This is a genomic window from Sphingobium sp. SJ10-10 (genome assembly GCF_036038995.2).
Classification (GTDB): Bacteria; Pseudomonadota; Alphaproteobacteria; order Sphingomonadales; family Sphingomonadaceae; genus Sphingobium.
Genome location: NZ_CP158132.1, coordinates 57,672 through 167,644, shown reverse-complemented (window position 1 = coordinate 167,644; position 109,973 = coordinate 57,672). Strand labels below are relative to the sequence as shown.

General features: G+C 63.0%; 112 protein-coding genes, 1 tRNA gene, 7 pseudogenes and 1 other annotated feature (2 of these 121 cut by a window edge). Of the genes and pseudogenes, 55 read left to right on the top strand and 65 right to left on the bottom strand.

Annotated features, from left to right (window positions below):
• Nucleotides 1–212 carry the 3' portion of a hypothetical protein gene (locus tag VVT58_RS00815; protein WP_327751981.1) on the top strand. It extends 88 nt beyond the left edge of the window, so the window shows 212 of its 300 coding nt (coding positions 89–300); its start codon lies beyond the left edge, outside the window; its stop codon occupies nt 210–212.
• A 12-nt stretch (nt 213–224) separates the two neighbouring features.
• On the opposite strand, the gene VVT58_RS00810 is transcribed toward VVT58_RS00815, so the two are convergent.
• From VVT58_RS00810 to glmM, 5 genes are all read right to left on the bottom strand, one after another.
• Complete coding sequence (locus VVT58_RS00810; protein WP_405053712.1) at nt 225–857, bottom strand: L,D-transpeptidase family protein; 633 nt, start codon at nt 855–857, stop codon at nt 225–227.
• 74 nt (nt 858–931) lie between these two features.
• A complete protein-coding gene (locus tag VVT58_RS00805) occupies nt 932–1,531 on the bottom strand; it encodes a ribonuclease HII (RefSeq protein WP_327751982.1) in 600 nt (199 codons plus the stop codon).
• Nucleotides 1,524–2,285 (bottom strand): bifunctional hydroxymethylpyrimidine kinase/phosphomethylpyrimidine kinase, encoded by a 762-nt coding sequence (gene thiD, locus VVT58_RS00800; RefSeq protein WP_327751983.1) that lies wholly within the window; start codon nt 2,283–2,285, stop codon nt 1,524–1,526. The genes VVT58_RS00805 and thiD overlap by 8 nt, the downstream gene beginning before the upstream one ends.
• Complete coding sequence (locus VVT58_RS00795) at nt 2,282–2,506, bottom strand: DUF1272 domain-containing protein (RefSeq protein ID WP_327751986.1); 225 nt, start codon at nt 2,504–2,506, stop codon at nt 2,282–2,284. The genes thiD and VVT58_RS00795 overlap by 4 nt, the downstream gene beginning before the upstream one ends.
• Entirely contained in the window at nt 2,506–3,846 is a 1,341-nt protein-coding gene (glmM, locus tag VVT58_RS00790; protein WP_327751989.1) for a phosphoglucosamine mutase, read from the bottom strand. Before glmM ends, VVT58_RS00795 begins: the two co-directional genes overlap by 1 nt.
• 91 nt (nt 3,847–3,937) lie before the next feature.
• Between glmM and VVT58_RS00785 the strand changes: the two genes are divergently transcribed.
• Nucleotides 3,938–5,311, top strand: coding sequence for an amino acid carrier protein (locus VVT58_RS00785; RefSeq protein WP_327751992.1), 1,374 nt, complete (start codon nt 3,938–3,940; stop codon nt 5,309–5,311).
• Here VVT58_RS00785 and VVT58_RS00780 read toward each other — a convergent pair.
• The 6 genes and pseudogenes from VVT58_RS00780 to VVT58_RS00755 form a co-directional block, all read right to left on the bottom strand.
• Nucleotides 5,308–6,630, bottom strand: coding sequence for a Xaa-Pro aminopeptidase (locus VVT58_RS00780; RefSeq protein WP_327751994.1), 1,323 nt, complete (start codon nt 6,628–6,630; stop codon nt 5,308–5,310). The genes VVT58_RS00785 and VVT58_RS00780 overlap by 4 nt on opposite strands.
• A gap of 127 nt (nt 6,631–6,757) precedes the next feature.
• Nucleotides 6,758–6,940 (bottom strand): general stress protein CsbD, encoded by a 183-nt coding sequence (locus tag VVT58_RS00775; RefSeq protein ID WP_066559486.1) that lies wholly within the window; start codon nt 6,938–6,940, stop codon nt 6,758–6,760.
• A 264-nt stretch (nt 6,941–7,204) separates the two neighbouring features.
• Nucleotides 7,205–7,738: a 30S ribosomal protein S9 gene (gene rpsI / locus VVT58_RS00770; RefSeq protein ID WP_327751997.1), complete on the bottom strand. Its 534-nt coding sequence runs from the start codon at nt 7,736–7,738 to the stop codon at nt 7,205–7,207.
• Nucleotides 7,738–8,217: a 50S ribosomal protein L13 gene (gene rplM, locus VVT58_RS00765; RefSeq protein WP_082748648.1), complete on the bottom strand. Its 480-nt coding sequence runs from the start codon at nt 8,215–8,217 to the stop codon at nt 7,738–7,740. Before rplM ends, rpsI begins: the two co-directional genes overlap by 1 nt.
• A 131-nt stretch (nt 8,218–8,348) precedes the next feature.
• Nucleotides 8,349–8,669, bottom strand: a pseudogene (gene cutA / locus VVT58_RS00760) (divalent-cation tolerance protein CutA).
• Nucleotides 8,666–9,712, bottom strand: coding sequence for a COX15/CtaA family protein (locus VVT58_RS00755; RefSeq protein ID WP_327752000.1), 1,047 nt, complete (start codon nt 9,710–9,712; stop codon nt 8,666–8,668). The pseudogene cutA and the gene VVT58_RS00755 overlap by 4 nt, the downstream one beginning before the upstream one ends.
• 120 nt (nt 9,713–9,832) lie before the next feature.
• Between VVT58_RS00755 and VVT58_RS00750 the strand changes: the two genes are divergently transcribed.
• Nucleotides 9,833–11,905, top strand: coding sequence for a PAS domain-containing protein (locus tag VVT58_RS00750; RefSeq protein ID WP_327752001.1), 2,073 nt, complete (start codon nt 9,833–9,835; stop codon nt 11,903–11,905).
• A gap of 17 nt (nt 11,906–11,922) precedes the next feature.
• Here the strand turns inward: VVT58_RS00750 and VVT58_RS00745 are convergent, their stop codons facing one another.
• On the bottom strand, nt 11,923–12,552 hold the full coding sequence (locus VVT58_RS00745) for a 2-dehydro-3-deoxy-6-phosphogalactonate aldolase (RefSeq protein WP_327752003.1): 630 nt from the start codon (nt 12,550–12,552) through the stop codon (nt 11,923–11,925).
• A 93-nt stretch (nt 12,553–12,645) separates the two neighbouring features.
• Nucleotides 12,646–13,536: a 2-dehydro-3-deoxygalactonokinase gene (locus VVT58_RS00740; protein ID WP_327752059.1), complete on the bottom strand. Its 891-nt coding sequence runs from the start codon at nt 13,534–13,536 to the stop codon at nt 12,646–12,648.
• 122 nt (nt 13,537–13,658) lie between these two features.
• Here VVT58_RS00740 and VVT58_RS00735 point away from each other — a divergent pair, with 122 nt between their 5' ends.
• From VVT58_RS00735 to VVT58_RS00705, 7 genes and pseudogenes are all read left to right on the top strand, one after another.
• Nucleotides 13,659–15,461 (top strand): IlvD/Edd family dehydratase, encoded by a 1,803-nt coding sequence (locus VVT58_RS00735; RefSeq protein ID WP_327752005.1) that lies wholly within the window; start codon nt 13,659–13,661, stop codon nt 15,459–15,461.
• A gap of 39 nt (nt 15,462–15,500) precedes the next feature.
• The gene (locus tag VVT58_RS00730; RefSeq protein ID WP_327752006.1) at nt 15,501–17,078 is read left to right on the top strand and encodes an aldehyde dehydrogenase (NADP(+)); all 1,578 of its coding nucleotides are present in this window, start codon (nt 15,501–15,503) and stop codon (nt 17,076–17,078) included.
• Nucleotides 17,075–17,998, top strand: coding sequence for a Gfo/Idh/MocA family oxidoreductase (locus VVT58_RS00725; RefSeq protein WP_327752007.1), 924 nt, complete (start codon nt 17,075–17,077; stop codon nt 17,996–17,998). The genes VVT58_RS00730 and VVT58_RS00725 overlap by 4 nt, the downstream gene beginning before the upstream one ends.
• Before the next feature lie 17 nt (nt 17,999–18,015).
• Complete coding sequence (locus VVT58_RS00720) at nt 18,016–18,771, top strand: FadR/GntR family transcriptional regulator (RefSeq protein ID WP_327752008.1); 756 nt, start codon at nt 18,016–18,018, stop codon at nt 18,769–18,771.
• 416 nt (nt 18,772–19,187) lie between these two features.
• Nucleotides 19,188–25,469 carry an Ig-like domain-containing protein gene (locus VVT58_RS00715; protein ID WP_352000005.1) on the top strand — a complete coding sequence of 2,094 codons (6,282 nt, stop codon included), beginning with the start codon at nt 19,188–19,190 and terminating at the stop codon, nt 25,467–25,469.
• Between the two features lie 112 nt (nt 25,470–25,581).
• A pseudogene (locus VVT58_RS00710) lies at nt 25,582–25,758 on the top strand (ArsC/Spx/MgsR family protein); the annotation flags it as partial.
• Nucleotides 25,755–26,282 (top strand): N-acetyltransferase family protein, encoded by a 528-nt coding sequence (locus tag VVT58_RS00705; protein ID WP_327752011.1) that lies wholly within the window; start codon nt 25,755–25,757, stop codon nt 26,280–26,282. The pseudogene VVT58_RS00710 and the gene VVT58_RS00705, both read left to right, overlap by 4 nt.
• 234 nt (nt 26,283–26,516) lie before the next feature.
• Here VVT58_RS00705 and VVT58_RS00700 read toward each other — a convergent pair whose 3' ends face one another.
• Entirely contained in the window at nt 26,517–27,392 is an 876-nt protein-coding gene (locus VVT58_RS00700; RefSeq protein ID WP_066559527.1) for an OmpA family protein, read from the bottom strand.
• 753 nt (nt 27,393–28,145) lie between these two features.
• Here VVT58_RS00700 and groL point away from each other — a divergent pair.
• From groL to VVT58_RS00675, 5 genes are all read left to right on the top strand, one after another.
• Complete coding sequence (gene groL / locus VVT58_RS00695) at nt 28,146–29,771, top strand: chaperonin GroEL (protein WP_327752014.1); 1,626 nt, start codon at nt 28,146–28,148, stop codon at nt 29,769–29,771.
• Between the two features lie 209 nt (nt 29,772–29,980).
• Entirely contained in the window at nt 29,981–30,355 is a 375-nt protein-coding gene (locus VVT58_RS00690; RefSeq protein ID WP_327752016.1) for a hypothetical protein, read from the top strand.
• Between the two features lie 7 nt (nt 30,356–30,362).
• On the top strand, nt 30,363–30,647 hold the full coding sequence (locus VVT58_RS00685) for a hypothetical protein (protein WP_327752019.1): 285 nt from the start codon (nt 30,363–30,365) through the stop codon (nt 30,645–30,647).
• A gap of 286 nt (nt 30,648–30,933) precedes the next feature.
• Nucleotides 30,934–31,062 (top strand): hypothetical protein, encoded by a 129-nt coding sequence (locus VVT58_RS00680; RefSeq protein WP_254911543.1) that lies wholly within the window; start codon nt 30,934–30,936, stop codon nt 31,060–31,062.
• 201 nt (nt 31,063–31,263) lie between these two features.
• Complete coding sequence (locus VVT58_RS00675) at nt 31,264–32,013, top strand: spermidine synthase (protein ID WP_327752022.1); 750 nt, start codon at nt 31,264–31,266, stop codon at nt 32,011–32,013.
• On the opposite strand, the gene VVT58_RS00670 is transcribed toward VVT58_RS00675, so the two are convergent.
• From VVT58_RS00670 to VVT58_RS00660, 3 genes are read right to left on the bottom strand one after another with little or no spacing between them, the layout of a single operon-like run.
• Entirely contained in the window at nt 31,996–32,160 is a 165-nt protein-coding gene (locus VVT58_RS00670; RefSeq protein WP_162492912.1) for a hypothetical protein, read from the bottom strand. The two genes, VVT58_RS00675 and VVT58_RS00670, sit on opposite strands and share 18 nt — an antisense overlap.
• Nucleotides 32,161–32,162: 2 nt before the next feature.
• Nucleotides 32,163–32,405: a hypothetical protein gene (locus tag VVT58_RS00665; protein WP_066559540.1), complete on the bottom strand. Its 243-nt coding sequence runs from the start codon at nt 32,403–32,405 to the stop codon at nt 32,163–32,165.
• Nucleotides 32,402–32,617: a hypothetical protein gene (locus VVT58_RS00660; RefSeq protein WP_066559543.1), complete on the bottom strand. Its 216-nt coding sequence runs from the start codon at nt 32,615–32,617 to the stop codon at nt 32,402–32,404. The genes VVT58_RS00665 and VVT58_RS00660 overlap by 4 nt, the downstream gene beginning before the upstream one ends.
• A gap of 401 nt (nt 32,618–33,018) precedes the next feature.
• On the opposite strand from VVT58_RS00660, the gene VVT58_RS00655 reads away from it, so the two are divergent.
• Entirely contained in the window at nt 33,019–33,711 is a 693-nt protein-coding gene (locus VVT58_RS00655) for a CDP-alcohol phosphatidyltransferase family protein (protein ID WP_066559550.1), read from the top strand.
• Between the two features lie 73 nt (nt 33,712–33,784).
• On the opposite strand, the gene VVT58_RS00650 is transcribed toward VVT58_RS00655, so the two are convergent.
• The 7 genes from VVT58_RS00650 to VVT58_RS00620 form a co-directional block, all read right to left on the bottom strand.
• Nucleotides 33,785–34,018 (bottom strand): hypothetical protein, encoded by a 234-nt coding sequence (locus VVT58_RS00650; RefSeq protein ID WP_206377484.1) that lies wholly within the window; start codon nt 34,016–34,018, stop codon nt 33,785–33,787.
• A complete protein-coding gene (locus VVT58_RS00645; RefSeq protein ID WP_066559551.1) occupies nt 34,011–34,217 on the bottom strand; it encodes a hypothetical protein in 207 nt (68 codons plus the stop codon). The genes VVT58_RS00650 and VVT58_RS00645 overlap by 8 nt, the downstream gene beginning before the upstream one ends.
• A 492-nt stretch (nt 34,218–34,709) precedes the next feature.
• Complete coding sequence (locus VVT58_RS00640) at nt 34,710–34,916, bottom strand: cold-shock protein (RefSeq protein ID WP_066559552.1); 207 nt, start codon at nt 34,914–34,916, stop codon at nt 34,710–34,712.
• Between the two features lie 486 nt (nt 34,917–35,402).
• Complete coding sequence (locus VVT58_RS00635) at nt 35,403–35,888, bottom strand: YegP family protein (RefSeq protein WP_327752023.1); 486 nt, start codon at nt 35,886–35,888, stop codon at nt 35,403–35,405.
• A gap of 174 nt (nt 35,889–36,062) precedes the next feature.
• A complete protein-coding gene (locus tag VVT58_RS00630) occupies nt 36,063–37,016 on the bottom strand; it encodes an MBL fold metallo-hydrolase (RefSeq protein WP_327752024.1) in 954 nt (317 codons plus the stop codon).
• Nucleotides 37,001–37,903: an MBL fold metallo-hydrolase gene (locus VVT58_RS00625; protein ID WP_327752025.1), complete on the bottom strand. Its 903-nt coding sequence runs from the start codon at nt 37,901–37,903 to the stop codon at nt 37,001–37,003. The genes VVT58_RS00630 and VVT58_RS00625 overlap by 16 nt, the downstream gene beginning before the upstream one ends.
• 15 nt (nt 37,904–37,918) lie before the next feature.
• Nucleotides 37,919–38,209, bottom strand: coding sequence for an acyl-CoA dehydrogenase family protein (locus tag VVT58_RS00620; RefSeq protein ID WP_327752027.1), 291 nt, complete (start codon nt 38,207–38,209; stop codon nt 37,919–37,921).
• Between the two features lie 338 nt (nt 38,210–38,547).
• Between VVT58_RS00620 and VVT58_RS00615 the strand changes: the two genes are divergently transcribed.
• Nucleotides 38,548–38,784, top strand: a complete 237-nt coding sequence (locus VVT58_RS00615; protein WP_100238200.1) for a tetratricopeptide repeat protein — start codon at nt 38,548–38,550, stop codon at nt 38,782–38,784.
• Nucleotides 38,785–38,857: 73 nt separating this feature from the next.
• On the opposite strand, the pseudogene VVT58_RS00610 reads toward VVT58_RS00615, so the two are convergent.
• From VVT58_RS00610 to VVT58_RS00600, 3 genes and pseudogenes are all read right to left on the bottom strand, one after another.
• Nucleotides 38,858–39,297: pseudogene (locus tag VVT58_RS00610) on the bottom strand (helix-turn-helix domain-containing protein); the annotation flags it as partial.
• A gap of 79 nt (nt 39,298–39,376) precedes the next feature.
• Entirely contained in the window at nt 39,377–40,873 is a 1,497-nt protein-coding gene (locus VVT58_RS00605; protein WP_100238199.1) for a SulP family inorganic anion transporter, read from the bottom strand.
• Between the two features lie 60 nt (nt 40,874–40,933).
• Nucleotides 40,934–40,989, bottom strand: a sequence feature (sul1 is cis-regulatory element that is thought to sense ions involved in sulfur or methionine metabolism; They are found in Alphaproteobacteria).
• Between the two features lie 82 nt (nt 40,990–41,071).
• Nucleotides 41,072–41,629, bottom strand: a pseudogene (locus VVT58_RS00600) (DUF305 domain-containing protein).
• Between the two features lie 228 nt (nt 41,630–41,857).
• On the opposite strand from VVT58_RS00600, the gene nhaA reads away from it, so the two are divergent.
• Together nhaA and VVT58_RS00590 are read left to right on the top strand one after the other, a co-directional pair.
• Nucleotides 41,858–43,060, top strand: coding sequence for a Na+/H+ antiporter NhaA (nhaA, locus tag VVT58_RS00595; RefSeq protein ID WP_100238198.1), 1,203 nt, complete (start codon nt 41,858–41,860; stop codon nt 43,058–43,060).
• A complete protein-coding gene (locus tag VVT58_RS00590; RefSeq protein ID WP_197707402.1) occupies nt 43,047–44,348 on the top strand; it encodes a chloride channel protein in 1,302 nt (433 codons plus the stop codon). The genes nhaA and VVT58_RS00590 overlap by 14 nt, the downstream gene beginning before the upstream one ends.
• A 318-nt stretch (nt 44,349–44,666) precedes the next feature.
• Here the strand turns inward: VVT58_RS00590 and VVT58_RS00585 are convergent, their stop codons facing one another.
• Genes VVT58_RS00585 through VVT58_RS00575 form a run of 3 tightly spaced genes read right to left on the bottom strand, consistent with a single transcriptional unit; the run spans nt 44,667 to nt 47,523 of the window.
• Nucleotides 44,667–45,365 carry a pirin family protein gene (locus tag VVT58_RS00585; protein ID WP_157801256.1) on the bottom strand — a complete coding sequence of 233 codons (699 nt, stop codon included), beginning with the start codon at nt 45,363–45,365 and terminating at the stop codon, nt 44,667–44,669.
• A gap of 41 nt (nt 45,366–45,406) precedes the next feature.
• Nucleotides 45,407–46,093, bottom strand: a complete 687-nt coding sequence (locus tag VVT58_RS00580) for a response regulator (protein ID WP_100238195.1) — start codon at nt 46,091–46,093, stop codon at nt 45,407–45,409.
• A complete protein-coding gene (locus VVT58_RS00575; RefSeq protein ID WP_197707401.1) occupies nt 46,090–47,523 on the bottom strand; it encodes an ATP-binding protein in 1,434 nt (477 codons plus the stop codon). The genes VVT58_RS00580 and VVT58_RS00575 overlap by 4 nt, the downstream gene beginning before the upstream one ends.
• Before the next feature lie 360 nt (nt 47,524–47,883).
• Between VVT58_RS00575 and VVT58_RS00570 the strand changes: the two genes are divergently transcribed.
• Complete coding sequence (locus tag VVT58_RS00570) at nt 47,884–48,249, top strand: response regulator (protein WP_100238193.1); 366 nt, start codon at nt 47,884–47,886, stop codon at nt 48,247–48,249.
• Nucleotides 48,250–48,261: 12 nt separating this feature from the next.
• Here VVT58_RS00570 and VVT58_RS00565 read toward each other — a convergent pair whose 3' ends face one another.
• On the bottom strand, nt 48,262–48,642 hold the full coding sequence (locus VVT58_RS00565; protein ID WP_100238192.1) for a DUF4168 domain-containing protein: 381 nt from the start codon (nt 48,640–48,642) through the stop codon (nt 48,262–48,264).
• Between the two features lie 332 nt (nt 48,643–48,974).
• Between VVT58_RS00565 and VVT58_RS00560 the strand changes: the two genes are divergently transcribed.
• The 3 genes from VVT58_RS00560 to VVT58_RS00550 all read left to right on the top strand — a co-directional run bounded on the left by VVT58_RS00560 (nt 48,975) and on the right by VVT58_RS00550 (nt 51,182).
• A complete protein-coding gene (locus VVT58_RS00560) occupies nt 48,975–49,955 on the top strand; it encodes a serine hydrolase (RefSeq protein ID WP_242443430.1) in 981 nt (326 codons plus the stop codon).
• Between the two features lie 81 nt (nt 49,956–50,036).
• Entirely contained in the window at nt 50,037–50,309 is a 273-nt protein-coding gene (locus VVT58_RS00555) for a hypothetical protein (RefSeq protein WP_100238191.1), read from the top strand.
• Between the two features lie 132 nt (nt 50,310–50,441).
• Complete coding sequence (locus tag VVT58_RS00550; RefSeq protein ID WP_100238190.1) at nt 50,442–51,182, top strand: hypothetical protein; 741 nt, start codon at nt 50,442–50,444, stop codon at nt 51,180–51,182.
• A gap of 66 nt (nt 51,183–51,248) precedes the next feature.
• Here the strand turns inward: VVT58_RS00550 and VVT58_RS00545 are convergent, their stop codons facing one another.
• The gene (locus VVT58_RS00545) at nt 51,249–52,106 is read right to left on the bottom strand and encodes a hypothetical protein (RefSeq protein WP_100238189.1); all 858 of its coding nucleotides are present in this window, start codon (nt 52,104–52,106) and stop codon (nt 51,249–51,251) included.
• 111 nt (nt 52,107–52,217) lie between these two features.
• On the opposite strand from VVT58_RS00545, the gene VVT58_RS00540 reads away from it, so the two are divergent.
• The 3 genes from VVT58_RS00540 (at nt 52,218) to VVT58_RS00530 (ending at nt 54,795) form a co-directional block, all read left to right on the top strand.
• Complete coding sequence (locus VVT58_RS00540) at nt 52,218–53,537, top strand: SLC13 family permease (protein ID WP_100238188.1); 1,320 nt, start codon at nt 52,218–52,220, stop codon at nt 53,535–53,537.
• 42 nt (nt 53,538–53,579) lie between these two features.
• Complete coding sequence (locus VVT58_RS00535; RefSeq protein WP_405053711.1) at nt 53,580–53,726, top strand: hypothetical protein; 147 nt, start codon at nt 53,580–53,582, stop codon at nt 53,724–53,726.
• A gap of 463 nt (nt 53,727–54,189) precedes the next feature.
• Entirely contained in the window at nt 54,190–54,795 is a 606-nt protein-coding gene (locus tag VVT58_RS00530) for a hypothetical protein (RefSeq protein WP_242443429.1), read from the top strand.
• Here the strand turns inward: VVT58_RS00530 and VVT58_RS00525 are convergent.
• The 8 genes from VVT58_RS00525 to ectA are packed head-to-tail and all read right to left on the bottom strand — an operon-like array spanning nt 54,792 to nt 63,350.
• Nucleotides 54,792–56,039 carry a mechanosensitive ion channel family protein gene (locus tag VVT58_RS00525; RefSeq protein ID WP_100238187.1) on the bottom strand — a complete coding sequence of 416 codons (1,248 nt, stop codon included), beginning with the start codon at nt 56,037–56,039 and terminating at the stop codon, nt 54,792–54,794. The genes VVT58_RS00530 and VVT58_RS00525 overlap by 4 nt on opposite strands.
• Nucleotides 56,036–57,379, bottom strand: a complete 1,344-nt coding sequence (locus VVT58_RS00520; protein ID WP_100238186.1) for an MFS transporter — start codon at nt 57,377–57,379, stop codon at nt 56,036–56,038. The genes VVT58_RS00525 and VVT58_RS00520 overlap by 4 nt, the downstream gene beginning before the upstream one ends.
• A complete protein-coding gene (locus tag VVT58_RS00515; RefSeq protein ID WP_100238185.1) occupies nt 57,376–58,623 on the bottom strand; it encodes an MFS transporter in 1,248 nt (415 codons plus the stop codon). The genes VVT58_RS00520 and VVT58_RS00515 overlap by 4 nt, the downstream gene beginning before the upstream one ends.
• Before the next feature lie 20 nt (nt 58,624–58,643).
• Nucleotides 58,644–60,083, bottom strand: coding sequence for an aspartate kinase (locus VVT58_RS00510; protein ID WP_100238184.1), 1,440 nt, complete (start codon nt 60,081–60,083; stop codon nt 58,644–58,646).
• Nucleotides 60,080–61,000 (bottom strand): ectoine hydroxylase, encoded by a 921-nt coding sequence (thpD, locus tag VVT58_RS00505; protein ID WP_100238183.1) that lies wholly within the window; start codon nt 60,998–61,000, stop codon nt 60,080–60,082. Before thpD ends, VVT58_RS00510 begins: the two co-directional genes overlap by 4 nt.
• A gap of 25 nt (nt 61,001–61,025) precedes the next feature.
• On the bottom strand, nt 61,026–61,439 hold the full coding sequence (locus VVT58_RS00500) for an ectoine synthase (RefSeq protein ID WP_100238182.1): 414 nt from the start codon (nt 61,437–61,439) through the stop codon (nt 61,026–61,028).
• Nucleotides 61,440–61,452: 13 nt separating this feature from the next.
• Nucleotides 61,453–62,760, bottom strand: coding sequence for a diaminobutyrate--2-oxoglutarate transaminase (gene ectB, locus VVT58_RS00495; protein WP_100238181.1), 1,308 nt, complete (start codon nt 62,758–62,760; stop codon nt 61,453–61,455).
• Nucleotides 62,757–63,350 (bottom strand): diaminobutyrate acetyltransferase, encoded by a 594-nt coding sequence (gene ectA, locus VVT58_RS00490; protein WP_100238180.1) that lies wholly within the window; start codon nt 63,348–63,350, stop codon nt 62,757–62,759. Before ectA ends, ectB begins: the two co-directional genes overlap by 4 nt.
• Before the next feature lie 162 nt (nt 63,351–63,512).
• On the opposite strand from ectA, the gene VVT58_RS00485 reads away from it, so the two are divergent.
• The 3 genes from VVT58_RS00485 to VVT58_RS00475 all read left to right on the top strand — a co-directional run bounded on the left by VVT58_RS00485 (nt 63,513) and on the right by VVT58_RS00475 (nt 65,469).
• Nucleotides 63,513–64,037, top strand: coding sequence for a MarR family winged helix-turn-helix transcriptional regulator (locus tag VVT58_RS00485; RefSeq protein ID WP_197707400.1), 525 nt, complete (start codon nt 63,513–63,515; stop codon nt 64,035–64,037).
• Between the two features lie 212 nt (nt 64,038–64,249).
• A complete protein-coding gene (locus tag VVT58_RS00480; protein WP_327752051.1) occupies nt 64,250–64,681 on the top strand; it encodes a YhjD/YihY/BrkB family envelope integrity protein in 432 nt (143 codons plus the stop codon).
• A gap of 32 nt (nt 64,682–64,713) precedes the next feature.
• Complete coding sequence (locus VVT58_RS00475) at nt 64,714–65,469, top strand: YaaA family protein (protein WP_327752060.1); 756 nt, start codon at nt 64,714–64,716, stop codon at nt 65,467–65,469.
• 55 nt (nt 65,470–65,524) lie between these two features.
• On the opposite strand, the gene VVT58_RS00470 is transcribed toward VVT58_RS00475, so the two are convergent.
• Nucleotides 65,525–66,055, bottom strand: coding sequence for a fructosamine kinase family protein (locus VVT58_RS00470; RefSeq protein ID WP_327752052.1), 531 nt, complete (start codon nt 66,053–66,055; stop codon nt 65,525–65,527).
• 100 nt (nt 66,056–66,155) lie between these two features.
• On the opposite strand from VVT58_RS00470, the pseudogene VVT58_RS00465 reads away from it, so the two are divergent.
• Nucleotides 66,156–66,254, top strand: a pseudogene (locus tag VVT58_RS00465) (IS3 family transposase); the annotation flags it as partial.
• A 170-nt stretch (nt 66,255–66,424) separates the two neighbouring features.
• Here VVT58_RS00465 and VVT58_RS00460 read toward each other — a convergent pair.
• The 3 genes and pseudogenes from VVT58_RS00460 to VVT58_RS00450 form a co-directional block, all read right to left on the bottom strand.
• On the bottom strand, nt 66,425–66,673 hold the full coding sequence (locus VVT58_RS00460; protein ID WP_327752053.1) for a helix-turn-helix domain-containing protein: 249 nt from the start codon (nt 66,671–66,673) through the stop codon (nt 66,425–66,427).
• A gap of 26 nt (nt 66,674–66,699) precedes the next feature.
• Nucleotides 66,700–67,562 (bottom strand): annotated as a pseudogene (locus VVT58_RS00455) (type IV secretion system DNA-binding domain-containing protein); the annotation flags it as partial.
• Nucleotides 67,563–67,777: 215 nt separating this feature from the next.
• Entirely contained in the window at nt 67,778–69,565 is a 1,788-nt protein-coding gene (locus VVT58_RS00450; protein WP_100238175.1) for a ParB/RepB/Spo0J family partition protein, read from the bottom strand.
• A gap of 886 nt (nt 69,566–70,451) precedes the next feature.
• Between VVT58_RS00450 and VVT58_RS00445 the strand changes: the two genes are divergently transcribed.
• The 3 genes from VVT58_RS00445 (at nt 70,452) to VVT58_RS00435 (ending at nt 73,733) form a co-directional block, all read left to right on the top strand.
• Nucleotides 70,452–72,317, top strand: coding sequence for a reverse transcriptase/maturase family protein (locus tag VVT58_RS00445; RefSeq protein ID WP_059153288.1), 1,866 nt, complete (start codon nt 70,452–70,454; stop codon nt 72,315–72,317).
• A 223-nt stretch (nt 72,318–72,540) separates the two neighbouring features.
• The gene (locus VVT58_RS00440; protein ID WP_100238174.1) at nt 72,541–73,437 is read left to right on the top strand and encodes an HNH endonuclease; all 897 of its coding nucleotides are present in this window, start codon (nt 72,541–72,543) and stop codon (nt 73,435–73,437) included.
• 95 nt (nt 73,438–73,532) lie between these two features.
• Nucleotides 73,533–73,733: a DUF5818 domain-containing protein gene (locus VVT58_RS00435; RefSeq protein ID WP_157801255.1), complete on the top strand. Its 201-nt coding sequence runs from the start codon at nt 73,533–73,535 to the stop codon at nt 73,731–73,733.
• A gap of 52 nt (nt 73,734–73,785) precedes the next feature.
• Here the strand turns inward: VVT58_RS00435 and VVT58_RS00430 are convergent, their stop codons facing one another.
• The 4 genes from VVT58_RS00430 to VVT58_RS00415 form a co-directional block, all read right to left on the bottom strand.
• Nucleotides 73,786–74,085 (bottom strand): CcdB family protein, encoded by a 300-nt coding sequence (locus tag VVT58_RS00430; RefSeq protein ID WP_327752834.1) that lies wholly within the window; start codon nt 74,083–74,085, stop codon nt 73,786–73,788.
• Nucleotides 74,085–74,336: a type II toxin-antitoxin system CcdA family antitoxin gene (locus tag VVT58_RS00425; protein ID WP_100238171.1), complete on the bottom strand. Its 252-nt coding sequence runs from the start codon at nt 74,334–74,336 to the stop codon at nt 74,085–74,087. The genes VVT58_RS00430 and VVT58_RS00425 overlap by 1 nt, the downstream gene beginning before the upstream one ends.
• Before the next feature lie 38 nt (nt 74,337–74,374).
• Nucleotides 74,375–74,755: an NADH dehydrogenase ubiquinone Fe-S protein 4 gene (locus tag VVT58_RS00420; protein WP_242443428.1), complete on the bottom strand. Its 381-nt coding sequence runs from the start codon at nt 74,753–74,755 to the stop codon at nt 74,375–74,377.
• A gap of 184 nt (nt 74,756–74,939) precedes the next feature.
• On the bottom strand, nt 74,940–75,338 hold the full coding sequence (locus VVT58_RS00415; protein ID WP_242443481.1) for an Hsp20 family protein: 399 nt from the start codon (nt 75,336–75,338) through the stop codon (nt 74,940–74,942).
• Between VVT58_RS00415 and VVT58_RS00410 the strand changes: the two are divergent.
• Nucleotides 75,282–76,052 (top strand): annotated as a pseudogene (locus VVT58_RS00410) (IS256 family transposase); the annotation flags it as partial. The gene VVT58_RS00415 and the pseudogene VVT58_RS00410 overlap by 57 nt on opposite strands.
• 686 nt (nt 76,053–76,738) lie before the next feature.
• Here the strand turns inward: VVT58_RS00410 and VVT58_RS00405 are convergent.
• Together VVT58_RS00405 and VVT58_RS00400 are read right to left on the bottom strand one after the other, a co-directional pair.
• A complete protein-coding gene (locus tag VVT58_RS00405) occupies nt 76,739–76,924 on the bottom strand; it encodes a hypothetical protein (RefSeq protein ID WP_100238170.1) in 186 nt (61 codons plus the stop codon).
• Between the two features lie 13 nt (nt 76,925–76,937).
• Entirely contained in the window at nt 76,938–77,345 is a 408-nt protein-coding gene (locus VVT58_RS00400) for a gamma-glutamyltransferase (protein ID WP_327752836.1), read from the bottom strand.
• On the opposite strand from VVT58_RS00400, the gene VVT58_RS00395 reads away from it, so the two are divergent.
• From VVT58_RS00395 to VVT58_RS00370, 6 genes are all read left to right on the top strand, one after another.
• Entirely contained in the window at nt 77,346–77,777 is a 432-nt protein-coding gene (locus VVT58_RS00395) for a hypothetical protein (protein ID WP_327752837.1), read from the top strand.
• Nucleotides 77,774–77,962, top strand: a complete 189-nt coding sequence (locus VVT58_RS00390) for a hypothetical protein (RefSeq protein ID WP_327752838.1) — start codon at nt 77,774–77,776, stop codon at nt 77,960–77,962. The genes VVT58_RS00395 and VVT58_RS00390 overlap by 4 nt, the downstream gene beginning before the upstream one ends.
• On the top strand, nt 77,959–78,162 hold the full coding sequence (locus VVT58_RS00385; RefSeq protein ID WP_327752839.1) for a hypothetical protein: 204 nt from the start codon (nt 77,959–77,961) through the stop codon (nt 78,160–78,162). The genes VVT58_RS00390 and VVT58_RS00385 overlap by 4 nt, the downstream gene beginning before the upstream one ends.
• Nucleotides 78,159–78,716, top strand: coding sequence for a hypothetical protein (locus VVT58_RS00380; protein ID WP_327752840.1), 558 nt, complete (start codon nt 78,159–78,161; stop codon nt 78,714–78,716). Before VVT58_RS00385 ends, VVT58_RS00380 begins: the two co-directional genes overlap by 4 nt.
• A complete protein-coding gene (locus VVT58_RS00375; RefSeq protein WP_327752841.1) occupies nt 78,713–79,150 on the top strand; it encodes a hypothetical protein in 438 nt (145 codons plus the stop codon). Before VVT58_RS00380 ends, VVT58_RS00375 begins: the two co-directional genes overlap by 4 nt.
• A 430-nt stretch (nt 79,151–79,580) precedes the next feature.
• Entirely contained in the window at nt 79,581–80,660 is a 1,080-nt protein-coding gene (locus VVT58_RS00370) for a tyrosine-type recombinase/integrase (RefSeq protein WP_169575960.1), read from the top strand.
• A 16-nt stretch (nt 80,661–80,676) separates the two neighbouring features.
• Here the strand turns inward: VVT58_RS00370 and VVT58_RS00365 are convergent.
• Nucleotides 80,677–80,752: transfer RNA gene (locus tag VVT58_RS00365), tRNA-Thr, on the bottom strand.
• 182 nt (nt 80,753–80,934) lie between these two features.
• On the opposite strand from VVT58_RS00365, the gene VVT58_RS00360 reads away from it, so the two are divergent.
• Entirely contained in the window at nt 80,935–82,206 is a 1,272-nt protein-coding gene (locus tag VVT58_RS00360) for a hypothetical protein (protein ID WP_327752842.1), read from the top strand.
• Nucleotides 82,207–82,577: 371 nt separating this feature from the next.
• Nucleotides 82,578–87,233 (top strand): NAD-glutamate dehydrogenase domain-containing protein, encoded by a 4,656-nt coding sequence (locus VVT58_RS00355; protein ID WP_327752843.1) that lies wholly within the window; start codon nt 82,578–82,580, stop codon nt 87,231–87,233.
• 45 nt (nt 87,234–87,278) lie between these two features.
• Here VVT58_RS00355 and VVT58_RS00350 read toward each other — a convergent pair whose 3' ends face one another.
• The gene (locus tag VVT58_RS00350) at nt 87,279–88,244 is read right to left on the bottom strand and encodes a VacJ family lipoprotein (RefSeq protein ID WP_327752844.1); all 966 of its coding nucleotides are present in this window, start codon (nt 88,242–88,244) and stop codon (nt 87,279–87,281) included.
• A 257-nt stretch (nt 88,245–88,501) separates the two neighbouring features.
• Here VVT58_RS00350 and VVT58_RS00345 point away from each other — a divergent pair, with 257 nt between their 5' ends.
• From VVT58_RS00345 to VVT58_RS00330, 4 genes are all read left to right on the top strand, one after another.
• Nucleotides 88,502–89,146 carry a PepSY-associated TM helix domain-containing protein gene (locus VVT58_RS00345; protein WP_327752845.1) on the top strand — a complete coding sequence of 215 codons (645 nt, stop codon included), beginning with the start codon at nt 88,502–88,504 and terminating at the stop codon, nt 89,144–89,146.
• Nucleotides 89,147–89,163: 17 nt separating this feature from the next.
• Nucleotides 89,164–89,691: a DUF2271 domain-containing protein gene (locus tag VVT58_RS00340; protein ID WP_327752846.1), complete on the top strand. Its 528-nt coding sequence runs from the start codon at nt 89,164–89,166 to the stop codon at nt 89,689–89,691.
• A 117-nt stretch (nt 89,692–89,808) separates the two neighbouring features.
• Entirely contained in the window at nt 89,809–90,690 is an 882-nt protein-coding gene (locus VVT58_RS00335; protein ID WP_327752847.1) for a DUF4198 domain-containing protein, read from the top strand.
• A gap of 101 nt (nt 90,691–90,791) precedes the next feature.
• On the top strand, nt 90,792–91,664 hold the full coding sequence (locus VVT58_RS00330; protein ID WP_327752848.1) for an FAD:protein FMN transferase: 873 nt from the start codon (nt 90,792–90,794) through the stop codon (nt 91,662–91,664).
• An 87-nt stretch (nt 91,665–91,751) separates the two neighbouring features.
• Here the strand turns inward: VVT58_RS00330 and VVT58_RS00325 are convergent, their stop codons facing one another.
• The gene (locus VVT58_RS00325; protein ID WP_327752849.1) at nt 91,752–92,432 is read right to left on the bottom strand and encodes an OmpA family protein; all 681 of its coding nucleotides are present in this window, start codon (nt 92,430–92,432) and stop codon (nt 91,752–91,754) included.
• A gap of 153 nt (nt 92,433–92,585) precedes the next feature.
• Here VVT58_RS00325 and VVT58_RS00320 point away from each other — a divergent pair, with 153 nt between their 5' ends.
• From VVT58_RS00320 to VVT58_RS00310, 3 genes are all read left to right on the top strand, one after another.
• Nucleotides 92,586–93,902, top strand: a complete 1,317-nt coding sequence (locus VVT58_RS00320) for a hemolysin family protein (protein ID WP_327752850.1) — start codon at nt 92,586–92,588, stop codon at nt 93,900–93,902.
• A gap of 2 nt (nt 93,903–93,904) precedes the next feature.
• Entirely contained in the window at nt 93,905–94,714 is an 810-nt protein-coding gene (locus VVT58_RS00315) for a kinase (protein ID WP_327752851.1), read from the top strand.
• 61 nt (nt 94,715–94,775) lie between these two features.
• Nucleotides 94,776–94,913, top strand: coding sequence for a hypothetical protein (locus VVT58_RS00310; protein WP_327752852.1), 138 nt, complete (start codon nt 94,776–94,778; stop codon nt 94,911–94,913).
• Nucleotides 94,914–94,936: 23 nt separating this feature from the next.
• On the opposite strand, the gene VVT58_RS00305 is transcribed toward VVT58_RS00310, so the two are convergent.
• The 3 genes from VVT58_RS00305 to VVT58_RS00295 form a co-directional block, all read right to left on the bottom strand.
• Nucleotides 94,937–95,062, bottom strand: coding sequence for a hypothetical protein (locus tag VVT58_RS00305; protein WP_327752853.1), 126 nt, complete (start codon nt 95,060–95,062; stop codon nt 94,937–94,939).
• Between the two features lie 101 nt (nt 95,063–95,163).
• Entirely contained in the window at nt 95,164–95,355 is a 192-nt protein-coding gene (locus VVT58_RS00300) for a hypothetical protein (protein WP_327752854.1), read from the bottom strand.
• Nucleotides 95,356–95,991 carry a cytochrome c family protein gene (locus VVT58_RS00295; RefSeq protein WP_327752855.1) on the bottom strand — a complete coding sequence of 212 codons (636 nt, stop codon included), beginning with the start codon at nt 95,989–95,991 and terminating at the stop codon, nt 95,356–95,358.
• Nucleotides 95,992–96,179: 188 nt separating this feature from the next.
• Between VVT58_RS00295 and VVT58_RS00290 the strand changes: the two genes are divergently transcribed.
• The 6 genes from VVT58_RS00290 (at nt 96,180) to VVT58_RS00265 (ending at nt 100,185) form a co-directional block, all read left to right on the top strand.
• The gene (locus VVT58_RS00290) at nt 96,180–97,070 is read left to right on the top strand and encodes a prephenate dehydratase (RefSeq protein WP_066559813.1); all 891 of its coding nucleotides are present in this window, start codon (nt 96,180–96,182) and stop codon (nt 97,068–97,070) included.
• Nucleotides 97,071–97,115: 45 nt separating this feature from the next.
• Nucleotides 97,116–97,841, top strand: a complete 726-nt coding sequence (locus tag VVT58_RS00285) for a sterol desaturase family protein (RefSeq protein ID WP_327752856.1) — start codon at nt 97,116–97,118, stop codon at nt 97,839–97,841.
• Between the two features lie 35 nt (nt 97,842–97,876).
• Nucleotides 97,877–98,275 (top strand): DUF2141 domain-containing protein, encoded by a 399-nt coding sequence (locus VVT58_RS00280; protein ID WP_066561944.1) that lies wholly within the window; start codon nt 97,877–97,879, stop codon nt 98,273–98,275.
• 200 nt (nt 98,276–98,475) lie between these two features.
• Nucleotides 98,476–99,387: a tetratricopeptide repeat protein gene (locus VVT58_RS00275; RefSeq protein ID WP_327752857.1), complete on the top strand. Its 912-nt coding sequence runs from the start codon at nt 98,476–98,478 to the stop codon at nt 99,385–99,387.
• Between the two features lie 13 nt (nt 99,388–99,400).
• Nucleotides 99,401–100,009, top strand: coding sequence for an LON peptidase substrate-binding domain-containing protein (locus VVT58_RS00270; protein WP_327752858.1), 609 nt, complete (start codon nt 99,401–99,403; stop codon nt 100,007–100,009).
• Entirely contained in the window at nt 100,006–100,185 is a 180-nt protein-coding gene (locus VVT58_RS00265) for a Trm112 family protein (RefSeq protein WP_087573304.1), read from the top strand. The genes VVT58_RS00270 and VVT58_RS00265 overlap by 4 nt, the downstream gene beginning before the upstream one ends.
• An 84-nt stretch (nt 100,186–100,269) precedes the next feature.
• Here VVT58_RS00265 and VVT58_RS00260 read toward each other — a convergent pair whose 3' ends face one another.
• The 9 genes from VVT58_RS00260 to VVT58_RS00220 all read right to left on the bottom strand — a co-directional run.
• On the bottom strand, nt 100,270–100,953 hold the full coding sequence (locus VVT58_RS00260; protein ID WP_327752859.1) for a Fe2+-dependent dioxygenase: 684 nt from the start codon (nt 100,951–100,953) through the stop codon (nt 100,270–100,272).
• Nucleotides 100,947–101,708, bottom strand: coding sequence for a tetratricopeptide repeat protein (locus tag VVT58_RS00255; protein ID WP_327752860.1), 762 nt, complete (start codon nt 101,706–101,708; stop codon nt 100,947–100,949). Before VVT58_RS00255 ends, VVT58_RS00260 begins: the two co-directional genes overlap by 7 nt.
• Nucleotides 101,708–104,215, bottom strand: a complete 2,508-nt coding sequence (locus tag VVT58_RS00250) for a TonB-dependent receptor domain-containing protein (protein WP_327752861.1) — start codon at nt 104,213–104,215, stop codon at nt 101,708–101,710. Before VVT58_RS00250 ends, VVT58_RS00255 begins: the two co-directional genes overlap by 1 nt.
• Before the next feature lie 115 nt (nt 104,216–104,330).
• A complete protein-coding gene (locus VVT58_RS00245; protein WP_327752862.1) occupies nt 104,331–105,095 on the bottom strand; it encodes an energy transducer TonB in 765 nt (254 codons plus the stop codon).
• A 177-nt stretch (nt 105,096–105,272) separates the two neighbouring features.
• A complete protein-coding gene (locus tag VVT58_RS00240) occupies nt 105,273–107,861 on the bottom strand; it encodes a TonB-dependent receptor domain-containing protein (RefSeq protein WP_327752863.1) in 2,589 nt (862 codons plus the stop codon).
• 86 nt (nt 107,862–107,947) lie between these two features.
• The gene (locus VVT58_RS00235; RefSeq protein ID WP_327752864.1) at nt 107,948–108,223 is read right to left on the bottom strand and encodes a ribbon-helix-helix domain-containing protein; all 276 of its coding nucleotides are present in this window, start codon (nt 108,221–108,223) and stop codon (nt 107,948–107,950) included.
• Nucleotides 108,223–108,945, bottom strand: coding sequence for an acetoacetyl-CoA reductase (gene phbB / locus VVT58_RS00230; protein ID WP_066559837.1), 723 nt, complete (start codon nt 108,943–108,945; stop codon nt 108,223–108,225). Before phbB ends, VVT58_RS00235 begins: the two co-directional genes overlap by 1 nt.
• A 35-nt stretch (nt 108,946–108,980) precedes the next feature.
• Complete coding sequence (gene hemH / locus VVT58_RS00225; RefSeq protein ID WP_327752865.1) at nt 108,981–109,952, bottom strand: ferrochelatase; 972 nt, start codon at nt 109,950–109,952, stop codon at nt 108,981–108,983.
• A 5-nt stretch (nt 109,953–109,957) separates the two neighbouring features.
• Nucleotides 109,958–109,973 carry the end of a molybdopterin cofactor-binding domain-containing protein gene (locus VVT58_RS00220; protein ID WP_327752866.1) on the bottom strand. 2,255 nt of this gene lie beyond the right edge of the window, so only the last 16 of its 2,271 coding nucleotides appear in the window; the start codon falls outside the window, past its right edge; the stop codon is at nt 109,958–109,960.

The following is a 109,973-nucleotide window of genomic DNA, read 5'->3' as shown; positions in this document are numbered from 1 at the left end:
CGCCGGGGACGATCGGCACCCTGACCCGCCTCATCGACAGCGCGCAAAGCGATCGCTCGGCGGACAATTTCCTTCCCCGTGCACAGGACATGCTGCTGGCCATCCACCGCCTGCGCGCCTCGCTCGCGCAATCCGATTCCCAGGCCAGCGCGATCCGCGGCGAGCTTCGCCTGATGTGCAACGACTGGATCAAGTCGGCCCGCTTCTGTTGATCCGAATTCCTCTTAACGCCGCATCAAGCGCAGCCGGAAAATCCCCGGATCGACCTCCAGCATCGGCGCGGCCGTCTCATCCCGCTGCGCCAGCACCACCGGCGCTTGCGGCGCGAAGGTCACGACGGCGCTTCCCGGATCGCCCACCACCAGCGCATCAACCATCAGCACGGGACTCAGACGATCCGAGGTCACGCTGACCAGAGTCCCGACCTGCGTCATCCCGAACAGCTTGCGCGCAAAGGCATAAGGCAGCCTGATGCACCCGTGGCTCGCCGGATAGCCGGGATTATGCCCCGCATGCAGCGCGATCCCGTCCCAGGTCAGCCGCTGCATGAAGGGCATGGGCGCGTTGGAATAGATGTTCGACCGATGCCATTCCCGCTTCTGCAGCACGGGAAACTCCCCGGTCGGCGTGCGATGCCCCTTCATCCCTGTCGATACGCTGGCAATCCCGACCAGCCGGTCACCATCATAGACATGCACCATCTGTCGCTCGATGCTGATCACCATATGGAGCGGCCCGACGAATGGCCCCTCCTCCAGCCAGCGATAGCCCCCCGGCGTCACCGGCTCCTGCGCCGCCACGGACACGGCGATCACGCACAGCAGCGGCAAAAGCATCCAGGTCAGAAAGGCGCGCATCAACACTTTCTTAACCACAAGACGCGCCAGCGCCAGCCCCTGATCGACCCACCCAGGTTCAGACTGGGACGATCCTACAGCAAGCTCAATTGCGCGACCGGCGCGAAGCTCCTGCGGTGCAGCGGCGTCGGCCCATGTTCGCGCAGCGCCGCCAGATGCTTGGCGCTGCCATAGCCCTTGTTGCTTTCCCAACCATAATGGGGATGCACCGCCGCCGCCTCGATCATCATCCGGTCGCGTGCTTCTTTCGCCAGGATGGAGGCCGCCGCGATCGACAGACATTTGGCGTCACCCTCGACCACCGCCGTCGATGCCCAGCGCCATTGCGGGCAGCGATTGCCGTCCACCAGCACATGCGCGCAATCCTGGGTCAAGGCCTCGACCGCCCGCGTCATCGCCAGCATGGTCGCCCAGAGGATGTTGAGGCTGTCAATCTCCTCGACCGAAGCGACACCCAACCCCCAACACAGCGCCCGCGCCTTGATCTCTCCCTCCAGAACTCCCCGTCTGGCGGCGCTGAGTTGCTTGCTGTCGTTGAGGCCTTCCGGGCAATCCTCCTGCCGCAGGATCACCGCCGCCGCCACGACGGGTCCGGCCAGCGGGCCGCGCCCTGCCTCGTCCACCCCGGCAACCAGCCCCGGACAATGCAGCAGCTCATGGGAAAAATCAGGCATGGTCGTAAAACCCGAAAGGCGCGCCCATCGGCCCATGTCCCTGCCCTAGTCCCGGTGCGAGGGCGAGCGCCTCCCGCACATATTTGCGCCCGCGTTCGATGGCGTCGACCAGGTCCAAGCCCTGCCCCAGCCCGGTCGCTATCGCGCTGGCCAAAGTGCAGCCGGTGCCATGGGTGTGCAGCGTGTCGATCCGCGCATTGCTCCACGCCTTGCGCAGACCCTGCGGCCCGATCAGCCGGTCCGTCAGCATCGGCCCCTCGCCATGGCCGCCCTTAGCCAACACATGGGTTGCAAAGCGGATCGCGATCTCCTCCCCGCCCAACGCCTCCAGCTCCGGAATATTCGGCGTGACCAGCGTGGCCAGCGCCATCAGCCTTTCGAAAGCCGCGATGATCGCTTCATCCGCCAGCGCGGAGCCGCTGGTAGCCACCATGACCGGATCGAAAACGATCGGCACGCCCTCCAGCGCGGCCAGCCGCTCCGCCACCGCCGCAGCCGTTTCCGCCGATCCGATCATGCCGATCTTCACCGCATCGATCCCGATATCGCTGATGACGCTCTCCATCTGCTGGAGCACCATGCCGGTCGGCACAGCATGAACGCCCTGCACGCCCAGCGTGTTCTGCGCGGTGATCGCGGTGATCGCGGTCATGGCATGGCCGCGGAGCAGCGTCACAGTACGGATATCCGCCTGGATGCCCGCGCCTCCCCCGCTGTCGGACCCGGCAATGATGAGGATACGGGCGGAAGTCATGCCTTGAAATGCCGCTCCGTCGAAGCCGGATGGCGTTTGAGCGCATCGCCGGTCCGGGTCGGCCGGTCCATCAATTCCCCGCCGCAATTCGGACAGCGATCATCCAACGCTTCCGCACAGGGCGCGCAGAAGGTGCATTCGAAGGAACAGATAAATGCCCCCGGCTCGTCGGCGGGCAGTTCCGTCCCGCAACGCTCGCAATCGGGCCGCAATTCCAGCATCAGGCAGCCGCCTTCGCCACGGCATCGCAGATGCGCTCTACCACATCCTTGACCTGCTCCTCCCGGTCTCCCTCGGCCATCACGCGGATCACCGGCTCCGTGCCCGAAGGCCGGATCACCAGTCGCCCGCACCCGTTCAACTCCGCCTCAGCCTGGGCGATCACCCGCTTCACATCCTCATGCTCCAGCGGCTTGCCGCCGGAGAAGCGGACATTCTTGAGCAATTGCGGCACGGGATCGAACTGGTGCAGCACTTCGCTGGCAGGCTTGCCCGATCGCACCAGCGCCGCCAGCACCTGCAACGCCGCCACGGTGCCGTCGCCGGTCGTCGCATAGTCGGAAAGGATCATATGCCCTGACTGCTCGCCGCCGACATTGAAGCCGCCCTCGCGCATCCGCTCCAGCACATAGCGGTCGCCCACCTTGGTCCGCTCCAGCGCCATGCCCTGCCCGGTGAGGAAGCGCTCCAGCCCCAGGTTCGACATCACCGTCGCCACCAGCCCGCCGCCGCGCAGCATCCCCGCCTTCGCGAAATTGCCCGCGATCAGCGCCATGATCTGGTCGCCGTCGACGATCGCGCCATGTTCATCCACCACGATCAGCCGGTCGGCATCGCCATCCAGCGCAATGCCGATATCAGCGCCCGCCGATACCACAGTTTCCTGCAACAGCAGCGGCGCGGTCGATCCGCACTGGTCGTTGATATTGATGCCATTGGGCGTGACGCCGATCGCCACCACCTCCGCCCCCAATTCCCAGAGGGCCGAGGGCGCGACCTGATAAGCCGCCCCATTGGCGCAATCGACCACGATCTTGAGGCCATCCAGCCGAAGATCGGCAGGGAAGCTGGATTTGACGGCATGGATATAGCGGCCCCGCGCGTCCTCCACGCGGCGGGCGCGGCCGATTTCCTGCGACGCGGCAAGCGGAATATCTTGGCTTAGCATCGCCTCGATCTTCAGCTCATCCTCATCCGACAGCTTATAGCCATCCGGTCCAAACAGCTTGATGCCATTATCGAAATAGGGGTTGTGACTGGCCGAGATCATCACGCCCAGATCGGCGCGCATCGAATGGGCGAGCAGCGCCACCGCCGGAGTCGGGATCGGCCCGAACTGCACCACATCCATGCCGACGGCGGTGAAGCCCGCGACCAGCGCATTTTCCACCATATAGCCCGACAGGCGCGTATCCTTGCCGATGACGACGCGATGGCGATGGGTGCCGCGCTGGAAATGCTTGCCCGCCGCCATGCCGACCTTCATCGCCAGTTCGGCGGTCATCGGCCATTGGTTGGTGCGTCCGCGAATGCCGTCCGTGCCGAAATATTTTCTGCTCATAATCCCTGCCCGCCCATGCGGTGAAACCTCTTATCATTCCCATAGCAATCTTTGTTCGACTTTCCAGCAAGGAGGAGCCATCTCCTTGCAAATGGACGGATTCAATGCAGCGGTCGACGCCCTTTCCGGCGCGGTCTTCTTCAAAGTGCCGGTGCTGGGGACGCAGATCGAACTGATCGTGCTCTATCTGGCTCTGCCGATGCTGTTCTTCACCGTCTGGCTGGGCTTCCCCAATCTAACCGCGATCGGCAGGGCGCTGCGCATCCTCAAGACCCAACCGCATGAGGGCGAAGCGAAGGGCGACGTCAGCCAATGGGGGGCGCTGTCGACGGCGCTGTCCGGCACGATCGGCCTGGGCAATATCGCGGGGGTGGCGGTGGCGCTGACGATGGGCGGGCCGGGCGCGATCCTCTGGATGTTCATCATCGGCTGGTTCGCAATGACGGTGAAGATGGCCGAAGTCACGCTGGGCCTCAAATATCGCACCTTCGACAGCCGGGGCCATGTGCATGGCGGGCCGATGTATGTGCTCAAAGCCGTGGGCGCGGCGCGGGGCTGGCCGAAGATCGGGCTGCTATTGGGCGGGCTTTACGCCTTTTTCGCTCTGTTCGGGGCGATTCCCATGGTGCAGGTCAACCAGAGCTTCGCGCAGGTGAAAGTGGTGACGGGCTTCAGCAATGGCTGGGCCTATGGCACGATCCTCGCGGGCGCGGTGGCGCTGGTGACTTTGGGCGGCGCGGCGTGGCTGGGCGAAGTGGCGAAGAGGCTGACGCCGCTCAAGGTCGCGGTCTATCTGATCGGCGTGGCGACGGTGCTGATCCTGCATGCCGCCGCCATCCCGGCAGCGCTGGCGGAAATCTGGCAAGGCGCCTGGAGCGGACAGGCCGCGACCGGCGGCGCCGTGGGCGCGTTCGTTTCGGGAATGCGGCGCGCAGTGTTCGCGAGCGAGGCGGGCGTGGGATCGGCGGTCATGGCGCATAGCCTGGCGCGGGCGCGGCATCCGGTGTCCGAGGGGCTGGTCGCGCTGCTCGAACCGTTGCTCGGCACGATGATCGTCTGCGCCATGGGCGGGCTGGCGCTGGTGGTCGCGGGCACATGGAAATCGGGGCTGGAAGGGATCGCCATTACCTCCGCCGCCTTCGCGCAGGTGTCACCCTCCTTCCCATGGCTGCTGGCGGTGGTCGTGGTGCTGTTCGCTTATTCGACGCTGGTCGCCTGGGGCTTCTATGGCTTGCAGGCCTGGGGCTATCTGTTCGGCAACGGACCCAAGGCGCAGTGGAGCTACAAGATTCTCTATATCATCGCCCTACCCCCGGCGGCGGCCATCGACCTCGGCCGGGTGGTCGGCATTGTCGACAGCAGCTTCTTCCTGATGGCGATCCCCAATGTGATCGCGCTCTACCTCTGCGCCGGGGAATTGCGGCGCGATGTGCGCGATTATCTGGCGACGCCCGAGGAGGATTAACGCGCCATCGCCGTTTCGATTTCCTCGACGGTTCGGGAGATGCCTTCGCTCAGGCGCTGCGATCCGGTCGGCGTGATCAGATAGAGATCCTCGATCCGAATGCCATAATTGGCGGATTGGACATAAAGGCCCGGTTCCACGGTAATGACCGCGCCCGCCGGCAGCGGCTTGGACATGTCGCCCACGTCATGGACATCAAGGCCGACCAAATGACCGAGGCCATGGGTGAAATCGTCGACCCGCCCGGCCTTGCGGAAGACATCTTTCGCGGCCTCCACCAGATCCTCATAATAGACCCCGGCCTTGAGCTTGGCCACGGCAGCGGCCTGAGCGGCGAGTACCAGTTCATAGGATGCGCGCTGTTCAGCACTAAACTTGCCGCTGGCGGGGAAGGTCCGCGTCACGTCGCAGGCATAGCCACCGACCGAAGCAGCCGCGTCGATCAGGATCAAGTCATTGGGTCCGATGACCCCGCTGCCGCCGGTATAATGCAGCGAAGCCGCGTTGCGCCCAGTGGCGACGATGCTGTCATAGGCCAACCCCTCTCCTCCCCCGGCGCGGAAAGCATCCTCCAATATGGCCTTGAGCTGCCTTTCGGTCATGCCGGGCCGTACCTGCTTCATCGCGGCGATATGGCCGCGCGCCGTTGCCGCCGTCGCCCTGCGCATCAGGTCGAGTTCGCGCGGTTCCTTGACGATGCGCAGCGAAGGCAGCAGGCCGCTCTCATCCTTGAGCGAAACGCCCGGCACGCGCTGCATCACCTTGCCGTAAAGCTCCAGCGCCTGGGGCACCGGCGCGGATGCGCTGACGATAGGGCCAAGGAAATGCAGCGTCTTGGATCGTTCGGCCAGGGTGGTGACGAGGCTTCCCAGACCGCCGGTGCGCGACACCCGGGGAAAGCAGGTGCGCCGCTCCAGTTCCGTGCCCAAAGGCAGGCGTTCGACCTCCCAACGCTCCGCCTCCGGATCGCGCGAGGGGAGTAGCAGCCATTCCTTGATCGTCCGCTCGGCGGGCGCCATGACGAGAATCGCGCCGGGTTCATCGACGATGCCGGTCAGCCAGGCAAAGTCCCCGTCCTGCACGAAGGGCGGTGCGACGGCGGCGGCGCTTTCTACCGGCCCGGCGCCATAAACGACGGCGACACCGTCTTTCAGCAATTCCATGACGCGGCGGCGGCGTTCGCGAAACACATCCGGGGTGAAAGGCGAAGTGCCCGCCGGGGTCGCGAAGCCCTGCGGCGGCAACGTTTGTGCGATGAGTCGCGTGGAAAGGACCAGCGATGCCGTGGCGCCCGCCAACATGGTCCGCCGATTATACATAGAGTTCTCCCTTGCTGCGCCAAACAGGAGCATGAAAGGAAGCGGGCGGCAAGGGGCGTATCAGGGTGATGATACAGTAAAGACCCCGCCCAAGGGCGAGGCCTTTCATGATGTCTGCGGCGGCGGGTCAGATCTTGTCGCCCAGGGCGCCTTTCACCGAACCCTTGATGTCCTGAACGGTGCCCTTGCCCTTCTGGGCCTGGCCTTCCGCCACCAGATCGGGATCGCGCCGGTTGCGGCCTACGGCTTCCTTGACGGCGCCGGCCGCCTTGTTGCCTGCGGCCTTTGCCTTGTCGGTCAGTTCGCCCATGGGGTTTCTCCTGTCTGTTGCTGTTACCGGGTCAACAAAGGAAGGGGGCGGAAGGTTGCCATTGGTGCGGACGCGAAATGGTGGCTTTGGGTAGATAGGAGACGGTCTGCTTCGCGCTGCTTTTCTTGAAGCGCATCGTGTTCCTGCGAAGGCAGGAACACGTATGCGCTCAATGGCAGCTAATGGCCGAAATCGGCCTTTTGCGCACAAAAAGAAAAGGGCCGGAAAACCGGCCCTTCCCCAATTTCGTTCCGATCGAACCGATCAGCGCTTCGAGAACTGGAAGCTGCGGCGGGCCTTGGCCTTGCCGTACTTCTTACGCTCGACGGCGCGGCTGTCGCGGGTCAGGAAGCCTTCGGCCTTGACCGCGCTGCGCAGCGCCGGCTCATACTTCGACAGAGCCTGGGCGATGCCGTGCTTCACAGCACCGGCCTGGCCCGACAGACCGCCGCCCTTGACGGTGGCGATCACGTCATACTGACCTTCGCGCTCGGTGACGCCGAAGGGCTGGTTGATCACCAGACGCAGGGTCGGGCGGGCGAAATAGATTTCCTGATCGCGGCCGTTGACCGTAATCTTGCCGGTGCCGGGCTTCACCCAGACGCGGGCGACGGCGTCCTTACGACGGCCGGTCGCATAGGCGCGGCCGAGGCTGTCGATTTCCTGGGCACGCAGCGGAGCCGAAGGCTGGACCGGAGCGATCGGCGCATCGGCAGCGACGGTCTCGACAGCGGCAGGAGCCGGGGCGTTGGCGGTCAGCGACGCGAGGTCGGACAGAGACTGGCGGTTATCGGACATTATGCACCCACCTTGTTCTTGCGGTTGCGCGACGCGAAATCGAGCACTTCGGGGTTCTGCGCTTCGTGGGGATGCTCGGCGCCGGCGAAAATGCGCAGGTTGCGCATCTGCTGGCGGCCCAGCGGGCCACGGGGGATCATGCGCTCGACGGCCTTTTCAAGCACGCGCTCGGGGAAACGGCCTTCCAGGATCTTCTGGGGGGTGGTTTCCTTGATGCCGCCGGCATAGCCGGTGTGCTTGTAATAGACCTTGTCGGTCAGCTTGCGGCCGGTGAACTTCACCTTGCCCGCATTGACAATGATGACATTGTCACCGCAATCGACATGGGGCGTGAAGCTCGTCTTGTGCTTGCCGCGCAGGATATTCGCGACGGTCGAGGCGAGGCGGCCGACGACGAGGCCTTCCGCGTCGATCAAAATCCACTTCTTTTCGACCGTGGCCGGGGTTGCCGGCTTGGTGGTCTTCATCAGCGCCTTCATGGTGCCAATACTCCAGTTGAAATTAGTCACCGATCACCGTCACCGGCTTTCGGAAGATGCGCGCTAATGACGGGTGAGACGCGCCAAGTCAAGAGATTCGGCGGGATTGCTGACGGGTAAAATAATACCTGTCACTTGTTGAACTGATCTCCCACCCACCGGGCGAAGGCGCTATCGGCGGCCTCCACCGGCAAGGCGAGGATCGCGGGAACCTCATAATCATGCAGTTCGGCAAGGCGCGCCATCAGCGCATCGCGGCGGGACGGCGCGGTCTTGAAGAGGACCGGCACCTCGGCCGCCTCCTCCATCGCGCCGTTCCATTCTTAGAAGGAGGTCGCCTCCCCCAGCAGGTTCGCGCAGGCCGCCAGCCGTTCCTCGACCAACTGCCGCGCGATGCGGGTCGCGGCCTCGCGCGAGCCGAACAGCGTGTAGACGAGCGCGACGGCGCTCATCCCCGGCGTTCCCCAAGCGCATGGGCGCCCCAGGTGGCCGATGCGACCACCAGCGCGCCGACCGCCTGGTGCAGCACGGCCAGCGGCAACGCGATGCCGCTGATGACGGTGGCGATGCCAAGCGCGACCTGCGTGCCGACCGCCGCGTTGATCGCGATGGAGGGGCCGCGCTCCCCAGCCTGCTTGGCCATGCGGGCCAGCATGACCAGCATGAACGCAGCGACCCAGGCCCACCAGCGATGGATGAAATGCACCAGATAGGGATCGCTGGACAGCGTCGCCCAGAGCGAGCCGAGCCACTGGATTCCTTGCGGCACGAGATGGTCGTTCATCAGCGGCCAGGTGCTGGAAACATAGCCCGCATCCAGCCCCGCCGTGAACGCGCCGAACATCAACTGCACCAGCAGCGCCACCAGCGCGGCGATCGCGAAGGGGTGCAGCATCGCCGGTTTCGCAAAGGGCGTGCGCGAGCGCGTCAACAGGTCCAGCGCGGTCCAGATCAGCCCGCCCATGATGAACAGCGCCGTCAGCAGATGCACCGCCAGCCGGTAGTGGCTGACATCGGTGCGCACCGACAGGCCCGACTTCACCATCCACCAGCCGATCGCGCCCTGCAGACCGCCCAGCGCCAGTAGCGCCAGCAGGCGCGGTCCATAGCCCTGCGGGATCGCCCGCTTCCACGCGAACCAGATCAGCGGCAGCGCGAAAGCCACGCCGATCAACCGCCCGAGCAGCCGGTGCACCCATTCCCAGAAGAAGATGAACTGGAAATCGCCCAGAGTCATGCCCTGCCGCAACTGCTGATATTCGGGAATCTGCTGATAATCGCGAAACGCCTCCATCCACTGGTCATGGGTCAGCGGCGGGATGGCGCCGGTAATCGGCTTCCATTGGGTGATCGACAGGCCGGATTCGGTCAGGCGTGTGATGCCGCCGACGACGACCATGCAAAAGACGAGGGCGGCGACCGTCAGCAACCAGCGCGCGATCGGCGCGGGGCGTGGGATGGCGACGGCGGGGCGGGTCAGAGTCAACGCGGTCATGGTGCCGATCCATGCTCGCTTGTCCGGCCGGTTGCAAGAACAACAGGAACCGAAGGACAAAAGGTCATAACGCCTTGTGCATCAACGGATACAAACCGTCGGACAGGCGTATCTCGCCTCATGGGAAAGCTGATCGAGGATAAGATGAGCGGCGCGCAGGGCATTGCGGGCATGATCGCCGCGCAGGGCACTATGGGCGCCCTGACCGCGCGCATCGACGCCGGGTCTCCGCTGGGTCCGGTGGAGGGATGGTCCCCCGCGCTGGTGTCGACCGTCCGGCTGATGCTGTCGTCCAGGGCGGAGATCGTGTTGTTCTGGGGCCCCGATCTCTGCGCCCTCTACAATGAAGCCTATGCGCCCACCATCGGGGACAAGCATCCCCGCGTGCTGGGCCGTCCTGCGCGGGAGGGATGGTCGGAACTGTGGGACGATCTGGAACCGCTGCTGCGATCGGTGGTCGAGGGCGGCGAGTCCGTGCACGCCAGGGACCGCCCCTTCTATATCGAGCGCGACGGTGGCCAGGGAGAACAGGTGTTTTTCGACATCAGCTACTCCCCGGTGTTCGAGGCGGACGGGTCGATCGGCGGCGCGCTCTGCATCGTCAGCGAGACGACCAGACGCGTGCTGGCCGAAAAGGAAGTGCGGGCCGACCGCGCCCGGCTGTGGGCACTGGCGCGCGATCCCTTTCTGGTCGCGGACAAGGACGGCGTGTGGATGGCCGCCAGCCCGGCCTGGACGGACATATTGGGCTGGAGCGAACAGGAGCTGATCGGGCGCACGTCGGAATGGATGGAACATCCCGACGATCTGGAGAAGACGAAGGGCGAAATGGCCGGCCTGGCCAGGGGCATGCCGACGGTACGCTTCGAAAATCGGTTCCGGGCGAAGGACGGCAGCTATCGCCATTTCAGTTGGACGGCGGTGCCGGAAAACGACCTTGTTTATTGCGTCGCCCGCGACGTGACGGAGCAACGCGCCCATGCCAGAGCCTTGGCGGAGGCGGAAGCGGCGCTGCGGCAGGCGCAGAAGATGGAGACGCTGGGCCAGCTTACCGGCGGGGTGGCGCATGACTTCAACAATCTGCTGCAGATCGTCACCGGCAATCTGGAACTGTTGCAGCGCGGGCTGGATAAGATCGGCGGCGAAGATCAGGCGCGGCTGCGCCGGGCGGCGGACAATGCGATGGGCGGCGCCGAGCGCGCCGCGCTGCTGACCCAACGGCTGCTCGCTTTCTCCCGGCGCCAACCGCTGGCGCCGGAGCGGATCGATCCCAACCGGCTGGTGAGCGGCATGTCCGACCTGCTCAATCGCACATTGGGCGAGACCATCGAGATCGAGACGATCCAGAGCGCCCGGGTGTGGCCCGTCGAGATCGACGTCAACCAGATGGAAAACGCGTTGCTCAACCTGGCGGTGAACGCCCGCGACGCCATGCCGGACGGCGGCAAGCTGACCATCGAAGTCGCCAACACGCATATCGATGCGGACTATGCTGCGCAGGAAGCGGAGGTGTCGCCCGGCCAATATGTGCTGATCAGCATGTCCGACACCGGCGCAGGCATGGACGAAGAAATATTGAGCCACGCCATCGAACCCTTTTTCACCACCAAGGAGGTCGGGCGCGGAACCGGCCTGGGCCTGTCGATGGTCTATGGCTTCATCAAGCAGTCGGGCGGCCATTTCCGCGTCTATTCGGAAAGCGGCCACGGCACGACGGTGAAAATTTATCTGCCGCGTTTCTACGGGCCGCTGCCAGACAATGACACCGGCACGGTGGACCGCTGCGCGCCGGAATGTCCCGGCGACGAAACGATATTGGTGTGCGAGGATGATGAGAAGGTGCGGGCCTATACCGTCGATGTGCTGAAGGAACTGGGCTATCGGGTGATCGAGGCGGCCGATGGTCCGGCCGCGTTGCAGGCGCTGGAGGGGGCTTCACAGCCGATCGACCTGCTGTTCACCGATGTCATCCTACCCGGCGGGATGACCGGCGCGGACATAGCGCGGGAGGCGCAGACGCGTCGGCCGGGGCTGAGGGTGCTGTTCGCGACCGGCTATGCGCGCAATGCAATCTTCCATCATGGCCGGCTCGATCCGGGGGTGGAGTTGCTGACCAAGCCCTTCACCTATGCCGAGCTGGCCGCGAAGGTGCGGGATATGCTGGATCGCGCCGAAGTGCGGCATGCGGGGTGAGGTGAGCAGTATATGCGTTAGAGCGTCCGCCTCCACGCAGCGACCAGTTCCACCGCCCGCTCCCTGACTGCGGCGACGCTGTCGCCGGGGCGATAGAGCGCACCGCCGACGCCGATCCCTTCGCAGCCAGCCGCGAGCCATTCCCCGATCGTGTCGGCGCCCGTGCCTCCGACCGCCCAGACGCCGACATGTTTGGGCAGCACATCCTTCACTGCCTTCACATAGGCAGGGCCGAGGCTGGCGGCGGGGAAGAGCTTGATGCGGCGAGCGCCCGCCTTGATCGCGGCGAAGGCTTCGCTGGGCGTCATGAAGCCGGGAAGCAACTCCAGGCCGAGATGCGCGCCTCTGGCAATGACCTGCGGGTCGGTGTTGGGCGTCACCATGATGCGGCCGCCTGCATCGTGCAGATTCTGGACCGCCTCGACCGACAGGACCGTACCGCCGCCGATCAGTGCGCGGTCGCCAAATTCGGCCTGCATCGCGGCGATGCTCTTAAGCGGTTCGGGGGAGTTGAAGGGGATTTCCAGAATGCGGATGCCTGCCTCGATCAGCGCGGCGCTCATGTCGAGCGCTTCTACGGGCTTCAGGCCGCGCAGGATCGCGCAGATAGGAGGCGCGCCGGCGGCAAGCAGGTCATCGAGGGTCATAGGCGGGGTCTCCGATCAATGAGGCAGGTTGTTCGGTGTGTTTTGGCCATTTCCGGACATTTTCGAAGTTCGTCATCCCCGCGCAAGCTGCCATCACACCAAACCCAACCCGGCCAGCGAACAAGCATCGCCATCCAGCACTTGCGAGGCCAGCCCCTGTCTTCCCAGCGCCTGCGCATAGCGAACCGATAACTGGGCATCTCCGATCAACAGAATGTCATCCGCTTCGCCCAACGTGCTGCGGATTTCCGCGATCTCGCAGCCGATGATGAGGCCGGACAGATAGCCCGTCGCCCAATCCTCCGACCTTCCGCCGCGCAGCCGCATCGCCCGCGCGGCGAACAGGGAGGCGAGCAGCCGCCCCTCCCCAGCCCGCTCCAGCCCTTCGGCAAAGCCTGCCGCTTCCTGCGCGGGATCGGCCCGGTCGACCTTCGGCCCCAGGGTAGAGCGGTCCCGCAGCAGGGCGAACAACTCCCCCGTCGGCATGGTGCGGAAGGAGACGACGCGGCCATCTTCTACCACCGACCATTTATTGTGCGTGCCGGGCAGGACGATGAGGTGCCGTCCCTGCCGCAATGCCGGTTCGCGGGCCATGGCTCCAAAAATCTGCGTTTCCTCGCCCCGCATCACATCGGGCACGCCGTCAGGACCGACGCAGGCGAGCCCGGCCATGATGCTGAGCGGCGTGCCGCGCCATTCGAAGCGCACCGCGGCGGCGCGCCAGGCTGCGGCGTCAGCGGGGCAATCGGCATAGGGCGCCTCCACCCAGCCGTCGCGAGCGCCGGCCATGCCGCAGAGGCGTATCTCTCTGGGCGCGCCTTCCTCCAGCCAGGGGGCGATGACAGCGGCAAAGGCGGCTTCGGCTTCCTTTCCCACCGCGCCGATGCCGGGGCCGTCGCGACGGGCGGTGACATGGCCCTGCTCCACGCGAAACAGGCGCAGGCGGCTGGTGCCCCAGTCCCCGATGACCTCATAGCGGCTCATCAAATTCATCACTTGGCCCCAAGCATCCTTGAATTTCTATTTGTCTGAGTATATCGGAGGGGCGAACGCGTCAATGTGCCCCGAATTCGATCTGCCCTTTTCTTCGACAGGATGCCCCTTTCATGAGCGAATCGCCCAAGCCCGCCCATAAGTTGCGCAGCCGCGCCTGGTTCGACAACCCCGACAATATAGACATGACCGCGCTCTATCTGGAGCGTTATCTGAATTTCGGCCTTTCGCTCGAAGAACTGCGCAGCGGCAGGCCGATCATCGGTATCGCGCAGACCGGCAGCGACCTGTCGCCCTGCAACCGCCACCATATGGTGCTGGCGGAGCGCATTCGCGAAGGCATCCGCGAAATGGGCGGGATCGCGCTGGAATTTCCGGTGCATCCGATCCAGGAGACGGGCAAGCGGCCGACGGCGGGGCTGGACCGCAACCTCGCCTATCTGGGGCTGGTCGAGGCGATTTACGGCTATCCGCTGGACGGGGTGGTGCTGACCACGGGCTGCGACAAGACGACGCCCGCGCTGCTGATGGCGGCGGCTACTGTCAACATCCCGGCCATCGCTTTGTCGGTGGGGCCGATGCTGAACGGCTGGCACAAGGGCGAGCGGACGGGTTCGGGCACGATCGTATGGCATGCGCGGCAATTGCTGGCGGCGGGCAAGATCGACGATGAGGGCTTCATCAAACTGGTGGCGTCCTCGGCGCCCTCGACCGGCTATTGCAACACCATGGGCACGGCGACGACGATGAACTCGCTGGCCGAAGCGCTGGGCATGATGCTGCCCGGATCGGCGGCGATCCCGGCGCCCTATCGCGACCGGCAGGAGGTCGCCTATCGGACCGGCAAACGCATTGTCGAGATGGTGGCGGAAGATCTCAAACCCTCCGACATATTGACGCTGGACGCCTTCCATAACGCCATTGTGGTGAACTCGGCCATTGGCGGATCGACCAATGCGCCGATCCACCTCGCCGCCATTGCGCGCCATGTCGGCGTCGACCTGCCGCTCAAGGATTGGGAGACGGTCGGGCATAAGGTGCCGCTGCTGGTGAACCTCCAGCCTGCGGGCGAATATCTGGGCGAGGATTATTATCGTGCCGGTGGCGTGCCCGCCGTGGTCAGCCAGCTTATCGGGCAAGGACTGATCCGCGAGGGCGCGATGACGGTCAACGGCAGGACCATAAGCGAGAATTGCAAGGGCGTGGAGATCGAGGATGAGAAGGTCATCCGTCCCTTCGGCCAGCCGCTCAAGGAAGAGGCGGGCTTCCTCGTCCTCTCGGGCAACCTGTTCGACGCGGCGGTGATGAAGACCAGCGTGATCTCCGAGGAGTTCCGCCAGCGTTATCTGTCCAACCCGCAAGACCCCAATGCCTTTGAAGGTCCGGCGGTCGTGTTCGACGGGCCGGAGGATTATCACCGCCGCATCGACGATCCGGCGGTTGGCATCACGCCCGACACGCTGCTGTTCATGCGCGGCGCTGGCCCCATCGGCTATCCGGGCGCGGCGGAGGTCGTGAACATGCGGCCGCCCGCTTATCTGATCACCGAGGGCATCTCCGCCCTGCCCTGCATCGGTGACGGGCGCCAGTCGGGCACGAGCGGAAGCCCCTCGATCCTCAACGCCTCGCCCGAAGCGGCGGCGATGGGCGGGCTTGCGCTGCTGCGGACCGGCGACCGGGTGCGCATGGACCTCAACACCGGCACGGTGAACGTCCTCATTCCCGACGAGGAACTGGAGGCGCGCCGGGCGAAGCTGGTGGCGGAGGGCGGGTTCCAATATCCCGCCTCCCAGACCCCGTGGCAGGAAATCCAGCGCGCCCTCGTCGGCCAGATGAATACGGGCGCGATCCTCGAAGGTGCAGAGAAATATCAGCGCATCGCCCAGACCATGGGCCTGCCCCGCGACAATCATTGAAGGCCATTGGCATTGATCCCCAATCCCGGAGTTTTTCCCATGTTCAACGGAGCCATCCTCATCGGCGCGAGCGAGCGCCAGGGCGGCGAGCCTTTCTTCGCCATCGATCCGTCGACCGGCGCGAAGGGCGAAGTCGGCTTCCATAACGCCTCGACCGCTGACGTGGCCGACGCCTGCGCGCTCGCTGACGCCGCGTTCGAGAGCTTTTCAACGTTGTCGCCCGACGCCCGCGCCGCCTTTCTGGAGGCCGTGGCCGATCAGATCATCGCCATTGGCGACCTGCTGATCACCACTGCGATGAGCGAGACCGGCCTGCCTCGCGGCCGCCTGGAAGGTGAACGGGGCCGCACCGTCGGCCAGTTGCGCCTGTTCGCCGGCTATGTCCGTCAGGGCGACTGGCTGGACGCCACCATCGACCCGGCCCTGCCGGATCGCACCCCGCTGCCGCGTAGCGACCTGCGCCGCGTCAACCATGCGGTCGGTCCGGTCGCGGTGTTCGGCGCGTCCAACTTCCCCCTCGCCTTCTCCGTCGCGGGCGGTGACACGGCATCGGCCTTCGCCGCCGGTTGTCCGGTCGTGGTCAAGGGCCACCCCGCCCACCCCGGCACCGGCGAGTTGGTCGCCCGCGCCATCGCTGCCGCCGTCAAGGCGTGCGGCCTGCATGAAGGCGTGTTTTCCTACCTGCCCGGCACGACCAACGAACTGGGCGGCGCGCTGGTGGCCGATCCGCGCATCAAGGCGGTGGGCTTCACCGGATCGCGCGGCGGCGGCCTTGCCCTCATGAAGATCGCGGCGAACCGCGAGGAACCGATCCCGGTCTATGCCGAAATGTCGAGCATCAACCCGGTCGTGCTGCTGCCGGGCGCGCTCGCGGCCCGCGCCGAAGCCTTGGGCAGCGCCTTCGTCGGCTCGCTGACCCTCTTTTCGGGCCAGTTCTGCACCAATCCCGGCATGGTGATCGCGCTCGACGGTCCCGATCTGGACCGCTTTGTGGCTTCGGCCGCCGAAGCGCTTTCGGCCAATGGCGCGCAGGTCATGCTGACGCCGGGCATCCATGCGGCTTACGAAAAGGGTGTCGCCGTGCTGGCCGGGGCCGAGGGTGTCGCCACGCTCGCACGCGGCGCGGAACCAGAGGGCGTCAACCGGGGCCGGCACGCCCTGTTTGCCGCCAGCGGCGAGCAGTTCCGCGCCAATCCGGCGCTGGCGCATGAGGTGTTCGGTTCCTCCTCGATCCTCGTCAAATGCGCGACCATAGAGGAAGTCGTCGCCACCATCGCCCGGATGGAGGGCCAGTTGACCGCGACGCTCCAGATGGAAGACAGCGACCAGGCCGATGCCGCAAAGCTGCTGCCCACCCTGTCCCGCAAGGTCGGCCGCGTGCTCGCGAACGGCTGGCCGACCGGGGTCGAAGTGACCCATGCCATGGTGCATGGCGGTCCCTTCCCTTCGACCTCCGACGGGCGCACAACCTCGGTCGGCACGCTGGCGATGATGCGCTTCCTGCGCCCGGTCTGCTATCAGGATGTGGCCGACGCGGTGCTGCCCCCTGCCTTGCAGGCCGCCAATCCGTGGAAGCTGACCCGCCGTATCGAAGGCAGGCTGGAAGTCGCGGCATGACCATCAAGGCAGGCCTTGTCGGCTTGGGCAAGATCGCCCGCGACCAGCATCTGCCCGCGATCGAAAAGATCGAAGGCATAGAGCTGGTCGCGATTGCCAGCCGCAATGCGCTGGGCGAAGGGGTACGCAATTATCCCGACCTTGGCGCCATGCTGGCGGGCGAGCGGGATCTGGACGCCGTGATCCTCTGCCAGCCGCCGCAGGTTCGCTATCAGGCGGCGCGGCAGGCGATATTGGCTGGCAAGCATGTCTTCCTGGAAAAGCCGCCGGGCGCGACCGTGTCCGAAGTGGAGGCGCTGATCGCGCTGGCGAAGGCGCAGAATGTCACCCTCTATGCAAGCTGGCACAGCCGCTATGCCGCCGCCGTCGCGCAGGCCAAGACGTGGATGGCTTCGCGCACCATCGAACGCATATCGATCCAGTGGCGGGAAGATGTGCGCCACTGGCATCCCGGCCAGCCCTGGATCTGGGAAGCGGGCGGCTTTGGCGTGTTCGATCCGGGGATCAATGCGCTCTCGATCCTGACCGAGATCGTGCCGGAGCCGGTGACGCTGCTCTCCGCCAGTCTGGAAGTGCCGGAGAACAAGGACGCCCCCATCGGCGCCGACCTCAAAATGGCGACCGCCTCGGGCGCGCCGGTGGAGGCGGTGTTCGACTGGCGCCAGACCGGGCCGCAGACCTGGGACATCGCCGTCGAAACGGCGGATGGCAGCCTGCTGCTGTCCGAGGGCGGGAACATGCTGCGTCTGGACGGTGAAATCCAGTTAAAGGCGCCGGACGAGGAATATCCGGCCATGTATCGGCGTTTCGTCGGGCTGGTGGCGGACAAGGCGATCGATGCCGATATCGCGCCGCTGCGGTTGGTGGCGGATGCCTTCCTTTGTGGGCGGCATTGTCCTACGACGGCGTTCGAAGAATGAACCGAGGGGGCTGAAAGTTGGGAAGTGGGCGCAAGGATGGGACGGAACGCAGATTTGCGCCGGACGAAAGCTCGCTCCGCATCCACCAGGCCATTGCGAAGCAGTTGGGCACCGCGATCCTGATGGGCATCCACAAGCCCGGCGACCTGTTCGAAGGGGAGATCGAGGCGTCGGAGCGGCTCCAGGTCTCGCGCACCGCCTATCGCGAGGCGGTGCGCATCCTGATCGCCAAAGGAATGCTGGAAAGCCGCCCCAAGGCCGGAACCCGCGTGCTGCCGCGCGCCCGCTGGAATGTGCTGGACCCCGAAATGCTCGCCTGGATGTTCGCGGGCGAGCCGGACCGCGATTTCATCCGCGATCTGTTCGAACTGCGCGGGGTGATCGAACCGGCGGCGGCGGAATTCGCGGCGCGGCGGCGGACCGATGAGCAATTGGCCGTCATGGCGCAGGCGCTGGAGGATATGGAAAGCCATGGCCTCTCCACGCCCGAGGGCCGAGCGGCGGACCAGCGCTTTCATAACGCGATCCTCGCCGCGACGCATAATGACGCGCTCGCCGCGCTGGCAAGCTCGGTCGGGGCAGCGGTGAGCTGGACCACCACCTTCAAGCATCGCAAGAAACTCCTGCCGCGCGATCCCCTGCCCGATCACAAGGCGGTCTGTCAGGCCATCGCCAGCCGCGACACTGCGGCCGCACGCAACAGCATGGTGGAATTGCTGCGGCTGGCGATGGCGGACATGGACAGCGTGCTCGCTGAACCCGGCAGGGATTGAGGGTTCGTCCAAGGGCTGCGCCAGGGGTCTGCCGCCAACGGATAATCCGGCTTGCCAGCCTTTGCCGGGAACAGGGCGGCGGCATGTGGCATGCCCCCTCCCCTGGCTGCGCGATGAGCCGTGCTGTCGAGCAACGGGGCCATGCGCTGCATCAGAGCAGTGACCCGTGCCGCGATTAAAATGGATCAACTTCCCTATATGGATAGAAACATTGTGATATGTTTATAGACATATATCTAATGATATAAAATGCCTCGTTTTGATACTTATGCTTTACTCCAACCGCATTGAAAATGACAAATTTCTACTTCATCTTCCCCTAGGGCTTACCAAAGAAATATGTCGATTCGGGCATATTCTTAACGCGTTGGGTATGTGTCGGGCGCTGAGCCGCCCATATTCGGGGGGGCATTGTCATGGCAGGTGCAAGCGGTACGACCATGTTGAACGGCGGGTCCGGCAGCGACAATCTCGTCGGCGGATCGGGCGACGACTTCCTGGATGGCGGCGCGGGGAACGACACGCTGAACGGCGGGTCCGGCAGCGACACGCTCGATGGCGGCGCCGGCATCGATCGCGTCCTGGGCGGATCGGGGGCAGACACGCTGATCTACAAGGCATTTGAAAATCAGTGGCTCAGCGGGTCCAGCTATTCCAGCGGCACCGTTTCCGGCGGAACCTATATGGGCACGTCGAGCGGCACGGGATATTCGGGCTACGACTATTATGACGGCGGGTCGGGCTCGTCCAAGCTGGGCACGCAAAATGTCGCTGATGTGGACAAGCTGCAAATCTGGCTGAGCCCGACGCAACTTGCCGACGCGGCGATCCGCGCAGAGATCGACTATGTCCAGAACATCTGGATCCCGGCGCAGAAGAACGCGAATACCGGCCAGACCGGACCTGCCATTTATCAGTTCAAGACGATCAACCTACAGATTTCCCAGGTTGAAACCATCGACATTCGGAACTTCAACGGAAGCACCGATATAATCGGCCCTAAGCTTATCTCCGTGACGATGAGCGACACGGCGCTGAAGATCGGCGATACGTCGACGGTGACGGTCACATTCTCCGAGAAGGTGCTGGACTTCGACAACAGCGACGTGACGGTGGAGCATGGAACGCTCTCGACCTTCACCAGCAGCCCGGACGGCAAGGTCTGGACGGCGACTTTCACGCCGACGGCGAATATCGAGGACAGCTCGAACATCGTGACGGTGGGGTCGAACTATACCGACCTTGCGGGCAATGCAGGCACCGGCGGGACGAGCGCCAATTACGCGATCGACACCAAAGCGCCGACCCTGTCGATCACCGATGACGAGGCGGCGGCCGTCGCCAACAATGCTGGCGGCGCGGTGGTGTTCACCTTCACCTTCAGCGAAAATGTGACGGGGTTCACCGCCGATGACATCTCCGTCACCGGCGGGACGGCGGGAACGTTCACCGCGATCAACGGCCATAGCTATACGCTATCGGTCATGCCGAACGCCGACAGCCAGTCAGGGACGATCGCCGTCTCCGTGGCCGATGGCGCTGCCACCGATCTTGCCGGCAACGCGGTCACCGGCGCTAGCGCCAGCCAGGATTATGATACGCTCAATCCGACCGTGACCGTCGGCTTTGCGGAGGCGGCGCTCAGCGACGGCACCGCCAGTTCGCAGGTGAACTTCGTCTTCAGCGAGGCGCCGGTCGGCTTTGCCGAGGGCGACATCAGCGCGAGCCATGGCGCCATCAGCAATCTGGTGATGGTCGACGCCACCCATTATCACGCCACCTTCACCGCCGATGACGGCTTTAGCGGCACTGGCTCGGTGACGGTCGACGCGGCCAGGTTCACCGATGCGGCGCTCAACGACAATGCGGCGGCCACCCCGGCAACGATCGATATCGATACGCTCAATCCGACCGTGACCGACGTGACGGTCAGCGATGCGCTGATCGCGGACAATGACGCCGGTTCGACTTTTACGGTGACGGTGACCTTCAGCGAGGCGATGGACCAGAGCATCGATCCGACGCTGAGCTTTGCTCCCGCCATGGCCGCTACCCTCACGCCTGGATCGGGCCTTTGGGTCAACGCGACCACCTATCAGGCGAACTATGCCGTCGCGGACGGCAATGTCGATCATGACAGCGTGACCATCGACGTCAGCGGCGCCCGGGACTTGGCGGGCAATCTGCAGGACGACTATGCCCCGCAGAGCGAGTTTGCGGTGGATACGCTCAATCCGACCGTGACCGTCGGCTTTGCGGAGGCGGCGCTCAGCGACGGCACCGCCAGTTCGCAGGTGAACTTCGTCTTCAGCGAGGCGCCGGTCGGCTTTGCCGAGGGCGACATCAGCGCGAGCCATGGCGCCATCAGCAATCTGGTGATGGTCGACGCCACCCATTATCACGCCACCTTCACCGCCGATGACGGCTTTAGCGGCACTGGCTCGGTGACGGTCGATGCGGCCAGGTTCACCGATGCGGCGCTCAACGACAATGTGGCGGCCACCCCCGCGACGATCGATATCGATACGCTCAATCCGACCGTGACCGACGTGACGATGAGCGACACGGCGCTGAAGATCGGCGATACGTCGACGGTGACGGTCGCCTTCTCCGAAGCGGTGACCGGGTTCGACAACAGCGACGTGACGGTCGAGCATGGAACGCTCTCGACCTTCACCAGCAGCCCGGACGGCAAGGTCTGGACGGCGACTTTCACGCCGACGGCGAATATCGAGGACAGCTCGAACATCGTGACGGTGGGGTCGAACTATACCGACCTTGCGGGCAATGCAGGCACCGGCGGGACGAGCGCCAATTACGCGATCGACACCAAAGCGCCGACCCTGTCGATCACCGATGACGAGGCGGCGGCCGTCGCCAACAATGCTGGCGGCGCGGTGGTGTTCACCTTCACCTTCAGCGAAAATGTGACGGGGTTCACCGCCGATGACATCTCCGTCACCGGCGGGACGGCGGGAACGTTCACCGCGATCAACGGCCATAGCTATACGCTATCGGTCATGCCGAACGCCGACAGCCAGTCAGGGACGATCGCCGTCTCCGTGGCCGATGGCGCTGCCACCGATCTTGCCGGCAACGCGGTCACCGGCGCTAGCGCCAGCCAGGATTATGATACGCTCAATCCGACCGTGACCGTCGGCTTTGCGGAGGCGGCGCTCAGCGACGGCACCGCCAGTTCGCAGGTGAACTTCGTCTTCAGCGAGGCGCCGGTCGGCTTTGCCGAGGGCGACATCAGCGCGAGCCATGGCGCCATCAGCAATCTGGTGATGGTCGACGCCACCCATTATCACGCCACCTTCACCGCCGATGACGGCTTTAGCGGCACTGGCTCGGTGACGGTCGACGCGGCCAGGTTCACCGATGCGGCGCTCAACGACAATGCGGCGGCCACCCCGGCAACGATCGATATCGATACGCTCAATCCGACCGTGACCGACGTGACGATGAGCGACACGGCGCTGAAGATCGGCGATACGTCGACGGTGACGGTCACCTTCTCCGAAGCGGTGACCGGCTTCGACAACAGCGACGTGACGGTCGAGCATGGAACGCTCTCGACCTTCACCAGCAGCCCGGACGGCAAGGTCTGGACGGCCACCTTCACGCCGACCGCGAATATCGAGGACAGCTCGAATGTCGTGACGGTGGGGTCGGGCTATACCGACCTTGCGGGCAATGCAGGCAGCGGCGGGACGAGCGCCAATTACGAGATAGACACCAAGGCGCCGACCCTGTCCATCACCGATGATGAAGCCGCGGCGGTCGCCAACAATGCGGGCGGCGCGGTGATGTTCACCTTCGCCTTCAGCGAGGATGTGACCGACTTCACGGCCAGCGACATCACCCTCACCGGCGGGACGGCGGGCACGTTCACGGTGATCGACGGGCACAGCTACACGCTGTCGGTCACGCCGGACGCCAATAACCAGGCGGGAACCATCGCTGTCTCCGTCGCCGACGGCGCCGCCATGGATGGCGCGGGCAACCCCATCATCGGAGCCAGCGCCAGCCAGAATTACGATACGCTTAGTCCAACTCTCCTGTCGGTAACGATGAGCGACACGGCTCTGAAGATTAGCGATACGTCAATTGTGACGATCACCTTCTCCGAAGAGGTGGCCGGCTTCGATAATGGCGATGTGACGGCGGACAATGGAACGCTGTCGACCTTCTCGACCATCGACGGGAAAGTCTGGACGGCGACTTTCACGCCAACCGCGAATATCGAGGACAGCTCGAATATCGTGACGGTGGGATCGAACTATACCGACCTTGCGGGCAATACAGGCACCGGCGGGACGAGCGCCAATTACGCGATCGACACCAAGGCGCCGACCCTGTCGATCACCGATGACGAATCTGCTGCGGTCGCCAACAATGCTGGCGGCGCGGTGGTGTTTACCTTCACCTTCAGCGAAAATGTGACGGGGTTCGCGGCGAGCGACATCCTTGTCACCGGCGGCACAGCCGGAACGTTCACGATCGTCAATGGGCAGAGTTATACGCTGTCGGTGACGCCGGACGCCAATATTCAAGCTGGCATGATCACTGCATCCGTAGGGAACGGCGCGGCCCTGGATGATGCGGGCAATGCAGTCACCGGATCAAGCGCCAGTCAGAATTATGATACGAAGAACCCGACGGTAGCGGTAAACATCGTCGATGCTTCTTTGGACAATAACGATCCCAGTTCTCAGGTGACCTTCACATTTTCCGAAGTGCCCGTTGGATTTGGAGCCGGCGATATAAGTGCGGTCGGCGGCACGATAAGCAACTTCCAGTCCACGGCCGATCCGCTGGTCTATACCGCGACATACACCAAAACTGCCGGCTTTACGGGGACCGGCAGCGTATCGGTGGGGTCGGCGCTCTACACCGATGCGGCGCTCAATCCGGGTGCCGCGGGATCGGACAGCGTGCCAATCAGCGGCGGAGACACGACATCGCCGGGCATCACTTCTATTACAGGCCTTCAGGGCAACAATAATCAAAACAGCAAGTTGATCATTACGTTCAATGAAGCGATGAACACGTCGTTCTTCGATGCTTCGAAAATTCACCTTGCCGCTGCCACCGGAACCGCCTCGCTCGTCGCGGGGACAGGGGTTTGGTCGTCGGGCAACACCGTGTTCACGGTCGAGGTTCTCAAGGCCGCTCCTGCCAATAACGGCACATCCTATACGGCGACCATCGACGCAGGCGCGTTCAAGGATGTCGCGGGAAATCTGAGCAATGCGGGAGGGCCGCAAGGTGGCCTGAAACCGGCGGGCGTCGCGGGGGCACCGATCAACCTTGGACTTTCCGACCCGGCAGGACAGGAGGGCGAGGTTCTGGCCACTGTGACCAACATGCCCGACGATTGGAAGCTGGACGGCGGCACCCATAATGCCGACGGTAGCTGGACTATCCTGACCGCCGATCCGCGCGCGCTGTCCGTCACCACGCCTTCCACCTTCGCGGGCGCCATGGTGCTGGATGTCGCGATGAGCTGGACGCAGGCAGACGGGTCCATGGCGACCATGCATATCGCTGACAATGTCGAGGCCTATGCACCCGGCAACCCGATTTTCGCCTGGTCGGGCGACGACACGCTGACCGGATCGGCGCAAGCGGACATCTTCGTGTTCGCCCAGCCGATCGGCGCCGATCAGGTGCATGATTTCGATATCGGGGCCGACCGGATCGATCTGATCGGCTATGCCGGGATCGGTGATTTTGCCGGCGTGCTCGCGCATCTTGCGGAGGACGCATCGGGCAATGCGCTGCTCACCTTGGCGGAGGGGCAGACGATCACGCTTCAGGGCGTGACGGCGGCATCCCTGACGGCGGCAAACTTCCTGTTCGACGAAACGCCTGTGGTCAGCAATTCCGGCGTCATGACGATCGGCAACGGGGCAATGCTTCCCTTGAGCGGCACGGTCGTCAACAGCGGCGTGATCAGCCTTGAATCGACGGGCGACACGACATTGCTGCAGCTTATCCAATATGGCACGACGCTTCAGGGCGGCGGCCATGTGGTGCTGAGCGACGATGGCGGCAATGTCATCAGTGGAACGCTGCCGTCCGTCACGCTGAACAATGTGGACAACATCATATCTGGCGCGGGCGAGATCGGCGCGGGCACGCTGACCCTCATCAATGGTGGCTCGATCATCGCCGACGGAACCCATGGGCTTGTGCTCGACACAGGAACCAATGTGATCAGCAACAGCGGAATCATCGCAGCCACGGGCAGCGGTGGCCTGACGGTGGTCAGTGCGATCGACAATGAAGGTCTGATCCAGCTCAACTCCAGCCATGCGGTGCTGGCCGGGGATGTAAGCGGTAGCGGCGATGTGGTGCTGTCGGGCACCGCGACGGTCGAATTCGGCGGTCACGTGACATCCGACATCGTGGTCGATGCGGGGGCGACTGGCCTGATCCTGTTCGATGACAGCATCTCTTTCAGCGGGACGATCGCGGGACTGGACAGCGATGATCGCGTCGACCTTTCAGACCTGGCGTTCGATGCGGCGACCATGCTGAGCTATGCTGCCAATGATACAGGGACCGGCGGGGTGCTGACGGTGACCAGCGGAGCCGACGTCGCGCATCTGACGCTGATCGGCAGCTATCATGCCGAAGATTTCGGCCTGTGGTCCGACGGGCATTCGGGAACGCTGATCAGTTTCGGCTGATCTGGGTCTCTTCGAAATTCCGATGGCATTTGCCGCCGGGACCATCATGATCGATTACATAAGCACCATGGCAGCGCCATGGTGCTTATGCGTTTTCCCGATGAACAAGAGAGCCTTGATCGACACGATGATGGAGCACCCCATTCTCATCAATCGTCCGCTGGTGGTGTCACCGCTGGGCGTTAAGCTCTGCCGCTCATCCGAGGCGGTTCTGGATCTCCTCCCATCCCCGCAGTCCGCCCCTTTCGTGAAGGAGGATGGCGAAGCCGTGAAGGCGACGCGGCGATGACCATCGTCATTCGTTCGGCCAGGATCGCGGACGCGGCTTCGATCGCCGCGATTTATGCTTATCATGTGCTGCATGGCACGGCGACTTATGAGACCGTTCCGCCCTCCGTCGCTGATACCGAGGCGAAGATCAGGAACCTGGCCGGACGCGGCTGGCCCTTTCTGGTCGCCTGCATCGACGCGGAGGTCGTTGGCTATTGCTATGCGACGCAGTTTCGGGACCGGCCCGCCTACGCCTTTGCGTGCGAGGACAGCATCTATGTCGCCCATGACCGCCTGGACGCCGGGATCGGCCGCGCCTTGCTCCGGGCCTTGATCGATGCCGCCACAATTTCCGGCTTTCGCCAGATGGTCGCGGTCGTCGGAGGCGCGGAGCCGGCGTCCGTGGCGCTGCATGCATCCTGCGGCTTCCACCAGGTCGGACGCCTGGCCGCTATGGGCTGGAAAGCCGGAAAATGGCTGGACACCGTCTATATGCAGATCGCGCTGGGCGACGGTTCCACGACGCCTCCCCCTTCCGCCTGATCGGAGATCCGGCCATGACCCTGTTCGAACGATATCTCACCTTGTGAGCGGCCCTTTGCATGGGCGCGGCATCGGCCCGACGCGCGTCGGGCCCGTGGTCGTCGCACAGCTTGTTCGGTCCGCCATGTTACGGCGCAACCATGCCGCACTCGATGCGCTGCCACTTAACTGTGGTCACGACCCGGCAATGCCAAGCCGGGGAAATGGGGTGGGGCAAAGCCCACCCCGCCCGTCTCACAGACCGTCTACGGCCTTGCTGACAAGAATATTCACCGCAACGCGGCGGTTCTGCGCCTTGCCTTCAACAGTGTCATTGCTCGCCACAGGGTCCGCTTCGGACATCCCGGTGGGGGTCAGCATGCGATAGGGTTTCCAGCCGCAGGCTTGCTGCAGGTAATTAATGACGCGACCGGCTCGCTTTTCGCTAAGCTGCTGGTTATATTCATAGTCTCCCGTCGAATCCGTGTAACCGACGACAAGCAGCAGGGCGTTGCTCATCCCTTCGGCAGTGGTCGCCGCGGCGCAGAGTTCGTTTTTCGCCTGAGCGGACAGCACCGCCTTGCCAGTGTCGAAATTCACGTTCGTCGTGCTTTTGATATTATACTGGTCGATCTCACCCATGCGACCGCGCAGCGCCGCCGTTGCCGCAGTCTGTTCGGCAAAGCCCTGCTCGGTGCCGTTTTGGATCATGGACGCAGTCCGGAGATCCTTGTTCTGCAGATTGATCTGGCTCGCCACCAGGCCGCCATCCGATTGCAGCGTCTTGACCGTCACCGGCACACCGTTGAGCAGCGAGGTCGCGGCAAGCCTGCTGCGGTTGAGGCCGAAAAAGCCCTTGCTGGCGCTGATCTTGGTGGCATCGTTGATGACGATGACGGACTTGGTGCCGTCGGCCGCCGTGACCTGCATCTTGTCGCCGCTGCGCGCGGAAATGATGCCCTTGATCTCCGGCCCTGCGGCCAGCTTAGCCGGAGGCAAATAGGCGGTCGCCGAAACGTCGGCGGCAGGCGCGGGCGCGTCCTGCGTCTGCGCGGACAAACTGCCCGAAGATGCCCCGGAAAGCAGGGCAAGCATTAAGAGAAATTTCGGGCTTTTGGAAATGACACTCATCACGCTACTCCTTCAAAATTCGACCAGTCGGGCCTGCGTGACCGCAGCTTTTCGTCCGACTGCCGCCCCCGTGATGGCGTATTCAGCTGTCAGAACCCCCTCCATTTACCTTCGTAAGATGTACGGCACGGCGCTGCGGATGAGCGCCATGGATGTTCTGCCTGTTCAGATTAACCTTTCTGCCACATGAACAGGCCGCTCACGCCGGTGCTTGTGCAGGCAATAGGAGTGCATCGTGCGACGAACCGATGCAGACCATGCAGACCATGCCGGGCAAACGAATGTTTATGCGTGGTAGAGTTGCCCAATAGATTTTGGAGAGATTGTCCTCAATTGACAACCATTTGTTCCAAAGAAAGCAGGACTGAGTTCCCGGCCAAAATTCGACAGTCCACCATTTTTCCTTTCGAAACATTCATTTGGTGCCGTCTTGGCATCTGCTTTCGGCGCCTTGAACCGGTCCTGCCCACCCGAATCGGGAATCCAAACCGAGATTTGAGCGATCTCCCATTCAAAGCAACGAGGCAGATCCGAGGTTCCGGAACGATCAGGGAGTCCGTCATGAAGCGCGTCGACCAGCCCGCAACAATTCTTGCGCGGGGTAGAGCTTGTTATTGATTAACGCAGGGCGCATATCAGGGTTATTGGCACTCTTGTTGGAGACTGCCAGCTCGCAAATTGGTAGCGCTGGCTTCCGCTTGTGAAAGCGACGATTTAGTCGCGGACCAGCGCCAGGAAAGTCGGACCCAAGCCATGACAGCCAAAGACGTGAAATTGGCGCACGAAGCCCGTGAAGGCATCGCGCGCGGCGTCGACATCCTTGCCAATGCCGTGCGCGTGACGCTTGGCCCAAAGGGGCGCAACGTCCTTATCGACAGGGGCTTCGGCGCGCCCCGAATCACCAAGGACGGCGTCACCGTCGCCAAGGAATTGGAATTCAAGAACAAGTTCGAGAATATGGGCGCGCAGATGATCCGCGCCGTCGCGTCCAGGGCGCATGATCATGCTGGAGACGGCACCACGACGGCGACCGTCCTCGCCCAGGCGATCGTTCAGGAGGGGATGAAGTCGGTATCGGCCGGCATCGATCCAATGGACCTCAAACGGGGCATCGACCTGGCCGTCACCGCCGTCGTTGCCGAACTCAAGGCCCGGTCCAAGCCGGTGTCGAACAATCAGGAAATCGCTCAGGTCGGCATCGTGTCGGCCAATGGCGATGAGATCGTCGGCAACCGGATTGCCGAGGCGATGGAGAAGGTCGGCAAGGAAGGCGTCATCACCATCGAGGAAGGGGCGAGCGTCGAGTTCGAACTGGATGTGGTCGAGGGCATGCAGTTCGATCGCGGCTATCTGTCGCCCTATTTCGTCACCGACAGCGAGAAGATGGCGGTCGAACTGGAAGACCCCGTCATTCTGATCCACGAAAAGAAGATGAGCAATGTGCAGGCAATGCTGCCCATATTGGAAGCGGTCGCGCAAGCGCACCGTTCGCTGCTCATCATTGCCGAGGATATCGAAGGAGATGCGCTGTCGACGCTGGTCGTCAACAAGCTGCGCGGGGGGCTGAAGGTCGCTGCGGTCAAGGCGCCGGGCTTTGGCGATCGCCGCAAGGCGATGCTGGAGGATCTGGCCATATTGACGGCAAGCGACGTGGTGACCGAGGATCTTGGCATCAAATTGGAGGATGTCACGCTGGACAGGCTGGGTACGGCCAAGCGCGTGACGATCACGAAGGATCACACGACGATCGTCGACGGCGCCGGCAGTCCGGAAGCCATCAAGGCCCGCGTCGCGGCGCTCCAGGTACAGATCGAAACCACCACGAGCGATTATGACCGGGAAAAACTGCAGGAACGTCTTGCGAAGCTGTCCGGTGGCGTCGCCGTCATCAAGGTCGGCGGGTCATCCGAACTGGAGGTCAAGGAACGCAAGGATCGGGTGGAGGATGCCCTGCATGCGACCCGCGCGGCGGTGGAGGAAGGCATATTGCCCGGCGGCGGCACCGCGCTCCTTTATGCATCGAAGGCGTTGGACGGCCTTGTCCCGGTCAATGACGACCAGCGGCGCGGCATCGACATCATCCGCAGGGCACTGCAGGCGCCGCTCCGCCAGATTGCGGAAAATGCCGGACATGATGGCGGCGTGGTTGTAGGTCGATTGCTGGACGGGAGAGACGAAAATCTGGGCTTCAACGCGCAGAGCGAGCAATATGAGAACCTCTTCCAGTCCGGCGTCATCGATCCCACCAAGGTTGTCCGCACCGCCTTACAGGATGCGGCCTCCATTGCCGGGCTGCTGATCACCACCGAAGCGGCGGTTGCCGAACTGGGAACCGACAGCCGCGGCCCGCAAGCCATGGCTTCCGGTGCCGGATTCTAGGGCGGCTTCGATCCGGTGGGCTGCATCGATCCGGCACCCTGACGAATAGATGCACGCCGACCGGAAGTTTCGTGTTAGAATTCGCCATCACCCCGATCATGCCGCAGGCATGTTGTGACAGAGAGACCATCGCGCTCCCGCCTGCAAACGGGAGATAGAGCATTGTCTGACGATCCGACCCACAGCCGCCCTGCCGATGCGACGGCGTCATGACGATCCGCACGACACGCAAAGCGATGACATTTTCGGCACCGTTTCGCCTGCCGGAATTCGAAGCGCTTTTGCCCGCCGGCACCTATGTCGTGGAAACCGACGAAGAATCATTTGAGGGCAATGTCCACACAGCCTTTCACCGGATCGCGACCACCCTGCGTATCCGGAAAGGCGCGACCATCGAACATCATCGGGTCGCCCCTCAGGATCTGGAAGCAGCGTTGCAAAGAGATCGCGATGCCGCGCGGGGCGGGTTGGCTCCAGCCGGTCCGCCGACAGAGCAGACCCGGCCTTCTGATGGCCCGCCGCCAGCAAACTGGCGCTGGGTTCCTTTGTGGGTCCGAAACACGCCCTCCGATGGCGGACGGTAGGCCAGTCATGTTCAACAGTTCAGCGATGTGCCGGCAGCAGGCAGCGCATCATCGGCAGGTTGCCGCCGCCACGCTGCTTGAGAAGGTACGGACGATCGCGCTGGCCGCCGCCAGCGCCTGGGACATCCAGGCCGGGGAGGCTGAGGCACGCGAAGCCGGAAAGCAGGATATGCTCAGCGCGGAAGACGCGGCGATCGCTCTGGAATTTCAGCGGGAGGATGAGGAAGAGGCGGCGATACGCGCCAACGACAGGCTGGGCGAGGCCGATTTCAATCCCCTACGACAGCCATGATAGGACCAGCATGTGAACGTTCAGATCGAGCAATTCGGTACCTGGTTGATAGGACAGCACAGCCGTCCTGGTTGGATAGGAGACTTGGCACGGGCGGCGGCGGGCGACCGGACATTTCCTCGGTCGGGAGACCCCGATACGATACGCGGTCATCTTAATCGAACGCACGCGGACGCGGACATGTTCGAGGCGCTCGAAGATGCTGAAGCGCTCTGGTTCGGATTCGGACGGCACTGATCGCAGCCCCCCGCAACAATCCAAAAGCACTTTTTGAAGGAATGCCCAAATGGCCAAAAGTCAGAAAAAATCAAATCGCGAGGTTCGCAAACCCAAGGCCGAAAAGCCCAAGAAGCACAATGCATCCAACCCGTCGCAAAAGCCGGGCGGATTGAATATTGTAACCTTGAAAAGCTGAAACCCTTTCGCTGGTCAAATAAGCAACCCCTAAAGGGTATGCCGCGAGCCTATGGACCGGCCTTGCAAAGGGGGTGCAAGCCGGGCATTGGACGGCGTCACCGCGCAATGGACGCCATGCTGGTTTACGTCGCGATTGATCTGAGAATGCGACAGGAACAGCATGAATCGTAACGACGCTTCATCAAAGCGGTCTTCTGACATGCGGGCCTACATCGCCGATGAACGGCAAGCCAAGACCGCCAAGGCAAGCCACCCGCCCATAGAGACGGTGGATGTCGCGGATATTCCGGGCGGTGGCCAATTGCATTTGCTCAAATGCGGCAGGGAATTTTCCATCCAGTTCGGCAGCGACGAGTTGATGGGAAGTCAGGACCATGTTTCGGAAATGGCGCTGGCCACGCTGACGAGCCAACGCCTGACCAGGAAAGACGGGCATGTCCTTGTAGGCGGGCTTGGCATGGGCTTCACTCTGGACGCAGTCCTTGCGGCCTGGACTGCCGAGGCCTTTGTGACTGTCGCGGAACTGGTTCCTCAGATCGTCGTCTGGGCCAAGGGGCCGCTGGCGCATCTGTTCAAGAATAATCTCGCGGACCCCCGCGTCAGCCTCCGCCTGCACGACGTCTACGATGTCATCGCGGAAACGTCGGAGCATTTCGACGCCATCCTGCTGGATGTCGATAACGGGCCGGACGGCTTCATTACCCCCGGCAACGACCGGCTATATTCGCATGCCGGTCTTGCCGCTGCTTACGCCGCATTGCGGCCGGGGGGGCTCCTGTCCGTCTGGTCGTCCTATACGGACGATGGCTTTGCCGGAAGGCTGGAAGAGTCGGGTTTCGAAGTCGATGAAATCATCTTGCCAGCCTATATCGGCAGTTCGGAGCGTTGGCATAATATCTGGTTCGCGGCCAAGCCGGGCAACCCCGCCAACCTATCTCCCCCGCAGTGATGCCCCCTTCCGGAGCAGAACGGAAATGATCTTGGAATAGGCCCGCGCCTGTTCCTCATGCTTCCTCCTCTCGACAGGGCAGATGGCGAGATCGGCATGGTTCAGTTCCGCCTGCCTGCGGCGATCGAGATAATCGAAGCGGTCCATGGTTATTTCCGATGGAGCGAGGGGGACCATTGCCGGGCCATGTGCGATGCCGAACGGGTTACGGCGCCCTCGATCAGCTTGTCCTTCATCAATATGCGAAAGGCATCGGCATCCCTAGGATCGAGCATCACGACCCTTGCGCCACCGGAAACCAACGCTTCCACGGCGGATATCCGGAATGCGTGCTTCGTGCATGCCGCCTCGATGACATCGGTCGTGGCCCACACATTGACGACCCTGCTCATGCCGCACCGCCTTCCACGTTGAACGGAAAGGGGTTGAAGGAAGCCGAACCATCCGATCGCTGGGTGCGGTAAGGATGGGGATGGTGGCGGATGCGGGTCGCATATCCCTGTGCGAGCCGTTGATGAACGCGGCGCGCCACGGAACTATGCGCGATCCGTGCGCGCAGCAGCTCCTCCTGCTCGCGTTTCAACAGGTAATTCAGGTCTTCCATGACTGGGCTCCTCTGCTGGCAAGCGGGAGCACGATGGTCTCTCTGTCACGGCGAATGCTTGCAGCAAATTTCGCGCAATAATGGCTTGATAGCATGGAAGGCCATTCCCGTCCCCCGGGAAAGGCGCACGAATGTAAAAAATTCTGTTCCGGTCGCCTGGGGGCTGCTACGGAAGATTATCGGGTCTTTCTTCCGCACGATCCGACAGAGAGACTTGGGTGCTCCCGCGCATAGGGAAGCATGTGATGCAGGAAGATCATCTCTCTTTCCAAGTGGCACTGATCGCATCGGGCATCGTGCTGATCTTTCTTGGCTGGCGCATTTTCGGACGCGGCGGCTGATACTTGCCTTATAACGGCGCCGCAGGTGCCCCGGTTGTTCCAGACTATTATCGAAGGCCTATGACGATCCAGCCCCAATCCCCCCCATCGCTTTCCAGGATTCAACAGAACTGGCTTGCCGCCAATGAGCGGCGGCTGCTCAACTGGCTGTGCCACCGGATGCCGTCCTGGATAACGCCGGATCGCCTGACGGCGACCGGCATGGCAGGCGCGGTCATGATTTTTGCGGGATATGCCGCCAGCAACCTCGCTTCATCCTGGCTGCTGCTCGCCATTGCGGGCTATGCCGTGCAATGGTTTGGCGATTCCATGGACGGCAGCCTGGCGCGATACCGGCGTATCGAGCGTCCATCCTACGGATATTTCATCGATCATAGCTGCGATGGGCTGGCGACGCTGCTCATCCTTGCCGGGATCGGCCTCAGCCCGTTCGTCACCATGGATGTCGCCCTGATCGCGCTGGCGGGCTATCTGCTGCTGTCGATCCACGCCTTTCTGTCGGCGCGGGTGTTGGGCGAATTGAAGCTTTCCTATCTTTCCGCCGGACCGACCGAATTGCGGCTGATGCTCATCGGGCTGACCATCATGATGATGGTGCTGGGAACGGAGCCTGGTCTCTTCGGGCGCTGGTCGGGCTTCGATATATTCGTGGGAGCGGCAGGATCGATCCTGATCGTCCTCTTCATCGCCCAGACGCTGATCACGGGGAAAAGGCTCGCCCTGGCGGAAACGGAACGCCGGATTTCGAGGTAAGGGACAGACTGCCGCCTGGACGGCGATCAGGATTTGCCCCCGCCCGAATTCTGAAAAGCGCGCCTGAAGGAATTCAGGCGTCCGCCCGTTCTTCCAGGCGCTGCTCCGCAGCGCGCAGGCCTTCGGCGCTCTCTATCGCCAGATCGAGCGGCCTTCCGCCCAATTGCTCGTCATTGCCGTTGAGAAAGGCGATGGCGTCCTGCGCGCCCAGTCGGGCGATGGCCAATTGGGAAATGCGGCCTTGCCGCGCCGCCTGTTCCGGAGAAAGACGGGGGCCGTTGAAATGTCTGCCTGAATGTCTAGCCAAAGAGCCGCTCCTGATGGGCCGCCTTGTCGGCGGCCTGTTTTTTTCGGTCAGCCTCACCCATCAGGACACGGTCGGCCATCGCCTGCCATGCCGCCTTCGCGCGCAGGCAGCGATCACGGACATTGGCCAGATCGGTTTCGCCCGCCTCGCGAGCGCATTGGGCAACCCGCGCCAGGTAGAAATCACTGGTGACGGACATGGGCAATCTCCCGAATGGAATCGAGCCGCGGCGTTTCAGCCGAGCATTTCAGCCACGACACGGCGCAGATCCGGGGCAGACAATACGCCCGCGGACGCAGGCCGATGGTCCGGACGGCGCATCTTGCGCAAAGCGGAAGGCCCATTGGAAAGGCCGGAGATGTTCGGAAATTTGAAATTCATGATATTCCTGATGAGCGCCTATGGGCGCACAATGATTGTAAAGTGGCGCGCAAACTCGGCGCTGCCTATGCCGCCGCAATATGGGCGGTCCGGCTGTGTGCGGACGACTTGCATCGTCCGACGCTTGGAAGTCGCCGGACCGGAATCCGGCCGGGCGGCAGGAGACCGACTACAGCCTCCCATGTCCTTGAACATTTCCTGCACTCCCGCCAGCCGAACAAACGGAAAGGCGGGGAATGCCGCCCCGGCACCGCCAAAGGCCGTGCCGGGGAAAGCTTGCTTCAAAGCGGATTGTCCGCTTGACCGTCTGTCAGGCGGCTTCGAGATTGATGGCGGACTGCTTGCCGCGACGGTCGATCTCGATCTCGTAGCTCAGCCGCTGGTCCTTGTTCAGCGTGGCCATGCCTGCGCGTTCGACGGCGGAAATATGTACGAAGCTGTCGTTGCCGCCATCCTCGGGCGCAATGAAGCCATAGCCTTTGTCAGCGTTGAAGAATTTGACGGTGCCGATGGGCATGGGATGTTTCCTTTCACGAAAACAGGATACCCGCCCGCAAAAGCACGAGCGGAGCCGATAGCGCGAGAAGGGAAGGAGCACCCATTGGGGCAAATTCCGTCGCAGGCGACGTTTAGCGCCTTCCATATGGCGGGCGACGGGGCAAAAGTCAATCTGCCTTCCTCAGACGCTTACGGAATAGTTCAAATCTCGGCTTGAGTCACGACAGGATTATCGTGGGACAATATAAAATGACGCGCTTCCTGATCGAAAGACAGAAGCGAAATAGGCTCAGTGAATTTGCCGCCAGCCTCGTTATTGTGTCAGCTTATCCAATGCTTCGTTAAGCCGTCGAACTTCCTCTACTGAAAGATCGAAATCACGTTCCACTTTTTCTTTCACGATGCTCAAAAGATGGGCAGATGGTCGAATTTTATGAGGGAGCCGGAATCGTCTGACTCCGACCCCGACTACCGGGTCGCCCCAATCAGCTTAATGGCCATCGTTTCAACCGTCGGTTATTTGCCTGACCCGCGCGCGCCCGGCAGTGCGGCGCAGGGCATCGATGGCATCCCGACAGTCCTTCGCATTGGTGTAGCTACCGCCGGAGGCCCGAACATGACCATCGGCCGTGCAGAAGCGCCACCGCCAATCCTCAGGCTCTGCGCGCTTGGCCAGCATATGCGCGGGCATGACCCGATAGATTTCGAAATAGGGTTCAGCATGATCATTGGAAACCCATAAGGGCACTGAGCGCCAAGGAGCCGATCCCAATGGGCCAGCCTCATTTTGGGCATTTGAAGCGTCGCCAGACTGCAACTGTTGGTTGGCCCAATATTGTTCGACATGCTTCCCAGCATCAATCTCAAGCGCATCGAAAAACGGATGGTCCAGAAAACCGGACATCGTCATCCTCCTGCTGTGCAAGCGGGAGTGCATGAGTCTCTCTGTCACAGGAAGCTTGCGGCGGAAAATCGCGTGATCACGCTCCATAACATATCCTGCCATGAACCCTGCATCGATTCTCAATCTGCCCGGTCGACCGCTGGCTTCATGCCTTCCGGCCCTGTATCATTCGCCGGTTATGGTCCCGCCTGCCCCACCCTGGGGGCACACTCCACTCCTAACATCCGGTGGATTTTGCTTTGATAGAACCCGTCCGTGGAATCAGCGTTTCGGGTCATTGACTCCATAAGGGATCGGTATCCATGCATAGCCGTCCCCGTCCGCCCGGACATGACCGATACCGGGAAAGGAAACATGATCAAAGGCGAGCCAATAGCCCCGCCGTGCCGCGTCATCGAACAGCGCCTTGCGTTGCTCTGCCGCCGCCTTCTGATCAACGTCAAACTGGACCGACGCATCGGGCCGGGCGAACTGGACCTCTGCAACATGCACGGTATCGCCGACCATCAGCATCTTCTGCCCCCCGCTTTCCAACGCGAAATAGCTGTGGCCCGGCGTGTGGCCCGCGCCCTTGAGCGCGGTGATGCCCGGGAATAACTGCTCGCCCCATGCGAATGTCCTGATCTGTCCAGTCGGAATATAGGGTCCGATGCATGTGCGCGCCTGATCATATACATGTTTCAGGGGTTCGACCGCCCTTTTTGCCGCGTCTTCGTCCATCCAGAAAGCATAGTCAGCTTCGGGTATGTAGATTTTTGATCTGGTGAAGACCTTTTTGCCATTGAACATCAGCCCGCCGGTATGATCGGCGTGGATGTGGGTGATCAGAACCGCGTCGATATCATCAGGTGAGAAGCCTGCAGCTTTCAAATTCTCGATCAGCCGCCCGCCATCACGCGGCTTGAACAGGTCGCCCGCTCCCGTGTCGATCAGAATCCGTTTGCCGCCTGTCTCGATCAGGAAGGCGTTGATCGACAATTCGGTCGGCTGTTCACGATAGGCATCGTGCAGCATCTTCGCCACCAGCTTCGCATCCAGCCGGGTTACCAATTTTACTGTGTCGCGAAACGCCGTGCCGTCGGAAATGACAGTGATGCGCATTTCGCCCAGCGTGGCCCGGTAATAGTCGATCTGCCGCACATTCTCGGCCGAGGCTGCCGTGCCTAGCAGCGACAGCCCCGCCGCCGCCAGCAAGGGGGTCAAACGAACTGCCATTCAAAACCTCCGTCGCCCCTGCGTCGAACCTCGCCGACCGCGCTTTCCGGGAAATGGGTGCTGAACAGGCGTGCGTTCTCATTTGCCGCATAATCAAGCACCCATTTGCGCGCTGTCCTGGCTTCATCCTCGAACGCATCGAACATCGAATTCCACTCGGGCTTGAATATCTGAATAGGGTGATGCAGCGTGTCGCCCGGAAAGATCGCCGTCTCGCCGCGTGAAGTGACCGTGATCGATGCATGATCAATGCTGTGGCCGGGCGTAGGCTGGAAGGCGAAACCTTCCAGCACTTCCGAGCCGTCGACCTCGATCAGTTCGGCAACCCCGGCGTCTACCAGCGGAAGCACGCTGTCACGCTGGACGATGAAGCTGGTCTTGTTGCGATCATTATGATGACGCTCATCGGTGAAATATTGCAGTTCCCGGCCTGAGAACAGATAGCGTGCGTTGGGGAAGGTCGGCACCCAGCGGCCGCCTTCCAGACGCGTGTTCCATCCCACGTGATCCACGTGCAGATGAGTCATCAGCACATAATCGATATCCTCGGGCTGGGCGCCGGCTTTCGCCAGGCGTTCGAGGAACGGCGTGCTGAGACGGTCGAAGCCGGGAGTGAAGGGGCGCGGTTTGTCGTTGCCTACCCCGGTGTCGATCAGGATCGTCCAGCGTGGCGTTCGGACCAGCCAGCTATGCACTTGCATGTACAGGTTCTTCCGGGCCGGATCCATCGAACCGGGGGTGATCCAGTCCGGATGGCGGACGAGGATATCCGGATCCCATTCGGGGATGACGATCGCGGCCGGAAAATCCTCAAGGGATAATTCAGGTATCCGGGTGATGGTGATGTCACCGAGACGATATGTGTCGAAACTGGTAGGCTCTTCCATCGCCTATCTCCTCATTCAGAAATATGCCGAATGGTCGTTGAGCAATTCGCGTGCGATAATACTGCGCTGAACCTCGGAAGTTCCCTCCACCATGGCAAGAACCTTGGCTTCACCCAGCAAGCCGGACACGGGATATTCCTCGAAAATCCCATAGCCGCCGTGGACCTGGACGGCCACGTCGGCGGCGCGTCCGGCCAATTCGCTGGCGAACAATTTGGCGGCAGAACTTTCTACCCGGAAGGGCTGATCCGCATCCGCCCGACAGGGCTGATAAAGCCAAGGCGATGGTGCGCTTACGGGACTCATAAAGCGATACTATCATCCTCAATAAGCTCGATAATTTGCACTAGAGGATGACAAAGGCCCCCGGATAAGCCCCCAAAAAATTTCGAGCCAATTCGCCACGAATTCGAGTCCTTGGCACGCCTTGGAGAAGGCGATTCTTCCTTTTTCCGCTGCAACCTCCATCAGAAATCGAAGCCGGTGATCGACCCTTCCCGGCCGTTCAGTTGCCTATTTTTCACTCCCAGGTGCGGACCGGCAGCTCAGTTGCGGGTCCTCAATAGCCGAGTCCAGAATGACGGCGCGCATCAGCGATCAAGGAAGGCTGTCGAAAGCAGGTCGGGAAACCCGAAAGTCAGGCGGTGATCGATAGCCGGGTTTTCGTGCTCTTACGCCTCAGCCGCCTGGATGAAGCCATAGCGGCCTATGATGTCGTATTAGCGAAAAGCCCGACACTGTCTGCTTCCCTCTTTGGGCGCGCGGTTGCTTTGGCTCGCAAGGGCGACAAAGTCAAAGCCGAGAGCGATCGCGCCGCCGCCATTGCGGTCAGTCCTCAGGTGGAGAAGACTTTCGTGGGCTATGGCGTGACATTTCCGTAGAGAATTAAAATCCGCGCGCCTGCTCATGTCGAATGTTCCGAAATACCGTGACGACGGTATTTCCATGGGTGCCGTTGGACAGCTTGAAGCTGCGCCACCGATGGGGCGCCAGACCGTGGTCGTGCCAGATCTTCACAACCATGCCGCGATACCAATGGCTTTGGCCATCGCGCGCACCGTCCAATGCGTGGCCTCATGGCTGGGCGGTTCCAGCGTCAGCGCGACCACCTTGTCGACCAAAGCCGCATCGAGAGGCGCGATCCCCGGAGGCCGGGTCTTGTCGCGCAGCAGACCATCCACGCCTTCGGCCATGTACCGTTCCTGCCAGCGCCAAACACATGTCTTCGATTTTCCGGTCGCCGCCATGATCGCCTGGGTTCCCAAGCCCTGAGCCGTCAAGAGAATGATCCGCGCCCGCCAGACATGCTTCTGCGGCGAACCGCGCGCCGCGACGATCGCCTCAAGCCGCTTCGTGTCCGGTACGGTGACTTCTATCTCGATACCCGTTCGCATGCCGCATCGTCGTACGGCACCGACAGTATGGGAATCCCTCAAATGGACTCATTCGTTCCGATCAATCCACTAGGCTGCGTCAGTGTGGGACAAGGCCCATTTCCGTTCCTGTCTTGTCGTGCAGGGCAAAGCGATCTACCAAATCCGCGCTGGCCCGGTTATAGCCGACGACCTCGACCGTCTTTCCGCCGCGGCGCAAGGCCGTTACCGCCTTGTCGAGCGCTCCCACCGCCGAAATGTCCCAGAAATGCGCGACCGATACGTCGATCGTTACATGGCTGGCGCTCTCTTCTCCGGCGAAAGCGCGTGTGAACCTGTCGACGGAGGCGAAGAACAGCTGCCCGGTGACATGATAGATGACGCTGTCCCCGTTGGCGGACGGCAGGCGCAGGACGGCAAACATGCGCTGCACCTTGCCGGCGAAGAAAATGCCGGACAACAGCACGCCGCACAAAACGCCCAGAGACAGATCACGCGTCGCAACCACCACGATCACCGTCACCAGCATGACCACGGACGAGGTAGGCGGATGTTTGCGCAGGTTCGTGATGGAATTCCAGCTGAAGGTGCCGACCGACACCATGATCATGATGGCGACCAGCGCCGGCATCGGGACACGCCCGACCTGCGGTCCCAGCAGCGCAAGCAGGAAAAGGAGGAAAGCGCCGGCGACGAAGGTCGAAAGCCGCCGCCGCCCACCGGACGTCACGTTGATCACCGACTGGCCGATCATCGCACAGCCGCCCATTCCGCCGAACAGGGCAGCCACGATATTCGCTGCGCCCTGGCCGAAGCACTCCTGTTTCTTGTTGCTGCCCGTGCGCGTCATGTCATCGACGATCTGCGCCGTCAGCATGGATTCCAGCAATCCCACCGCCGCCATGGTGAGCGAATAGGGCAGGATGATGCGCAACGTGTGGAGGGTCAGAGGAACCTGCGGCAGGCTGAAGCTGGGCAATCCTTCGGGAAGGCGGCCCATGTCGCTGACCGTGTGGACCGATATGCCAAATCCCGTGCTGATGGCCGTCATGACCAGAATGGCGACAAGCGGAGAGGGGACTGCCCTCGTCAGCTTTGGAAAGAGATAGATGATGGCGAGTGCGGCGGCGACCATCGCATAGGTCTGCCAGCCAACGCCCGTCAGTTGAGGCAGTTGCGCCATGAAGATGAGGATGGCGAGCGCGTTGACGAAGCCCGTTATCACCGAGCGGGAAACGAACTGCATCAGAAGGTCGAGCCGTGCCAGTCCGGCAAGTCCCTGGATCACGCCCATCAGGATCGTTGCGGCGAACAGATAGGACGCCCCGTGCTCCTTCACCAGCGGAGCGACCAGCACGGCGACGGCAGCGGTGGCTGCGGAAATCATGCCGGGACGCCCCCCGACGAAAGCGATCGTCATGGCGATCGCGACGGAGGCGTAGAGGCCTACGCGGGGATCGACGCCGGCGATGATGGAAAAGCCGATGGCTTCGGGAATGAGGGCAAGGGCGACGACGATGCCGGCGAGGATATCCGCGCGCGCGGAAGAGGCGTCGTTGAACCATTGACGGCAATAAGCAGCGAGATGCGATGTCATTGGAAAGTCCACATCAGGGCACATGACGCCCAAAGGCTGGTTCGGCGCTGTCATATGTGATGTTGTCCGGCGGATCGGCGGCCGGAATAGCCACCCGGATTCTCACCGGGTCCATGCGAGTGCCCGGCTCCTAGCGATTAATCAGCATGTCGCGCAAGGGGGGCGGCTGCAGCAGGCTCGACAGCCGGCCCGCAGGCGTCACCGGATCGGCTTGCGCGTATCGATGCCGGTGCTCTCGTCGGTTTGGGGCGGCGGCGGTGCGGTGCCCGCGTCGCGATAGGAGGGAAGGTCGGGCGCACTGGCGCGAGTCGGGCTCGCTTCCAGACGAGCGATCATCTTTTTCATCTGAGCGATCTCGCGCACCTGGGCATCGATGATGCCATCGGCGAGGCGGCGTACTTCCGGATCCTTTATATGCGCCCGCTCGCTGGTCATGATCGCGATGGAATGATGCGGGATCATCGCCTTCATATAGGAAATGTCATCGACCGTTTCCTGGCTCCTGACCAGCCACAGCGCTGCGGCGAACAGCAGCACGCTGCCGCAAAGAATCGCTATGTTAAGCTTCCTGTTCCGGTACATGCCCTACATGAACGCCAGCATGATGATCGCCATCACAGCGCCCATGACCAACGCCATCCAAAGGCGCGTCTGGCTGAAGGCGACATGACTGAGCGCGTAGGTGTTGAGGTACATGAGTCCGAACATGACGATTGTGGACGTCACGATCATCATCGCAAAGCGCCCGTAATGCATGCCCTTGGCCTGCGCGTTGTCCTCGCCCGCTTTCATGCGCTGTTCCTCTTCCAACACGTGGCCGCCCGTAACGAAACGGAGAAGCACTCCGAATGATCCCTGGGCAAAGCTCGCGTCAGTCGGTAACCAGCCACGGGCGCCCGCGCGAAACGCCCAAATGGGCATTTTTTGAGGAAAATGGCTCGGTTTCTTTGGACATCCCTTGTCAAAGGCCGTTAACGGGCTTGCATGCTTTCTCTTGAGACACTTGGCCGGCCCCGATCGGCGCTGCGTGACTTCCTTCAAACGGAAGCAGCCGGCGGCATCCTTCTGATCCTGGCTGCTGCCCTGGCCATGATCGTCGCCAACAGCGGATGGGCGGAAGGATATTTCGAGGCCCTGCACCATCATGTCGGCCCGCTTTCGCTGCTGCACTGGATCAATGACGCACTGATGGCCCTCTTTTTCCTGCTGGTCGGGCTGGAGATAAAGCGGGAGTTCATCGACGGTCGGCTTTCGAACTGGTCTGATCGCTGGTTGCCGGTGATTGCCGCGGCCGCTGGGATGGCCGTGCCTGCGATCACCTATCTTCTGGTCGCGGGTGGTACGCCGGGTCTCGCCAATGGATGGGCCATTCCAGCTGCGACCGACATCGCTTTCGCCATTGGTGTGCTGGCCCTGCTGGGGAGCCGGGCACCGACCTCGCTCAAACTGCTGCTCACGACTGTCGCGATCGTCGATGACATGGGCGCGGTGCTCATCATTGCCCTCGCCTATACAAAGGGCATCAGTGGCCTGGCGCTGCTAGCGGCAGGGCTGATCTTCAGCGCCATGATGGTACTCAATCGCGCGGGCGTAAAAGGGCTCTGGCCCTTCATGATGCTGGCAGCCGCACTCTGGATTGCGGTGTTCCTGTCGGGCGTCCATGCAACGATCGCTGGGGTACTGGCGGCACTGGCCATCCCGATCCGCAAGTCGCCCGGCGCGCCGGATGATATCGAGTCTCCCCTCCATCGCCTCGAACATGCGCTTCACCCCTGGGTAGCCTTCGGCATCGTGCCGCTGTTCGGCTTTGCCAATGCCGGTGTGTCGCTCGCAGGCGTGGGACTTCAGCAAGTCATGGCGCCGCTTCCGCTGGGCATCGCCGCCGGGCTGTTTTTGGGAAAGCAGGTCGGGATTTTCGGGAGCATCAGGGCCGCGGTAGCGCTGGGTATCGCTGGACGACCGCCGGGTGCGACCTGGCTCCAGGTCTATGGTCTCGCCCTGATCTGCGGGATCGGCTTCACCATGAGCCTCTTCATCGGCGGCCTGGCTTTCGCCGATCCGCTGCTTGCCGACGAGGTCAAGATCGGCGTGCTGGGTGGTTCGCTTTTGTCGGCCCTGTCGGGCTATTTGCTGTTGCGGCTTGCCCCTGGCCCGTCGCGTGATGAGGCTGATCATGAAGAAGCCTAACTCTCTACGCCTGCGGGCGCGGCTGCGTCTCTATGGCTTACGCCCGACCATATGGCGCAGGCGGTCGGCCTTTCTGGGCGGCGCGATATTGATCGGCCTTGTCGCGTTGGTGTTCGCGCACCTTGCCGACGAAGCCAACGAGCTTTTCCTTACCATGGTCGCTCGCTGGTGGTGGGCGCCGCTGCTGATTACCCCGGCTGGCTTTGCTGGCCTCGTATGGATGACGCGCCGCTTCGCCCCGGCCGCGCCGGGATCGGGCATACCACAGACCATCGCCGCCACGCGCAATCCGGAGCGCGGGATGGACCGGCTTGTCTCCGCGCGGACGGCCGTTGCCAAATTCGTCCTGACGATCGGCACGCTGCTGCTGGGTGCATCGGTGGGGCGTGAAGGGCCAACGGTCCAGATCGCCGCGTCGATCATGGGCTATGCTCACCGCTTTCTGGCCATCCCGATCCGCGCCTCGGTCTATATCGCCGGAGGCGCGGCGGGCGTGGCGGCTGCGTTCAACACACCACTGGCAGGCGTGGCCTTCGCGATCGAGGAACTGGCCGCCGCCTATGAGCAGCGCATGACCCTGCTCGTCATGGCTGCGGTGCTGATAGCGGGCATGGTCAGCCTCGGGCTTGCGGGCGATTATGTTTACTTCGGCACCATGTCACAGACGCTCAGCGTCCGGGAAGCCTTGGTGGCCGCGCCTGTCGCGGGCGTGCTCGGTGGCCTTCTGGGTGCATTTTTCTCTCGCGCTCTGCTGGCGGCCGGGACTGCATCATGGCAGCCGCTGGCATGGCTGCGGAACCGGCCGATCGCTTTTGCAACCTGTTGCGGAGCGATTGTGGCGTTTCTCGGCGTGGCAAGCGGCCTGACATGGGGCACCGGCTATTCGACGGCGCAGGCAATCATCACCGGGTCCGATGTGCCCATGTGGTATGGCGCGGCAAAACTGCTTTCGACGCTGGCCACCGCCGCGTCGGGCCTTCCGGGCGGCATTTTTGCGCCATCTCTCTCGGTCGGCGCCGGAGTTGGGGACATCCTTCGCAGCATCTTTCCGGCCTATCCGCCCGGCGCGATCGTCCTGCTTGGTATGGTCGCCTATTTTACCGGCGTGGTGCGCGCTCCGTTGACAGCGGTCATCATCATCTCCGAAACAACCGCCAGCCGGGGCCTCATGATGCCTCTGCTCGCATCGGCGTTGGTAGCGGATTTTGTGGCACCGTTCGTTTGCCGCAACCGCCTTTATCACCAGCTGTCGTTGCGTTTTATGGAGCCCGGCAGCGCGAAGCACTGACGGGACAGCAGGCGGAATCAGCGCATCGGTGCTGGCGCCTTGTTCGGGAATTGGGATTCAGGGGTAAGCTCAGTGGCTTGCAGACGGACCTTCTTTCTCAGCTCCCGGCCGAGCATGCGAAGCATCCAGTCTCGGTGCGCCGACAAAAATTACGGAAATCCCTTCGGCTGGGACGGATCGAAGGCCGGTACGTTCCAGTTCAGATCAGGGGTCTGATAGTCAAGGTGCCGATGGCCTTTCTCGTCGGCCGGCGGATCGATATAGCGGCCCAGAAATCTGTTCTGAACCGCCCCTTTCCGAAGGCAGTTTTCATTGGGCTCACAGGGATTCGACCAAGAGTATTTCCGCCGTTTCGATGGCGCGGATTGTTGCCTCGCTTTCCCCTTGTATCGCCAGCCCATCGCCCGGATCCAACAAGTAGTTGTCGCCGAGCACAGATCGACCCGATCCCGCCACGATATAGCAAGACGCGCGCGGATCGAGATTGGCGTGAAGTTGCTCGCCTGTTTCGATCCTTGCACCCCAGACGCGCGACGGCGCGCGCAGGAGAAGAGCGTGGTCATCCCGGCGCCCACTGGCCAGCAAGGTCCATCGTCCCCCATCTTCTTTGCCCGGAAATTGACCCACGGCGCGGAAGGCGGGGCCATGTCCCTCGGGAGCCGGAAAGCGGAGTTCGAGAAATTCCGCTTCCTCCTTATCTGGATTAATGTCGGCATGAACCAGGCCCTCGCCAGAAGAAATGAGCTGGATGTGCCTGGCTTGAGCAAGATGGCTGGTTCCAAGAGTTCCGACGTGCCCAACTCGGCCCCGCAGAACCCATTGCAGGATATCGAAATGGTCGAGTGGCTGAGGGACGGTTGAAGCTCCGGGCGCCAGGAAATTATGATTGAGGATGCGAAGACTGCCCCAGTTCGTTCGGTCGGAACGCGCATAGCCGGCGAATGAGAAATGGTGCCGGGCGAACAGTTCGGCCCGTTGGGTCGTTCCCATCAGACGAGCTGGACGATATTCAATCACGATAATCTCCCAAATCGGACTGGAGGTGATCGTTCAACATCTCAGCCCGCTCCTACGAGCCGGTAACCCACCCCCGGTTCGGTCAACAGCAGGCAGGGATCTGACGGATCTTCCTCAATTTTCTGGCGCAGCAGGCCGATATAGACCCGCAAATACTGGGTATCGGTCGCCTCTGGTCCCCAACCGGCAGACAGCAGACGCTTGTGAGTGACCACCTGACCTGCACTGCGCGCCAATGTCTGCAACAGGTCATATTCCTTGGGCGACAATTTGACCGGCTCACCCGCAAGGCTCACGCGCCGGGTAGGGAAATCGATGGTGAGCGGGCCTGCCGAATAGGTCGGCGCATTGCTTTTCAAACGGGAGTGGCGACGTAGCGCTGCGCGGATGCGCGCCATCAATTCGCCGATCTCGAATGGTTTGTTGACATAATCGTCGGCGCCCTCGTCCAAGGCGGCAACTTTCTCCTGCTCCTGATGCCGCGCCGAAATAACGATGATGGGGACGTCGCTGCGCAGCCTTATACGCTGGATCAGCGCCTTGCCGTCAATGTCGGGAAGGCCGAGGTCAAGCAGAATGAGGTCGAAGTCCAGCGATTCAGCAAGGGCACAGGCGCTTCCGCCTTCCCGCGCGATACTGACATGATAGCCTGCCGTTCCCAAAACGGATTGCAGCACATCTATAAGGGCCGGTTCGTCATCGACGATGAGAATGTGCTGCACAGTCATGCGGAAGAGGCTTCTTCTGCGAGAGGAAGGGAAATGCTGATGACGGTCCCGCGTCCGCTTGGCCCCGGCGAGTCCGCTTTGATCGCTCCGCCAAGCGCCTCCACGAAGCCTTTTGCGATGGCAAGGCCGAGACCGCTGCCGCGCGGCGAAGGTTCCGGGCGGGGAACGCGATAGAAGCGGCTGAAAATCCTTTCCAGATCGGCCTTCGGAATGCCGCAGCCTTCATCGGTGATGCTGATGCGGCACCATTCCCCATCGCGGCGGGCTTTAACGGCGATACGCGTGCCGTCCTCACTATAGAGAATGGCGTTGTCGAGAAGATTGATCAGCACAAGCTCGAACATGGCGGCATCGACGCTGACGAGAAGATGGCCGTCTTCCAGTCTCCGCTCGATATATCGTCCCCCCGCACGGGTGCGCACCCGTTGGATGATGGCGCCCAGCGTTTCGGCCACGTCCAGCGTCTGCCGTCGCGCCAGGGACTGCCCCGCTTCGAGGCGGCTCATTTCAAGCAGATTGGCCGTGTATCGGTTGAGGCGCTCGCACTCGTTGACAATGCGGCGAAGGAACCGGGTGGTCGCCGCTGCATCAAGCTGTTCGCGAAAATCGATCAGGCTGGAAGCGGACGCGCTGATGGCGGTGAGAGGCGTGCGCAGGTCATGGCTGACCGAGGAAAGGAGCGCCGTCTTGAGTTCCTCGGTCCGCGCTTGCGCCCGGACTTCGGCGTTGCTTTCGGACAGCGAGGCGCGTTCCACGGCCAAGGCGACAAGATTGGCCAGAGCAGACATGAAAGCGTTAGCCGGTGGGGATGATGAGCCCCGTTCGAACAGGATCGCTCCTTCGAAGCCCACGCTGCTGTCGAGCCGGTAGGCGGTAAAGCGGCCTTCCTCAATCGGGTTGGCCGGATTGCCCTGCATGTGCCTGAGCAATTTCTGCCCCGCATGTCCGTCCTCCGCACCCGTTGCGTTGGCGAAAGACCCGTCCCTGACAAGGAAAAGCGTGGCCGTCGCGTCGGTGAGGGGCGCAAGGCTTTCTTTCAGCGCGGGCCGGATATCAGACATGCGGACAGCAGACTGCAACGCTCTGCTGATCTCCAGCAGGCTTGCCAATTGCGACCGGCTGCGCTCCGCAGCGCTGGCATGGTCCCTTAGTCGTCCGGCCAATATTCCGGAAACAAGAGCACAAAGGGTGAAGACGAGCAAAGGGACGATATCGCGCCCCGTCGCTATGCGAAAGGTGAAGACTGGCTCGGCCAGATAGAAATTGTAGAGCAGGAAAGCGGCAGTGGCGGCCAGAAGCGCGCCGACAAGACCGCCTATGGCGCCAGCCGTTACGACGCCCAGCACGAAGAACAAGGCAGCCGCGGCCTGTCCGAAAGCAGGCTTTACCATGACTGCGGCAAACCAGGAGAGCAGGATAACGAAAGTCACTGCCGATATACGCCAGGCGCTGCTGCTGCTGATAAGGCCAAAGCGTGAGCCTGGCGTTTGATCGCGCCTGCTTATCATCATTTTCCAGACCGCCATCGTCGCCATTTCGCCAAATCTAGGAAGGCGCAGCGAGCGGGTCCATGCATAAAAAACCTATAATAACAGCTTTGCCGATTATGCTGTAGCGGAGAAACTGACCGACGGGGTAGGGACCGGTCGGCGGGGGCGCAAGATAATGAAAGGCTGTACCGCGGCGAGCATTAGTCGCCGATATTGCGAAGTCACTGTTGGGGCCGTTCGATCGTGACTGCGCCTTTCGCAACGCCTGAATATAGTGGTAGGCCGCGTTTCAGCCGGCCCATGATCATCCTGGTGGTCGAGGATGAGGCGCTCGTCAACATGAACGCCTGCGACTTTCTCGTCGATCAGGAATTCACCGTCTTTTCGGCGCGTGATGCGGATGAAGCCATCTCCTTGATGGAGGAACTGGGCGGGGCAGTCGATCTTCTCTTCACCGATGTGAACATGCCGGGAACACTTGACGGGTTCGATCTTGTTCGACTGGCGCACCAACGATGGCCTTGCGTCAAGATATTGATCACGACCGGGGGGCGGGATCCCTCCGATCTGCCGCCGGACCTGCAGAAATTTGGCCCGATGCTGGCAAAGCCATACAGGCTGGAAATTCTCGGAATGATGGCTTCCAAGGCAATCGGTGCAGATTAGCCATCGGATGCTTCAGATGGACAATTGTTCTTCCATCATCAGCTGCTTGACTTTGTGCCGAAGCCGCCCCTGCTTATCGACCTTGGCGGAAATCTGGTTGAATGTTTCGACGTCAAGGCCATGACGCGCCAATATGTTCATCGTCTCGGCACTGGCTCTCGATTTCAGCAATGCTGCCTGATCTATCGAGAGCTTTGCGGCGCGAAACTGAACGGCGCGCTTCATCTTTTCGATTTCCAGCAGGGCCGACGCATAGGCGTGGACTTGGCGATCGGAAAAGGCGGTCGCCGCATCGTTTGCCAGCACTTTCGTACTCTGCCGAAGCGGAGCGGCATAGCCCGGGAGCGGCGCCACAAGCAGCAACAGAACCGATCCGCAAAGATGTTTGTGCATAGACTGTCCTTGAATGCTCCAGTCGCGAGCCATGTGATCGGCGGGCGGCAAAACCGGCTACCGCAAGGCCTTGAAAAGTTCGGCAATTCGATCCTATCAGGTTCGGGCGCTGCCAGCGCGCGACATCTGCGTTGAACGGTTGCCCCGATGCGGCCAACGGTTGATCTGGTTTGCCAAACCTGCATCCCCGCCTCCAGCGGATCGCGAAAAAGGGACTCATTTTGCCGATCACGAATTCACGTCGCCTCCTAACGGCCTCATTGCTGTTGCCCTTGCTCATGGGATGTGTTCCGGCGGGGGGACGGCTGGAACCTGTTGCCCGAGCCGCGCCTTTGACGAAGCCGCGCAGCGAACCGGCTCCGGTACCGGTGGTGCGCCATGGTCAGACAGTGCAGCCGCCCGCCGATCTGTTAAACGCGGTCCAGGGCCTCAGCGCATCGTTCAAGGGCCGCGTCGGAATATCCGTGCGGGACATCGATGAAGGCTGGACCCTCTCATCGAACGGAGACGCGCCACTCCCGCAGCAGAGTGTGAGCAAATTATGGGTCGCCATCACGGTCATGGATGCGGTCGACAGGGGCAAATTATCGCTCTCCGATCCGGTCACAGTCCGGCGATCGGACTTGACTGTCTTTCATCAGCCGATCCGCCCGCTTGTGACCAAGGCGGGCTATCATACGACGGTGGGCAAATTGCTTGAGATGGCCCTGACGCGCAGCGCGAACAGCTGCAATGATGTATTGCTCTGGAAGGTAGGCGGCCCGCAAGCCGTGCGGGACATGCTGGCGCGCAAAGATATCGACGATGTTGGCTTCGGGCCTGGCGAGCGCGAATTGCAGGCGAAGACGGCGGGATTGAAATGGCGGCCCGAATGGGCCGGCGGCTGGGGGTTTCTCAAGGCGCGCGCCGCCATGCCCTATGCGGCGCGGAACCGCGCGCTCAAGCGCTATCTCGCCGCGCCCTATGACGGAGCGTCGGCAAACGGCATCACGCTGGGACTGGCGCTGTTGAAGCGAGGCGAACTGCTCAGCAGAAAGTCCACCAACCACCTGCTTGCCCTTATGAGAGCAAGCAGGACGGGCCCGCTCCGTCTGCGCTCCGGCCTTCGTTCCGGATGGACGCTCGCTCACAAGACCGGCACGGGACAGGAACTGGGCAGTCTCTCCACGGGCTATAATGACGTGGGCATCCTTGTTTCGCCCGACGGCCACCGCTATGCGGTTGCGGTCATGATCGCAAGCACACATGAACCCATCCCGGTTCGCATGCGGCTGATGGGTAATGTTACCCGCGCGATTATCAGGATGAACTAGGACGGGGTTTAAATGTCATAAAAACGGTTTGCGACAAGGCGTGCTATCCTGATCTCCCTGAAGAGATGAGGTCCATTCGACTTGAACGAAGATGTGATCACGACCCACTGGCTGGACGCTCCCGATGTGCAATCGTTTCGCTCGCTGATAGTGCAGCGGCTGACGAAGGGCTTTGCGGAACTGGATGCACAGACCGGCAGCGTCGAAACCCGTCAGCAGCTTTATGCGACCTTGGTTCACGAAGCCATATGTATGGCTCGGCAACGACTGCCTGAAAATCAGTTCCTCGAAGAACTGGTCCAGAATTCCCATTCTGTCGAGGCCGCGAATGGGGGCACCGTCATCTTGATATGACGGAATCGTTCGATGATGTGCGGGGCTTTCCCCGAACCAACAAGATCATCAGCAACCCCTCCTTCATCGAAGCAACCGTGCCCCGTGTGCGGAGTTGGAACCCACGCGGACCCATCCAACCGGAGAAAATCAATGCATCAAGCCTTGCTCACCACCCTCTGCCTTTCGGTCGCCTTGCCGGCTGCGGCACAGGAATCGGCGACCTCCCCGGCGCCGGCTGCTCCCGCCTCAGCGACCCAGGCGCCAGCGCCCACCCTCAGCCAGCAACAGATCCTGGCCTTCAACAAGGCGGTCACCGACTTTACCGCCGGCCAGCAGGCGCAGCAAAAGGGCGACAACGCGGGCGCGCTTGCCAAATATGAAGCCGCGCTTCCGGCGATCCGCGATGCGGTCAAGACGCAGCCCGACAAGATCGACAATGTGAACTTCCTCGCCAACGCGCTCTATGCGACGGCGGCCGCAAATGCCGCGCTGCAAAAGCTAGACGCCGTCGCGCCGCTGTACGAAGAAAGCCTGCCCTATTGGCGCCAGGTCGTGACCGCCAAGCCTGCCGATGCGCAGAGCAGGGGCGTACTGACCGGCATTCTGATTCAGGTGGGCAACTTCAAACTTGGCAGGCAGGACAAGGCGGGCGCCGCCCCGCTCTATGCCGAAGCGATCCCGCTCGCGCGCAAGTCCGTCGCTGAACAGTCGAACCCGGTGAACCGCAACCTGCTGCTCGCCGCGCTGATCGGCGCGAGCCAGACGAACGCGGATTCCGCGCTCAAGGCCGAAGCTGCGACCATGTCGAAGGCGATGATCGCGGATGGAACCGTCGACGCCGCGAACAAACCATCGGCCGAGGTTCTCGCTCAATCTGCAATGGTGGGCTGATCCTTTACCTGATCGGCGCGGTCGGGGGCAGACATGCTCCCGGCGCGCTGAGAGCATTGGCCTTGCTCAGCGCCATTCGACGATCGGCTCGTCCTTTCCGGGCGCCACGAACGCTACCCGTTCAAACTCGACCGCAATCACGCAGCGGGGAGCAACCGATGGGTTGTCCTGCGAACAGTGAACCGCCTGGCCATCGGGAAAGCCGGACAGCTTCCCTTCCAGCTGCAGCTGGTAGCCAAGTGGGGAGGGCCCTTCGCCTTCCTCCAGCTTGACCGTGGCCGAATAAGGACGGTCGCCCCGTCTGAGAGTCCGGGAACTCTGTGGGGAATAGAATTGGGCGATCGCCAGGCGCTGTGCGGCAGGGTCGAGGATTGCATCCGATAGCGCGGGGCCTTTCGCTCCACATCGCTCCGCGCGGGTCCAGGGACGGCGCAGCCAGAAGCCCTCTGCCGCGTCGAACTCCATCGAACCGGCGATTTGCTTTATCCATTCCGCGTCGGCCAGGTTGCTGCCCCTTGCCACCAGCCGAAGCGCCCGGCTCTTGGGATTGAAGGCCCAGCCGGCCCATTCGGCTTTTTGTTCGCTGTCCGCCATCTCGCCACCGCACCCGAAGGGCATGCGCAGGATGAAGGATCGGCCCACGAGCGCGGCGTTGGATTGCGGGACGGCCGAGCCGCTCGCCACCGCATCGGCGGCGCTGGCCGCCGCGGCGATAAGCCCTCCCCGATCGAGTGGAGGGACTGGCGCAGGAATCACTGGAACTTTTGGAACCTCAACGACTGGCGCTTGTTCCTGAACCGCCGGCTTGTCATCGGTCGGCTCTCGCGCGATCTCCTTCTGCACGAAGAGGAAGGTCAGCGCAGAGCCCGCTGCGGCCGCGATCAGATGGGACAGGATGCGGCACCGGAAATTCTGTTCGGCCATGGGCGGCAGCCTAGCAGATAGCGATGGGCAAATTGACCCCTGGCGATCAGAAAAATGCTGTTTTTTTGCATTTCTGCTCCTCCGTTCGCCGGTTTATGGTAGCCGAAGCCAATGACGCTTGAGCAATTTGTCACACTCTTAGTGCTCGCCGGTGTGATTGTCGCACTGATATGGGACAAGGTGCGCGCGGACGTCGTAGCGCTGGCGGGCGCTGCGCTGCTGCTGCTCACCGGCGCCGTCCGCCCGAGCGAGGTGCAAGGCGCCTTCGGTAGCCCCGCGATCATTGCGCTCGCATCCCTGTTCGTCATCGCCCATGCCATGGAATTGTCGGGCCTTCTCGATTTGCTGATAACGAAGGCGGTCGCGCTCTGCCGCCGCATCGGCGCGCTCGGGATCTGGCTGCTGATCCTGCTGTGCGGCGGAGCGTCGGGATTTCTCAACAACACACCGATCGTCGTACTGTCGGCGCCTGTGGTGCGGGACGTGGCGAAATCGCTCAGGCTCGATCCCAAGCGCTTTCTGATGCCGCTCTCCTATGTGGCGGTTCTGGGGGGCTGCTGCACCCTGATCGGGACCTCCACCAATCTTCTCGTCGACGATATGGCGCGGTCTTCGGGGCAGCCGCCTTTCTCGATATTCGAGATCACACCGGTGGGCCTCGTCGTCGCGGCGGCAGGGGGCCTCTATCTTTTCCTGTTTTCCGGCCGCCTGCTTGCTAGACCCTTGCCAGCGGCGCTTGGCCGGGTAGAGGCCGCGCTCCCGCATCATGTCAGCCATCTCGACCTTGCCGGGGACGCAATCGGCGAAACAGAAGACTTTGCTGTGCAACGGCCGCTGGCGCTGACCAAGGCGCTGACATCGACGGCCATCTTCGTGGGGGTCATCACGCTGGCGGCGCTCAACATAGCGCCCATCGCAGCCTCGGCCTTTGCTGGCGCGGTACTGCTGATTCTGCTCCGCGTGATCCGCCCGGAGGAGGCCTATGGCGGCCTGCGGCCGGAAATACTGATGCTGATTGTTGGCATGGTCGTCATCGGCATCGCGCTTGAACAGACCGGCCTCGCCGCATCGGCTACGAACGCGCTGGTTGGGAAGGTCGGCCTTTTCGGACCCTTGGGTGCTTTGATTCTTCTTTATGGCGCGACCCTGGTGCTGACCGAATTGCTCTCCAACGCCACCGTGGCCGTGCTGGTGACGCCGATCGCGGTGGCGCTGGCGGAAAGCCTGGGCGTCAGTCCGCGGCCTTTTCTCGTTGCCGTCATGATGGCGGGCAGCGCTGCCTTTGCCACCCCTTTCGGCTATCAGACCAATGTGCTGGTCTATCAGATGGCCGGATACAGCTATCTCGATTTCACCAAGGTGGGTCTGCCGCTCAATCTCATTACCTGGGCGACGGCCGTCGCCGCAATCCACTGGTTCTTTCCCTTCTAGGACGGTCTGGGATCACGGCGCGGGCACGGGATCGCCGTTAACATGGCCACAGCGCCGTTGTTCATGTCGGGTCCCAAGGGCGACATCAATATTCAGGGTGCCTTCCTTCACATGGCGGTCGACGCCGCCGTTTCTGCCGGTGTGGTCGTCGCCGGGCTCGCCATCCGGCTCAACGGCTACGGTCCATGAAATCGGCGAAGCTTTGCGGATGCGCGATGACGCGCAGCACTCATCCTTATCCTCCCGAATAGCTGTCCATTCAGACCATCGCCCCCGCCAACAACATGGCTGCGCCAGCCATGATCGATGGCAGGAATCAGTAGCTTTGATGCTATATGCAGGCCAGGCGTAGAAAGTGGGCCTTCATGACAGGCGCTCCTGTGGCCCTGTGGATCGCGCGCCTGCGCTGCCTTGCGATATCCGCCCCGGCACGATCACGCACAGAGGGCCCTGTCGGTTATCGAACACCATAGCGGTCCTTTCCGTGCCAGGGAGGGAGAAATACCCGGTATAAACCGTTCATAAGAACATGCGCTTTTGCCGATTTCGCCTTGCCATTCTGACGATTATCGCCATCCTAGGGGCGGGCCTTGCAAACACGCAGGCGCCATCTTTTCCTGCGGACGCCCTATATGCACCGCAGCCGCAGGCTGTGTTGCCAGAGGCGCATCTGCGCGCAGCCATACAGGATGACCAGGTTCGCAGTTTCTATGCGGCAGCGGGCTGGCGGGCGGTCTGGACGACGGCGGCCGAACAGGAACTGCTTGCCGCGCTCGATGGCCGCGCCAGGCATGGCCTCGATCGCATCGACTTCGGCACCCCGCCATCCTCGTCGGACAGCACGATCGATCGCGAGTTGAATCTGACGCGCCTTGCGCTCGCTTATGCTTCCGCGCTTGCGCATGGGGTCGTCGATCCCGCTGCCTTGCATTCCATCTATTTTGATTGCAGCGAGCGCCATCTGAGCCATGGCTGCGTCCGGGTCGAGGATGCGCTGGGCTTCGCGCAGCTGCTGGCTTCAGATGAGGGCGTTCTCGACCAGTGGCTGGCGGCGCGGGAGTCCGGGCAGGAAAGGTTCGTTGACCTGCCCCGCGAAATTCCGGTGCGCCTGCTCTACCGCAATGTCTTCGTCAGATCCTCGGGCGCAATCGCCTTTCGGACCGATCCCTACGGCTGGAACGATGCCGTGGCCCAGCGTCTGGGTTTCAACAGCAAAGGCCGCAAGTCGCAACCCGAGGCCATCGACATCGGACCTTAGGCAGCAGCGAGCGCCGCCAGATCGGCGCCAGCCGGACGCTGAAACAGGCGAAGGCCGAAGTCCGGCAGGATCGCGATCAGGTGGTCGAAAATGTCGCCCTGTATGCCCTCATATTCAGACCAGACCGTGCTGTTGGCGAAGGCGTAGATTTCCAGCGGCAGCCCGTTTTCGCTGGGGGCGAGCTGGCGCACCAGCAACGTCTTGTCCTGCGCGATGTCACTGCGCGATTGTAGATAGGCGAACACATAGGCGCGAAAGGTGCCGATATTGGTGAGCCGCCTTCCGTTGACGGTTCCGTCCGCGCCATGCTCGACGTTCCAGCTTTCGATCTCCCGCCTCTTCGCCTCCAGATAGGGGCGCAGCACGGCGAACTGCGCCATCTTCTGAATGGCGTCCTCGTCCAGAAAGCGCACGCTGCGCTGATCGATCATCAACGACCGCATGATGCGCCGTCCACCCGACTCCGCCATGCCGCGCCAGTTGCGAAAGCTCTCCGAAATCAGCCGATGCGTCGGGACGGTGGTGATCGTCTTGTCGAAATTCTGGATCTTGACCGTATGCAGGGCGATGTCGATGACGTCGCCGTCCGCGTTGAACTGCGGCATCTCGATCCAGTCGCCCACGCGCACCATGTCGTTGGACCCGATCTGGACGGAGGCGACCAGCGACAGGATCGTGTCCTTGAACACCAGCATCAGCACTGCTGCCATGGCGCCAAGGCCCGACAGCAGCAGCAGCGGCGACTGGTCCATCAGCGCGGCGATGATCAGGATCGCGGCGCCGCCATAGACCAGCAGCTTTCCCAGTTGGACATAGCCCTTGATCGGCCGGTTGGCGGCGTTCGGGCGCCGCTGGTAGAGGTCATTGAGCAGGGCCAGGAAACCGCTGAGCGCGACGGCCATCGTCAGGATGATGAAGGCTGTGCACAGGCTGCGGATCAAGGTGATCGCCTCGACCGGCAGATGCGGTACAGCGCCGATGCCGGCCTGTATCACCAGCGCGGGCACGATATTCGACAGACGCGCCACGATCGCGCCGATATGCTGGGCCTCGATCTGGAAGGGCAGGTGATTGAGCAGGCGCAGGAGCAGCTTGAGCACGATGCGCTTCGCCACCCAGTTGGCGATCCAGGCGAAGGCGCCGAGCAGCAGCAGCGCCAGTCCGCTCTGCATCCAGGGCTCGCGCACATAGGCGTGCGCCAGCACGTCGAGGCTCTCGTTGGAAACGGGGAGATTGGTGATCAAGCCTGCTTCTCCGCAAAGGGATCGTCATAAAGGGATCGACCCGCCGTCTCTGGCATGAAGCGCAGCGCCACCAGTCCGACGATGCATGCCAGCATCATATAGAAGGCCGGCATCAGCTCATTGCCGGTCAGGCTGATGAGCCCGCTCCCGATCGCCGGTGCCGTTCCGCCGAAAATCGACGTCGACACATTGTAGGCGATGGCGAACCCCGCAAAGCGCACCTGCGTCGGAAAGAGCGCGGGGAAGGTCGCCGATATCGTCGCCAACTGCGGAACATAGAGCAGCCCCAGGGCGATAAAGGCGATCATCGCGCCCACAAGCCCTGTCGTCATCAGCAGATAGAGCGGCACGACCGCGACCAATAGGCCGATCAGCGAAACCCGCCACATCGCCCGTCTGCCGACCCGGTCCGACAATGCCCCGGCGAAGGGCAGGAAGACCATCATCAGCAGCATGCCGATGATAGGCACGATCAGCGCCTCGTCGCTCGACAGACCGATCCGCCTTTGCAGATAGGTCGGCATATAGCTGAGCAGCGTATAGTTGACGACATTGAGCGCGACGACCAGTCCACCCACGACCAGCATCGGCCGCCAGTATCGCCGCATCAGCAGGCCAAGGCCGGGCGAGGACGGTCCCGCATCATGCAGCGCCGCCGCTGCCTGAAAGACTGGCGTATCCTCCATCCTGGATCGCAGATACATGCCGACGAGGCCCATGGGCGCCGCGACCAGGAACGGAATGCGCCATCCCCAGGCATGCATCGCGGCGTCGCCCAGCATCAGCGAAAAACCGAGCATCAGCGCCGCCCCCAGCGAAAATCCCGCCAGTGTCCCGAATTCCAGAAAGCTGCCGTAGAAGCCTCGCCGATCGTCGGGCGCATATTCGGCCATGAAGGTCGCCGCCCCGCCATATTCGCCGCCCGTCGAAAAGCCCTGCACCATGCGCAGGGCGATCAGCAGGGCGGGCGCCCACAGCCCGATGCTCGCATGATCGGGGATCAGCCCGACGCCCAGGGTCGCGGTCGACATCAGTAATATGGTGAGGGCCAGCACCGACTTTCGCCCCAGCCGGTCCCCAAGGGGCCCCCAGAACAGCCCGCCCAGCGGCCGCACGAGAAAGGAAATCGCGAAGGTCGCCAGCGCGAACAGCACGGCATCGTCCATGTCGCCCGGAAAGAGCGCCGCGGAGATATAGGTCACGCCATAGGCATAAATGCCATAGTCGAACCATTCGGTCGCATTGCCCATGGCCGAAGCGGCGATGGCGCGGCGCAGCGTGGCGGCCTGCCCCGGCGCAGGAGCGCAGGACGCCGCGGCAGGCGTGGAAATCGCGGTCATGTCGTGTGTCCTTGCGTCAGGCCCTCATCGGCGCTGTTGGGGTCCAGCAGCGCGGCCATGGGCGTGGTGCGGGGCATGATCTGGAAATCCTGCCGGTAATTGTCGGGCACGGGGTCGGACGCCCGTTGCCGCCAGAGGCCCACCATCATCGCCAGCCCGGCGGCGAGGGCGATAAAGAGGAATAGTCCGCCCGTGCCCGCCATGGTCATGAAGCTCGCAGCCAGCACCGGCCCGAGCGCCGCGCCGATCGAATAGAGCAGCACCAGCCGGCCGCTCGCCGCGACCCGCTCAGTTTCAAGGAGCCGGTCGTTGCAATGGGCGACGCACAATGGATAGAGTGCGAAGCTCAATCCCCCGAACAGCGCGCCGAACATCATCAGCAACAGGCTCTCCCCGGTCAGCGAGAGCGCGACACTGACCAGCGCCGCCAGACCGAAGCTGCCGACGATCACCCGCCTACGGTCGTGCCGGTCGGACAATCGCCCCAACGGCCATTGCAGCGCCACACCGCCCAGGATCACGATCATCATGAAGCGCGCGGTTTCGGCGAGGCCCAGCCCCAGCCTCCGCACATGTACCGCCGCCAGGCCATAAAAGGCGCCTAGCATCAGCCCCGTCGCCACCGCGCCCCATGCGCCCAGCGGCGATGCGGCCAGCAGCGACCGGATCGAAAAGGCGCTCGCCTCAACCGGCGTGGGAGCCGAACTGCGCGTCAGGCAGAGGGGAATGATGGCCAGCGAAATGAGGATGGATGCGATCTGAAAGGGGATAGCGGGCAGCCCGCCGCTCGCGCCCAGCAGCAACTGGCCGATCGCCTGCCCCGAATAGAGCGCGACCATATAGGCCGCCAGCACGCTGCCCCGCGTCTGCGGTTCGGCCCGGTCATTGAGCCAGCTTTCCAGGCACACGAAGACGCCGGCCACGCAAATTCCATCAACCAGCCGCAACAGCATCCAGAACAGCGGATGCGTCAGCAGCGCATAGGCCAGCGTGCTGGCTGACAGCAGTGCGACGAAGGCCGCGAAAGCACGGATGTGCCCCACGCGCCGCACCACATTCGCCGCCCGCAGCGACCCTATGATGAGGCCGCCGAAATAGGCCGTCGCGACGAGGCCAATGGTCATCGTGCCGCTGCCCGCGCGCTCCAGCCGCAGGCTGATGAGCGTCGCCAGGAAGCCGCTGCCCGCCATCAGCATGAAGATGGAAAGCAAAAGGCTGCGGACGGGTTGGATGGCAATCAACATGGGATGGATCGGCGCACCGTTCAGGCGGCGCGCTGCTCCTGCGCCTTATCTTCGCCATCTTCCACCAACCCGCGGTGAAGCACGCGCACGGCGGCATCATAATGCGCGACATCGACGATGAACTGCACATCGACATTGCGGATTTGGTGCTGCATCGCGATGATGCCGATGCCTTCGCCCGCCAAAGCGCCCAGCGCGTCCGCCACCAGCGATGGCCGCGATATGTCGCTGCCGATCACCGATACCATCGCAACGGGATGCGCCGATATGGAGGCTTCGGGAAAGCGCTGCTGCAAATCATCGATCACCCGTTTGACTGTGGCGGCGTCGGCCGAAAGATAATGGGTGATGGTGTTGGCGTTGGAGGATTTGCTGACGATCCACGCACCATGCCGGGTCAACGCCTCCAGGATGGCGGCGTCATAGCCCTTCACCCCCACCATGTCCTGCTCGAAAAATTGCAACGCCTGTGCATGGCGGATGCCGGTCACGATCTCGACCCGCGGACTTTGCGACACATAATCGCCGCAGATCAGGGTCCCGCCATCCTCGCGGTCGAACGTGTTACGCACCCGCAGCGGAATGCCCGACTGGCGCAGTCCCCGGCCCGCGCCGGGATGAATCGCCTCCATGCCCAGATTGGCGAGCTGATCCGCGACATCGTAATTGGTGCGCCCGATCTTGCGCGCCTTGTCCGTGCCGACCAGCTTGGGGTCCGCGCTCGACAGGTGAAATTCCTTGTGGATGACGGCCTCGCGGGCACCTGTCAGCACCGCGATGCGGGAAAAGGTCATTTCCGAATAGCCCCGCGCATAGCGGCGCACCATGCCCTCGCTACACCCGGCATAGCCGGTAACGATCGGCAGCGTGGAGGTGAGGTCGATCGGCCCCAGCGCGCTGGTGACGCGTTCGTCCAGCCCGCGCATATCCTGCTGGTCCCATAGAGTGAGGTCGACGAAGGCGGCATTGACGCCGCGGTCCTGCAGCAGCAGCGCCGTACTATGGGCGCTATGCGCCTCGCCAAGGCCCGCGAGCATCTCGCGCACCGTCACCAGCTGCTCCTTGACGCAGAAGCGCCCATGACTGCGCAGCCGGGCCAGATCGTTCAGACAAGCGGCCACGGCGTCGATCCGTAGATCAATGAAGGCGTTCGCTTGGGCCAGGCTTTCGCTGCGCGCGAACATTTCCGCATTACGCGACCGCATGGCGTCGCGCACCGCCTCCATCGCCCGGCGCCAGCCATCGGCGCCTTCATCCGCCACGAAACGGGCATAGACGCCCGGCTCGCCGCTCTTCTTATGCTCCAGCAGCAGGTCCGTCATCCCGGCATAGGCGGACACGACGAAAATGCGGTTGTAGAGACCGGCGCCCTTGCGGCCTGCGATCAGCACATTGTCGAACAAGGTTGCGGTGGCGGCCATCGACGTGCCGCCGATCTTTTCGACGCTATGGCCGCTCATGCCGGCACCTCCTGCATCAACGGCCCGGGAATCGGCATGATCACCTCCGGCTTGCCCCGTGCGGCAATGAAGTCCGGACGCGGTCTGTCGACGCCGAAGGGCGCGGCCAGCCGGTTGCTCACCGCATTATAGACGAGGAAGGCATTGGCGCGCGGGAAGGGCGTGATGTTGCCGTTCGACCCATGCATGATGTTGCAATCGAAGATGACGACCGATCCCGGCTTCCCCGTCGGCGCGACAATGCCATGCTTGTCCGCCAGTTCCGCCAGGCTGTCCTCGTCCGGCACGCCATATTCCTGACGTTTCAGGGACATGCGGTAATGATCCTCCGGCGTTTCGCCCACGCAGGTCAGGAAGCTACGGTGCGATCCGGGGATCAGCATCAGCGGGCCGTTATGCGGCGTGTTCTCCGCCAGCAATATGGACATGGACAGCGCCCGCATGCGCGGCATCCCATCCTCGACATGCCAGGTTTCGAAATCGCTGTGCCAGTAAAATTCCTTGCCCTGAAAGCCGGGCTTATAATTCAGCCGCGACTGGTGGATATAGACGTCGTCGCCCAGCAGGAAGCGCGCGACACTGGCCAGCCTCTCGTCGGCCGCCACCCTTGCGAGCACCCGGCTCTGCGCGTGGATCCTGAAAATCGAACGGATTTCGCGCGCGCCCGGTTCGGTTATGACCGTCTCCTCCTCCAGTGCGTCGGGATCGGCCAGCAGCTTGCCGGCCTCCCGCTGGAGGAAGGCGATCTCTTCGTCGGAAAACAGATTTTCCAGCACCAGATAGCCGTCGCTTTCGAACTGCGCGGTCTGGGCCTGGGTAATAGGCGCGCCATCGGCCCATTCGCTGTGAACGACCGGATCGAGGCGCGGCAGAAATTCGGCCATCTTCGCATGGCGGGATGGGTAGATGTCTTGCAAGGGACTTCCCCCTTTTTCGTAAGAATTAGTTCGTAAGCGCGGCCTCGCGGATCATGTCCGCTTCGGCCGGATAGGCGCCGCTTTCGTCGTGCACTTCCTTGCCCGTGACGGGCGGGTTGAAGACGCAGGCGCACAATATGTCAGTGGCGGGCCGGACGATATGCTTGTCATGGGCATTGAGCGCATAGATGACGCCCGAGGCCAGTTGGTGGGTGATGCCCGTGCCCAGATCCTCGATCGTGCCGTTTCCTTTCAGCACCAACACAGCTTCCAGATGGTTCTGGTAATGCATGTGAATCTCCTCACCGGCATACATCGTGGTCACGTGGAAGGAAAAACCCATATCGTCATCCTTCAGCAGCAGGCGTGCGCTTTCCCACTGCTCCGACTTCACGTTGCGATCGGACTTGCGAATGTCCTGCAATTTGCGAACGATCATTATCTATATTCCTTTATTCTGCTGCGACGCCGACGGGTATGGACAGGACTTCGCGGATACTGTTTTCTAGAATGTCCAGTCCGGCCGAAAATGTGGCGTCGTCGATGACAAGCGGGGCGAGGACCTTCACGATCTCGTCATGCGCGCCGCTGGTTTCGATGATCAGGCCGCGATCGAAGCAAGTCGATGTGACCGCAGCGGCAATCTCACCCGATCCGAGATCGATTCCGCGCATCATGCCCCGCCCGCGCGTGGAGAGGGCGTGTTCCTGCGCCATCGCGGTCAGGCGCCGGTCCAACTGCTTGCTGCGCCGGGCAACGTCCTGCGGGAACCGCGCGTCGCTCCAGAAGTGGCGTAGCGCGGCGGTTGCGGTGATGAAGGCGTGGTTATTGCCCCGGAACGTCCCATTATGCTCGCCCGGCGACCACTGGTCGAGTTCAGGACGCAACAGGGTGAGCGCGAAAGGCAGGCCCATGCCCGACAGCGACTTTGCCATGGTGACGATGTCGGGCGTGAGCCCCATGCCCTCGAAGCTGAAGAAGCTGCCGGTGCGCCCGCAGCCCGCCTGGATGTCATCGACGATCATCAGGGCGCCGTGGCGCTTGGCGATGGCGGCGATCGCGCGCAACCATTGCGGCGACGCGCTGTTCAGACCCCCTTCGCCCTGTACGGTCTCCACCAGGATCGCGGCCGGGGCGTCCAGCCCGCTCGATGGATCGGACAGCCGCCGCTCCAGCAGTTCGGCGGTGTCGACATCCGGGCCATGATAGCCGTCATAGGGTTCATGCGCGACATGGTTCAGTGGCACGCCCGCGCCGCCCCGCTTGGCCGCATTGCCCGTGCAGGCCAGCGCCCCCAGCGTCATGCCGTGGAAGCCATTGGTGAACGCGATCACCAGCTCTCGCCCGGTCACCTTGCGCGCCAGCTTGATCGCGGCTTCGACGGCATTGGTGCCGGTCGGCCCGGTGAACATCGCCCGATAGTCAAGGCCACGGGGCGTCAGGATGACCTGTTCCAGCGTCTCCAGGAATGCCGCCTTGGCATCGGTGTGCAGGTCAAGGCCGTGGGCGATGCCGTCGGACCCGATATAGTCGAGCAACGCCTGCTTCAGCACCGGATGATTGTGGCCATAGTTCAGCGTCGAACATCCCGAGAGGAAGTCGAGATAGCGTCCTCCCTGATTGTCGTGCATCCAGACGCCTTGCGCCTTGGTGAACTGGCGCGGCATGGACCGGGCATAGCTGCGCACGGCTGACTCGCGGCGCTCGTAAAGGGCGATGTCCGGTTTTCGCATGGTGGGCCGGGGAAGGGTGGTGATCATGTCGCCATTTCTCCTTGGGTTGGGCTGCCCGATGAACGGGGCAGCGGGCCGATGCGGGCAAGCCATTCGGTGGCATGCGCGCCGGCAAAATGGGTGTCGCGGTGGAACAGTGCGCTCTTGGAAAGGGCCGTGCTCCATTGACGGGCGAGGCCCTCGAACAAGGCCCAGGACGGGCCGTTATCCACCGTCACCGTGGTGATGAGGTGGGTGACGCCGTCGGCTGATGGGCGATCGAGCAGCGCCTCGATCATGCGACCGCCCAACCGCTGGCCTCGCGCGGCGGCTGCTACGGCCACCTGCCAGACGAAGAAGCTGTCGGGTTCCGAAGGAGGACGATATCCCGAAACCCACCCCGCTATCACGCCGTCCCGTTCGGCGATGATGCAGCTGTCGGCGAAATGCGTGCACTGAAGAAGGTTGCAATAGGCCGAGTTGGGATCAAGCGGCGGACAATGTGCGATCAGCATGGTGACCGCCGGGCCGTCGGTGGCGACGGGCCTGCGAAACTGGAAATGGGATGTACGGGCCGGCGAAGGGCGCGCAAACGTCCGTGGCGGCTTCGCGGCCGCATCGGAATCTGTCTTAAATATGCTTTATCTCCCGAACTATATTTTTGCGTATGTCAGGTTCACCCCCTCGTGTCGTCGACAGATTTAAGCGATTTTGAGCCGTTTTTCAACCGGAATGCAATTTTTCAATTCTTCAGCGTATAAAGAATCCATAAAAATACTTTGTCTACCGAAGGAATTTGCATGGCTTCAAATCCCCGTCCTTTCTATGTTTCCTTCATGAGTTCCGACATCGCATCGCTTACGCTCCGTGCCCTCCGCCGCGTCCTGCGTGCCACCGAAATCGGCAGCCGCCGTCTTGCCAATGTGACGGGGTTGACCCCCTCGCAATGGCTTGTCCTGCGTGAGATCGCCTCCAGTGATTCGGCAACGCCCAGCGAGATCGCCCACGCACTGCAATTCAGCCAGGCGACCATCACCACCGTCGTCGACCGTCTCCAGGAACTGGGCTTCGTTCAGCGTCGGCGCAACGAACGCGACAAGCGCCAGTTCATCCTCTCCGCGCTTCCTCCAGGCTTTGGCGCGCTCACCAACGCTCCCGACTTGCTGCAGACCATATTCACGGAGCGGTTCGACCAACTTCCACCATGGGAACAGGCCATGATCCTTGCAGCGGTCGAGCGGCTGGCGATGCTGATGGACGCGCAAAACATCGATGCCGCGCCGCTGCTCGACAGCGGCCTCATCGATCGATCCGGCCCTGCCTGACCATCTGCGCATCATGACGGCCGAGCGGATATCGCCAAACGTCTGGTTTGTTGACGCAGAGTGACCGTTTCTCGCTAAACGACGGATTATCCTGCGCCCGAAGTCGTTCATGACGATCTGCGGCGGCCGGAGCCACTGCCCACCGTTGAAGCTGCAGGAACCGATGCGCCTGCTGACTAGTCCTCAGTTTTCAGGTTGGATCGGGAGGAGGCATGTCGTCAGCAAATCAGCAGGATCAAGCGGCTGAAAGGGGCGCTACTGCCGACACGCCGCGTGAGCTGCACTGGGCGGGCTGGAAGTCGATCCTCAAGCGGATCTGGGTGAATAGCGGGCGACATAATATCGGCCTGCTTTCAGCGGGCGTGGCGCTTTATGCTTTTCTCTCCTTTGTACCTTTGCTTGGGGCTGTAGTCATGACCTACGGCCTCATCGCCGATCCGGCGACCGTCGCGAAGCACTTGCGCAGCATCATCCATCTCGTGCCGACGGATGCAGCGCGCCTCATTTCCGAACAGTTGACGCAACTCACGCAAAGTGCGGCCGAGAAGAAGGGGATCGGCCTGCTTGTGGAGCTGCTTGTATCAATCTATGGGGCGTCGCGTGCTTCAAGCGCGATGATTGCCGATCTGGAGCCGCCGGTTTGACGCCAACGCCTGCGGTCGCTACCGGCGGCTCGATGATCGCTCTGCTGTCCCCCGCCAAGACGCTCGACTTCCAGCGCACCCTGCCCCCGCTACCCGTTTCGGCGCCGCATTTTTCCAAGGAAGCGCACGACCTTGCTCAAGCGGCTGCCGAGGAGCTCTCAGAAGAACGGCTGGGAAAGTTAATGCATATCTCGCCGCGCCTCGCCAAGCTCAACGCGGAGCGGTTCCGTGACTTTGCCGATTTGCCCGAACGGCCGGCGCTCTACGCCTTTGCCGGCGACGTCTATACGGGCTTTGAAGTAGACACGCTGGACGAGCCGGGCGTCGCTTTCGCACAGAACCATGTGCGCATGCTCTCGGGCCTCTATGGTCTGCTCCGGCCGCTGGACACCATCCGACCGTATCGACTGGAAATGGGAACGCGTTGGGCACCGGGCCATAAGCGGCTGACTGATTGGTGGGGCGATCGCATCGCCGCACTGCTGCGCGCCCAGCTTGCGGATGAGGGATCGGGCGTAATCCTCAATCTCGCCAGCCAGGAATATTTCGCGGCCGTCGAGGGCAAGCTGGCGGGCATAAGGGTGGTCGAGGTCGAGTTTCGCGAACCTGGTCCAGACGGCCCGCGTTTCGTGAGCTTCAACGCGAAGCGCGCGCGCGGCATGATGGCTCGATGGCTGTGCGAGCATCATATCACGAACGTGGAGGCCATGCGCGGCTTCGACAGTGACGGATATCGCTTCGACCTGGAAGAGAGCGATGCCGATCGCTGGCGCTTCACCCGGGCATGAGCGTCCGGCAATCTACGGCTACAGCCGCTTTCTTGCCTGGACGGCGCATTGGCCATTAAAATCCGATCTCGCCCAGGCAGGCCGATGCCTTTCTGACATAGCTGTCGCCGAACAAGCGCGCGTGCACGAGGAGCGGCCATAAGCGATATATGGGCCGCCGCCCCCGCCACCCCTCTTTAAGACCGCAGGCTTCGTAGAATGCGACCGGAGGATTGTCGAACAGGCTGAGCATGGCGAGGTCGACTTCCCGGTGGCCGTAATAGGCTGCCGGATCGATCAAGCCGGATATGATGACGTCGTTGAACAGGATGTTTCCGCCCCACAGATCGCCATGAAGCAAAGCGGACGGGGGACGGTCGGGCAGGAAGTCGCCCAACCGCCTGACCAGTTGCTCAAGACGATCCCCCAAATGACGGTCAATGTGGGGAAGATGACAGCGCAGTCGGTTGTCGCCCCACAATTCGACCCAACTGCTTTTCGGACTGTTCTCATGGCCACGGTGCCGAAGGCATAATCGGCGTCCCAACCATGGGGGTTGCCAAGCGGCATGTGCAGATGATCGAGTATGTCCGCCAGGTGCGCCCACGTGTCCACCTGCGTGCAACTTTGCGCGCCGGCGGACAATCGGTGATCCTCCTGCTCATAAATGATGTTGAGCGACCCAATCCGCTTAAGGCAACATCGGTTTCGACTATATCGAGCGCTTCTACAATCCGACACGCCGGCACTCGACTCTGGGGTGCCTCAGCCCCATGGACTTCGAGCGGGAAGCCGGGGTAGCTTGAATGAGCCTATCTCGGTGTCCACCAAACCGGCAGCAGGCCAATGTCTGCTTTCCGCAATGTCGCTCTCGATTCCGGACAGTCCCAATTGTCCCATTCCCGAAAAATGGGCCCGCCGCGCTTGTCGCAAACCAAAAGGCGGGCTGGGGATCATTCACGCTGCCGAGAGCCAATCACCGCCTGTTCCGGTTGATCAACTGACGCAGGCTGTCGACGGGAATGAGCGTCGCCGCTCCGATCTTCACAATCTCGATATCGCCGGACTGGATCAGTTCATAAAGCTTCGACCGTCCGATGCCGGTCATTCTGATCGCCGCCGGAATACGCACGGTGAGCGGCTCGGGCTGCATAGCGTCAACACCCTGCTCCTCCTCACCCAGCCTTGACGCCACACCGCGCCGCGTCTTGATCACATGAACCATGTTGCTGTTCCTCGATGCTGGAAATGTCAGGCGGGATTGGCCAACCGGCTCGGGCCATTGGGTCTGCTGACAGATTGGATGCTGTATCCCATCAGGGGCAAAGCGCTTCGCCGCGCGTCGCTTTGGCCGGTCTCGGAATCGGATGCGGGATTTGTCGCGGCGCTGCCAGCATCGCGATCGACCGCGCCCATGGTCGGAGCGTCGCTGGGCACCTCTTTGTTGTCTGCGTTGACCGCTCTCTGTTCACCGAACCTGACCGGCGGCGCCCGACGCTCGACAAAGGCGACCTCGACCGCTTCCTCCTTGAGATATCGATCCCTGAACCGGATGACGGGCAGATCACGCCCGAACCGCAGATAGCCGGTAAGGTTGGGAAGGTTCATGACCTCGGTCGGCATGACCAGCGGCCGGGTCACCTGCGATCCGGCGCCATGCTCATGATCGCCGAGATGGCGATGTCGAGCCAGACCGTGATCAGCGGCCGCAGCGTCGGCAACTGATCGGTCTTTACGGTGATGAACAGCCAGCCATCATCCTTCTCGTCCATCACCCAGTCGCGGATCGAAAGTCCCTTTTCGACATCATCGAGATAGGCGAAGCTGCGCAGCACCGAGGCGAGTTCGGCCTGGATGCCGGCCGACGTCCGCTCTCCCTCGACCGACACGAAGGCCGCGCCATTGGTCCCGGCGACAAAGTTCGCGAGGGTCTTCAGATCAGAGCGCACGAGGATGTCGAGCATGGCAGAAACCAGCATCCGCTTCTGCGCGACCAGCTTGCGCATGACCGCGACCATGGTCCCCCGTGCGGCGCGCGCCCAGAACGGATCCTTGCCCTGATCGGGAATGGTGGACTCCGCCATCTGGTCATAATGATAGTCGCGCGGGGTGTCGGCCCTTCGCGCTGCCTGCAGCAGCGCTCCGCATCATTGATCATGACCGGGCGGAATTATCCGAGGTCAGCCATCCATCGGCCTGCCGTATCATCCTGAATCCCGCCCCTCAGCGCCGGGCGGCAAAGCCGACCGGCGCGAATTTCGATCCGCCCTCGTTGATCTGACCGCGTGACAAGGCAGGCGGCAGTACCCCACCGCCTGCCCCATCGATCTCAAGCAGCCTGATGAACCGGCTCTTCCTCGAACGCCTCCGCGCCCGTTGTGCGTTCCGCCGATGCTTCGCCCTCGTCCGGGCTTTCCGTCTCGAGAAGCGGAGCCACCACCTCCCACCGCTCGACGCTGCCGACCCCGCCCCGCTCGGTATAGGCTGACGGCGGAAAGGCCATCCAGCGCGGCACCCAGCCCTCCCGCTTCTCCCGGCCATTGGTCCCGGCCAGACAGTCGCGCAAGATCTGGCGCTGCACCTTGGCGGTCGTCCCGGTGTTGGCGGTTGCGGTTTCCCTGCCCGCCACATCGGCGAGGACATGGCCCATCACCTCCTTGTCGCGGATCATGTCGAGCAGCGCATCGTCGGCCTGCCAACATGACGCCATGTCCACCTCAAGCTGAACGCCCAGCAGTTCGACCAGCGCCGATCCGGCTTCCAACGTCTCGCCCATGACGATGGCGAGGATGCCCATCACCATGGCGTCGTCGAGATCGAGCAGCCGGAGATAGAGCGGGATCATCTCCCTGTCATAGCCATGGCCGCTGACGGTCGGCGTTTCGGGATCAAGGCCAAGCAGGTCGAGCGCAATCCGCCGCTCCTTGTCAAAGCCCGCCTCCGACGCGCAATTCTCGACACTCTCGGTGATCGCATCACTTGCGCCTCGCTGGGAGGCAAGGTCCACCCGCCACAGCGACGACCCGACAATGGCATGGGCCACCATCAGGCGCAGGGCGATGGCTGGGGCATCGGCGAGCTTCGCCCGCACGACGGCGTGACGATGCAGGTCCACATAGCTGGCCAGCGGCGCGGACAGTTCGGGCCGGATTACTTTCTCGACGCTGCTGCCCTGTTCCAGCCTGCGCGCCTCCTTGAGGGTGATATAGCCCTCATGGAAACTGACGTCGCCGCCATGGCCGATGCTCACATAGACGCGCCCGCCCTTGGCTTTTGGGCAGCGCTCATGCTCCCACGAATGAAAAGCCTCACCCCGCGCCATGACGGCAATATCCTGCCATCCTGCGTCGCGATAGGCCTCGACGCGTGCGGCAACCGCCGCCGCCTGCATCTGCCAGAAGAGATCCGCGTCCGCGAAATAGCTGTGATCGCCGAACAGATCGGCCACGATCCCGCCCTTGTAATCGGCCGAATCGAACAGCGCCTTGTCGGTCGGGATGGCGCTGCCACCCAGCAGCCACGCCTTAACACGATGCCCCATCGGTGGCCGAGCATCCTCGTCGTCCAGCAACGCCAGCCATTCACGCTGCCGGGCCTTGGACGCCAAGGTCAGATGCCGCACGGTCACGGCGTCGATCATATCGCTGCGATAGAGGTTGCGGATGCGGGGCAGAAGATTGCCCAGCGCCAATGTCCGCTTCACTTGCAAAGCGGTCAAACCGAAGGTCAGCGAAATATCCTCCGGCGACCGGCCTTCCTTGACCAGCCGGGTGAAGGTTTCCCAGCGCGTCACCTCGTCGGGATCGAGCCGGGCGATGTTCTCGATGAGCGAGGCTTCCAGCGCCGCCGCATCGTCGCCTGCCTCCATGATCGCGCAGGGCAGCGGTTCGACGCTCCCTTCCTCCTGCGCCACGATCAGCGAGGCATGATAGCGCCGCTTGCCCGCGACAATCTCATAGGTCGTGGGCGATCCGTTCTGCCGCACGATCAGCGGCACCAGAACCCCACGCGCTCGAACGGACGGAAGGATGTTGGTCAGGTCCGGCGCCTTCTTCACGCCCCGCATGTTGGCGGGCGAAACCGAGAGGCAGGCAATGTCTATATGCTTGAGTTCCATGACTGTTACTCCTCTTGCACATACCCGGCCCCGGAAGGCGGAGTGGGCGGCAAGAGCGCACCGGCAGGCCCGGACAAGCGGCGGGCTGCATCCGAACGGACCGCAACGACAAGTGAAGGAGCCGCGCCGAAGGCCGGCTTGCCGCCCGCCGCGACGGGCCTAGAGGGAAGCGACCGCCCACACCGCCTGGCCGGGACCGGCCGACACCATCGCTCCCCAGGCGATGTCCGCATCCGATCCCCCCGGATCGAGCGTCAGCGATCGTCGCCCGAAAGGGGGTGCGCCGTTGTGGCGCGAAGAAGAAAGGAGTGTTCGAATGAACTGAGCTTATTGGCATAGCTCATGCCTGACCGACTTACCGGGGCCGGTGATGAATCGGCTGAGACCCCGAAAGGGGGACGGGACCATAGCATGTCGGGGTAGGGATCGAAGTTGGGCGCCGCAGCCTGACAGCTGACCAGCAGGCAAGATGCGCATGGTGAAGACTGGATTGTCTGAATCCCAGTTTCCAACGACCACTAGGTAGGTGACGGTGAACGCGGCTGACACATCGTCTCGAGCGGAGCGAGGAGCACGTCCCAGTGAATCGCTGCCAATCCGTTCGGCGTGGCCCCTGTCAGGGGACTAAGGAAACGAACGGGGCACCTAACCGCATCGCGACTCCTCACTCGCGCAACTGCGGGATCGCCTAAACAGGACGGCTCGCCGGACCTGCATGGCGACGGAGCCGTCATAGTAGTCAAACGCCCGGTGTAATGGCCGGGACAGCCGCCGCGAGGCGGACGGGGTAGCGGTATAAGCGGGAGCGATCCTTGTCGAAATCCGCTGCGTCCGGGCGAAGGACGGCAGTTCTGTAACTCGATGGATCAATGGAAAGGGACTGCTGATGCAGACCGCTACTATCCTGAGACGGATCGAGAAGCTTCCGGCCCTGTCGCGGGCGGGCAAGCGGATCAATGGTCTCAACCGCCTCATGCGGTCCCGCTGCTTATATGAGCGGGCCTATGACAGAGTATCCCGGAATCGGGGTGCGATGACGCCGGGAGTGGACGGACAGACCTTCGACGGCATGACGCTGGCGAGGCTCGACCGTCTGGTTCAAAGCGTGGCGGAAGGCCGTTACCGCCCTCGTCCAGTGCGACGGGTCTATATCCCCAAGGGCAATGGTAAGATGCGCCCATTGGGTATCCCAACGGCGGATGATCGCATCGTTCAGGAGGCGGCGAGGATGGTCCTCGCGGCGATCTATGAACCTGTGTTCTCGAAACACAGCCATGGGTTCCGCGCGGGTCACTCCTGTCACACGGCTCTCGAAGAGATCCGTAAAACCTGGACGGGCGTAAAATGGCTGATCGAGGTGGATGTCCGCGGGTTCTTCGACAACATCGACCATGACATCCTGCTCGGCCTCTTGGCCCGGCGGATCGATGATCCAGTGTTCATCGATCTGATCGGGACAATGCTTAAAGCCGGGTGCATGGACGACTGGAAGTTCGAACGGACTTATAGCGGCACCCCACAGGGCGGGGTTATCTCGCCCCTGCTCGCCAATATCTATCTCCATGAACTTGACGAGTTCATGGAGTCGATGCGGCGGGGCTTCGACAAAGGCGACAGACGGCGGGCGAACCCCGCGTATGTTGCCTGCTCTCAGCAAATCGCCGCTCTCCGCAAGGAGATCGATGCAGTCCGTGCCGATGGTGCGGGCGATGGCGAGGTTCGCGTCCGATTGGCGCTAATCGAAGCTGTCAAACAGGATCGGCGGAAACTCTCTTCCGTCGATGACATGGACCCCAACTTCCGCCGCCTGCGGTATTGTCGCTATGCTGACGACTTCCTCGTTGGCGTGATCGGCAGCAAGGCGGACGCTGTCCGGATCATGGCCGATATACAGCGCTTTCTCGCTGATCGGCTCAATCTGGCGGTGTCACCGGAGAAAACCGGGGTTCGCGATGCATCGAAGGGATCGCCGTTCCTTGGCTTCCATGTATGCGCCTTCACGTTGCGCTCCGCCGGAACAATGGCGGGGCGGCAAAAGACCGGCGGTGGAACGCGTAGCGTTCTTCGTCGGCCGACGCGAGGGAATATCAAGCTGTGGGTGCCACGGGATCGGGTCTATGCGTTCTGCAGGCGCAAAAAGCTCGGCAACCTCGACATGAGGAATGGTCGGGTGCGCCCGCAGCTCATGGAATCCAGTGTGCCGGAGATCATCGTAGCCTACAACTCGGAGTTCCGAGGCTTCGCGAACTACTACGCGATCGCCGATGGCGTGAAAGCGTCACTCGACAAGTTGGAACTGGTCATGCTCAGGAGCCTCTTCGCGACTGTGGCATGCCGGCGACGCTCGACGAGGCGGCAGGCCGAGGAATATCTGAAGATGGGGTCGGACCACGGGATTACGACCGTGGTCCGGGGCGAGCCGCGCGTTCATAAGGTGTGGAAACTGAAGCATCTGATCGTGAAGACGTGGGATAACCCCATCGTCGACACCATCACGGTAGGCTCTCGCCTTGCGCAGAGTCCGAACGATCTGGTCACGCGTCTTAGTGCCGAGCAATGCGAGGCATGTGGCGATACCGATGGTCCGTTCGAGATGCATCATCCCAATCGCTTGAAGGACAAGCGGCGCGACCAACTGACGCCTTGGGTGCAATCGGCACGACGGCGCAGGACAATCGTCCTGTGCCGAAAGTGTCACGTTGCCCATCATGGCGGCCGGATGCCCAGCGGAATGGAGAGCCGTGTGCATTGAAAGGTGCAAGCACGGTTCGGGGGGAGGCGCTGGGGCGTCCTCGAAAGAGGCGTCTCGCGTCTACCCTACCGAGACGAGCGAAGCTGGCTCGGTGGAGCGCAGCGAAATAGAGCGCGGCCCGAAGGCGACGCCATCAAACTACCCCAAGCAGAACAACTTACTTCTTGTCCGATCCCATGAAGACAGGCCATGAGATGACCATATATCGGGGGATAGTCGGGCCATGGCCTTCGGGGTTTTCATTCATCGTTCGGATTCGATCTATGACGACAGCCCGGCAGAACGCTATCAGTTCCCGTCCCAATATCTCGGCCGACTCTCCGCCTGCATCAATGACTGGATTATCTATTATGAGCCGGTGAAGGTGCGAGGCTCGCGCGGCTACTTCGCCGTCGCCAAAGTTGAGCAGGTGATCCCCGATCCTCAAGCGCCTGGCATGTATATCGCCATGATCGAACCGGGCAGCTATCTCGAATTCGCCAACGCCGTTCCGTTCAGCGGTCCCGATGGTCTCATCGAACGCGGGCTCCTGAACGATGCCGGCAAAATTTCCGGCCGTGCACAATCAGCGGTGCGTCCCATCTCCCCCGCCGATTTCAACCGCATCCTCGATCTTGGCCTTGAAGATCGTGCACCGCTTCTGCCGCGTGTCGATGATCTGGGTCTGCCCTCCTTTCGCGAAGAAGCCATTCCGTTTCTCGCTGAACAGGAGCACATTCGCACGCCAAAACTCATCTCGAGAATTGAGCGGGACCGCGTCTTTCGCCGGGTCGTGCTCCGGGCTTATGATGAGCGCTGCGCCATCACCGGTCTCAAGCTCATCAACGGCGGCGGCCGCGCCGAGGCCGAGGCGGCGCATATCCGCCCCGTCGAGGCCAATGGTCCCGACAGCGTCCAGAACGGTATAGCCCTGTCCGGTACCGTGCACTGGATGTTTGATCGCGGACTCATCAGCCTCTCCGACGATCTCGACATCATGATCTCCCGTCAGGCCAACGACACCGACAGCATAAGCGGGCTGATCAACCGGAGCGGGCGCGCCAACCTGCCACTTCGGCCGATTGATCGCCCCCATCCCCATTTCCTTGCCTGGCATCGTGAAAATGTCTTCAAGCAATGATGCAGGCGGGGATTATGGAGCCACATCAGCGATCTGACATGCACTCCGTCCAGCTCTGGTCTGATCCCAAATATCTGCAAGGAACTGCCGCCCACATGGCCCGCTATCGTCCGATCATATTGGAGGGTCTATTGATCCGCGAGGGACGACAACTCGTCCCGCGCACGGCCGATGGCGGTCAGTGGCGCCTGCTGGCGCTCGGCAAACAGGATCATCTGCTCGGCCGCCATGTGCGCGGCGAGGGCGCGCGCGAGGGCCATGACATTGTCGCGGCTGACAGGACCATAGCCAAATGACACCGGTGCGAGATGTCGAATTCAACCAGCGTCATGACTGCAGACGCTCATCTCAGAAGCCGATGAACAGCATGTCCAGCGCAGCGCTGACAGCGTCCTGCTCTGGGCTGAGTGAGTGTATGATCTCCCCCAATTCGCGAAGGGGAACGCTTGCGGCAAACTGCGTCACCATCATCAGCCGTTCACCCTCCACATCGAAAATCGGGTTCAATCGAATGGCAGGCTTCGGTGCCTGGTCGATCGGCAACAGCGGCACAACCAGACGGGTATTCAGATCACTTAAAAGATCGGCTTGGCAATCCAGGACAAGACAGCCGCCCTGCTTCTGCCGATACACATCGAACTTGGCCATTAAAACCGACGATACTGGCTCAGGGGCAGGCCATGACGATCCACATAGCTGTTCGAACTTTCCAATGCAGACGCATTTTCCTCTTTCCAAAGGCGGCCACGCTCTTTCGCGATCTGCTCGGTCAACCCAACCTCACACGCGCGGGAAATATTGATACCCAGCCGCTTTGCTTCAGCGACAAGCGCGATATCCAGCGACACATTGGTCGGCTTGCGAGCCTGCGTCGCCAAATCATACTGGTGCTTGCCCATCGTAGCCTCCGCAATTTAATGCGCAAATATATGCGCATTCAAACCGCGGCCGTCAACCTTGTCGGCGGCTTCATTCCACACAATGAGCGCTTCTCACTTGGAAGTGCCTTTGCCGGTTCCGGGTCGCTGGCCTCCCGCGCGCAGCCGCTGCTCAACGACCTTCGCGACCGGCTTGGCGAGTCCTGCTCGCTCGGCGGCGCGCCATGGAGCGAGAAGTCCAATCCCTGGCGCCGACAATAGCCCGCTGCGGTCTCCAGATCGGAAAAGCGCAGCTCGATCGTCCCGAGCGGATCGCCGCCGCCGGTCCATCCGGTCAGGGGATCGGCCACGGGCTGCCGGCGCGGCGCGAAGCGCACCCGCCATTGCCCGCGCCCGCCGCGTCCGCCCTGGTTGGTCGCGCGCGGCACCGACTCGATCACGGCTCGCATATCTGTCGGTAGCGCGGCCGCGCTCGGCGCTGACCGGGACGGGCAGCCGGTTTTCCTGCCGGCTCCAGGGAATGAGATCACGAAAAGCCATGATGGTCATCTCCTTTTCTGGCTGGAAGGGGCAAGGCCTGCCGGCCCGCCTGGGGCGGCGCCGGCAAACCTGTTAATCAGGGTATCAGGCCGCTTCGCGGGCCTCATCCCTGTGCGCTTCGATCTGATCCTGGGCAGCCTTGCCGCCGCTGATCTCGATCCGGCGCGGCTTCATTGCCTCGGGCACCACGCGCTTGAGCGCGATGCTCAGCAGGCCGTTCTCGAAGCGGGCATCCCCGGCTTCCACGAAGTCGGCAAGCTGGAAGCGCCGCTCGAACGCGCGTGCGGCAATGCCGCGATGCAGATATTCGCCCTGGCCGTCGTCCTCGGCACGCTTGCCGGTGACGGTGAGCTGGTTCTGCTGGGCCACAACCTCGATGTCCTCGGGGCGGAAGCCGGCGAGCGCCAGCGTGATGCGATAGCTATCGTCAACGCCTTCCTGAACAGGCCGATAGAGGGCGAATTTCCGTACGTTTGGATCGATGCGACGTAAATCAAATCGCGCCAAGGGGGCCGGATCCTGTCGACAGCGACAATAATCGCCGTTGGCGTGAGCACCGACGGTAGGCGTGAGGTGTTGGGCTTCGCCACGGGGCCCACCGAGGCTGAAACATTCTGGAAGGGCTTCTTGCGGTCTCTCGCCGATCGCGGGCTGCGGGGCGTCAAACTCGTCATCGCCGATGATCACAAAGGGCTGCGCGCTGCCGCCAGCAAGGTCTTCCATGCGACCCTGCAGCGCTGCCGAATCCACTGGATGCGCAATGCCCTCGCGCATGTGTTGACCAAGCAGCGGCCTGCGGTCACGGCCATGATCAAGACGATCTTTGCCCAGGAGACCACTCAGGAGGCTTATAAGCAGTGGCAGACAATCGCCGATGCCCTACGCGACCGCGCTCCCAGGCTCGCCGAAATGATGGACGCCGCACGAGAGGATGTCCTCGCCTATACCGCCTTCCCGAAGGACCATTGGCCGCAGATCTCCAGCACGAATCCTCTCGAGCGGCTCAACGGCGAGATCAAAAGACGGTCCGATGTCGTCGGCATCTTTCCCAATGATGCGGCCGTGATCCGGCTCGTCGGCACCCTGATGCTCGAACAGCAGGACGAATGGGCCGTATCCCGCCGATACATGAGCCTTGAAAGTCTCGCGCCAGTCAGCGACAATCCTCTCATCAAGCTGCCCGGCGTGGCCGCCTGATCCAGTCCGATCCTCTAGCGAGGATCCGCGCTGTTACACCAGCCCACGGGGCACGATCAGGCCCGATCGATGGGATCAGGGGCAAGCTCCAACTGATCAAACGCCGATCCGCTATGCACGCCCCGTCTCCCACAAGGAGGCGGGGGTTTTCTTCTGCCCGCGATCTCCCCGTGTCCACAGCTTGGCGAAAGTTGTCTGGACATATTCAGCCAAGCTATGCATTGTTGAGACGCAAGCCTTTGGGTCGCTCCAAGGCCCCCGTCTCCTCGCATGCGCTGGAGGCGGGGTTTTTCATATCAAAAAAATGGCCCGGCAGTTTCCCACCGGGCCAGGAGAAGGTTGGGATAAGCCATCCTTCGGGTCGCACTGGCTGCATAGCGCTGGTGCAGCGATTCGCCTTGCAAAAATTCGACATTAGCCCCACGCGACGGGGCTTTTTTGCTATCAGGGGCGCGCCAGCGCGCTCTGCATGATGCTGGTAGCGGCGCTGAACATGGCATCGACGGCGACGACGCCAAGGATACGCAGCGCGAGGGCGAAAATGATAAGGCTGTACCGCATGGGGATATTATCCTGTCGGCTCGGTCTGAGCGGATTGACAATTCGAATCAGTGCGTTCGGATTGAATCGCTCAGTCGATGAAAGGGGAACGCCCCAATCCTTTCGAACCGGGCGCCGTGAGGCGATTAAAGGCCGTCTTCCAGTTCGCAGCCGCCCGGATCGCTGATTGGGCGTCCGGCTCCATCGGAGGGCGGGAAGGCTGTGTTGATCCCGTCCTCATCGCACTGGCCGCCAGCATCCGCGATCGAGCAACCGGGCCCATTGCTGTCATAGTCCCGCGCCTGTCGCGTCAGTGAAAAGTCGTCCTCCATGTCGGTTGCGTCCTCAAGGATCGCCGTCCATCTGGTCCATGTGATCGATCATCCGTTGAACCAGTCGGCCAAGCTCTGGGCGGGACAGGCTAGGAATGACCGTCAGGAGGGCCGCCAGCCTCGGAACGGGTTGAGGCTGGCGCTTGTCCCTGCGTCGGCGGGTGGTGGGGTTCCCCCATCGATCGACGATCGAGAAATGCGTGGTCTGGGGTTTCTCGAGACCCGGCTGGACCGAAGCGAGCTTCGAAGGATTGACCGAGTCCACCTCGGCGGCGCGGCGCGCGAGATAGGCCGGGTCGGTCAACGCCGCGACCGGGACCTTCATGAAGTCGGGGTCGCCGAGATACTGCGCACGAGCGGCGAACACGCGCTTCTCGATCTCGAGATGAGATGCATAACCGCCGTCGCGGTGGCCCGGCATGTGGAAACCCTCCTGCCGCCCCTCGCTGAATTTCTGTCGGCGCCTGATGCAGCCAGTCTGCCCGGCGCGGGCCTGGGGCCATCTGTTACAGTGCCCGCCATCTATCTGCACATCATCATCAAGGCGTTCGAAGGTGAGACGCTTGAGCGCCAGCGCAAGGAGATGGAAGATAAGATCGACAGCGCAGCGCTGAAACCGAAGTCCGAACTGGACGATGATCAAATCACCGCGCTCGCCGTGCATCTGGCGGCAGATGCGCACCGACGGTCATTCGAACCGCAGGAAGCGGCAATGTCGCTCTGGAAGGCGGCGGCGACGATCGCCGTCGCGCATATGCCCGCCGACACTGCCTTGAACGCGCTTGACGGCATTCACGCTATGACGCGGGCCGATGTCGCCCAAGCAATCGGCATGGGAGCCACGAAGCAATGACCGATTTTCAGCCCACAGGCGAGGTCGTCATCTTCGTGCGCGAGGAAGGCTTTTACCCGATCCAGCTTTCCGGCCTGAAGCCGCCTGCGGAGGAAGCGGCGGAACATGCCGTCTGTAATCCCGGCACTCTGCGCATCGAGGACATGGGCGGCAAGGTCATCTGGCCGGAAGGGGCGCGGCAATGACGAAGCAAAAGGCCGCCGGCACAATCTCCATCACGAAGGAGGAGGCGGACCGCCTGTATATCGAGTTGGGCAAGGTCCGCGCATGGCTCTCTGGCTTTGCCGCCGCAAGACAGGGCGGACAGGGCATTGGCATCATCGCTGGGCCGCCCGGCGCCGACAGCCTCCGCCAAGTGCAGAACATGCTGAAGGACGTGAAATGACTGATCTTCTCGACCTCGCCACACGCCTGGAAGGGGCCTGCGACATCACCGGCAAGCCGATCGGCCGCCATATGGTCGACGGCATGACGAAGTTAGCCGCCGCGCAAATTGCCATCGCGGAGGAAGAGGACGATCATGTCGGTAAAGGCCAAGCTGTGGTCATTGACTTCCTAACGTCCTGCATCGCCAACGAGGCGAAGCTGTTCGATGATCTGGCGGCGCTGGCGAAGGATGCAGTTCAGGCGCTGCGTGAAGCCGCGAGGCCACTTGATCTCAAAGGGCTGGCCGCGCTCATGGATACCGATGAGCAGAGCTTAGCCGTCAGCGCGGCATGGCATGCAGGCTACAATTCGGGAGCGACCGAGCAGGCCAGCTATGAGGCGGGATACACTGACGCCGAACGGGACGTGATGGATTTCTTGATCGAGAACGGAGAGGTCAATCTCCGCGAAGAAATCTCCCGCTGCGGGCATCGGTCGAACGAAGCCAGCGAGCGCCTGCACAGATCATTTTCGCCGCGTCCCGAACATGATCTGCGGGAGGCGGGCGAATGATCCTGACCCGCCTCGACGCATGGCTGGGCATGACCCTGTTTCACCCGCCAATCATCCTGCTCTGCCAGCTAACCCGGCAGACGCAATACGCCATGTATCGGGCGCTGTGGTTCTTCGCCTGCTGCCATGCGACCTATTACGCGAAGGATGCCGGCTGGGGCGTGGCTGTACTCATGTGGCTCTTTACAGTCATTTCATTCCTGAGCGCCGCGATCGAGCCTGACAGGCCAACCAGTTCATGGGGAGGCTTCCGCCTGCTAATCTGGACGATGCTGCTCATCGCGACGGTATCGCTACTGAGGGGCACCGACGCATCCGCCGTCGCGGTCCGGAACCTCATCATCCTGTTCGCGGAGTACGCCGCGACCATCAGGACGATACCGCCTGGCCGGAAGCGCGAGCGGCGTTCCAGTGCTAAGGAGGCCCGCGCTTGAACTCTGGCCCCTTCACCGCGATCACGGACGCATTGGAGCGGGCGGCCCGAAATGGGACACGTGCGCACTTGAGCCCCGATCTCGTTCGCGCCCTCATCGCTTCTGATGCATATTCCCTGCTCCTGGCAGACAGGAAGAAGGAGATAGTTTCAACATGGCAGGACAACGAAGAAGCGTTGCCCCGGCCGGTCGAACCCAGCTTGGGCCATTCTGGCTTTGGTATAGGGCCGACCGCGACGACTGGCGCATATGCTGGTACGATGACGGCGGAGGAACGGGAAGCCGTCGGACACGCCGCAAGTCAACGGGCATTGGAGGCGGTCGGCAGGATAGGCCGCCGCAAGAGGCGCAAGACGCCCTAGTCGCGCACTATGAGGCGTGGCGCCAGCCGACGCATGAGCCGACCAATATCGCGATGGTTGAGGCCATCATGGCGGACTGGCTGGTCGAGCATGCCGAAAAGCATCTCGCGGACCCGACGCGTTACGCGAACTCGATCGCGCATTGGCTGCGCTTCTTTAGGTCTGAGCGACAGGCCGGACGCCTGACCGGCCCCCCAACAGTTTCAGACATCAAGAAGGCACTTGTCGAACGGTTCATATCGCTGCGCCAGTCCGAAGGGGCGAGCCTGTACACGATCAGCCGCGACATTGCTGCGCTCCGCCAGCCACTGAATTGGGCGTGGAAGGATGAGCGCATAGAAAGCGCGCCATTCGTACCGGACGTGAAGGGCAAGCCGGAAGGGAAGACGCTCGTCTATACTCCGAAGCAGATCGCCGCGCTTCTCGATGCCGCACGGGCAGAGCCCGACCGCGAACATATCGCCCTGCTGATCATCATCGCGCTCAGCACGCATGGCCGGATCGAAGCGATACTCGAATTAACCACGGACCAGATCCAGGACGGCCTAATCTACTTCAACGCCCCAGGACGGGCGCAGACCAAAAAGCGCCGCTCGATCGTGACGATCGCGCCAACGCTTGCTCCGTGGCTGGCGGACCTTCCGGACGGCAAGGTCATCCAATGGAAGAAGCCGAAGCGCAACCGCACGACCGGCAAGCTCGAATATGAGTTGCTGCCAGCCGGAAGCGTGAAAAGGGCATTTGAGAACTGCCTTTTGGCGGCCGGGATCAGCGCCGTGGAGACGGACGACCTGGGTGAACCCGTCTGGCTTCCAGCACGCAAGAAATTGGGCGAGAGTAAGCCACGCCCGAAACTCGTTGGGTTGGGATCACCGAATACGCTGCGTCACACATGCTCGACGGAGATGCACCGAAGAGGCGTCCCGGAAGCCCAGATTGACACGGCGGCCGGGCACAGCGGCGACAGCACGAACAAGAAGCACTATCGCCACCTGCGACCCGATTACCTTCAGGACTTCATCGCGGGCGTCGAATCATTCTGGGCCGACGTGGGACAGTTCACCACAGCCCATTTGCGATCCCATAGTGATCCCAAAATCATCCCGATCGGCGCAGCAAAGGCCAGCCGCTCCAAGAAAAAGTCCTGATTTCAAAGGGAAGCTCTGGTGCCGCTTACGTGACTCGAACACGTGACCCTCGCATTACGAATGCGATGCTCTACCGACTGAGCTAAAGCGGCGTTGGGGCGGGCAGATAACAGTGCTTGGGCTGGAGGACAAGCCGACAAATGCGATTCACCCGTCCCATCCCTCATCAAACCGCATCGGACCATCATTTCGCCCCGCCTTTACGGCCTGTTTACCATCCCGTGGCACTGTCGAGTCTGAAGGAAAAGCTTTTACCTAGGCTAAGGACCGATTGATGGACACTCTGCGGGGGCATGAAGTCGCGGATGACGAGGATGATTTCGGTCCTGCCGACGACGCAGCGATTGAAACGCCGCCCCTCGTCGGCTCCGACGAGCGCCGGATGCAAGTGCGCGCCTATAATTATTGGGCGTCGCTGCTGGGCGACCGCAGCCTGCCCTCGATCGAGGATCTGGCGCCGGAGGATCTGGAGGATTTCGGCCCCTATAGCGTCCTGCTCGACTTCAGCACAGGCCTTGAAAATCCCGCCATCGTCTATCTCGGCACCGCGCTGCGCGAGGAGTGCGAGATCGAAGGGCAGATCCAATATATCAACGATATCCCTTCCCGCTCGCTGCTGTCGCGGCTGACCGATCATTATCTCCAGATCATCGCCAACGCCGCGCCGATCGGCTTCGAGGCGGGTTTCGTCAATCAACGCGGCGCGGAAATTCTCTATCGCGGCATATTGATGCCCTTCTCCTCCGACGACGAGACGATCGATTTCGTCTTCGGCGTCATCAACTGGAAGGAAGCGGCCAGCCAGGCCGTCACCGCGGAAATCGACCGGGAGGTGGAAGCCGCCCTGCTCGCCAGCCCCGCCGCGCCGCCGGTCGCCCCAATCTGGGCCGATGGTCCAGCCGCCGACGATTTCGACACGCTCGACCTGACCGGCATGGAAAGCCCGGACGAGGACGCCCCGCTGGCCGACTGGCTCGCCCTCGCGCGCGACAGCGCGGAGCAGGCCCGCACCAGCGAAGCGCGCAGCCATGCCGCGCTCTACCGCGCCATCGGCCTCAGCTACGACTTCGCGCTGGTCACCATCGCCCGGCCGGAGGAATATGCCGAGCTGCTGGAAAATAGCGGCCTCAAGGTTCAGGCACGCGCCCCGATGACCGCTGTGGTGAAGCTGGTCTTCGGCTCCAGCTACGACAAGACGCGCATCACCGAATATGCGACCGCGCTGGATCACGCCCGCGCGAACGGCATCCAGCTTGGCACCTTTGGCGATTATCTCGCAAATTATGACGGCGGCCTCAAAGCCCTGGTCCGCGACGAGCGCGCCCAGCGCCGCACCGACGGCCCGGCCAAGCCAGACCGCCAGCAGACCGCCCGCGCCGCGATGAAGGCCGCCGCCGTGCTGGACCCCTACGCGGTCGCCACCGATGGCGACGGCCTGGCCGTGGTTATCGCCCGGCGCGAGAAGGACGGATCGCTCGCCATTGTCGGCGCCCTACCGGAAGGGTCGGATCTCAGCCAGCGCGCGATCATCGCCGCAGCGAGTTAGGGTTCCCCAAACCCACGTCCAACCTTTGGCCCGTGCCCCTGCCTCCGCAGCGGAACGGAGATATTCCCATTCGAATAGAACACGCCTTAATCGCGGCCCAAACCCCTTTTATCGGCAGAAACCGCCGCGCCGGATTGACAGAACGGGATCATGGTCCGATGCCATGCATTATCCTCCGGGGCGTTCGTCCCCCATGCTGCGCTGCATCATATTGTTACAATTTTAAGTAACTTTATTTCCCACCCTGGGTTGAGCCTCACGACGCAGTGGCGCATAGTGGACGGTATCGGTTTGAGAAGTCGCGTGGCGGTTCTCCGGCGCCTTCTCCGTTCACAAGAAGCGGGAACAAATCCCGCGGGCAAGAGGCAAGCATGACGGCATTGGCTGAATCGAGACAGGTTGACCACAGCATTCACGACGCGCTGGAAGCGGCGCTGGCACGCGGCGCGCTCCCCGGCGAGAGTGAAGGCTTCGATCAGGACGCGATGCTGGAGGCCGCCGGCTTCATAGCGCGCGCCGCCGCGACCCGCCGCCCCGGCCATGTCGCCATCGCCATGGAAACGCTGGGCGAAGGGGCGACAGGGCGCTTCATGCGGATCGCCATCGTCAATGACGACATGCCCTTTCTGGTGGATAGCATCGCCAATGCGCTGGCCGCCGCCGACATCATCATCCACCGCCTGCTGCATCCCGTCCTTTCTGTCGAACGTGACGCCCAGGGTCATTTGAAGGCGATATTGAAGGATGATGCCGCCGGGGCGCGGCGGGAATCGATGATCTATATCGAGGCGGACCGCGCCGACGCCAAGGCTCGCCGGGCGCTGGAAAAGGCGCTGGAAGGCACGTTGGCCGATGTCCGCGCCGCCGTCACCGACTGGCCGAAAATGCGCGAGGCGATGGCCGCCGATGCCGACGCCGTGCCCGATGAGGAAGGCGCGGCGCTGCTCCGTTGGTTCCTCGCCCGCCATTTCACCCAGATCGGCCATGAACGCCGCGACCGCGGCGGCAAGGCGGATGTGCGCATCGGCATCTGCGGCCTGCACGACCAGCCGCTGCTGGCCCCCGCCACGATCGATGCCGCCTTCACCTGGTTCGAGGAAGGCAAGCGTACGCCGCTGATCATCAAGTCCAACCGCCTCTCCCGCGTCCACCGCCCGGTGCTGCTGGACCTGATCGTCGTCCCCGTGCGGGAGGGCAAGCGGGTCACCGCCCTGTCCATCCACGCCGGCATGTGGACCAGCGCGGGGCTGGCGACGACGCCGGACAAGGTGCCGCTGCTGCGATCCGCCCTGTCGGCGCTGATGGACAAGTTCAATTTCGATCCACACGGCCATGCGGGCAAGGTGCTGACCCATGCGCTGACGGCCCTGCCCCATGATATTCTTATCGGTTTCGACCGCGAGACGCTGGAACGGCTGGTGTTGACCTTCATGTCGCTGACCGACCGGCCGCGCCCGAAGCTGGTGCTGGGGACAAGCGCGCTCGCCCGCCATCTCTACGCCTTCGCCTGGCTGCCGCGCGAGGAGCTGACCACAGCCCGGCGCGTGGCGGTGCAGGACATGCTGTCCCAGGCCTGCAACGGCCCGGTGTTGAGCTGGTCGATCGCGCTGGAGGAAAGCGGCCTCGCTTTGCTGCGCATCACGCTCGACCTGCGCGGCGAAGGCATGGTGCCGGACGAACAACCGCTCGACCGGCAGTTGAAGCAGATGGTGCGCGGCTGGCTGCCCGCCGTCGAGGAAGCGCTGGCCGACGGCGAGGAGGCGGGCCGTGCCGCGACGCTTGCGCAACGCTACGCGCCCGGCTTCCCCATGGGCTATCGCAATGGCGCGGGTCCGGTCGAGGCGGCGACCGACATCCGTCTGCTCCATGGCCTGTCCGGTCCCGGCGACAAGTCGATCCGCGTCTACCGCAATGGAGACGACGCACCCGAACGGCTGCGGCTCAAACTCTACAGCCATGATGCCATCGCGCTTTCCGAAGTGGTGCCTGCCTTCGAGAATTTCGGCTTCCGCGTGATCGACGAGATGATGACGGCGGTGGAGGGCGGCACGCTCGGCCATGTTCAGCGCTTCGTCCTGGAACTGCCCGCGGGCGGCAATGCCGATGCGGTGATCGCCCGCGCCGACATCGTCACCGAAGCCATTGCGCAGGTCACCGAAGGCGTGGCGGAAAATGACCGGTTCAACGAACTGATCGTCACCGCCGGTCTCGACCAGCGGTCGGTCGTGCTGCTGCGCGCATTGTTCCGCTATCTGCGCCAGACCGGCATGGCCTATGGCATGGCGACCTTTGCCGAAACGCTGCGGCGCGAACAGCTCATCGCCCGCCAGCTCATCGAACTGTTCGAAGCGCTGCATGACCCCAATGCGAAGGATGGCGCGGCCCGCGCCCAGGCCGCACAGACCGCCATTGACGAAGGCCTCGAAAAGGTCACCGCGATCGATGAGGACCGCGTGCTGCGCCTGCTGCGCGCCGTCATCACCGCGACGCTGCGCACCAATTTCTACGCCCCGGCGGCGCAGGAAGCACTGGCGTTCAAGCTCGACAGCGCCTTGATCCCCGGCCTGCCCGCGCCGCTGCCATGGCGGGAAATCTGGGTCTACAGCCCCCGCGTCGAGGGCATCCATCTGCGCGCCGGACCAGTGGCGCGCGGCGGGCTGCGCTGGTCCGACCGGCGTGACGATTTCCGCACCGAAATATTGGGCCTGATGAAGGCGCAGCGGGTGAAGAACGCCGTCATCGTGCCGACGGGCGCCAAGGGCGGCTTCTATCCCAAGCAACTCCCCAATCCCCAAGCCGACCGCGACGCCTGGTTCGCAGAGGGTACGGAAAGCTATCGCATCTTCATCCGTTCGCTGCTCTCCGTCACCGACAATATCGACAAGGGCAAGGTCAAACATCCCGCGCAGGTCGTCATCCATGACGGCGACGATCCCTATTTCGTCGTCGCCGCCGACAAGGGCACGGCGACCTTCTCCGACGTCGCCAACGCCATCGCATTGGAGCGGAATTTCTGGCTGGGCGACGCCTTCGCCAGCGGCGGCTCCAACGGCTATGACCATAAGGCGATGGGCATCACCGCCAAGGGCGCGTGGATCAGCGTGAAGCGCCATTTCGCGGAAATGGGCGTGGATGTGCAGAGCGAGCCGGTGCGCGTCGTCGGCTGCGGCGACATGTCGGGCGACGTGTTCGGCAACGGCATGCTGCTGTCGAAAGCGATCAAGTTGGTCGCCGCCTTCGACCACCGCCATATCTTCCTCGACCCCGAACCCGATCCGGCCAGGTCGTGGGAGGAACGCAACCGCCTGTTCCAGCTCCCCCGCTCCAGCTGGGACGATTATGACAAGAAGCTGATCTCCAAGGGCGGCGGCGTCTTTTCGCGCAGTCTGAAAAGCATATCGCTGACCCCGGAAGTGCAGGCCATATTGGGCGTCACCGACACGGAGATGGAGCCGACCGCGCTCATCGCCGCGATCCTGAAAAGCCCCAACGACCTGCTCTGGTTCGGCGGCATCGGCACCTATGTAAAGGCCGCCGCGCAGAGCCATGGCGACGTCGCTGACCCGGCCAATGACCGCCTGCGCGTCAATGCCGAACAATTGCGCGTGAAGGTGGTGGGCGAAGGCGCGAACCTGGGCACCACGCAGGCCGCGCGCATCGCCTTCTCCCTGCGTGGAGGCCGGATCAACACCGACTTCATCGACAATAGCGCGGGCGTCGACTGCTCGGACAATGAGGTCAACATCAAGATCGCGCTCAACAAGGAAATGGCGGAAGGCCGCCTGCCCTTCGAGGATCGCAACAAGCTGCTGGTCAGCATGACCGACGCGGTGGCCGACATCGTGCTGGAGGACAACCGGCTCCAGGCGCTGGGCCTCTCCATCGCGGAGGCAGGCGGCGGCGCCGACCTTGCCAGCTATGTGCGGCTGATCGAAACCTTCGAAGAATCAGGCCGACTGGATCGCCAGGTCGAGGGTCTCGCCGCCAACGACCAGTTGCTGCGACGCGGGCAAGATGGACTTGGCCTCACCCGCCCGGAACTGGCGGTGCTGTTGTCGACGGCCAAGCTCGCCTTGCAGGACGCCATCGAGCATGGCGACCTCGCCACCGACGCCAGCATGGGCAGCGAACTCGCCCATGCCTTCCCCCCCGCGATGCAGAAGAAGGAGGCCGATGCGATCGCGGCCCATGCGCTGAAGAAGGAAATCATCGCCACCAAGGTCGCGAACCGCATCGTCAACCGCCTCGGCCTTATCCATCCGTTCGAACTGACGGAGGAGGAGGGCTGTTCGCTGGCGGACCTGGCCAGCGCCTTCCTGATCGCGGAGCGGCTGTACGACATCCACCGGCTATGGGACGATATCGATGCAGCGGAGATGTCCGAAGCCGCCCGCCTCGCCCTGTTCGGTGACATCGCCAGCGGCATGCGGGCGCAGATCGCGGACATATTGCGCAGCCTGTCCTCCGGCACGCTTCCGCAAGCGGGCCATGCCGCGCTGGCCAAGGGCGTAGGGAAGCTGGCGAAGCAGGTGGATGACCTGCTCACCAGCGAAGCGCTGCGCCGCGTCACGGCTGTGATGGATCGCTTGCTGTCGCTCGGTGCGCCGGAAGAGCTCGCTCGCCGCACCGCAGGACTGTTCAAGCTGGACGGCGCGGTCGGCATCGCCGCGCTGGCAGGGCGCCTATCGGTCGATGAGGTCGCCCTCACCCGCGCCTTCACTCATTTGGGCGAAGCGGTCGGCATCGATTGGGTCCAGTCCACCGCAGCGCGCATGGAACCGTCCGATCCGTGGGAGCGGCTGCTGATCTCCGGCGTGGCGCGCGACATGCAGCAGGTCCGGCTCGATTTCCTTGCCCTGGGCAAGGGCAAGGAAATCGGCCATCATGTCGAAGAATGGCTGAAGGAAAAAGGCGCCCGCATCCAGCAATTCCGCGCCCTCGTCCACCGCGCCAAGGCGGCCGCGACGCCCAATGTCGCGATGCTGGCCGAAATCGCCGGTCAGGCGCGCGGGTTGTTGGGAAGGTAAGACTGCCCGTCATTCCCGCGGAAGCGGGAATGACGGCTTGCCGGATTATTGCGGCGCGTCCGCCGTTCCCTCTATCACATCCTGCGGCGTGACCTTGCCCAACCCCGGCCCATAGACCGGCACCACAGGTTGCTCGGGCTTGCGTCCATGCAGCGCCTCGATCTCAGCCTTGCGCTGGTTCAGATACAGTTCGCGATAGAAGGCATAGGGGTTTTCCTCATCGCGGATCTGCTGGATCGTCTCGTCAAAGGCGGCGCGTTGGCCCAACTGGTTCAGGATCGTCGCCGGGATCACATATTTGGGCTCGTTGAACGGCTTGCCGATCGCGAAGGGCACCACCATCTTGTCCACCGTATCCCCAATGACGTCGCGCAGCGTCGTCGGCCCGATAATCGGCAGATACATGTAAGGCCCCGGCCCCACGCCATAATAGCCCAGCACATTGGCCAACCCATTGGGCCGGTAGGGCAGGAAAAAGGGCTTGCGCTTCGCCACGTCGAACAACCCCGCCACGCCCAGCGTAGTGTTGACAGTGAAACGCCCGACCGTCTCCATCGCCTTGCCCGGCTTGAACTGGAGCATATAGGCGAGAAACACCACAGGCTCCTGCAGGTTGGAGAAGAAGTTGCGGAACCCCTTGCGCACCGGCTTGGGCAGACCCTTGTTATAAGCCTTGGCGACCGGCTCCACGACGGCCTTGTCGACCGCCTGCACCGTCTCGAAGCTCTTCATGTTGAGCCGTTCCATCGGGTCGCCCGGCGGTGGAGTCGTGCGGCCGGTGACGACGATATCGCCCGGCCGGGCCGCAGGAACGGCAGGCTGGTTGCCAGTGCCGGGCAGGTTCGGCATCACCGGCGGCGGTGGCACGACCAGCACTTGCGGAGCGGCCTGCGGGCTGGAGCCGGCTTCGGTCGCTTGCGTCGCAACGGGTGTCGCGGGTTGCGACGCACCGGCCGCCTCCGCTTGCGCACCCATCATCAACATTCCAGCGGCAATGGCTGGCGTCAGCATATGTTCGTCCTTTGCGGGTAAGCCATCGGAACCGATGACGTTTTCATGTCACCCCCGTTTCAAAGGCGGCTAGTTGGGATGGCGCCACCCGTCAATAGCAGGACGCCGCAACCCCCAGCCAGCCGCCGCCGCCCGGCAACGATCCGGCTTCGCCTCGTACATTTTGATACAAATTTGGCACAGCGGCAGGTTTGCAATTGCGAGTCGTTCGCGTTATGCAACCGGCCTCATCCCCTACAGGACTCGTCCCGCTCCCGATGCACGCCCCCGTCCGCGCTCAGCCGAACAAGAAGAAGAGCCCCAAGGCCTTCTGGCTGAAACAGCTTCACACCTGGCATTGGGTGAGTTCCGCCATCAGCCTGATCGGCCTGCTGCTGTTCGCCTTCACCGGCATCACGCTGAACCACGCCGCCGATGTGGAGGGGTCGCCGCAGACCGTCACCCAATCCGCCACTTTGCCGCCCGCACTGCTGAAGCAGGTCGCGCCGGATAACGCGCTGGACGCCAAGAAGCCGCTCCCCGCCCCCATCGCTACATGGGTGGAAAAGCAGATGGGCCAGAGCGGCAAGGGCGAGGCGGAATGGTCGGCGGATGAGATCTATCTCGCCCTCCCGCATCCCGGTGGCGACGGCTGGGTGTCGATCGACCGGCACAGCGGCGAAGTCACCAGCGAAGCGACCAGCCGGGGGTGGATCAGCTATCTGAACGACCTGCACAAGGGCCGCAATGCGGGCGAGGCATGGAAGTGGTTCATCGACATCTTCGCCGTCGCCTGCTTCCTCTTTGCGCTCACCGGCCTGCTGCTGCTGTGGCTCCATGCCAGGAAGCGCCCGACCACCTGGCCGCTGGTCGCCATGGGCCTCGCCATTCCGGCGATCCTCGCCATCATCTTCATCCATTAACGGGGAATTTTCACCTCATGCAGATCAGCCACAAGATCGTCCTGACCGGCGGCGTCCTGAGCGCGGCGACCGCCCTCGCCGCCCCCGCCACCGCACAGACGCTGGACGTCACGCTTAGCTTGCCGCGCTTGTCGGTGGCCGAATATCACCGCCCCTATGTGGCGATCTGGCTGGAGAAGGAGGGCACCCCTGCCCGCACCCTGTCGGTCCTCTACGATGTCGACAAGCGCAACAATGGTGGCGCCAAATGGCTACGCGACATTCGCATGTGGTGGCGCGCCTCGGGCCGATCACTGACCTTGCCCGCCGACGGCATATCCGGCGCCACCCGCGCGCCCGGCACCCATAAGCTCAGCTTCACCGCCGGCAAGGGCGGCATGCCAACGCTGACGCCCGGCAAATATACGCTGATGGTCGAAGCCGCCCGCGAAAATGGCGGCCGCGAACTGGTGCGGGTGCCGCTCCACGTAACCGCCACAGGAGGCAAGGGCAGCGCTACGGGCAAGTTCGAACTGGGCGCGGTCAGCGCCGTCCTGTCACGTTAAGCCTACCTCCTCCGTGTTCCTGCGCAGGCAGGAACCCAGTCCCACCGTTTGAACTGGATTCCTGCCTTCGCAGGAATACGGCTTAAATTATTCGAGATATCCCAAGGAGATAAGCCGATGACCAAATTCCGCAAGCTCCTGCTGCTCGCCGCCACCGCTCTCACCCTGCCGCAAATGGCAGGTGCCGCGCGTCCCTGGATGCTGCCGTCCGAAACCATGTTCGCGGGCTCCGGCAATGAATGGCTGACGGTCGATGCCGCCATTTCCAGCGATCTTTATTATTTCGACCATCCGGGCCAGGACTGGCAGCCGGTCGTGACCGCCCCCGACGGCAGCATGGTGCAGGTCGAAAACCGCTATATCGGCAAGCTGCGCCAGACCTTCGACCTCGGCATCAAGACCAAGGGCACGTACAAGATCGCCATCGCCAACGAGATGCTGATGGGCAGCTATATGCTCAATGGCGAGCGCAAGATGTTGCCGCGCGGCACCACTGCCGCCACGCTGGCGACCGCCGTGCCGCAGGGCGCGACGGAAGTGCAGACCGCGACCGCAACGACGCGCATCGAGACCTTCGTGACGGCAGGCGAACCGGATCGCAAGGTCTTCGCCACGACCGGCAAGGGGTTGGAAATGGTGCCCGTCACCCATCCCAACGATCTTGCCGTGGGCGAAGCGGCCACCTTCCAGTTCCTGCTCAACGGCAAGCCCGCCGCCGGGCTGGACGTGGTCGCCATCCCCGGCGGCATCCGCTACCGCTCCAACCTCAAGCAGATGGACGCCAAGACCGACGCCCAGGGCAAGGTGACGTTCACCTGGCCGGAAGCAGGCATGTATTGGGTCAGCCTCAGCACCGGCGGACGGCGTGGTCCGGGCGAAGACCCCAGCGCTGGCAATCCGCAGAGCCAGGCCACTCCCGCAGGCGAAGGCGCCCCGCGCCCCATGGGTCCGCCGCAGGACCGCGCCACCTATGCCATGACGGTCGAGGTGCAGGGCTGACCCCCGCCCCCATCCGCATCGCCATCCCGCCCGGCCTGTCGCCCGACGCCTTCAGGCCAAGACACTGGCTGGGGCAGATCAGCGACTTCGGCGGGCCGACCATGGGCACAAGCTGGTCGGCCCGCATCGTCGATGCGCCGCCGGACAGCGCGATGGCGATCGAGGCAGTGCTGAACCGCGTCATCGCGCAGATGAGCAATTGGGAAGCGGACTCCGCCATCAGCCGCTTCAACGCCGCGCCGGTCGGCAAATGGATGGCGCTTCCCGCCGACATGATGACGGTGCTGCGCGCAGGGCTGTACATGGCGCGGCTGTCCGGCGGAGCGTTCGATCCGGCGGTGGGCCGCCTCGTCGCGAGATGGGGCTTCGGGCCAGACGGCCTCACAGGTCTGTCCGCCGCGCCCAACCACCCCGCGCCATGGACCGCGATCGAGGTAGAGGGCGACCGCGCCCGCCGCACCGCCGACGTGACACTGGACTTTTCCGGCATTGCCAAGGGCTTTGCGGTGGATGCCGTGGCGATGGCCCTACACGATCTCGGCGCCACGCATTTCCTCGTAGAGATTGGCGGCGAATTGCGGGGACAGGGCGTCAAGCCCGACCTCCAGCCCTGGTGGGTCGACGTAGAGGCTCCTCCAGGCCTGTTCCTGCCCACGCTGCGCATCGCGCTATGCGGCCTGTCGGTCGCGACCTCTGGCGACTATCGCAACTTCCGCGAGGTGGACGGCACCCGCCTCTCGCACAGCATAGACCCCAAGACCGGCGCCCCGATCGCAAACGATGTCGCTTCCGTCACGGTCCTCCACGAAAGCGCGATGCTGGCGGACGCCTGGGCTACCGCGATCATGATATTGGGCCAAGACCGGGGCATGGCCCTCGCAACGCGCCAGGGCATCGCCGCCTGCCTGATGCAGCGGACGGCATCCGGAGGGCAGGAATATATGACCCCCGCCCTCGCCGCCATGTTGGAGTGACTGGATTGGGTGGATTTCAGACACGCCCCCTCCCGCACGCGGGAGAGGGAATGTCTTGGAATGGCCCATTGCAGTTCTGGGTCAGCCTCAGCTCCGCACATCCTGCTCCGTCACCGGCGCGATCTTGATTTCGACCCGGCGGTTCGACGCCTTGCCTTCCGCCGTCGCGTTGGAGGCGATCGGCTGGGTCTCACCAAAGCCGCGCGTCGCGATACGGGCCGACTGAACGCCGTGGCTCGTCAGATAATCGCCCACCGCCTGAGCGCGCCGTTCCGACAGGCTCTGGTTATAGGCGTCCGTGCCGTCGCTGTCCGTATGGCCGTATACGTCGATATAGGTCTTGGGATATTGCGCCAGCACCGAGGACACATCGTTCAGCGTCGGCTGGAACTGCGGCTGCACGGCGGAGCTGTCGGTGGCGAAGGTGATGCCCGACGGCATGCGCAGCACCAGATTGTCGCCATCGCGGATCACGTCCACGCCGCTGCCGGCGGTTTCTTCCCGCAATTTCTTTTCCTGCGCGTCCATATAGGCGCCGATGCCCGCGCCCGCGACCGCGCCGATGCCCGCCCCCAATATCTTTTCGGTGCGGTCATGCCGCCCACCGACCAGATCACCCAGCAGATAGCCGCCCAGCGCGCCGCCGATGCCGCCGATCGCGGCCTTGGAAATGGTGCGGTTGCCGGTGTTGGGATCGGTGGTGCAGGCGGTGGTGGCCAGCATGGCGGCCAGCCCGGCCGCGCCGATGATGCGATGAAAATTCCGCATGGATTCAATTCCCTTTTTTTGTGCGTCCGACGAGCGACGGATGCATCCCCAATGGTCGAGACGGAGCATTTGTTCCACAAGCGAACTGAACTGTGGCTGATGGAACGGTTGTGAAATTGTAAGAATCAAGGTTATAGGTGGCCCTTGACCGCCATGGCCAATATCCCCCCGCACGCTCCGACGCCCTTTCCCTGGGTCGACCTCGTCATCATTCTGGCGCTTGTCGCGCTGAATGGCGTTTTCGCCATGTCGGAACTGGCTATCGTGTCCGCCCGCAAGCCGCGCCTTCAGGCGATGGAGAAAGCGGGACGGCGCGGCGCGCGCTCCGCCCTCGAGGCGCAGGCCGATCCGGGCAAGTTCCTCTCCACCGTTCAGATCGGCATCACGTTGATCGGCATCGTCGCGGGCGCCTATTCGGGCTCCAGCCTGGGCGGACCGACGGGCGAGCGGTTGCAGGTGCTGGGCCTGTCGGCCAATGTCTCCGAAAATATCGGTTTCGCGCTGGTGATCGGGCTTACCACCTATGCCTCGCTGATCATCGGTGAGCTGGTGCCCAAGCAGTTCGCCCTGCGTGCACCGGAACCGATCGCAGTGGTGATGGCGGCGCCGATGCTGTGGCTCGCGCGGATCACCGCTCCCATCGTCTGGCTGCTGGACAGGTCGAGCGCGCTGATCTTCCGCCTGCTCAGAATGACCCGCGAATCGGAACATCATGTGACGGCGGAGGAACTGCATCTGATCGTGGCCGAAGCGAGCAAGTCCGGTGTGATCGAGGAAAGCGAGCGCGCCATCATTTCCGGCGTCGTGCGTCTGGCCGACCGCCCGGTGCGCGAGGTGATGACCCAGCGCATGGATGTCGACTGGATCGACATCCATGCCGATGAGGAGGCGATTCGCGCCAAGCTGCTCGATACGCCGCACACACGACTGCCGGTGGGCCGGGGCACAGTGGAGGACATCATCGGCGTCGTGCAGGCGCGCGACATCATGACGGCGCTGTTCCGGGGCGAAGGGCTGAACCTGGAAGCGCTGATGCGCAAGGTGGAGATCGTGCCCGATCAGGTCGACGCCATGGACGCTCTGGAAGTGCTGCGCCGCGCCGAGGTGCCGATGGTCATGGTGCATGACGAATATGGGCATTTCGAGGGCATTGCGACGCCCGCCGACCTGCTGTCCGCCATCGCCGGGCATTTCGTGTCCGATCTGGGCAGCGAGGATGAACCCGATCTGGTCGAGCGAGAGGATGGCAGCCTTTTGGTGTCGGGCCAGATGGCGGTCGACCTGCTGGCTGAGCGGATTGGCATCGACCTGCCGGATGATCGGGATTATGCGACGGTCGCAGGCCATGCGCTGTGGCTGCTCAAGCGCTTGCCCGAAGTGGGCGATTTCATCGACGATCAGGGCTGGCGATTTGAGATCGTCGACATGGACGGGCGCAAGATCGACAAGCTGTTGATCGCGGCGCGCTAGCAATGGCGCATGAGGCGCTGGATGCGGTCGACGAACTGGTGCGGCGGGCGCTGGCGGAGCGCGGTGACCGGCTGCTGGTGATCGGGCTGTGCGGGGCGCAGGGCAGCGGCAAATCGACCCTGGCGGACGGATTGCGGACGCGGCTTGCGGAGGACAGGGTTCCGGCGGCGATCCTTTCGATCGACGATCTGTATCGTACGCGGGCGGAGCGGGAGGCTCTGGCCAGGGCCGTGCATCCGCTGCTGCGCACGCGGGGGGTGCCGGGGACGCATGACGTGGCGTTGGGATTGCAGGTGATCGAAGCGCTGGAGCGGGGCGAGGCGGCGTTGTTGCCGCGCTTTGACAAGGCGTCGGACGACCGCTTGCCAGAAGCGCGGTGGGAACGGGCGGCGGCGGGAACGCGGCTGCTGTTGCTGGAGGGCTGGTGCGTGGGTGCGCGACCGCAGGAGGCGTCGGAGCTTGCAGCGCCGGTCAACGCCCTGGAGCGGGAGGAGGATGCGGACGGCGTCTGGCGCGCCTTTGTGAATCGGGCGCTGGCGGGCGATTATCAGACCCTGTTCGGGCGGCTCGACCGGCTGGTGATGCTGGCCGCGCCGGGCTTCGAGGTGGTACGGCGCTGGCGGACCCAGCAGGAGCATGGTCTGCGAAAGGCGGCGGCGGGTGGCATGTCCGATGCGGAAGTGGCGCACTTCATCCAGCATTATGAGCGGCTGACCCGGCATATGCTGGTGGAGATGCCGGGCCGGGCGGACTTGACGATCGCGCTCGACGCGGCGCGGCGGGTGACGGGGATCGGCGGCATGCGATTCTGACGAAGCTCTGTGCGGCGGCCGGTCAATCCATGCCGAGGGACTTGACCCAGAATTGCATAGGATGGCTGGTTTCGGCGGGCTCGCCCAGATCTCTCCAATCGAAATGGCGGACCAGCCCCTCGACTGGGGCATAGCTGCGGGCCCGCCAGAAGGGATCGAGCGGCGCATGGCCGGTGCGGCGGGCCGGGTGATCCGGTGAACGGACGACCGCGCAGAATCTGGTCAGGGCGAAACCCAGTTCCCGTGCCTTGGCTTCGCGCTGGTCGAAAAGGCGTGGCCGATGCCGCGCCCTCGCCAGTCGAGCAGCAGCACCGATTCGCCAAAATAATAGATTTGGCCGATGTCCATGCCGCATGTCCGAAAGGGGGTGGCGAATTCGGCGGCATGGTCCGCCATGGGAGCGGCGGTGGCGGCGCCGACCGGCCGGTTGCCCGCAAAAGCGTCGGCGATCAGCGCGCCGGGGCTGTTCGCATAGGCGGTGAGATAATCGCGCTCATAGGCGCGCCCGCTTCACCCGATCCGTCATAGAGATAGGGGAAAGCGCGGAAAACCGTAATGCGCAGCGCCGCCAGCGCATCGAGCGCGGCCAGCATGGCCGCGCCCATCAGATCCTCGACCCGAACGGGGTCGCCGGTCAGCATTTACTTGCCCGTGGCATCCTTGGCGGCGGGAGCCTCGGCCACGTTGGACGCAGCGGCATTGCCGCCCTCCACCGCTGCGGCATTGTCGCCGGCAGCAGCCGGAGCCGCATCGGCGGCGGGCAGCGGCAGGTTCGAACCCTGGGTGTTCAGCCAGGCGATCAGATTCGCGCGATCGGCAGGATTGCCAAGACCCGCGAAGGTCATCTTGGTGCCAGCCGCGAATTCACGCGGGGAAGTCAGCCAGTGATCCAGGCTCTCGAAAGTCCAGTTGCCGCCCTTGCTCTTGAGCGCTTCGGAGAAGGCGAAGCCGGCCTTGCCCTGGCCGATCGGTTCCCCGACCGTGGCATAAAGGTTCGGGCCGATGCCGTTGGCGCCGCCCTGGTTGACGGTGTGGCAGGCCGCGCACTTGGCGAATATCTTTTCGCCCGCCGCGACATCCGCGCTGGCGAGCAGGGTGTTGAGGCCGGGACCGCTCGCCGCGCCGCCCGTGCCTTCAGCCTCGACGCCTTCGATGGCGTAGCCCAATTTCTCGGGCCGTTCCTCATGGAAGAATTTGGAACTGACGATGGCACCGCCCAATGCGATGATACCCGCGAACAAAGCCCAACCGGCAGCGGTGTTGAAACGATCGCCCATTCGCTCGAATTCCCCTGGATTTCTATTCTGGCCGCTGGTTGTCGCGTCCCCTCTAGCGCGCTGCCATAATGGCGCAAGTGCGAACGCGCAAGCGGGGTTGAGAGGGATCGCGCACGCTTTTTCATGGCTTTGCATCCAGACAGGATGCTTGCGCGGGCACGATGAAGCGAATAAGCGCGCTAGCGCCCATGGAAAACTATCCCGCCCCCGCCCGCGATCTGGTCGCGGACCTCGCCGCAAAGGCCGCCGTCGATCCCGCGCGCGCGGTCGCCTTTCAGGGCGCGCCGGGCGCCAATTCGCATCTCGCCGCGCTGGATTATGCGCCCGATTGCGTGCCCCTGCCCTGCTTTGCGTTCGAGGATGCGATCGATGCGGTGCGGGAAGGACGTGCGGCGCGGGCGATCATTCCGATCGAGAACAGCCTGCATGGGCGCGTGGCCGACATGCATTTCCTGCTGCCCGAATCCGGGCTGCACATCATCGACGAATATTTCCTGCGCATCCGGCACTGCCTGATGGCGGCCGATATCGCGCCGGTGACGAGCGCGGTCAGCCATCCGCAGGCGCTGGGCCAGTGCCGCCATTATCTGCGCGAGCGGGGCATTCAGCCGGTTTCCTATGCCGATACGGCGGGCGCCGCGGCGCTGGTCGCGGAAACCAGAGTGGCGGGCGAAGGCGCGATCGCGCCCTATCTGGCGGCGGAACTCTATGGCCTGCGCCTGGTGGCGGAGAATATCGAGGATAGCGACGACAATATGACGCGCTTCCTGGTCCTCTCGCGCGAGCCGAAAATGCCGGCGGCAGGGGTTGGCCCGGTTATGACCACCTTCCTGTTCGAGGTGAAGAATATTCCGGCCGCGCTCTACAAGGCGATGGGCGGCTTTGCCACCAACGGCGTCAACATGACCAAGCTGGAAAGCTATCAGCGGGGCGCGAGCTTCGCCGCGACGGAATTCTATTGCGACATCGAGGGGATGCCGGGCGATCCGGCGATCGACCGGGCGCTGGCGGAGTTGGAATTCCATACCAAATGGGTGCGGATACTCGGCAGCTATCGGCAGGCGCGACCCCGCACCTGAAGCCTGTGGGTGACGGCGGGCTTCGGACTGCCTAAGGTCGGCGTCATGCCTGCCACCATCTTTCTGTCCGCCCTGGCCATGAGCATGATCGTGGGCGTGCGTTATTTGCTGGCCAGCGGGGCTTTCGCGCTGGCGACCCGTTTCAGGAAGCCGGGCCTTTATGCGGGACTGCACCAACAGATCCGGCGGGAGATCGCCTGGTCGCTGGCGTCCGCGCTGATCTATGGCGTGCCTGCGGGCGTGGTCGCCTGGGGTTGGCAGGCGCATGGCTGGACGCGGGTCTATACCGACGTTCACGCCTTACCGCTCTGGTATCTGCCGCTGTCCGTGCTGCTCTATCTCGCCGCGCATGACGCCTGGTTCTACTGGACGCATCGTTGGATGCACCGGCCCCGGCCGTTCCGGATCGCCCACGCCGTGCATCATGCCAGCCGCCCGCCGACGGCCTGGGCCGCGATGAGCTTCCACCCATGGGAAGCGCTGACCGGCGCGGTCGTGATCCCGGCGCTGCTGTTCCTGCTCCCGATCCATATGGGCGCGCTGGGCGTGGTGTTGACGATCATGACCGTGATGGGCGTCAGCAACCATATGGGGTGGGAAATGTTTCCCCATTGGATGGTGCGGGGTCCGGCCGGGCGCTGGCTGATCACCGCCAGCCATCATCAGCGGCATCATGAGCAATATGCGTGCAATTATGGACTCTATTTCCGCTTCTGGGACCAGCTGTGCGGGACCGACAGGGGATTGGGCAGCTTCGAGGAGGCGACGTGAGAATCAAGGCAGGGTTGACGATCGTCGCGGCGGCAATGATGGCGGGCGCCGCTCCCCCCGACCAGGCGCAGCCGCTCAGCTTGGACGTGCGGGGCTTGCGATCGGTCAAGGGCGATTTCCTGATCTGCGTCACGCGGCAGGCAGCGCATTTTCCCGATTGCCGCGACGATCCCGAGGGACGGCATTTCACCGTGCCGGTGACGTCCGGCGCCATCGCGCTGGGGCGGATGGAGCCGGGAACCTATGCCATTGCCATCATTCACGACGAAAATGGCAATGGGAAGCTGGACACCTTCGCAGGCATTCCGCGTGAAGGGGTCGGTTTTTCGCGCAATCCGGCGATCCGTTTCGGCGCGCCCAGCTTCCGCTCTGCGCAGTTCGCCATGGCGGGGACTGCGGTGCGGCAGGATATAAAGGTCAAATATTTCCTTTAGGGCGAGGCAAATATGCGCTGATTTTGGCCGATCATGCCGACTCGACCATCATTTCCTTCGCCGGATCGAGGCCCGGCCGATCGGCGCGATCGGCACCGGCCACGCCTTCCAATATCCCTTGTTCCTATGGGGTGACGCCCCACATAAGGCGCTGTATGAGAGCGGCTTGGCAACCGCGTTTGCAGCAGGAGATAAGTGAAGTGGCGACCCTTGGACTGAGCGAGGCCGACAAGGCATCGGTGGAAACATTCCGCCGCGATGTGGTGGAGCCGTCGCGCACCAGCCTGGTGATCGTCGATTTCTGGGCCGAATGGTGCGGGCCGTGCAAGCAGCTCGCCCCGGTGATCGAGAAGGTCTGCGCCGATTATGCGGCAAAGGGCGTCAAGCTGGTCAAGATCAACGTCGATGAGGACAAGTTCATCGCCGCGCAGTTCCGTGTCCAGTCGATCCCGACCGTATATGCCGTGTTCCAGGGCCAGCCGGTAGCCGACCTCAGCCAGGCGCGGACTGAGGGGCAGTTCAAGCAGTATCTCGACCAGTTGCTGGGCCAGTTGCCGATCGAATCGGATGAGAAGGCGCAGCTTCAGGAAATCGCGCCGCTGATCGCCATGGGTGAGGAGCTGCTGGCGGGCGGCGAGGTGGAACGGGCGCTGTCGGTGTTCCAGCAGGTCGCGCAGATGGTGCCGGACAATGCCGATGTCGCTTCGGGCGAGGCGCGGGCGCTGGTGGCGCTGGGGCAGTGGGACGAGGCGGAAGCGGTTTTGGCGGCTCTCCCCGCCGATATCGCCAAGGATCAGGCGGTGGAGCGCGCCCGCGCCGCGATCGCCCTCGCGCGCGATGCCAGGCCGGTGGCGGACCTGTCGGGCGTGGAGGCGAAGGTGGCGGCTAATCCCGACGATCATGAAGCGCGCTTCGAACTGGCCAATGGCTTGATGGCCAATGGCGACCGCGACCGGGCGGCGGAAGAATTGCTGGAACTGGTGCGGCGCGACCGGGCGTGGAATGACGGCGCGGCGCGGGCGCAGTTGCTCAAGCTTTTCGAGGCGAGCGGGCTGGAAGACCCCTGGGTCGCGGGGCAGCGGCGCAAGCTTTCCCAGATACTCTTCTCCTGATCGGCGCGGGGTCATGTCGCGCATCTCGATCTTTCCCCTGCCCGGCGCGCTGCTGCTGCCGGGCATGGAACTGCCGCTGCATATTTTCGAGCCGCGCTATCAAGCGATGATTCATGACGCCATGGCCCGCGACCGGCGCATCGGCATGATCCAGCCGCGCGAGGAAGGCGTGAAGCCGGCCCTGTTCGATGTAGGCTGCCTGGGCCATATCACCCATATCGAGGCGCTGGAGGGCGGACGCTACAATATCCTGCTGAAGGGGCTGGCGCGCTTTCGAGTGGTGCGGGAACTGGACGTGCCCACCGCCTTTCGCCAGATCGAGGCGGATGTGGAGCCAATCGCGGAGGAAGACGAAATCCTCTCCGCGGTGGAACGGGCATCGCTGGAGCAGGAATCGCGGCGCTTTGCCGATGCGTTGGGCTATGTGGTGGACTGGACGGCGGTGTCGCGGCTGGACGACATGGCGTTGGTGAATGGGATTGCGCAGATCGTGCCCTTCGATCCGGCGGCCAAGCAGACCTTGCTGGAAGCGGACACTTTGAACGAGCGGGCGGACCGGATCATCCAGCTCATGCAGATCGTCGGGCGGATCGAGCGCAATGGCGGAGCGACGATGCAATGAGCGAGGCGCCCGATCCGGCGCTGCTCGCCAAGCTGGTGTGCCCGGTAACGCGCACGCCGCTGCGTTGGGATGCGGAACGGAGCGAACTGGTGTCGGAGGCGGCCGGGCTGGCTTTCCCGGTGCGGGATGGCGTGCCGGTGCTGGTGGTGCGTGAGGCGCGAGCTATCGGCGGTTGATTCGGACCGGAAACGGCCGGGTTGAGCGGATGGCGGCCCATATTCCACCTGACAATTCTTCGCTGTCCCGCAACCCTTATGCGATCAGGCGTCGGCCCAGCGCCGCAGCAGATTGTGATAGACCCCCGTCAGCCGGATGACCTGGGCATTATCATGCCCCAGATCGACCGCCAGTTGCTGGATGCTGCTGTCGAGGTCGAACAGCATCTGCCGCACCGCATCGTCCCGCACCATGGACTGGAGCCAGAAGAAGCTCGCCACCCGCCGCCCGCGCGTCACCGGCTCCACCCGATGCAGCGAGGATGACGGATAGAGCACCGCATGCCCGGCGGCCAGCTTCACCCGCTGCACGCCGAAATTGGTCTCGACTGTCAACTCGCCGCCATCATAGCTTTCCGGCTCCTCCAGAAAGACGGTGATCGACAGGTCCGACCGCACACGAAAGCCGGTCCCAGCCTGAATCCGCACCGCATTGTCGACATGGGTGCCAAAGGCCTGTCCGCCCGCATAGCTGTTGAACAAGGGCGGAAAGACCTTGAGCGGCAAGGCGGCGGCAATGAACAGCGGCGACCGGCCCAGCGCATCCAGCACCATCTGTCCCGCCTGCCTCGCTTCGGCGCAGTCTTCGGGCAATTGCAGGTTGCGCTTGGCCAGGGCCGATTGATGGCCGGAGGTGACATTGCCGTCGACCCACTGCGCCGCGTCGATCAGCGCCCGGACGCGTCCCACGGTATCGGCATCCAGCAGCTCGGGAATGACGGTCAGCATGTCGGCAACTCCTGTCCCAGCAAGGCGGCCAGACCCGCCTGCCGCACTATTGCATCGGACGAATGGCGCAGATGGTCGGCCGCCTTGTCCATGAAGGCGGGCGTAGCCGTCTCCCGCACCCGGCCAAACCAGCGCAGCGCCTCTTCCATCGCGCCATCTTCGGCCAGCAGCCGGGCGAGATTGAACTGGCCGCGAAAATCGCCGCCCTCGGCTGCAATTCGATACTGACGCAAAGCCTCGGCCCGGTCGACCGCTACCGCCCAGCCATCCTCATGAAAGCTGCCGATATAATTGGCCGCCTTGGCCCCGATCAGCCCCGGATCAAGCGCCGCCCGCCGAAACCAGTCCAGCGCCGCCTCATGCTCCTCCACCAAAGCGAGGCGGGTCGCATAATTATACATGGCCTCAGCCAAGCCCTGCCCGGCGGCGACGCGATAACATTCGGTGGCGCGATCCAGATCGACGGCGACGCCCCATCCCAGCTCATAACAGCGCCCGACCATGTTGAGCGCGAACATGTCATGGCTCGCCGCCGCCCGGTTGAACCAGCCGAAGGCCGCGCGCGGATCGGCGGGCAGTTCGGTCCCGTCCAGCAGCATCTGCCCCAGCAGCAGTTGCGCCTGGGCAACGCCGCCCTCCGCCGCCACGCGGATCAATGCGGCGCGATCCGCCCCCGGCTCCGCCAGCCGCGCCGCGAGCGCCTCGGCGCTCATGACGCTCAGATCGGCCAGCGAAGGCGGAGGCGCTTTGCTCATCAATATTTGACGCTGAGCGTCGCGAAGGCCGACCGACCCGCTGCCATCGTCGCATAATGGTTGGAGAAGGCCTGGCTGAAATAGAGTTTGTCCGTCAGGTTCTGGACATTAACGCTAAGGCCCACCTTGTCGTTGAACTCATAGCTGGCGCGGGCGTCGAAGCGCCAGTAGCTCGGCACCGACCGGGCGATGATCCTGCTCGCGGGGCTGACCGTCACCACGCCTGAACTGTCCTGCGTGGCCTTCCGGTCGTCGGCATAGCCGCCGAACACCCGGCTCATATAGAAGGCGCCGCCGCCGATATTAAGCTTGGGCAGCACTTCCACATTGGTCCAGAGCGAGAAACTGTGCTTGGCGGTCTGCGGGAACTGGCGGCCGGTGTTGACCGATGTCACCAGCACCGTCTTGGCGGGCTGAATGACGACATTACCCTGCTTGATTTCAGCCGCCGTCAGCGCCGTGAAACCGCCGTCGACGATCTCGGCGTCCATATAGGTATAGCCGCCGAAGACGCTCCACTTGGGCAGGATTTCGCCGTTGAAGCCCAGTTCCACGCCCTTGATCCGACGCTCGCCCACAAACTCGACCGTGTTGTTCGGGCCAGTGACGCGGGCATTCTTCGTTTCGGTCCGGAACAGCGCGACGTTCAGCGACAGGCGGGAGTTGAACAGGTCCGCCTTGGCGCCGACCTCGTAGCTTTTGGTCCGCTCGGTCTTCAGCGCGTCGACGATCGCCGCATTGTTGACCGTGCCGAAGCTGTTGCCTTCCTGCCCCTCACCCACCAGGCTGTTCGGCGGCGTGGCGGCGGTGGAATAGGAGACGTAGATGCTGGTGTTCGGCGTCGGCTTGGCGACAAGGCCCGCCTGCCAGTTCCAGATATCGTCCTCACGCGTCAGGCGGAAGCTCTGGGTCGCCGCGATCGGCTGACCGGGCAGGACCGAAGATTTGAAGCTGTCGAAGCGCAGGCCGAGATTGGCGATCAGCCAGGGTGTCAGCGTGATCGAATCGAACAGATAGGCCGATTGCGTATCGGCGTCGGTCTGCGTTTCCGCGATCGGCAGAGTCCTGGAGATCGCCGCCGGAACCGTGGAGGTTTCATTGGCATAGTTGACCCAGGGATCGGCCGGATTGGGCGCGAACAGACTGGTGCAATTATAGCGCAACTGGGCAGCGGCGGAACAACGGGTGGAGGCGCCCTGAGTCCCTCCGGTCGTCAGCGCTTCGCTCCCCACATTATTGCCGCTGGTGTTGAGCAGGCCGCGGGTGACATAGGAACCGCGCCGCGCCTTTTCCCAGGAAAATTCGACGCCAGCGGCGAAGCTGTGCTCGATGCCACCGGTGTTGAACTTGCCGAACAGGTCGGTCTGGTTGGTCAGCGTGTCGACATAGCCGTAGCGGCTGTTGGCGCGGCGCCACACCAGGCCGTTATTATAGGCATTGCCCAGACTGTCGTCTGGCTGGGTATAGATATAGGCCTGGTTGTTGTGGCTGTAGCGCGCCGTGTTGCGCAGCGTCACGCCGCCGAAATCATGTTGGGCGCGAACCGTGAACTGGTCCGTCTTGCTCTTGCGGAAATCGCGCTTCTCAAGGCCGTAGAAAGTGTCACGGCCGACATGGCCGGTGGTGCCATTGGCCAGCGTCACGTCCCCGATCGCCGGTTCCGAAAAAGTGAAGCCGGTCGGCGCGTTGCAAGTCGTGGTCGAGCAGACATAAGTATAGGGAATGCCGCTGTCAGGCAGTTCGTCCGTATCGAGATGATACCAGGACAAGGTGAGCTGCGTCGAAGAGTTCATCCCGATGGTGAGCGAAGGCGCCACGCCCCAGCGCTTCTGCCAGAGGGCGTCGCGACCGGCCACGTCCTGATCGTGCCACATGCCCGCCACGCGGAAGGCGACTGAATCGGTCAGCTTGTAATTGATGTCCGCCGTGATCCGCTTGTAGTCGGCAGTGCCGTAGGACAGGTCCATGGCGGCGAAATCGCGGTCACGGGGCAGCTTGGTGATGATGTTGAGCGACCCGCCAGCGCTGCCGCGCCCGCCGAGCGAACTGTCGGAGCCGCGCACCACCTGGATCTGCTCGATCGCGAAGGTTTCGCGCGACTGGGCGGAGGTATCGCGCACGCCATCGACATAGGTGCTGCCCTGGCTGTCGAAGCCACGGATGAAAGGCCGGTCCCCGATCGGATTGCCGCCCTCCGCCGCGCCGAAGGTGATGCCCGGCACGGTGCGCAGCGCCTCCACCAGCGTGGCCGATCCGGTGTCCTTGATCACATTTTCGCTGACGATCGCGATCGACCGGGGCGTGTTGATCAGCGGCGCGGTCGCCTTGGGCGAGATGATTTCCTGATTATAGCGGCCATTGACGATGATCTGACCGGCATCTGTCTGCTGATCGGCCGCAGCGTCGTCGGCCTTGTCGATCGCCAAGGCGGGACTCGATGCAAAGGCTCCGACGCAGCCCAGCGCCAGAAAGGCGGGCGCCACGCGGCGGCGGTTATCGGATTGCATGACGGTCGGTCCCCTTTTCTTGCCTTATTTTGGAGGCCAGTTATTGAGACGCGTTCGCAGAGTCAAACACTATTGAGAAACAAAAGCAGAGAAGGGTGAAAAGACCGCCCCTCTCCTACCCCGCTTCGCTGCGCAGAATGAAGGGGATTTCAACTACCCCTTTCACGCGAACGGCCTGCCCGTCGCGCATCACAGGCTTCCAGCGCCAGCCGCGCACCGCGTCACGGGCCGCATGGTCGAGCCGGGGGAAGCCGCTGCTCTGCGCGATGCCGAGGCTGTCCACCGCGCCATCGACCCCCAGCGTCAGGGCGAGAACGACCGTGCCCTGCTCGCGCTTGCGGCGGCTTTCGATCGGATAGCGGGGCGGCCTGCCCGCGACCATCTGCGTGCCGAGATCGCCGCCCTGAACGATGCCGGCGCCTGGCGATGCGGCCGGTGGAGCGGGCGGAGCGGCGATCGCCACAGGTGGAGGCGGTGGCGCAGGGGGCAAGGCGTTTGGCGTCGTCACCACGGTCGGAACGGGCGGTACAGGCACCTGAACCAGCGTCGGTGGCGCGACGATCTGCGGTGGCGACGGCGGCGGTGACATATCGGCTGCCGGCGGAGGAGGCGGTGGTGGCAACAGGTTCACGACCGACAAGCGCGTTTCCCGCACGCGCTGCACATGATGCCGGGCCTGGATCAGCGCGGCGATCAGGACGGCATGTAGCAGCGCGATCAGGATGACCGCCGGCACATTTATCCCGCTCCGCGCTCCAAAGCGAGCGGGCGGCACGTTGGACTGGACAGCCGCGCTGGAAACGAGGGTCGAGTTTGCCGGTGGCGAGATAAACAGGTCATCCGCCGCCTCTTCAACAAATCCATCCGCTACGCGAAGCATGCCAGATTCCCTTTGAGCCGTGCGGGCGCTGGGCCCGCTCATAACGATAATTCTAATGCGAATTAATTGCATTATTGAAAAGGGACCGGACGGGTGGCGACCCGAGGAGGAGAGGAGTGCATCGCCACCCGCCCGTTTCCCCCGGCAAGGGACGAGTGCCGGGGGTATGAGGCTTGATCAGAACATATAGTTGAGGCTGAACACCGCCGACCGCGTCGGAGCCGGCTGCGCCCAGCTATTGCCAGTGTTGTTGCGCACGGTCGTCACATATTTCTCATTGGTGAAGTTCTGCACATTCACCTGCGCCTTCAGATTCTCCGTGATCGGATAGGAGGCCATGAAACGGTGAATGGTGTAGCTCGGCACCCGATAGCCGACATAGCTGTTGGCGACCAACTGGGCGAGCGTCGGCTGGTTGAGCAGGAAGCTGCCCTGATAGGTCAGGCCATAGCCCAGTTCCAGACCGAGGCCGAAGCGGTAGGTGGTGAACAGGCTGCCCGAATGCTTGGGCGTATTGGTGAGCGAATAGCCCGCCGTCGGATCGGGGAAGGCGGCGCTGTTGGCGCAAGTGCCCGCCGCCGGATCGGTCGCGCCGGGATGGGCAAGGCAATAGTCCGAAACGCCCTGCTTGATCCTGCTCTTGAGGTACATATAGTTGGCGGAGATCGTCCAGTTGCTGGCGATATTGCCCGACGCGCCGAAGGACACGCCCTCCACCCGCTGGAAGCCGTCCGTCGCCTGATCGGGCAGGGTCGGATCGCCCGACACCACCTTAATCTGGTCGCGATCGTTGCGGAACAGGGCCAGCGTCAGCAGCAGCTTCTTGTCGAACAGATCCGCCTTGGCGCCGATCTCGTAATTCTTGGTCGTTTCCGGTTTGACGTTGCAGGTGCCGCTGCCGCCCGATGCGTTGTCCGCCGTGCAGCTTCCGTCGACGGAAGATTTGGAGGGCAACTTGCTGTTGCCATAGGCGATATAGAGGCTGGTGTTCGGGGTCGGCTTCACGACGGCGCCGATGCGGAAGGAGAAGAGATTGTCCTCCACCTCCAGATAGGTGGGATTGGTCGCTCCGGCGGCGGGCGGCGACAACTGGCCCAGCGTGGTGCCCGGCGCGGTCACATAGCTGAAGGTCCGGTTGAAACCCTTCACCCTCTCGTAGCGAAGGCCGCCGTTTATCTCAAACCAGTCGGTGAACTTCATCGTATCGAACAGATAGGCGGCATAGCTGGTCTGCTCACCCACATTATGCGCGCCGAGGATGAAGTTGACAGGGCCGACATAATTGTTGCTGCCATAGACGCGCGCCAGACCACTGGTAGAGGCGGGGCCGACAATGCCCGACGACGGATCGGCTATGTTGACGAGCGGGAGATAGAGGCCAAGGCTGCTCCCGGCGCCGTAGGTCGGAGTGGCGGTGCCGTTGCCGCTGGCCGGTGCGCTGAACGGCGCGGCATAGGGGTCGAAACCGTTGGCGGTACGGCCAAGGCTGCCCTGCAACTGATCGTAGCGCTCCCACAGGGCCGAGCCGCCGACGACCAGCGTATGGCCGATGCCGCCGGTATCGAAATCGGCGCTTAGGTCGATCTGGTTATAGGCCGTCTCATTGGTGATGAAGCGCTGGTTGCCGCGACCGCCGGTCGGGACATAATAGCCGACCGGAATGGTGAGCGTCTGGCCAGCGGCGGTCGATCCGACGCGCAGCGTGCACGCGCCGCCGGTATCCGGGTTGACGCCGCCCGCCGTACCGTTGTCGAGGCAGAAGACGCCGTTCGGCTGGCTGGTCACCGTGTCCTGGCGGATATGTTCGTAACGCGTCAGGTTGCGGATCTTGACCGTGTCGCTGAAGGCATGACTGAAGATCGCTTGCAGCGACTTCGTCTTGCTGTCCTGATGGTCGAGATTAGCGAAGCCGAAATAGCCCGACCGGTCGAAATCCTTGACGATGCCGCCCAACGCCGGGAAGTAGCGGATGCCATATTGCGGCATTGCCTTGTCATCCAGATATTCGCCCTGGAGCGTCAGGCTGGTCGGCCCGTCGATGCCGATGGTGATGGCGGGCGCGATACCCCAGCGCTCATAATCCTCGACATCGCGGCCCGGCACGTCGTTCCTGTGGTAGACGGCGTTCAGGCGCACTGCGATCAGATCATTGACGCGCTTGTTGGCGTCGATGGTGGCGCGATAATAATCGTCGGTGCCGATGCCTGCATTCAATATGGTCTGATCATCGGCCAGCGGACGCTTCGTCACCAGATTGATCGTGCCCGCGACCGAACCACCGCCGTTCATGACCGAATTGGCGCCGTTGGTGACTTCGACCTGCTCGATATTATAGACTTCATTGCGGTTCAGGAACGCGCCGGAGCGCACGCCGTCAACCGTGACGTCGTTCTTGGCGTCCTGGCCGCGCAGGATGATGCGGTCGCCATAGCCGAAGCCGCCCTCACCCGCGCCGAAGGTGATGCCGGGCACGGTGGACAATACCTCGCGCAGCGTCAGCAGGTTCTGCTGCTGGATCGTTTCCTTGCCGATCACCGTGATGGTCTGCGGCGTGTCGAGCAGCGGGCGGGTATATTTGGGCGACTCCGCCTTCTCGACCTTGATCGATGACTCGTCGATCGCCGTGTCGGTGACCGTCATCCCGCCGAGCTTGGCGCCCTGTGCGCCGTCCTGCGTAGCATTTTGCGCATGGGCGGTGGAGGCGAAGGCCATCGCGCCAACGCAGCTCAGCGCCAGGAAGGAAGGACGTAACATTGCTTTGGACATGAAAACAGAACCCCTTTTTTGAACCTTGGGGTATCTGCTATTGCGACTCGTTCGCATAGTCAATGCTATTGCGAATAATTATTATATTATCGCTGCATATTATCCCTGAAAAGCCAGCATCTTATAGCGCTCGCCAGATTGGGGGGATCGGCCGCCGCCATGCGCGCGACGTCGATGCGCGCGATCAGCGCATTGACAGGCAAGCCCTCGCGCGCGGCGACCGCACGGAGGGCTTCCCAGAAGATCGGTTCCAGACTGATCGCGGTCTGATGGCCCGCAATGGTCACGCTGCGCTTGACCGGCGGAGCGAAGGGCGATCCCGCCAACGCCGAGGCGTCATCGGAAGCGCCCTCTTCCTCCATCAGTACATGTGCTGGCCGCCGTTGATCGACAGCGTGCTGCCGGTCACGAAGCCGCCATCCTCGCTGCAGAAGAAGGCGACGCCGCGCGCGATTTCATCGGCATGGCCCAGACGGCCTACCGGAATCTTGGCGACGATCTTTTCCAGCACAGCCGGAGGAACGGCCGCGACCATGTCAGTGTCGATATAGCCGGGCGCGATCGCATTGACGGTCACGCCATATTTCGCGCCTTCCTGGGCCAGCGCCTTGGTGAAACCATGAATGCCGGATTTGGCGGCGGCATAATTGACCTGGCCATATTGGCCCGCCTGCCCGTTGATTGATCCGATATTGACGAAACGGCCCCAGCCGCGCCCGCGCATCCCCTCAAAGGTCGCCTTCGCCATGTTGAAGCAACCGCCCAGATTGATGCGCATCACTTCGTTCCAGTCATCGAAGCTCATCTTCGCCAGCACGCCATCCCGCGTGATGCCCGCATTGTTGACGACGACATCGATCGGGCCGAGCGCTTCGGCCACATGCGCGCAGCCGTCCAGGCAGGCCTGGTGATCGCCCACATCCCATTTGAAGGATGCTATGCCCGTCTTGTCCGAAAAGGCCTGCGCCTTGGCATCATTGCCCGCATAATTGGCAGCGACCGTGAACCCCATCTCCCTGAGCGCCAGGCTGATCGCCTCGCCAATTCCACGCGTTCCGCCCGTGACGACTGCAACCTTGCTCATAGTGGCTCTCCTCAACAAAAATGACGGGACGAAACTTACCTCTCCAACCAACCGGCCAGTTCGCGACGGGCCAGATTCTCATATAGGTTCATAGCGTCCGGAGACGCGTTCAAACAACTCAAATGGACAAAATTATTACCACCGGAAGAGATATAATCCTCTTTGCCGCGCAAAGCGATTTCCTCTAGGGTTTCCAGGCAATCTGCAGAGAATCCCGGCGTCAGGACCGCAACATTTCCGACACCTTCGGCGGGGAGCTGCCGCAGCACCGCATCGGTCGCCGGACCCAGCCATTTCGCACGGCCGAAACGCGATTGAAACGTGACCCGCACCTCCCGCCCCAGCGCCTCGCCAAGCAGCCGCGCACTCTCCACGCACTGGTCGCGATAGGGGTCGCCCAATCGCCGCGTCCGCTCCGGCATGCCGTGGAAACTGGCGATCAGCAGGTCCGGCGCGAAATCGAGCGCGGCGAGTTGCGCCTGCGTCGATGCGCGCAGAGCCTCGATATAAGCGGGATCGGCGTAATAAGGCGGCAGGGTGCGGATCGCCGGCTGCGCCCGCATCTTCGCCAGCGTCGCATAAGCGGCATCGAGCGCCGTGGCCGTCGTCGCCGCGCAATATTGGGGATAAAGCGGCGCCAGCAGGATGCGGTCGCACCCCGCCGCGATCATCGCCGCCAGCCGCGTGCCGATCGCCGGATTGCCATAGCGCATGGCCCAATCGACCATCACGGCGGCCCCCATCCGGTCTTGCAGCACCCGCGCCGTATCGCGCGTGTAGACGGCGAGCGGCGATCCCTCCTCCATCCACACCTGGCGATAGGCATGGGCGGATTTCTTCGGCCGGGTCAGCAGGATCGGGCCGCGCAATATCGGTTGCCAGAGCAGTTGCGGAATCTCCACCACCCGCGGGTCGGACAGGAATTCGGCCAGATAACGCCGCACCGACGCGGGGTCCGGCCCGTCGGGCGTGCCGAGATTGATGACGAGGATACCGATCCTGCCCATGGCCTTCACCCTTCCATCAAC

What these genes read in the sequence shown, in the direction of transcription:
- VVT58_RS00375 (WP_327752841.1), top strand. Translation starts at nt 78,713, where the DNA reads ATGATCCTGACCCGCCTCGACGCATGGCTGGGCATGACCCTGTTTCAC.
- VVT58_RS00445 (WP_059153288.1), top strand. Translation starts at nt 70,452, where the DNA reads ATGCAGACCGCTACTATCCTGAGACGGATCGAGAAGCTTCCGGCCCTG.
- VVT58_RS00265 (WP_087573304.1), top strand. Translation starts at nt 100,006, where the DNA reads ATGAGCGAGGCGCCCGATCCGGCGCTGCTCGCCAAGCTGGTGTGCCCG.
- VVT58_RS00810 (WP_405053712.1), bottom strand. Translation starts at nt 857, where the DNA reads ATGCGCGCCTTTCTGACCTGGATGCTTTTGCCGCTGCTGTGCGTGATC.
- VVT58_RS00660 (WP_066559543.1), bottom strand. Translation starts at nt 32,617, where the DNA reads ATGGAAGACCTGAATTACCTGTTGAAACGCGAGCAGGAGGAGCTGCTG.
- VVT58_RS00320 (WP_327752850.1), top strand. Translation starts at nt 92,586, where the DNA reads ATGGCCAATATCCCCCCGCACGCTCCGACGCCCTTTCCCTGGGTCGAC.
- VVT58_RS00785 (WP_327751992.1), top strand. Translation starts at nt 3,938, where the DNA reads ATGGACGGATTCAATGCAGCGGTCGACGCCCTTTCCGGCGCGGTCTTC.
- VVT58_RS00630 (WP_327752024.1), bottom strand. Translation starts at nt 37,016, where the DNA reads ATGGCAGTTCGTTTGACCCCCTTGCTGGCGGCGGCGGGGCTGTCGCTG.
- VVT58_RS00280 (WP_066561944.1), top strand. Translation starts at nt 97,877, where the DNA reads ATGATGGCGGGCGCCGCTCCCCCCGACCAGGCGCAGCCGCTCAGCTTG.
- nhaA (WP_100238198.1), top strand. Translation starts at nt 41,858, where the DNA reads ATGCTTTCTCTTGAGACACTTGGCCGGCCCCGATCGGCGCTGCGTGAC.
- rpsI (WP_327751997.1), bottom strand. Translation starts at nt 7,738, where the DNA reads ATGTCCGATAACCGCCAGTCTCTGTCCGACCTCGCGTCGCTGACCGCC.
- hemH (WP_327752865.1), bottom strand. Translation starts at nt 109,952, where the DNA reads ATGGGCAGGATCGGTATCCTCGTCATCAATCTCGGCACGCCCGACGGG.
- VVT58_RS00515 (WP_100238185.1), bottom strand. Translation starts at nt 58,623, where the DNA reads ATGTTGATTGCCATCCAACCCGTCCGCAGCCTTTTGCTTTCCATCTTC.
- VVT58_RS00440 (WP_100238174.1), top strand. Translation starts at nt 72,541, where the DNA reads ATGGCCTTCGGGGTTTTCATTCATCGTTCGGATTCGATCTATGACGAC.
- VVT58_RS00290 (WP_066559813.1), top strand. Translation starts at nt 96,180, where the DNA reads ATGGAAAACTATCCCGCCCCCGCCCGCGATCTGGTCGCGGACCTCGCC.
- VVT58_RS00295 (WP_327752855.1), bottom strand. Translation starts at nt 95,991, where the DNA reads ATGGGCGATCGTTTCAACACCGCTGCCGGTTGGGCTTTGTTCGCGGGT.
- VVT58_RS00680 (WP_254911543.1), top strand. Translation starts at nt 30,934, where the DNA reads ATGGCCAAAAGTCAGAAAAAATCAAATCGCGAGGTTCGCAAACCCAAG.
- VVT58_RS00620 (WP_327752027.1), bottom strand. Translation starts at nt 38,209, where the DNA reads ATGAGTCCCGTAAGCGCACCATCGCCTTGGCTTTATCAGCCCTGTCGG.
- VVT58_RS00635 (WP_327752023.1), bottom strand. Translation starts at nt 35,888, where the DNA reads ATGGAGCGTGATCACGCGATTTTCCGCCGCAAGCTTCCTGTGACAGAG.
- VVT58_RS00450 (WP_100238175.1), bottom strand. Translation starts at nt 69,565, where the DNA reads ATGGAACTCAAGCATATAGACATTGCCTGCCTCTCGGTTTCGCCCGCC.
- VVT58_RS00325 (WP_327752849.1), bottom strand. Translation starts at nt 92,432, where the DNA reads ATGCGGAATTTTCATCGCATCATCGGCGCGGCCGGGCTGGCCGCCATG.
- VVT58_RS00370 (WP_169575960.1), top strand. Translation starts at nt 79,581, where the DNA reads ATGGCGGACTGGCTGGTCGAGCATGCCGAAAAGCATCTCGCGGACCCG.
- VVT58_RS00570 (WP_100238193.1), top strand. Translation starts at nt 47,884, where the DNA reads ATGATCATCCTGGTGGTCGAGGATGAGGCGCTCGTCAACATGAACGCC.
- VVT58_RS00640 (WP_066559552.1), bottom strand. Translation starts at nt 34,916, where the DNA reads ATGCCCATCGGCACCGTCAAATTCTTCAACGCTGACAAAGGCTATGGC.
- VVT58_RS00235 (WP_327752864.1), bottom strand. Translation starts at nt 108,223, where the DNA reads ATGGAGGAAGAGGGCGCTTCCGATGACGCCTCGGCGTTGGCGGGATCG.
- VVT58_RS00690 (WP_327752016.1), top strand. Translation starts at nt 29,981, where the DNA reads ATGACGATCCGCACGACACGCAAAGCGATGACATTTTCGGCACCGTTT.
- phbB (WP_066559837.1), bottom strand. Translation starts at nt 108,945, where the DNA reads ATGAGCAAGGTTGCAGTCGTCACGGGCGGAACGCGTGGAATTGGCGAG.
- VVT58_RS00475 (WP_327752060.1), top strand. Translation starts at nt 64,714, where the DNA reads ATGATCGCTCTGCTGTCCCCCGCCAAGACGCTCGACTTCCAGCGCACC.
- VVT58_RS00715 (WP_352000005.1), top strand. Translation starts at nt 19,188, where the DNA reads ATGGCAGGTGCAAGCGGTACGACCATGTTGAACGGCGGGTCCGGCAGC.
- VVT58_RS00775 (WP_066559486.1), bottom strand. Translation starts at nt 6,940, where the DNA reads ATGGGCGAACTGACCGACAAGGCAAAGGCCGCAGGCAACAAGGCGGCC.
- VVT58_RS00400 (WP_327752836.1), bottom strand. Translation starts at nt 77,345, where the DNA reads ATGCCGGGCCACCGCGACGGCGGTTATGCATCTCATCTCGAGATCGAG.
- VVT58_RS00670 (WP_162492912.1), bottom strand. Translation starts at nt 32,160, where the DNA reads ATGGACCGCTTCGATTATCTCGATCGCCGCAGGCAGGCGGAACTGAAC.
- VVT58_RS00305 (WP_327752853.1), bottom strand. Translation starts at nt 95,062, where the DNA reads ATGGACATCGGCCAAATCTATTATTTTGGCGAATCGGTGCTGCTGCTC.
- VVT58_RS00405 (WP_100238170.1), bottom strand. Translation starts at nt 76,924, where the DNA reads ATGGAGGACGACTTTTCACTGACGCGACAGGCGCGGGACTATGACAGC.
- VVT58_RS00245 (WP_327752862.1), bottom strand. Translation starts at nt 105,095, where the DNA reads ATGCTTCGCGTAGCGGATGGATTTGTTGAAGAGGCGGCGGATGACCTG.
- VVT58_RS00605 (WP_100238199.1), bottom strand. Translation starts at nt 40,873, where the DNA reads ATGACATCGCATCTCGCTGCTTATTGCCGTCAATGGTTCAACGACGCC.
- VVT58_RS00315 (WP_327752851.1), top strand. Translation starts at nt 93,905, where the DNA reads ATGGCGCATGAGGCGCTGGATGCGGTCGACGAACTGGTGCGGCGGGCG.
- VVT58_RS00540 (WP_100238188.1), top strand. Translation starts at nt 52,218, where the DNA reads ATGACGCTTGAGCAATTTGTCACACTCTTAGTGCTCGCCGGTGTGATT.
- VVT58_RS00350 (WP_327752844.1), bottom strand. Translation starts at nt 88,244, where the DNA reads ATGCTGACGCCAGCCATTGCCGCTGGAATGTTGATGATGGGTGCGCAA.
- VVT58_RS00285 (WP_327752856.1), top strand. Translation starts at nt 97,116, where the DNA reads ATGCCTGCCACCATCTTTCTGTCCGCCCTGGCCATGAGCATGATCGTG.
- VVT58_RS00380 (WP_327752840.1), top strand. Translation starts at nt 78,159, where the DNA reads ATGACTGATCTTCTCGACCTCGCCACACGCCTGGAAGGGGCCTGCGAC.
- VVT58_RS00255 (WP_327752860.1), bottom strand. Translation starts at nt 101,708, where the DNA reads ATGAGCAAAGCGCCTCCGCCTTCGCTGGCCGATCTGAGCGTCATGAGC.
- groL (WP_327752014.1), top strand. Translation starts at nt 28,146, where the DNA reads ATGACAGCCAAAGACGTGAAATTGGCGCACGAAGCCCGTGAAGGCATC.
- VVT58_RS00460 (WP_327752053.1), bottom strand. Translation starts at nt 66,673, where the DNA reads ATGGTTCATGTGATCAAGACGCGGCGCGGTGTGGCGTCAAGGCTGGGT.
- VVT58_RS00260 (WP_327752859.1), bottom strand. Translation starts at nt 100,953, where the DNA reads ATGCTGACCGTCATTCCCGAGCTGCTGGATGCCGATACCGTGGGACGC.
- rplM (WP_082748648.1), bottom strand. Translation starts at nt 8,217, where the DNA reads ATGAAGGCGCTGATGAAGACCACCAAGCCGGCAACCCCGGCCACGGTC.
- VVT58_RS00735 (WP_327752005.1), top strand. Translation starts at nt 13,659, where the DNA reads ATGAGCGAATCGCCCAAGCCCGCCCATAAGTTGCGCAGCCGCGCCTGG.
- VVT58_RS00520 (WP_100238186.1), bottom strand. Translation starts at nt 57,379, where the DNA reads ATGACCGCGATTTCCACGCCTGCCGCGGCGTCCTGCGCTCCTGCGCCG.
- VVT58_RS00360 (WP_327752842.1), top strand. Translation starts at nt 80,935, where the DNA reads ATGGACACTCTGCGGGGGCATGAAGTCGCGGATGACGAGGATGATTTC.
- VVT58_RS00685 (WP_327752019.1), top strand. Translation starts at nt 30,363, where the DNA reads ATGTTCAACAGTTCAGCGATGTGCCGGCAGCAGGCAGCGCATCATCGG.
- VVT58_RS00250 (WP_327752861.1), bottom strand. Translation starts at nt 104,215, where the DNA reads ATGCAATCCGATAACCGCCGCCGCGTGGCGCCCGCCTTTCTGGCGCTG.
- VVT58_RS00665 (WP_066559540.1), bottom strand. Translation starts at nt 32,405, where the DNA reads ATGAGCAGGGTCGTCAATGTGTGGGCCACGACCGATGTCATCGAGGCG.
- VVT58_RS00625 (WP_327752025.1), bottom strand. Translation starts at nt 37,903, where the DNA reads ATGGAAGAGCCTACCAGTTTCGACACATATCGTCTCGGTGACATCACC.
- VVT58_RS00425 (WP_100238171.1), bottom strand. Translation starts at nt 74,336, where the DNA reads ATGGGCAAGCACCAGTATGATTTGGCGACGCAGGCTCGCAAGCCGACC.
- VVT58_RS00580 (WP_100238195.1), bottom strand. Translation starts at nt 46,093, where the DNA reads ATGACTGTGCAGCACATTCTCATCGTCGATGACGAACCGGCCCTTATA.
- VVT58_RS00510 (WP_100238184.1), bottom strand. Translation starts at nt 60,083, where the DNA reads ATGAGCGGCCATAGCGTCGAAAAGATCGGCGGCACGTCGATGGCCGCC.
- VVT58_RS00340 (WP_327752846.1), top strand. Translation starts at nt 89,164, where the DNA reads ATGCAGATCAGCCACAAGATCGTCCTGACCGGCGGCGTCCTGAGCGCG.
- VVT58_RS00645 (WP_066559551.1), bottom strand. Translation starts at nt 34,217, where the DNA reads ATGTCCGTCACCAGTGATTTCTACCTGGCGCGGGTTGCCCAATGCGCT.
- VVT58_RS00780 (WP_327751994.1), bottom strand. Translation starts at nt 6,630, where the DNA reads ATGTATAATCGGCGGACCATGTTGGCGGGCGCCACGGCATCGCTGGTC.
- VVT58_RS00485 (WP_197707400.1), top strand. Translation starts at nt 63,513, where the DNA reads ATGGCTTCAAATCCCCGTCCTTTCTATGTTTCCTTCATGAGTTCCGAC.
- VVT58_RS00655 (WP_066559550.1), top strand. Translation starts at nt 33,019, where the DNA reads ATGACGATCCAGCCCCAATCCCCCCCATCGCTTTCCAGGATTCAACAG.
- ectB (WP_100238181.1), bottom strand. Translation starts at nt 62,760, where the DNA reads ATGATCACCACCCTTCCCCGGCCCACCATGCGAAAACCGGACATCGCC.
- VVT58_RS00385 (WP_327752839.1), top strand. Translation starts at nt 77,959, where the DNA reads ATGACGAAGCAAAAGGCCGCCGGCACAATCTCCATCACGAAGGAGGAG.
- VVT58_RS00550 (WP_100238190.1), top strand. Translation starts at nt 50,442, where the DNA reads ATGCATCAAGCCTTGCTCACCACCCTCTGCCTTTCGGTCGCCTTGCCG.
- VVT58_RS00725 (WP_327752007.1), top strand. Translation starts at nt 17,075, where the DNA reads ATGACCATCAAGGCAGGCCTTGTCGGCTTGGGCAAGATCGCCCGCGAC.
- VVT58_RS00700 (WP_066559527.1), bottom strand. Translation starts at nt 27,392, where the DNA reads ATGAGTGTCATTTCCAAAAGCCCGAAATTTCTCTTAATGCTTGCCCTG.
- VVT58_RS00545 (WP_100238189.1), bottom strand. Translation starts at nt 52,106, where the DNA reads ATGGCCGAACAGAATTTCCGGTGCCGCATCCTGTCCCATCTGATCGCG.
- VVT58_RS00745 (WP_327752003.1), bottom strand. Translation starts at nt 12,552, where the DNA reads ATGACCCTCGATGACCTGCTTGCCGCCGGCGCGCCTCCTATCTGCGCG.
- VVT58_RS00480 (WP_327752051.1), top strand. Translation starts at nt 64,250, where the DNA reads ATGTCGTCAGCAAATCAGCAGGATCAAGCGGCTGAAAGGGGCGCTACT.
- glmM (WP_327751989.1), bottom strand. Translation starts at nt 3,846, where the DNA reads ATGAGCAGAAAATATTTCGGCACGGACGGCATTCGCGGACGCACCAAC.
- VVT58_RS00755 (WP_327752000.1), bottom strand. Translation starts at nt 9,712, where the DNA reads ATGACCGCGTTGACTCTGACCCGCCCCGCCGTCGCCATCCCACGCCCC.
- VVT58_RS00335 (WP_327752847.1), top strand. Translation starts at nt 89,809, where the DNA reads ATGACCAAATTCCGCAAGCTCCTGCTGCTCGCCGCCACCGCTCTCACC.
- VVT58_RS00730 (WP_327752006.1), top strand. Translation starts at nt 15,501, where the DNA reads ATGTTCAACGGAGCCATCCTCATCGGCGCGAGCGAGCGCCAGGGCGGC.
- VVT58_RS00805 (WP_327751982.1), bottom strand. Translation starts at nt 1,531, where the DNA reads ATGCCTGATTTTTCCCATGAGCTGCTGCATTGTCCGGGGCTGGTTGCC.
- VVT58_RS00430 (WP_327752834.1), bottom strand. Translation starts at nt 74,085, where the DNA reads ATGGCCAAGTTCGATGTGTATCGGCAGAAGCAGGGCGGCTGTCTTGTC.
- thiD (WP_327751983.1), bottom strand. Translation starts at nt 2,285, where the DNA reads ATGACTTCCGCCCGTATCCTCATCATTGCCGGGTCCGACAGCGGGGGA.
- VVT58_RS00390 (WP_327752838.1), top strand. Translation starts at nt 77,774, where the DNA reads ATGACCGATTTTCAGCCCACAGGCGAGGTCGTCATCTTCGTGCGCGAG.
- VVT58_RS00500 (WP_100238182.1), bottom strand. Translation starts at nt 61,439, where the DNA reads ATGATCGTTCGCAAATTGCAGGACATTCGCAAGTCCGATCGCAACGTG.
- VVT58_RS00705 (WP_327752011.1), top strand. Translation starts at nt 25,755, where the DNA reads ATGACCATCGTCATTCGTTCGGCCAGGATCGCGGACGCGGCTTCGATC.
- VVT58_RS00675 (WP_327752022.1), top strand. Translation starts at nt 31,264, where the DNA reads ATGCGGGCCTACATCGCCGATGAACGGCAAGCCAAGACCGCCAAGGCA.
- VVT58_RS00300 (WP_327752854.1), bottom strand. Translation starts at nt 95,355, where the DNA reads ATGCTGACCGGCGACCCCGTTCGGGTCGAGGATCTGATGGGCGCGGCC.
- VVT58_RS00330 (WP_327752848.1), top strand. Translation starts at nt 90,792, where the DNA reads ATGGGCACAAGCTGGTCGGCCCGCATCGTCGATGCGCCGCCGGACAGC.
- VVT58_RS00590 (WP_197707402.1), top strand. Translation starts at nt 43,047, where the DNA reads ATGAAGAAGCCTAACTCTCTACGCCTGCGGGCGCGGCTGCGTCTCTAT.
- VVT58_RS00345 (WP_327752845.1), top strand. Translation starts at nt 88,502, where the DNA reads ATGCACGCCCCCGTCCGCGCTCAGCCGAACAAGAAGAAGAGCCCCAAG.
- VVT58_RS00740 (WP_327752059.1), bottom strand. Translation starts at nt 13,536, where the DNA reads ATGAGCCGCTATGAGGTCATCGGGGACTGGGGCACCAGCCGCCTGCGC.
- VVT58_RS00240 (WP_327752863.1), bottom strand. Translation starts at nt 107,861, where the DNA reads ATGTCCAAAGCAATGTTACGTCCTTCCTTCCTGGCGCTGAGCTGCGTT.
- VVT58_RS00310 (WP_327752852.1), top strand. Translation starts at nt 94,776, where the DNA reads ATGGCTGGTTTCGGCGGGCTCGCCCAGATCTCTCCAATCGAAATGGCG.
- VVT58_RS00565 (WP_100238192.1), bottom strand. Translation starts at nt 48,642, where the DNA reads ATGCACAAACATCTTTGCGGATCGGTTCTGTTGCTGCTTGTGGCGCCG.
- VVT58_RS00355 (WP_327752843.1), top strand. Translation starts at nt 82,578, where the DNA reads ATGACGGCATTGGCTGAATCGAGACAGGTTGACCACAGCATTCACGAC.
- VVT58_RS00270 (WP_327752858.1), top strand. Translation starts at nt 99,401, where the DNA reads ATGTCGCGCATCTCGATCTTTCCCCTGCCCGGCGCGCTGCTGCTGCCG.
- VVT58_RS00795 (WP_327751986.1), bottom strand. Translation starts at nt 2,506, where the DNA reads ATGCTGGAATTGCGGCCCGATTGCGAGCGTTGCGGGACGGAACTGCCC.
- VVT58_RS00435 (WP_157801255.1), top strand. Translation starts at nt 73,533, where the DNA reads ATGGCCCGCTATCGTCCGATCATATTGGAGGGTCTATTGATCCGCGAG.
- VVT58_RS00535 (WP_405053711.1), top strand. Translation starts at nt 53,580, where the DNA reads ATGGCCACAGCGCCGTTGTTCATGTCGGGTCCCAAGGGCGACATCAAT.
- VVT58_RS00750 (WP_327752001.1), top strand. Translation starts at nt 9,833, where the DNA reads ATGGGAAAGCTGATCGAGGATAAGATGAGCGGCGCGCAGGGCATTGCG.